General features: G+C 59.2%; 105 protein-coding genes (2 of these 105 only partly in view). 43 read left to right on the top strand and 62 right to left on the bottom strand.

Features of this window, described 5'->3' with window-relative positions:
- The 19 genes from mnxG to ACA071_RS11895 all read left to right on the top strand — a co-directional run.
- Positions 1-3,440, top strand: the 3' portion of a protein-coding gene (gene mnxG / locus ACA071_RS11805; RefSeq protein WP_497644470.1) for a manganese-oxidizing multicopper oxidase MnxG. 2,374 nt of this gene lie to the left of the window's left edge; the window shows 3,440 of its 5,814 coding nt (coding positions 2,375-5,814); its start codon lies off the left edge, out of view; the stop codon is at positions 3,438-3,440.
- A gap of 57 nt (positions 3,441-3,497) precedes the next feature.
- Positions 3,498-5,450 carry a YncE family protein gene (locus tag ACA071_RS11810; protein WP_497644472.1) on the top strand — a complete coding sequence of 651 codons (1,953 nt, stop codon included), beginning with the start codon at positions 3,498-3,500 and terminating at the stop codon, positions 5,448-5,450.
- A gap of 13 nt (positions 5,451-5,463) precedes the next feature.
- Positions 5,464-6,117, top strand: coding sequence for an SCO family protein (locus tag ACA071_RS11815; protein ID WP_497644473.1), 654 nt, complete (start codon positions 5,464-5,466; stop codon positions 6,115-6,117).
- Positions 6,114-6,734 carry an SCO family protein gene (locus ACA071_RS11820; protein WP_497644474.1) on the top strand — a complete coding sequence of 207 codons (621 nt, stop codon included), beginning with the start codon at positions 6,114-6,116 and terminating at the stop codon, positions 6,732-6,734. The genes ACA071_RS11815 and ACA071_RS11820 overlap by 4 nt, the downstream gene beginning before the upstream one ends.
- Positions 6,735-6,743: 9 nt before the next feature.
- Positions 6,744-8,285, top strand: a complete 1,542-nt coding sequence (locus tag ACA071_RS11825) for a cytochrome c/ABC transporter substrate-binding protein (RefSeq protein WP_497644475.1) — start codon at positions 6,744-6,746, stop codon at positions 8,283-8,285.
- 15 nt (positions 8,286-8,300) lie between these two features.
- The gene (locus ACA071_RS11830; RefSeq protein ID WP_497644477.1) at positions 8,301-9,248 is read left to right on the top strand and encodes a peptidylprolyl isomerase; all 948 of its coding nucleotides are present in this window, start codon (positions 8,301-8,303) and stop codon (positions 9,246-9,248) included.
- A 220-nt stretch (positions 9,249-9,468) separates the two neighbouring features.
- A complete protein-coding gene (locus ACA071_RS11835; protein WP_497644478.1) occupies positions 9,469-9,999 on the top strand; it encodes a response regulator in 531 nt (176 codons plus the stop codon).
- A gap of 84 nt (positions 10,000-10,083) precedes the next feature.
- Positions 10,084-11,790, top strand: coding sequence for a GspE/PulE family protein (locus ACA071_RS11840; RefSeq protein WP_497644479.1), 1,707 nt, complete (start codon positions 10,084-10,086; stop codon positions 11,788-11,790).
- Positions 11,771-12,574 carry a hypothetical protein gene (locus ACA071_RS11845; RefSeq protein ID WP_497644480.1) on the top strand — a complete coding sequence of 268 codons (804 nt, stop codon included), beginning with the start codon at positions 11,771-11,773 and terminating at the stop codon, positions 12,572-12,574. The genes ACA071_RS11840 and ACA071_RS11845 overlap by 20 nt, the downstream gene beginning before the upstream one ends.
- 1 nt (position 12,575) lies before the next feature.
- On the top strand, positions 12,576-13,121 hold the full coding sequence (locus tag ACA071_RS11850) for a pilus assembly protein (protein WP_497644481.1): 546 nt from the start codon (positions 12,576-12,578) through the stop codon (positions 13,119-13,121).
- Positions 13,108-13,656, top strand: coding sequence for a GspMb/PilO family protein (locus ACA071_RS11855; protein WP_497644482.1), 549 nt, complete (start codon positions 13,108-13,110; stop codon positions 13,654-13,656). Before ACA071_RS11850 ends, ACA071_RS11855 begins: the two co-directional genes overlap by 14 nt.
- Positions 13,656-14,162 carry a hypothetical protein gene (locus ACA071_RS11860; protein ID WP_497644483.1) on the top strand — a complete coding sequence of 169 codons (507 nt, stop codon included), beginning with the start codon at positions 13,656-13,658 and terminating at the stop codon, positions 14,160-14,162. Before ACA071_RS11855 ends, ACA071_RS11860 begins: the two co-directional genes overlap by 1 nt.
- On the top strand, positions 14,159-15,991 hold the full coding sequence (locus ACA071_RS11865) for a secretin GspD/PilQ domain-containing protein (protein ID WP_497644484.1): 1,833 nt from the start codon (positions 14,159-14,161) through the stop codon (positions 15,989-15,991). Before ACA071_RS11860 ends, ACA071_RS11865 begins: the two co-directional genes overlap by 4 nt.
- Positions 15,992-15,993: 2 nt before the next feature.
- Positions 15,994-16,467, top strand: a complete 474-nt coding sequence (locus ACA071_RS11870; RefSeq protein WP_497644486.1) for a type II secretion system protein — start codon at positions 15,994-15,996, stop codon at positions 16,465-16,467.
- 4 nt (positions 16,468-16,471) lie between these two features.
- Complete coding sequence (locus ACA071_RS11875) at positions 16,472-16,846, top strand: type II secretion system protein (protein WP_497644487.1); 375 nt, start codon at positions 16,472-16,474, stop codon at positions 16,844-16,846.
- On the top strand, positions 16,821-17,360 hold the full coding sequence (locus ACA071_RS11880) for a type II secretion system protein (protein WP_497644488.1): 540 nt from the start codon (positions 16,821-16,823) through the stop codon (positions 17,358-17,360). The genes ACA071_RS11875 and ACA071_RS11880 overlap by 26 nt, the downstream gene beginning before the upstream one ends.
- Complete coding sequence (gene csgE, locus ACA071_RS11885; protein ID WP_497644489.1) at positions 17,357-17,746, top strand: curli production assembly/transport protein CsgE; 390 nt, start codon at positions 17,357-17,359, stop codon at positions 17,744-17,746. The genes ACA071_RS11880 and csgE overlap by 4 nt, the downstream gene beginning before the upstream one ends.
- Entirely contained in the window at positions 17,743-18,162 is a 420-nt protein-coding gene (locus tag ACA071_RS11890; RefSeq protein ID WP_497644490.1) for a curli assembly protein CsgF, read from the top strand. Before csgE ends, ACA071_RS11890 begins: the two co-directional genes overlap by 4 nt.
- A gap of 31 nt (positions 18,163-18,193) precedes the next feature.
- Positions 18,194-19,054, top strand: coding sequence for a CsgG/HfaB family protein (locus ACA071_RS11895; RefSeq protein ID WP_497644492.1), 861 nt, complete (start codon positions 18,194-18,196; stop codon positions 19,052-19,054).
- A 1,547-nt stretch (positions 19,055-20,601) separates the two neighbouring features.
- On the opposite strand, the gene ACA071_RS11900 is transcribed toward ACA071_RS11895, so the two are convergent.
- The 6 genes from ACA071_RS11900 to ACA071_RS11925 form a co-directional block, all read right to left on the bottom strand.
- Positions 20,602-22,050 carry a curlin gene (locus ACA071_RS11900; protein ID WP_497644494.1) on the bottom strand — a complete coding sequence of 483 codons (1,449 nt, stop codon included), beginning with the start codon at positions 22,048-22,050 and terminating at the stop codon, positions 20,602-20,604.
- A gap of 28 nt (positions 22,051-22,078) precedes the next feature.
- The gene (locus ACA071_RS11905; protein ID WP_497644496.1) at positions 22,079-22,540 is read right to left on the bottom strand and encodes a curlin; all 462 of its coding nucleotides are present in this window, start codon (positions 22,538-22,540) and stop codon (positions 22,079-22,081) included.
- Positions 22,541-22,600: 60 nt separating this feature from the next.
- Positions 22,601-24,832: a cadherin-like domain-containing protein gene (locus ACA071_RS11910; protein WP_497644498.1), complete on the bottom strand. Its 2,232-nt coding sequence runs from the start codon at positions 24,830-24,832 to the stop codon at positions 22,601-22,603.
- 35 nt (positions 24,833-24,867) lie between these two features.
- Entirely contained in the window at positions 24,868-26,214 is a 1,347-nt protein-coding gene (locus tag ACA071_RS11915; protein WP_497644500.1) for a hypothetical protein, read from the bottom strand.
- Between the two features lie 337 nt (positions 26,215-26,551).
- On the bottom strand, positions 26,552-27,040 hold the full coding sequence (locus ACA071_RS11920; RefSeq protein ID WP_497644501.1) for an RES family NAD+ phosphorylase: 489 nt from the start codon (positions 27,038-27,040) through the stop codon (positions 26,552-26,554).
- Positions 27,037-27,534 (bottom strand): Xre family toxin-antitoxin system antitoxin, encoded by a 498-nt coding sequence (locus tag ACA071_RS11925; protein ID WP_497644503.1) that lies wholly within the window; start codon positions 27,532-27,534, stop codon positions 27,037-27,039. Before ACA071_RS11925 ends, ACA071_RS11920 begins: the two co-directional genes overlap by 4 nt.
- 472 nt (positions 27,535-28,006) lie before the next feature.
- Here ACA071_RS11925 and ACA071_RS11930 point away from each other — a divergent pair, with 472 nt between their 5' ends.
- The 7 genes from ACA071_RS11930 to ACA071_RS11960 all read left to right on the top strand — a co-directional run bounded on the left by ACA071_RS11930 (position 28,007) and on the right by ACA071_RS11960 (position 37,807).
- Positions 28,007-28,375, top strand: coding sequence for a DUF6124 family protein (locus tag ACA071_RS11930; protein WP_497644505.1), 369 nt, complete (start codon positions 28,007-28,009; stop codon positions 28,373-28,375).
- Between the two features lie 298 nt (positions 28,376-28,673).
- Complete coding sequence (locus tag ACA071_RS11935) at positions 28,674-30,122, top strand: sensor histidine kinase (protein ID WP_497644506.1); 1,449 nt, start codon at positions 28,674-28,676, stop codon at positions 30,120-30,122.
- Positions 30,123-30,307: 185 nt separating this feature from the next.
- The gene (locus ACA071_RS11940) at positions 30,308-33,115 is read left to right on the top strand and encodes a multicopper oxidase domain-containing protein (protein WP_497644508.1); all 2,808 of its coding nucleotides are present in this window, start codon (positions 30,308-30,310) and stop codon (positions 33,113-33,115) included.
- Positions 33,112-34,152: an SCO family protein gene (locus ACA071_RS11945; protein ID WP_497644510.1), complete on the top strand. Its 1,041-nt coding sequence runs from the start codon at positions 33,112-33,114 to the stop codon at positions 34,150-34,152. The genes ACA071_RS11940 and ACA071_RS11945 overlap by 4 nt, the downstream gene beginning before the upstream one ends.
- 101 nt (positions 34,153-34,253) lie before the next feature.
- Positions 34,254-35,747 (top strand): sensor histidine kinase, encoded by a 1,494-nt coding sequence (locus ACA071_RS11950; protein ID WP_497644512.1) that lies wholly within the window; start codon positions 34,254-34,256, stop codon positions 35,745-35,747.
- Positions 35,716-37,143: a sigma-54-dependent transcriptional regulator gene (locus ACA071_RS11955; protein ID WP_497644514.1), complete on the top strand. Its 1,428-nt coding sequence runs from the start codon at positions 35,716-35,718 to the stop codon at positions 37,141-37,143. Before ACA071_RS11950 ends, ACA071_RS11955 begins: the two co-directional genes overlap by 32 nt.
- Before the next feature lie 121 nt (positions 37,144-37,264).
- Positions 37,265-37,807 (top strand): hypothetical protein, encoded by a 543-nt coding sequence (locus tag ACA071_RS11960; protein WP_497644517.1) that lies wholly within the window; start codon positions 37,265-37,267, stop codon positions 37,805-37,807.
- A 3-nt stretch (positions 37,808-37,810) separates the two neighbouring features.
- On the opposite strand, the gene ACA071_RS11965 is transcribed toward ACA071_RS11960, so the two are convergent.
- Positions 37,811-38,197 carry a hypothetical protein gene (locus tag ACA071_RS11965; RefSeq protein WP_497644519.1) on the bottom strand — a complete coding sequence of 129 codons (387 nt, stop codon included), beginning with the start codon at positions 38,195-38,197 and terminating at the stop codon, positions 37,811-37,813.
- A gap of 176 nt (positions 38,198-38,373) precedes the next feature.
- Here ACA071_RS11965 and ACA071_RS11970 point away from each other — a divergent pair, with 176 nt between their 5' ends.
- Positions 38,374-39,180 (top strand): class I SAM-dependent methyltransferase, encoded by an 807-nt coding sequence (locus tag ACA071_RS11970; RefSeq protein WP_497644521.1) that lies wholly within the window; start codon positions 38,374-38,376, stop codon positions 39,178-39,180.
- 167 nt (positions 39,181-39,347) lie between these two features.
- On the opposite strand, the gene ACA071_RS11975 is transcribed toward ACA071_RS11970, so the two are convergent.
- From ACA071_RS11975 to ACA071_RS12055, 17 genes are all read right to left on the bottom strand, one after another.
- Positions 39,348-40,046 (bottom strand): N-acetyltransferase, encoded by a 699-nt coding sequence (locus ACA071_RS11975; protein WP_497644523.1) that lies wholly within the window; start codon positions 40,044-40,046, stop codon positions 39,348-39,350.
- A gap of 115 nt (positions 40,047-40,161) precedes the next feature.
- Positions 40,162-40,953: a ChbG/HpnK family deacetylase gene (locus ACA071_RS11980; protein WP_497644526.1), complete on the bottom strand. Its 792-nt coding sequence runs from the start codon at positions 40,951-40,953 to the stop codon at positions 40,162-40,164.
- Positions 40,925-42,133: a GNAT family N-acetyltransferase gene (locus tag ACA071_RS11985; RefSeq protein WP_497644527.1), complete on the bottom strand. Its 1,209-nt coding sequence runs from the start codon at positions 42,131-42,133 to the stop codon at positions 40,925-40,927. Before ACA071_RS11985 ends, ACA071_RS11980 begins: the two co-directional genes overlap by 29 nt.
- Positions 42,134-42,137: 4 nt before the next feature.
- On the bottom strand, positions 42,138-42,827 hold the full coding sequence (locus tag ACA071_RS11990) for an N-acetyltransferase (protein WP_497644528.1): 690 nt from the start codon (positions 42,825-42,827) through the stop codon (positions 42,138-42,140).
- A gap of 86 nt (positions 42,828-42,913) precedes the next feature.
- Positions 42,914-44,833 carry a hypothetical protein gene (locus ACA071_RS11995; protein ID WP_497644529.1) on the bottom strand — a complete coding sequence of 640 codons (1,920 nt, stop codon included), beginning with the start codon at positions 44,831-44,833 and terminating at the stop codon, positions 42,914-42,916.
- Entirely contained in the window at positions 44,830-46,134 is a 1,305-nt protein-coding gene (locus ACA071_RS12000) for a lipopolysaccharide biosynthesis protein (RefSeq protein ID WP_497644531.1), read from the bottom strand. The genes ACA071_RS11995 and ACA071_RS12000 overlap by 4 nt, the downstream gene beginning before the upstream one ends.
- A complete protein-coding gene (locus tag ACA071_RS12005) occupies positions 46,131-47,132 on the bottom strand; it encodes a polysaccharide deacetylase family protein (RefSeq protein ID WP_497644532.1) in 1,002 nt (333 codons plus the stop codon). Before ACA071_RS12005 ends, ACA071_RS12000 begins: the two co-directional genes overlap by 4 nt.
- A gap of 12 nt (positions 47,133-47,144) precedes the next feature.
- A complete protein-coding gene (locus ACA071_RS12010) occupies positions 47,145-48,281 on the bottom strand; it encodes a glycosyltransferase (protein ID WP_497644534.1) in 1,137 nt (378 codons plus the stop codon).
- Positions 48,274-49,239 (bottom strand): glycosyltransferase family 2 protein, encoded by a 966-nt coding sequence (locus tag ACA071_RS12015; protein WP_497644535.1) that lies wholly within the window; start codon positions 49,237-49,239, stop codon positions 48,274-48,276. Before ACA071_RS12015 ends, ACA071_RS12010 begins: the two co-directional genes overlap by 8 nt.
- Entirely contained in the window at positions 49,236-50,603 is a 1,368-nt protein-coding gene (locus tag ACA071_RS12020; RefSeq protein ID WP_497644536.1) for an O-antigen ligase family protein, read from the bottom strand. Before ACA071_RS12020 ends, ACA071_RS12015 begins: the two co-directional genes overlap by 4 nt.
- Entirely contained in the window at positions 50,600-51,694 is a 1,095-nt protein-coding gene (locus ACA071_RS12025) for a glycosyltransferase family 4 protein (protein ID WP_497644537.1), read from the bottom strand. Before ACA071_RS12025 ends, ACA071_RS12020 begins: the two co-directional genes overlap by 4 nt.
- On the bottom strand, positions 51,691-53,283 hold the full coding sequence (locus tag ACA071_RS12030) for a GumC family protein (RefSeq protein WP_497644539.1): 1,593 nt from the start codon (positions 53,281-53,283) through the stop codon (positions 51,691-51,693). Before ACA071_RS12030 ends, ACA071_RS12025 begins: the two co-directional genes overlap by 4 nt.
- Positions 53,284-53,300: 17 nt before the next feature.
- Positions 53,301-54,329: a polysaccharide biosynthesis/export family protein gene (locus ACA071_RS12035; RefSeq protein ID WP_497644540.1), complete on the bottom strand. Its 1,029-nt coding sequence runs from the start codon at positions 54,327-54,329 to the stop codon at positions 53,301-53,303.
- 22 nt (positions 54,330-54,351) lie between these two features.
- The gene (locus tag ACA071_RS12040) at positions 54,352-54,999 is read right to left on the bottom strand and encodes a CpsD/CapB family tyrosine-protein kinase (RefSeq protein WP_497644541.1); all 648 of its coding nucleotides are present in this window, start codon (positions 54,997-54,999) and stop codon (positions 54,352-54,354) included.
- Entirely contained in the window at positions 55,000-55,746 is a 747-nt protein-coding gene (locus ACA071_RS12045) for a sugar transferase (protein ID WP_497644542.1), read from the bottom strand. It lies immediately after the preceding gene.
- A 29-nt stretch (positions 55,747-55,775) separates the two neighbouring features.
- On the bottom strand, positions 55,776-56,813 hold the full coding sequence (locus ACA071_RS12050; protein ID WP_497644543.1) for an NAD-dependent epimerase: 1,038 nt from the start codon (positions 56,811-56,813) through the stop codon (positions 55,776-55,778).
- The gene (locus ACA071_RS12055; RefSeq protein ID WP_497644544.1) at positions 56,810-58,162 is read right to left on the bottom strand and encodes a UDP-glucose dehydrogenase family protein; all 1,353 of its coding nucleotides are present in this window, start codon (positions 58,160-58,162) and stop codon (positions 56,810-56,812) included. Before ACA071_RS12055 ends, ACA071_RS12050 begins: the two co-directional genes overlap by 4 nt.
- A 67-nt stretch (positions 58,163-58,229) precedes the next feature.
- On the opposite strand from ACA071_RS12055, the gene ACA071_RS12060 reads away from it, so the two are divergent.
- Positions 58,230-58,478 carry a hypothetical protein gene (locus ACA071_RS12060; protein WP_497644545.1) on the top strand — a complete coding sequence of 83 codons (249 nt, stop codon included), beginning with the start codon at positions 58,230-58,232 and terminating at the stop codon, positions 58,476-58,478.
- Between the two features lie 73 nt (positions 58,479-58,551).
- Positions 58,552-60,249, top strand: a complete 1,698-nt coding sequence (locus ACA071_RS12065; protein WP_497644546.1) for a sulfatase-like hydrolase/transferase — start codon at positions 58,552-58,554, stop codon at positions 60,247-60,249.
- 91 nt (positions 60,250-60,340) lie between these two features.
- Here the strand turns inward: ACA071_RS12065 and ACA071_RS12070 are convergent, their stop codons facing one another.
- Complete coding sequence (locus ACA071_RS12070) at positions 60,341-62,236, bottom strand: hypothetical protein (RefSeq protein WP_497644547.1); 1,896 nt, start codon at positions 62,234-62,236, stop codon at positions 60,341-60,343.
- Positions 62,237-62,356: 120 nt separating this feature from the next.
- Between ACA071_RS12070 and ACA071_RS12075 the strand changes: the two genes are divergently transcribed.
- The 7 genes from ACA071_RS12075 (at position 62,357) to ACA071_RS12105 (ending at position 68,862) form a co-directional block, all read left to right on the top strand.
- On the top strand, positions 62,357-63,025 hold the full coding sequence (locus tag ACA071_RS12075) for an ABC transporter ATP-binding protein (protein WP_497644549.1): 669 nt from the start codon (positions 62,357-62,359) through the stop codon (positions 63,023-63,025).
- 1 nt (position 63,026) lies between these two features.
- Complete coding sequence (locus ACA071_RS12080; protein ID WP_497645293.1) at positions 63,027-65,498, top strand: ABC transporter permease; 2,472 nt, start codon at positions 63,027-63,029, stop codon at positions 65,496-65,498.
- On the top strand, positions 65,488-66,540 hold the full coding sequence (locus ACA071_RS12085) for a lipocalin-like domain-containing protein (RefSeq protein ID WP_497644550.1): 1,053 nt from the start codon (positions 65,488-65,490) through the stop codon (positions 66,538-66,540). Before ACA071_RS12080 ends, ACA071_RS12085 begins: the two co-directional genes overlap by 11 nt.
- Before the next feature lie 62 nt (positions 66,541-66,602).
- Positions 66,603-66,845 carry a hypothetical protein gene (locus tag ACA071_RS12090; protein WP_497644551.1) on the top strand — a complete coding sequence of 81 codons (243 nt, stop codon included), beginning with the start codon at positions 66,603-66,605 and terminating at the stop codon, positions 66,843-66,845.
- 11 nt (positions 66,846-66,856) lie between these two features.
- Complete coding sequence (locus ACA071_RS12095) at positions 66,857-67,024, top strand: hypothetical protein (protein ID WP_166655970.1); 168 nt, start codon at positions 66,857-66,859, stop codon at positions 67,022-67,024.
- Between the two features lie 86 nt (positions 67,025-67,110).
- Positions 67,111-67,695 (top strand): hypothetical protein, encoded by a 585-nt coding sequence (locus ACA071_RS12100; protein WP_497644552.1) that lies wholly within the window; start codon positions 67,111-67,113, stop codon positions 67,693-67,695.
- Positions 67,696-68,037: 342 nt separating this feature from the next.
- Positions 68,038-68,862, top strand: coding sequence for a VanW family protein (locus tag ACA071_RS12105; protein ID WP_497644553.1), 825 nt, complete (start codon positions 68,038-68,040; stop codon positions 68,860-68,862).
- Between the two features lie 55 nt (positions 68,863-68,917).
- Here the strand turns inward: ACA071_RS12105 and ACA071_RS12110 are convergent, their stop codons facing one another.
- From ACA071_RS12110 to ACA071_RS12150, 9 genes are all read right to left on the bottom strand, one after another.
- On the bottom strand, positions 68,918-69,943 hold the full coding sequence (locus ACA071_RS12110; RefSeq protein WP_497644554.1) for a hypothetical protein: 1,026 nt from the start codon (positions 69,941-69,943) through the stop codon (positions 68,918-68,920).
- A 113-nt stretch (positions 69,944-70,056) separates the two neighbouring features.
- Positions 70,057-70,482: an SMI1/KNR4 family protein gene (locus ACA071_RS12115; protein WP_497644556.1), complete on the bottom strand. Its 426-nt coding sequence runs from the start codon at positions 70,480-70,482 to the stop codon at positions 70,057-70,059.
- A gap of 59 nt (positions 70,483-70,541) precedes the next feature.
- Entirely contained in the window at positions 70,542-71,012 is a 471-nt protein-coding gene (locus tag ACA071_RS12120; RefSeq protein ID WP_497644557.1) for a hypothetical protein, read from the bottom strand.
- Between the two features lie 17 nt (positions 71,013-71,029).
- Entirely contained in the window at positions 71,030-71,527 is a 498-nt protein-coding gene (locus ACA071_RS12125) for a hypothetical protein (protein ID WP_497644558.1), read from the bottom strand.
- Positions 71,528-71,543: 16 nt separating this feature from the next.
- A complete protein-coding gene (locus ACA071_RS12130; RefSeq protein ID WP_497644559.1) occupies positions 71,544-71,963 on the bottom strand; it encodes an SMI1/KNR4 family protein in 420 nt (139 codons plus the stop codon).
- Between the two features lie 56 nt (positions 71,964-72,019).
- The gene (locus ACA071_RS12135) at positions 72,020-72,346 is read right to left on the bottom strand and encodes a DUF7716 domain-containing protein (RefSeq protein ID WP_497644560.1); all 327 of its coding nucleotides are present in this window, start codon (positions 72,344-72,346) and stop codon (positions 72,020-72,022) included.
- Positions 72,347-72,374: 28 nt separating this feature from the next.
- Positions 72,375-72,713: a hypothetical protein gene (locus ACA071_RS12140; protein WP_497644561.1), complete on the bottom strand. Its 339-nt coding sequence runs from the start codon at positions 72,711-72,713 to the stop codon at positions 72,375-72,377.
- Positions 72,710-73,345, bottom strand: coding sequence for a hypothetical protein (locus ACA071_RS12145; RefSeq protein ID WP_497644562.1), 636 nt, complete (start codon positions 73,343-73,345; stop codon positions 72,710-72,712). The genes ACA071_RS12140 and ACA071_RS12145 overlap by 4 nt, the downstream gene beginning before the upstream one ends.
- Before the next feature lie 456 nt (positions 73,346-73,801).
- Positions 73,802-74,185: an immunity 22 family protein gene (locus ACA071_RS12150; RefSeq protein WP_497644563.1), complete on the bottom strand. Its 384-nt coding sequence runs from the start codon at positions 74,183-74,185 to the stop codon at positions 73,802-73,804.
- Between the two features lie 206 nt (positions 74,186-74,391).
- On the opposite strand from ACA071_RS12150, the gene ACA071_RS12155 reads away from it, so the two are divergent.
- Positions 74,392-74,808: a hypothetical protein gene (locus ACA071_RS12155; protein WP_497644564.1), complete on the top strand. Its 417-nt coding sequence runs from the start codon at positions 74,392-74,394 to the stop codon at positions 74,806-74,808.
- 88 nt (positions 74,809-74,896) lie between these two features.
- On the opposite strand, the gene ACA071_RS12160 is transcribed toward ACA071_RS12155, so the two are convergent.
- The 13 genes from ACA071_RS12160 to ACA071_RS12220 all read right to left on the bottom strand — a co-directional run bounded on the left by ACA071_RS12160 (position 74,897) and on the right by ACA071_RS12220 (position 92,259).
- Positions 74,897-75,262 (bottom strand): hypothetical protein, encoded by a 366-nt coding sequence (locus tag ACA071_RS12160; protein ID WP_497644565.1) that lies wholly within the window; start codon positions 75,260-75,262, stop codon positions 74,897-74,899.
- 93 nt (positions 75,263-75,355) lie between these two features.
- Positions 75,356-77,218 (bottom strand): hypothetical protein, encoded by a 1,863-nt coding sequence (locus ACA071_RS12165; protein ID WP_497644566.1) that lies wholly within the window; start codon positions 77,216-77,218, stop codon positions 75,356-75,358.
- 122 nt (positions 77,219-77,340) lie between these two features.
- A complete protein-coding gene (locus ACA071_RS12170; RefSeq protein WP_497644567.1) occupies positions 77,341-78,027 on the bottom strand; it encodes a hypothetical protein in 687 nt (228 codons plus the stop codon).
- 101 nt (positions 78,028-78,128) lie between these two features.
- Entirely contained in the window at positions 78,129-79,169 is a 1,041-nt protein-coding gene (locus ACA071_RS12175) for a DUF6708 domain-containing protein (protein WP_497644568.1), read from the bottom strand.
- Positions 79,170-79,181: 12 nt separating this feature from the next.
- The gene (locus tag ACA071_RS12180) at positions 79,182-80,234 is read right to left on the bottom strand and encodes a DUF6708 domain-containing protein (protein ID WP_497644569.1); all 1,053 of its coding nucleotides are present in this window, start codon (positions 80,232-80,234) and stop codon (positions 79,182-79,184) included.
- A gap of 83 nt (positions 80,235-80,317) precedes the next feature.
- Positions 80,318-80,947, bottom strand: a complete 630-nt coding sequence (locus tag ACA071_RS12185) for a hypothetical protein (RefSeq protein ID WP_497645294.1) — start codon at positions 80,945-80,947, stop codon at positions 80,318-80,320.
- Between the two features lie 1,082 nt (positions 80,948-82,029).
- Complete coding sequence (locus ACA071_RS12190; protein WP_497644570.1) at positions 82,030-83,160, bottom strand: hypothetical protein; 1,131 nt, start codon at positions 83,158-83,160, stop codon at positions 82,030-82,032.
- A complete protein-coding gene (locus ACA071_RS12195) occupies positions 83,144-86,833 on the bottom strand; it encodes a toxin VasX (protein ID WP_497644571.1) in 3,690 nt (1,229 codons plus the stop codon). Before ACA071_RS12195 ends, ACA071_RS12190 begins: the two co-directional genes overlap by 17 nt.
- Positions 86,830-87,729, bottom strand: coding sequence for a DUF4123 domain-containing protein (locus ACA071_RS12200; protein ID WP_497644572.1), 900 nt, complete (start codon positions 87,727-87,729; stop codon positions 86,830-86,832). Before ACA071_RS12200 ends, ACA071_RS12195 begins: the two co-directional genes overlap by 4 nt.
- Complete coding sequence (locus ACA071_RS12205; protein ID WP_497644573.1) at positions 87,716-89,764, bottom strand: type VI secretion system Vgr family protein; 2,049 nt, start codon at positions 89,762-89,764, stop codon at positions 87,716-87,718. Before ACA071_RS12205 ends, ACA071_RS12200 begins: the two co-directional genes overlap by 14 nt.
- A gap of 131 nt (positions 89,765-89,895) precedes the next feature.
- A complete protein-coding gene (locus tag ACA071_RS12210; RefSeq protein ID WP_054051032.1) occupies positions 89,896-90,411 on the bottom strand; it encodes an Hcp family type VI secretion system effector in 516 nt (171 codons plus the stop codon).
- Between the two features lie 314 nt (positions 90,412-90,725).
- On the bottom strand, positions 90,726-91,031 hold the full coding sequence (locus ACA071_RS12215; RefSeq protein WP_497644574.1) for an ArsR/SmtB family transcription factor: 306 nt from the start codon (positions 91,029-91,031) through the stop codon (positions 90,726-90,728).
- A gap of 97 nt (positions 91,032-91,128) precedes the next feature.
- On the bottom strand, positions 91,129-92,259 hold the full coding sequence (locus tag ACA071_RS12220; protein ID WP_497644575.1) for an alkene reductase: 1,131 nt from the start codon (positions 92,257-92,259) through the stop codon (positions 91,129-91,131).
- 240 nt (positions 92,260-92,499) lie between these two features.
- On the opposite strand from ACA071_RS12220, the gene ACA071_RS12225 reads away from it, so the two are divergent.
- A complete protein-coding gene (locus ACA071_RS12225) occupies positions 92,500-93,180 on the top strand; it encodes a type 1 glutamine amidotransferase domain-containing protein (protein WP_497644576.1) in 681 nt (226 codons plus the stop codon).
- Positions 93,181-93,242: 62 nt separating this feature from the next.
- Here ACA071_RS12225 and hglS read toward each other — a convergent pair whose 3' ends face one another.
- The 6 genes from hglS to ACA071_RS12255 form a co-directional block, all read right to left on the bottom strand.
- Complete coding sequence (gene hglS / locus ACA071_RS12230) at positions 93,243-94,622, bottom strand: 2-oxoadipate dioxygenase/decarboxylase HglS (RefSeq protein ID WP_497644577.1); 1,380 nt, start codon at positions 94,620-94,622, stop codon at positions 93,243-93,245.
- Between the two features lie 88 nt (positions 94,623-94,710).
- Positions 94,711-95,931, bottom strand: a complete 1,221-nt coding sequence (gene glcF / locus ACA071_RS12235) for a glycolate oxidase subunit GlcF (RefSeq protein WP_497644578.1) — start codon at positions 95,929-95,931, stop codon at positions 94,711-94,713.
- A 1-nt stretch (position 95,932) separates the two neighbouring features.
- Positions 95,933-96,982, bottom strand: coding sequence for a glycolate oxidase subunit GlcE (gene glcE / locus ACA071_RS12240; RefSeq protein ID WP_497644579.1), 1,050 nt, complete (start codon positions 96,980-96,982; stop codon positions 95,933-95,935).
- Positions 96,982-98,481, bottom strand: a complete 1,500-nt coding sequence (gene glcD / locus ACA071_RS12245) for a glycolate oxidase subunit GlcD (protein ID WP_497644580.1) — start codon at positions 98,479-98,481, stop codon at positions 96,982-96,984. Before glcD ends, glcE begins: the two co-directional genes overlap by 1 nt.
- A gap of 31 nt (positions 98,482-98,512) precedes the next feature.
- Positions 98,513-99,442, bottom strand: a complete 930-nt coding sequence (locus ACA071_RS12250; protein WP_497644581.1) for an alpha/beta fold hydrolase — start codon at positions 99,440-99,442, stop codon at positions 98,513-98,515.
- A gap of 22 nt (positions 99,443-99,464) precedes the next feature.
- A complete protein-coding gene (locus tag ACA071_RS12255; RefSeq protein ID WP_497644582.1) occupies positions 99,465-100,919 on the bottom strand; it encodes a flavin-containing monooxygenase in 1,455 nt (484 codons plus the stop codon).
- A 192-nt stretch (positions 100,920-101,111) separates the two neighbouring features.
- Here ACA071_RS12255 and ACA071_RS12260 point away from each other — a divergent pair, with 192 nt between their 5' ends.
- From ACA071_RS12260 to ACA071_RS12270, 3 genes are all read left to right on the top strand, one after another.
- Positions 101,112-102,185, top strand: coding sequence for a diguanylate cyclase (locus ACA071_RS12260; RefSeq protein WP_497644583.1), 1,074 nt, complete (start codon positions 101,112-101,114; stop codon positions 102,183-102,185).
- Positions 102,186-102,470: 285 nt separating this feature from the next.
- The gene (locus tag ACA071_RS12265; RefSeq protein ID WP_497644584.1) at positions 102,471-103,712 is read left to right on the top strand and encodes a M20/M25/M40 family metallo-hydrolase; all 1,242 of its coding nucleotides are present in this window, start codon (positions 102,471-102,473) and stop codon (positions 103,710-103,712) included.
- Between the two features lie 422 nt (positions 103,713-104,134).
- Positions 104,135-104,425 (top strand): hypothetical protein, encoded by a 291-nt coding sequence (locus ACA071_RS12270; RefSeq protein WP_497644585.1) that lies wholly within the window; start codon positions 104,135-104,137, stop codon positions 104,423-104,425.
- Positions 104,426-104,559: 134 nt separating this feature from the next.
- Here the strand turns inward: ACA071_RS12270 and ACA071_RS12275 are convergent, their stop codons facing one another.
- The 8 genes from ACA071_RS12275 to ACA071_RS12310 all read right to left on the bottom strand — a co-directional run bounded on the left by ACA071_RS12275 (position 104,560) and on the right by ACA071_RS12310 (position 112,989).
- On the bottom strand, positions 104,560-105,429 hold the full coding sequence (locus tag ACA071_RS12275; RefSeq protein WP_123513478.1) for an isocitrate lyase/PEP mutase family protein: 870 nt from the start codon (positions 105,427-105,429) through the stop codon (positions 104,560-104,562).
- A gap of 341 nt (positions 105,430-105,770) precedes the next feature.
- Positions 105,771-106,805, bottom strand: a complete 1,035-nt coding sequence (gene astA / locus ACA071_RS12280; protein WP_497644586.1) for an arginine N-succinyltransferase — start codon at positions 106,803-106,805, stop codon at positions 105,771-105,773.
- Between the two features lie 61 nt (positions 106,806-106,866).
- A complete protein-coding gene (locus ACA071_RS12285) occupies positions 106,867-107,883 on the bottom strand; it encodes an arginine N-succinyltransferase (protein ID WP_497644587.1) in 1,017 nt (338 codons plus the stop codon).
- A gap of 120 nt (positions 107,884-108,003) precedes the next feature.
- Positions 108,004-109,353, bottom strand: coding sequence for an APC family permease (locus ACA071_RS12290; RefSeq protein ID WP_497644588.1), 1,350 nt, complete (start codon positions 109,351-109,353; stop codon positions 108,004-108,006).
- Between the two features lie 70 nt (positions 109,354-109,423).
- Positions 109,424-110,176: an N-formylglutamate amidohydrolase gene (locus ACA071_RS12295; protein ID WP_497644589.1), complete on the bottom strand. Its 753-nt coding sequence runs from the start codon at positions 110,174-110,176 to the stop codon at positions 109,424-109,426.
- Entirely contained in the window at positions 110,160-111,491 is a 1,332-nt protein-coding gene (locus tag ACA071_RS12300) for a type I glutamate--ammonia ligase (protein ID WP_497644590.1), read from the bottom strand. The genes ACA071_RS12295 and ACA071_RS12300 overlap by 17 nt, the downstream gene beginning before the upstream one ends.
- Positions 111,488-112,132, bottom strand: a complete 645-nt coding sequence (locus tag ACA071_RS12305) for a cysteine hydrolase family protein (protein ID WP_497644591.1) — start codon at positions 112,130-112,132, stop codon at positions 111,488-111,490. The genes ACA071_RS12300 and ACA071_RS12305 overlap by 4 nt, the downstream gene beginning before the upstream one ends.
- Positions 112,133-112,134: 2 nt before the next feature.
- Positions 112,135-112,989, bottom strand: a complete 855-nt coding sequence (locus tag ACA071_RS12310) for a MurR/RpiR family transcriptional regulator (RefSeq protein ID WP_497644592.1) — start codon at positions 112,987-112,989, stop codon at positions 112,135-112,137.
- A gap of 365 nt (positions 112,990-113,354) precedes the next feature.
- Between ACA071_RS12310 and ACA071_RS12315 the strand changes: the two genes are divergently transcribed.
- Positions 113,355-113,927 carry a histidine phosphatase family protein gene (locus ACA071_RS12315; RefSeq protein ID WP_497645295.1) on the top strand — a complete coding sequence of 191 codons (573 nt, stop codon included), beginning with the start codon at positions 113,355-113,357 and terminating at the stop codon, positions 113,925-113,927.
- Positions 113,927-114,694, top strand: coding sequence for a precorrin-6A synthase (deacetylating) (gene cobF / locus ACA071_RS12320; RefSeq protein WP_497644593.1), 768 nt, complete (start codon positions 113,927-113,929; stop codon positions 114,692-114,694). The genes ACA071_RS12315 and cobF overlap by 1 nt, the downstream gene beginning before the upstream one ends.
- Before the next feature lie 40 nt (positions 114,695-114,734).
- On the opposite strand, the gene ftrA is transcribed toward cobF, so the two are convergent.
- A protein-coding gene (gene ftrA / locus ACA071_RS12325; protein WP_497644594.1) for a transcriptional regulator FtrA crosses the window boundary here: on the bottom strand, positions 114,735-115,343 show its 3' portion. 360 nt of this gene lie beyond the right edge of the window; the window shows 609 of its 969 coding nt (coding positions 361-969); the start codon falls outside the window, past its right edge — the gene reads right to left on this strand; its stop codon occupies positions 114,735-114,737.

The following is a 115,343-nucleotide window of genomic DNA, read 5'->3' on the forward strand; positions in this document are numbered from 1 at the left end:
GTAATCAGATTGTGGCGAAGGCTTTCCGCACCAATGGCGCGTTGCCGATCGCCGGTGCGCCGTACTACGAACCGTGCATGGACGACCGGCAAAAACGCCTGACCGCCAGCGCCGGTACCGGTGAGTTTGCCAGCGGCGAACGCATGGACGGCATGTCCTTCACCGGTTCCTCGACCTTCACCGCCGACCGTCCGCGCATCTATAAAGCCGCGAACATCCAGTTCGACGCGGTGTACAACAAGGTCGGCTACCACTTCCCGCAAGCACGCATCCTCGCCCTCTGGGAAGACGCCTGGCCGGTCATCACCAAACAGCGTCCGCCAGAGCCTTTGGTGATGCGTATGAACACCTTTGACTGTGTGCAGTACCAACAAACCAACCTGGTGCCAGCCGTCTATGAGATGGACGACTATCAGGTGCGCACGCCGACCGACGTGATCGGCCAGCACATTCACCTGCCGAAGTGGGACATGGTGTCTGCCGACGGTTCGGCCAACGGCTGGAACTACGAAGACGGCGTGCTTTCCCCTGGTGCGGTGCAAGAGCGCATTCACGCGATTCGTGAGTTCAACCAATGCGAAGGCACCGACCCGCGCGACGGCACGCCGGCCTGCCCGAAAGCCAAGGCACACCCGTACTTCGGCCAATACGGCCGGGCCGACTGGGTGGGGGCGCGCACGGCGATGCAGCGCTGGTTTGTCGATCCGGTGGTGAACACCAAAGGTGTTGATCGTGGCCTGGGGACCATCTTCACCCACGACCACCTCGGCCCATCGACTCACCAGCAGATTGGCCTGTACGCCACGGTGCTGGCGGAACCGGCCGGTTCCACCTGGTTTCACGCCGAAACCGGCGAGCCGTTGTACAGCGGTGCGCGGCAGGATGGCGGGCCGACGTCGTGGCAAGCGGTGGTGTCCACCGGTGACTTGGACGGTGACGGCAAGAACGACAGCTTCCGTGAGTTCTTCCTCGAATACAGCGACTTCCAGCACGCCTATGAAGCCGGTGTGTATGTCGGCGCCGGCCCGAATGGTGTCCCTAACCCACAAGCGTTCCCGGCCACGGCTGACAGCTTTCGCTACGCGATCAACCCGCCAGTGCGCAAGGAAGCCGCGACCCTGCTTGAGCAGGTGGTCGAAGCCCGCGGTGGACTGACGCCCGGCTGCCCAAGCCGACCTTGCCCGCAAGCGATCTCGGTCGATGACCCGGGCATGTTCGTGGTCAATTACCGCAACGAACCACTGGCCCTGCGGGTGTACGACCCGAACAAGGTCGGTCCGGACGGCAAGCGCGGCATGCAGGCCGATGGCCTGGGTGGCGACCTGGCGTATGCCATGCAAAGCCGCACCGACCGCGCCATCCCGGCGATGAACCTGGCACCTAACCTGGTCACCGCAGCGATCGGCCCGACCGGCGGCACCACACTGTTCCCGCCGCACATCAACCGCGGCGGCGCCGAACCGGGTGACCCGTTCACCCCGATGCTGCGCACCTACACCGGTGACAACGTGCGGCTGCGGGTACATGCCGGCGGCCACGAAGAAGAGCACAACGTGACCCTGCATGGCGTGAAGTGGCTGCAAAGCGGCTCCGGGTTCGGCAACAGCTCCAACTCCGGCTGGCGCTCGTCGCAGATGATCGGGATCTCCGAACAGATGGGCTTTATTGCGCCGGTCTCGATGCTCTCCAGTTCGGCAGCGACCACGGGTGATTATTTGTACTCGATGGACGCCTCCCTGGAAGGTTACTGGAGCGGGATCTGGGGCGTGATGCGCAACTACACAGCCCAGCGCAACGACCTGTTTGCACTGCCTAACAACGCCAAACCGACCGGCATGCGCAACACCGTAGCGTTCGACGGCAGTTGCCCACGGATCGGCGCCAACCCCAATGGCATCGGCACCCGGCCGACCGTGCAACGCAACTATGAAGTGGTCGCGGCGCTGGCCAACAACATTCTCGGCAACCCGCTGAACCTGTCCATGGCTGATCCGGCGGGGCTCGGACAACATGTCGGCGGGCCCTTGAATCCGGCGGGCGGCACCTTGGTGTACAACTCGCGGGCGGTAAGCATTCCGCAGGTCACGGTGAACGACCCCGAGGATGGGACGACCTTCACCATCGGCGGGCAAAGCGGGCCGTTACATGACCCGACCGCGATCTTGTATGTGCGCAAGGCCGACCTCGATCCGGTCACCGGCAAGCTCAAGCCCGGTGTGCCTGTCGAACCGCTGGTACTGCGCGCCGCTGCGGGTGACTGCATCAACATTACCCTGGAAAACCGTCTGCCCAGCGTGATGCCGGACCTGGCCCAGACGGCCTCGGTGATGGGGATGGTCAAGCGTGATCGCAACGGTGGCGAAGGCTCGACGACCTTCAGCAACAACCTGATGCGGCCATCCAGCACGGTGGGTCTGCATGCGCAACTGCTGGCTTATGACATCACCAAATCCGACGGGACCAACGTTGGCACCAATCCGATCCAGACCGTGCCGCCACGTGTTGGTAACACCGGTGCGTACCCGACCCGTACCTATCAGTACTACGCCGGGCACCTGGAACGCGAAGGCAAACCGGTCTCGCAACTGGGCCGCAGCGTCGACAACATCAACGCCACGGCAGTGGAGTTCGGCGGGTTGAATTTCACCCCGGCGGACGTCATCAAACAACCGCAGAAAGGCTTGGGTGGCGCAATGAGCATCCTGCCGATCGGCGCCACCTGGGTTGACGACACACGCAAGGCGTCGGCAACGGTCACCGCCCCTGGGCAGACCATCTATCGCGACTTTGCGATGGTCTGGCAGAAGGCGCTGAACATGCGCTGGGCCAATGGTCGTCCAGTGGAAGGTATTGCCTCGGAGGCCGGTGTACCGACCGATCCGCAGGACAACTCGAGCATGGCGATCAACTACAAGACCGAACCGCTGTGGTACCGCTTCGGCCTGGCGCCGGACGCGCCATTCGGTCACGCCGACGGCAACGGTTACGGCGACGTGCCCAACGCGCACATGGCCTACAGCAACGCGCTGGTGGGCGGCGATCCGCAGACGCCGGTGCTGTATGTGAAACCGGGACAGCCGTTCCGCACCCACATCCTGATGCCGACCGGTGGCAGCCGGGGTTCGACGTTCCAGCTCGACGGGCACGTCTGGTCGGTCAATCCGTTCCAGTCGGAGAAGAGCGATACCGGTGGTTATCCGATGGGTACACCGGGGGTGGGCTCGGTGCGGTTCGGCTACAACCCGATGTCGATGTACATCGGCGCCCACGAAAGCATCTTGCCGGCGGCGCACTTCAGCTTCATGCACCCGAGCGCCGGGGGCAGCAATGCGATACCGGGCGACTACCTGTTCCGCGACTACGCCGCCTACGGCAACACCGCCGGGTTGTGGGGGTTGCTGCGGGTGACCAACGAACCCGAACCGGCCCCGGCCCCGTAGCGGTAGTACGGGTGACGAAAAACCTGTGGCGACAACGATCTGAAGGGGAGAGGCGTTATGAACAGGACAATAAGAATCGCCGGGTGTGCGTTGGTTGTCGGGCTGGCGCTGGTCTGGCTGGGCATCTCGCGCACGGCGCCGCCGACGCTGCTCAGCGAGGTCGCGCTGCCGGATACCTGGAGCGGCCAGTCACTGGCCCGTGACGGGGTGGTGGTGGACTTCAAGGTGCAGCCACTGGCCGAGGACGGTGTGTTGCGCGAAGGCGGTTTTGCCGACGTGCAGTTCCGGGTCAGCGACAGCAACTCGGGGCAGCCGCTGGCGGGGGTGAACCCCGGTGCCTGGCTTGACCCGGAAACCCTCGCCGCCGATCAGGCCCAGGGCCGGGAAAAGAGCTGCAAGTCCCGGGTCGGGGTGTTTCTCAAATCCAGTATCGGCGCGCGCCCCCTGCTCGATTTGAACAGCTACTTTCTGCTGGTGATGAGCCGCGATGCCAGCGTCTCGGTGGTCGACCCTTCGGTGTCGGTCGGCGGGATTACCAGCACCATGGCACGGATCGAACTCAAGCAACCGCCGATGGATTGGGTCACGACCAAAGACAACAAACGCGTCTTCATCTCGATGCCGACTGCCGGGGAAGTGGCGGTGCTCGACAGCGAACAATTCAAGCTGCTCGACTCAGTCGCCGCTGGCAACAACCCGGTACGTGTGGCGCTGCAACCGGACGAACGTCTGCTGTGGGTCGGCAACAATGCGCAAACCGCCGAGCAGTCCGGGGTCACGGTGATCGACAGCCGCAGCCTGAAACCCCTCAAACACATCGCGACCGGCCGCGGCCACCACGAAATCGCCTTCAGCAAGGACAGTCGCTACGCCTTTGTCACCAACCGCGACGATGGCACCCTGAGCATCATCGACATCAGCAATCTGACCATCAGCCAACAACTCAAGACCGGCGCGCACCCGTTGTCGGTGGCGTACTCGCCGCTGTCCGGGGCGGTGTATGTCGCTGACGGCCAGGACGGCACGGTGACCGTGGTCGATACCGCCAGCCTGGCGGTACGGCGGGTGATCAAATTGAGCCAGGGCCTGGGCCCGATGGGTTTCAGTGCCGACGGCCGTTTCGGCGTGGTGCTCAACACCCTGGAGAACCGCGCGGAAATCATCGACGCCGCCACCAACTCGCTGATCCACAAAATCGATGTCTCCGCCGAGCCCTATCAAGTGGTGTTCACCAAGGCCTACGCCTACGTGCGCGGACTCGCTTCGGCGAAAGTAACGATGATCAACCTCGCGTCCCTCGGCGAAGGCCGCACGCCGATCAGCCAGGGCTTCGAAGCCGGGCCACAGGCACCGCGGCTGGCCGGTGATTTGCCACTGGCATCAAGCCTGGCGGTGTCCCGTGACGACAACGCAGTGTTCGTAGTCAACCCGGTGGACAACACCACCTACTTCTACGCCGAAGGCATGAACGCGCCGATGTCCGGCTACCCCAATCGCGGGCAAGTGGCGCGGGCGGCGATGGTCATTGACCGCAGTTTGCGCGAGGTCGAGCCAGGGCTTTACAGCGCGCGGATCAAGCTGCCAGCGGCCGGGCGTTTTGATGTGGCGTTCCTGCTCAACCAACCGAACATCATTCATTGCTTCACCGCGTTGGTGGAGCCGGACAAAACCCTCGCTCAACACCCCGGCGTGCCGAAAGTGGAATTCATGCTCGACCAGTCCACAGCCGCGCTCGGCAGCCCGTATGTCGTGCGCTTTCGCATCGTCCAGGGCAAACAAAACGCCCAGCGCGGCGAGGTCAAGGACGTGCAGGTGCGCTACTTTCGCGCGCCGACGTCCCGGGCTCAAACGGTGGCGGCACTGGACGTCGGCGACGGTATTTATGAAGCGCCGGTGACCCTCGACCAGAGCGGCGCCTGGTACCTGCATGTGCGCGCGGCGTCCCTGGGCGCGAGTTTCGATGACAAGACCTTTGCCAGCGTTCGGGTATTGCCCGGCGATGTTCACTGAAGAGGAAATCGACATGAACCAATTCGCAAACCGTGGCCTGTTGACGTTCTGCCTGTTGGCCGCTGGCATTGGCCAGGCCCTGGCGCACTCGGCGGATGAACACGCCGGGCACAACACGGCCCCAGCCAAGACCCAGGAGAGCGCCCAGGTGAAATTCGCCGACGTCGCGCTGGTGGACCAGAACGGCAAACCGGTGCGCCTGGAAAAGGACCTGGTGACCAACAAGATCGTGGTCATGAGCTTCATCTACACCAGTTGCACCACGGTGTGCCCAGTGGTGTCCTCGATCATGGGCAAGGTGCAAAAACAACTCGGCGCCCGGGTCGGCAAAGAGGTGCAACTGGTGTCGATCAGCATCGACCCCCAACGCGATGACCCCAAACGCCTGAACGATTACGCCCGCACCTTCCAGAACGGTCCGGGCTGGAGCTGGCTTACCGGTTCTACGCAGTCAGTGAACGAAACCCTCAAGGGCCTCGGCACTTTCAGTGGCGACTTCAAGAATCATGCGCCGCTGATCATGGTCGGCGACGGCAACAGCCGCCACTGGACCCGCTATTACGGCTTCACCGACCCGACCGTGCTGACCCGTGAAGTGGAAAAACTCAGCGGCCAGCGCAATGCCCACGCCAAACACACCGCGATTGCCATGGAGACTCAGCCATGAAAGCCCTTATTTTGATTTTCCTGACGATGTGCTTTTGCGTGATCAGCTTTCTGGCGTTTTCCCACGAACGGCATGAAGAACCGACGCCGATAGTGGCCGCCGCCGTACCGGCAACCGGCACCCGCGATGCCAAGACCTGGTTCACCGACACGCCGTTGCAGGACCAGAACGGCAACACCCTGCGTTTCTACAGCGATGCCCTGCAAAACCGCGTGGTGCTGCTCAACGTGATTTTCACCAGCTGCAACGATGCCTGCCCGCTGATCACCCGCAAGCTCAAGGAAGTCCGCGAAGTACTGGGCGACAAGGCCGACGGCATCACCTTCATTTCCCTTACCAGTGATCCGCTGCGGGACACCCCGGCGGTACTCAAGGCTTACACCTTGAAGCAGGGCGTAGATGGCCCCCACTGGCTTTTTTTAACCGGTGACAAGGCGCAAATGGACCTGGTGTTGAGCCGCATCGGCCAGATCGTGCCGACCCCCGAGCAGCATTCCACGCAACTGATCGTAGGTGACGTCGCCAACAAACGCTGGAGCAAGATCCGCCCCGATGCCCCGGCCGCCGCCATTGCCCAGCGCTTGCAGTTGCTGACAATGCCCGTGGTCGGTCGCTGAGTCCGCGCCATGAAAACTGCCCTGCTGTTCCTTCTCGCCAGCATGAGCCTGAGCGCCAGCGCTTTGCCGTTGACCTCCAGCGAAAGTGCGGGCAAGCGACTGTACCGCGAAGGGCTGTCGGGCAGCGGCGAGCCGGTCATGGCGCGGGTTGGCGCGGCGGGCATTCTGCTGCCGGCCAGCAGCCTGCCGTGTGCCAACTGCCACGGTGCCGACGGCCAGGGCCGAGCGGAAGGCGGCGTGCGACCGCCGGACCTGAATTGGTCGCGGCTCAGCAGCACCTATGGCCAGCAGCAGATCAACGGCCGTGATTACCCGGCCTACACCGAGGGCACGCTGGCCCGGGCGATTCAGGAAGGGCGCGACCCCGGCAACAATCGACTCGACCCGGCCATGCCACGATTTGTGCTGTCGATGAATGATCAGCGCAACCTCAGCGCCTACCTCAAGCGCCTGGCCGATGATCGCGATCCGGGGCTGGGCGTCGACAGTGTGCATCTGGGCACCTTGCTGCCGAGTCAAGGACCGTTGAGCGAGGAGGGCGCGACGGTGGCGGCGGTGCTCAAGGGCAGCGTGGCGCGGATCAACGAGGCGGGCGGGATTCACGGCCGTTCTCTGCGCCTGACGATCCTTGATCCCGGCCCGGACCGCGCCAGTGCCGAACAGGCCCTGGACCGGTTGATCGACCAAGAGCAAGTGTTCGCCCTGATCGCGCCATTGGTCCCGACGCTGGACACCGAACTGGCGGCGCGGCTGGAGCGGGCCGGGGTGCCGCTGATCGGCCCGCTGTCGCTGTTCGGCACGGCCCAGGCCAGTCAGCAGATTTTCGAACCACTGCCAGGCTTGCGCGAGCAACTGATCGCCCTGGCGGATTACGCCACTGACAGTTTGCGAGTGCTCCAGGGACCGACGCTGATTACCTACCCGGATGACCCCGGCCAACGGTCGGCAGCGCAGAACCTCGGACAATATTTGCAGGATCACGCCTGGCAGGATGTGCGATTACAAGCCTACAACTCGGCCCAGGACGAGTTGCCGTTAGGCTCGCGTTCGGTGTTTTACCTGGGCACCGGCGGCGGCTTCAGCCGTCTGGCCGAGCGCTTGCAAGCGGCGGGGCAGTTGCCTTACCTGTTCGCCGCGTCAAACCAGGTGGCGGGGGATTTGCTGCAGGTGCCCAACGAGTTTTCCCGGCGGGTGTTCCTTGCTTATCCGTTCGTGCCCAGCGACTGGACTCAGTCCGGGCGCAAGGCCCTGACGTTGTTGCGCGAACATCAAGGCCTCGGCGGAGAACACGCGGTCCTGCAAGTGGGCGCGTTCAGTTCGATGCTGTTGTTCAGCGAAGGCATGAAGCAAGCCGGGCGCGATGCCAGTCGTGAAAAACTCATCAGCGCCCTCGAAGGCCTGCACGACTTCCAAACCGGGCTGACCCCGCTGATCAGCTTCGGTCCCGGTCGGCGCCTGGGCCTGAGCGGCGCGCATATCGTCACCGTGGACCTTCCCGACCAGCGCTTCTATCTGGTTGCCCCCTACAAACCCATTGCCGCCACACCCTGAACGGAGGCTTCGATCATGAAGACGCTACTGTTGCTGCTGATGCTGTGGGTGCCCGTGGCCTTCAGCAATAACGGGCCGGCCGCCGCGCGGGTCAATGGTGAAGAGATTTCCGAGTTTCGCCTGGAGCGCTATTTCGCCGAATACCTGGAAGACCAGGGTCGGGCGGTGGGCAGCATTCGCAATCCCAAGGCTTATAAACAATTGCGTCAGGCTGCCCTCGATGCGTTGATCGACAAAGAGTTGCTGTGGCAGGAAGCGCTCAAGCGCGGGGTGCAGGTCAGTGACACCGCGGTGCAAAGCCAGGTTGATCAGACCCGCCAGGCCATGGGCGGTGCCGAGGTGTTTGCCCGCAGGCTGCAAGATGCCGGTTTTGATGAGGCCAGTTTCACCGAATACACCCGCCGGGAGCTGGCGGCGCAGCAGGTGTTCGCCGACCTGATCAAAGTGCCCGAACCGGACGAAAAACAGGTCTTGGCTTTTTTTACGGAGCATCGCGCCGAGATGAGCCGCCCCGAAGAAATCCAGGCGCGGCACATCCTGGTCAAAGTCCCGCAAAACGCCGATACCTCCACAGTCGAGGCCGCGCGACTACGCTTAGAGGAGATGCGGGTGCAAATCACCCGGGGCGCGGATTTCGCCAGCGTCGCCCGCAGCGGTTCCGAAGACGTTTCGGCCAGTGTGGGCGGGGACTTGGGCTATTTCTCGCGCGGGCGCATGATGCCTGAGTTCGAAGCGGTGGCGTTCGCCCTGAAACCGGGGCAAGTCAGTGAACCGGTGCGTACATCGGTCGGCTGGCATTTGATCTACTTACAGAACCATCAGGAGGCGGCAGATGTCACAGAGGAGCAGGGGCTTGCAACGGTTCGGGTATACCTTGCCCGACAGCAAAAGGCCCAGGCTCGTCGAGACGTTTTGGCGCAACTTCGATCCAGCAATCGAATCGAGCGGATTGACGATGATTGAACCTTCCCCCCCAATAATGGGGAAAAGCTTCAATGCCAATCCATGCGCTTCCCCGCCTTTGGGGGGAGGGGATTCTGGACGATATGGCATTGTCTTCAAATTCAAGGACATGAAGAGATAATAATACCGGCGCTCGGCCTGGCATGAAGTGTGCGTTAGCCCTTGTAAGGCACACTCCACCAGGCTCGGTACTCGGACCTGCGGTTTCAAGGAGTCGACCTTGTTAAACAAAGTACTGGTTGTCGAAGACGAACAGCTTCTTGCGGAAAACCTCAAGGATTACCTTCAGGCGCAAGCGCTGGAAGTCCGGATAGCTCACGACGGTGCCAGAGCAATCGGCGAAGCCGAACGTTTTGCACCCGATGTGATGGTGTTCGATTACCGCTTGCCGGATATGGAAGGCTTTCAGGTGCTCGATGCCGTCCGCCAGAACAGGAATTGTCATTTTGTGCTGATTACCGGGCACCCAACCGCTGAAGTCTGTGAGCGGGCCCGACAGCTAGGTGTCAGCCATATCCTGTTCAAACCCTTTCCATTGGCGGAATTGGCCCGTGCAGTCTGCGACCTTCTGGGGATGGAGCGCGAAGCCAAAACGGGCGTGAGCACCTCCGAAGGTTATGTCGAACGGCGCCAGAGCAGGATCGAGAGTTTCCCGCTGCAGTTGTACGACGGTAGTTGGGTGCTGGCGGATCGCCGACGAACATCGGCCTCCAGGGCACCGGACGACGAACAATTGCTCACCGGGGAGTAGTGGCGCGACACGACGTTCCGGCTCCCGCCGCAATGGCCTGCCGCGCCGACAGGGCTCTAAGCCCCCGGCGTTGGAGAGCAAGCCATGGAACGTCTATCACTTGCCGTCGAACCGGCACCGTTGGACTCAGTACCGTCATGCTTTTCCAGTGAGCAATTGGTCCAGGCGCGGTCCCGGGCCGCCAGTACCGGCGAACGGGTACTGGACGCCCTCGGGGTGTTGTGTGAACTGGCCCCCATGCCGTTTATCCACTGCCTCGGCGCAACCCTGCATTACCCGGTGCTCGATACCGACACGCTGTTCCAAGCCACCCCAGTGTTTGACCGGGTCACCCTGGCCCAATGCCTCAAGCGCGAATTCATCCTGCTGCGCCATGACGACGCGGTCATCGGCGTGTTTGCCGACCCGTTCGACACGGCCCGGTTGGCCTGGATCGACGATTGCCTGCATGGCGCGCCGCTTTACCTGGTGCATGCCGACGACCTGAAAGCCTACCTGGCCCGCCACGAAGAAAGCTTCCACGCGGTGGAATCGCTCAACGCCCAGGCCGATGCGAATGTCGAGATCGACAACCTGCAAAGCCTGTCCCTGACCAGCATCAGCGAAGACGCCAGCGTCGTCGTCAAACTGGTCAACTCGACCCTTTACGACGCGCTGAAAATGCACGCCAGCGACATCCACTTGGGCACCACCGGCAGCGGCCTGGTGATCAAGTACCGCATTGATGGTGTGCTGAACAACATCAGCAAGATCCAGGGCAGCGAGTTCGCTGAGCAGGTGATTTCCCGGGTCAAGGTCATGGCCGAACTGGACATCGGCGAAAAACGCGTGCCCCAGGACGGTCGCTTCAAAATCGGTATCAAAGGCCGGCAGATCGACTTCCGGGTATCGATCATGCCGAGCATTTTCGGTGAAGACGCGGTGCTGCGGGTGCTGGACAAACAAGACCTGGCGGACAAAGTCAGCGGTGTGCAATTGCAGGCCCTCGGTTTTGAAGAGGAAACCCTGAAGCAGCTGCGGCGCCTGGCCGCTGAACCCTACGGCATGGTGCTGGTGACCGGCCCGACCGGCAGCGGCAAGACCACCACGCTCTACGCGATGATCACCGAGATCAATCACGGCGTGGACAAGATCATCACCATCGAAGACCCGGTGGAATATCAACTGCCGGGCGTCCTGCAAATTCCCGTCAACGAGAAGAAAGGCCTGACCTTCGCCCGGGGCTTGCGCTCGATCCTGCGCCATGACCCGGACAAGATCATGGTCGGTGAAATCCGTGACCCCGACACCGCGCAAATAGCCGTGCAATCGGCGCTCACCGGGCACCTGGTATTCACCACCATTCACGCCAACAACGTGTTCGACGTGATTGGCCGTTTCACCCAAATGGAAATCGACCCTTACAGCCTGGTCTCGGCGCTCAACGCGGTGCTGGCCCAGCGGCTGATTCGGCTGGTGTGCGCCAGTTGCAGCGCGCCGAGCTATCCGACTGACGATGAACTGCAAGCCTCCGGGCTCGATCCGCAACAGGTCGGTCATTACCAGTTCGTGCATGGCAAGGGCTGTGGCCATTGCCGGGGCACCGGTTACCGCGGGCGTACGGCGATTGCCGAGCTGCTGCACCTCGACGACGAACTGCGGCAAATGATCGTCGAGCGCCAACCCATTTCGAAAATCAAGGCCCACGCCTGCAAACGTGGCTTGCGCCTGTTGCGCGAGTCGGCGCTGGAACTGGTGCAAGCGGGGCGTACTACGCTCGAGGAGATCAATCGTGTCACTTTTGTCTCGTGATCGTTATGTGGCCGTGCTCGGCGCCAGCGGCGTCGGCCTCGGTCAGCGCCAGGGCAGCGACACCCGTTGGCTGGGCAGCGTCGGTTTTATCGACGAAGGCTTCCACGCCTGGGCCGTTGCGCTGGAAACCCTCGACCGTTTGCTCGGCGAACATGCCCGCGCTGGTGCTGAATTGAGCGTGGTGATTTCCGGACACTTCAGCCGCGTTTGCCTGGTGCCCTGGAGCGACCAGATCAGCAGCCCCGACGAATTGCTCGGCTTCGCCCAACTGTGCTTTGAAGACCTCTACGGCGTGCCGAGCCAACCCTGGAACCTGGTGCTGTCAGCGGAACCGACGGGCTACGACCGCATCGCTGCGGCCTTGCCCCAGGACTTGCTGGAACGCCTGCGCAGCCTGGTCAGCGCTCGCGGCTTGCGCCTGTGTTCGGTGCAGCCGTACCTGATGGCGGCGTTCAACCACTTCGATAAAAGCTTCGACGCCGGGGACTTCCTGTTCGTGGTCGCCGAACCGGTGCGCAGTGTGTTGCTGCTGGCCCGAGAAGGGCGCTGGACCTCGGTGCGTTCGGTGGGCAGCAGCGACAGCGATGCGGCACTTACCGCGCTGATTGGCCGGGAAAACCAGTTGCAGGCGTCCACCAGCGAACGGCCGTTGAATGTCTACCTGCATGCCCCGGCACGTCTCGACTCGCAACCCGATGTACCTGGCGTGCACCTGAGAACCCTCGAAGAGGACCGGACTAGCGTACGGGATTGTCTGTACGTGATGTCCCGGGCGGTGGCCTGACATGCGCGCCCTGACCCTCGACTTCCAGCCGCGTCGCCGCTCCGGTCCCTTGGGCTGGAGCCTGTTGACTGCCGGCGTGGCGCTGACCCTGGCGTGCTTCTTCGCCCAACAGCACCTCGACCAGCAATCTTCGCAACAACAAGGTCACTTGCAACACGCCCAACGGGAACTCACCGGCGACACCGGCGGCAAAGTCGGCCTGACCCCGGCCGAGACCCGCGAGCAAGCGCAAAACCTCGCCGAAATGCGCAAGGTTTCCCAGCAACTGCGTCGGCCATGGGAACGCTTGTTCGCCATGCTCGAAGCCATGCCCCGGGATGACATTGCCTTGCTGACCCTGACCCCGGATGCGCGTAAAGGCCAGGTGCGGATCAGCGCCGAGGCGCGGGATCTGGAAACCATGCTCGAGTTTCACCAGCGTCTGGAAGCCAGCGACGAGCTGTCGGACGTGTCCCTGCTCAGCCATGAAATCGTCGCCAACGTGCCGGAACACCCGGTTCAATTCAACCTGTCGGCGACTTGGGAGATTGGCGATGCAAATCCCTAGATTGATCGTGCACGAATACCTGCAAGGCCTGGGCATTCCTGGCCTGGCCGGGATAGCGATGGTGGCGCTGGCACTGGTGTTTACCCTCGCCGGTTTGTTGCCGGACTGGCAGTCACTACAAACCCTCAGCCAGCAAACCCGCGAAGCCGGCGAGTACCTGGCCAAGGTTGAAGACGGCAGCGTCGCGCCACCGGTGGTGCCGCAACGTCAGCTCGACGACTTCCGCAGCAAACTGCCGTCTCAGCCTCAAGCCACTGTGGCCATCGACAAGATCTACGCCTTGGCCGCGCAAGAGCACATCACCCTGGCCCGGGGTGAATATTCCCTGGGTATCGACCCCAAGACCCATCTGGCCCGCTATCAGATTCTGCTGCCGGTACGCGGCAGTTATCCGCAACTGCGGCGCTTCCTGCACGCCTTGCTCGGCCAGTTGCCGGCGGTGGTGGTGGAGGACGTGGAGTTCCAGCGCAAGAAGATCGCCGACACCGACCTGACCGGGCGGATCCGCATGACCCTTTACCTGTCGAGGTCGTGATGAATACCAAGCGCGTAGCAGGTTGGGTGGCGTTCTTCGGCGTGGCGGCGGCGCTGGCCTGGTTGCCCGGGTACCTCCAGCAACCGGAGGACGGCGAGATCAGCGTCGCCACCGTGGCCAAACCCGCCAAAAGCAAAACCTCGGCCGCGCTGACCAGCGTCAAAGCGGCGTCGATCAAGGACTTGAACCCGGCGGGAGACCTGTTCGCCGCCCGCAGTTGGAAGGCTGCGCCAACCCTTGCCAGCGTCACTGAACAACCCGTCAGCCTGACCCCGGTGGTGCAAATCCCCAGCGCACCGCCGATGCCTTTTCAGTTCGTCGGCAAGCTCCATGACCGTTCCGACCTGCAAGTGTTTTTGCAGAGCGGCGAAAAAATATACGTCGTGCGCAAAGGGGATGTGATCGACGAAACCTGGCGGATCGAGGGCATTTCCGATGTGGAATTGAGCCTGGTCTACCTGCCTCTGCATTTGGCCCAGACTTTGTCTGTGGGGAGCACGCAATGAACAGATCCCGTTTACTGATGAGCCTGTGTCTGACCACAGCGCTGGCCGCGTGCAGTTCGGCGCAAGTCGCCAACAAAGAAGCGTCCGACCTGATCGAACAAGGTCAGTACGAAGCCGGATTGGCACGCATCCAGGAAGGCCTGCGGGAAGACCCTCGGGACACGGAATTGCACCTGCTGCTGAACACCGGTCGGGCCAAAGCGATTACTGCGCTGCTGACCGCAGGCGACACCGACCGCGCACGCCGGGACTTTCCTTCCGCTCGGCTGGCCTACGGTCGGGTGCTGACCATCGAACCGAGCAACCGCCGGGCCCAGGATTCGCTGCGCCAACTCGATTACCTGCGCAGCCAGGATGACAAACTCGAACTGGCCCGGGGTGACCTGCGCCGCGGTGATATCTACGGCGCTGATCGCCAGGTCAAACAGATCCTCGAACTCGACCCGAAAAATGACGGCGCCCTGGAACTGCAAGGCAATATCCGCCTGGTCCAGAGCCGCAACGTGATTCCGTATCCACAACTGCGTACACGTCTGGATCGGCCGGTGACCCTGGAATTTCGCGACGCCAACCTGAAAACCATTTTCGAAGTGCTGTCCCAGGTTGCCGGGCTGAATTTCATCTTCGACAAGGACCTGCGCCCGGACATGAAAGCCACGATCTTCGTGCGTGACGTGCGCATCGAAGACGCCGTGGAACTGCTGCTGCAACAGAACCAGTTGCATCAGAAAATCGTCAACGAAAACACCTTGCTGATCTACCCGGACTCGCCGCAGAAGGTCAAGGACTACCAGGAATTGGTGATGCGCACCTTCTACCTGACCAGCGTCGATGCCAACACTGCGCTGAACATGATCAAAACCATGCTCAAGACCCGCGACGTGTTCGTCGATGAGCGCCTCAACACCCTGACCATGCGTGACACCGAAGACGCGGTGCGCATGGCGGAAAAACTCTTGCAGTCGCAAGACCAGTCCGACCCCGAAGTGATTCTGGAAGTGGAGGTGATGGAAGTCGCCACCCAGCGGATTCTCGACCTGGGCCTGCAATGGCCGAACACCTTCGGCGTGGTCAACAGCGACGGTTCGGCGGTGACCCTTCTTGATCAACTGAAAGGTATCAACTCCAGCCGGATCTCCATTTCGCCGTCGCCGCAAGCCAAGATCAACGCCCAGGACAACGACATCAACACCCTGGCCAGCCCGGTGATCCGCGTGAGCAATCGCGAACAGGCGCGCATCCACATTGGGCAGCGTGTGCCGATCATCAGCGCCACCTCCGTGCCGTCCACGCAAGGCCCGGTGATTACCGAAAGCGTCACTTACCTCGACGTCGGTCTGAAGCTGGAAGTGCAGCCGATCGTGCACTTGAACAACGAAGTGGCGATCAAGATTGCGTTGGAAGTGAGTAACGCCACGCCGCTGGAACCGACCCGCCAGGGCACGATTCCGGTCCAGGTCGATACCCGCAACGCCCAGACTACCTTGCGTTTGCACGATGGTGAAACGCAGATCCTTGCCGGCCTGATGCGCAACGACCATGGCGCTACCGGCAACAAGATTCCAGGCCTTGGCGACATTCCTGGGTTGGGCCGCTTGTTCGGCAGCAACAAGGACACCGTCGGCAAGTCGGAACTGGTGCTGTCGATCACCCCACGGATCGTGCGCAACCTGCCGTACCAGAGCCCGTCGGACATGGAATTCCAGACTGGCACCGAAACCAGCATGCACATCCAGGCGCCCGACCGTGGCATGGACACGGCGATTCACACCGAAGTCATGGCCACACCGGTTGCCTCGTCCGCCAACGTTGTCGCCGAGAAGCAGTGATCATGAACGCCTCCCAACGCGGTTTTACCTTGATTGAAGTCGTGGTGACGCTGGCCCTGATCGGTCTGTTGGCCGGCATGGCCGCGCCCCTGACCGAAACCGTGGTGCGCCGGGGCAAGGAGCAGGACATGCGCGCGGCGCTGTACCAGATTCGAGACGCCATCGACGCCTACAAGCGCGCCTTCGACGCCGGTTATATCGAGAAGTCGCTGAACAGCAGCGGCTACCCGCCGAATCTGCAAGTGCTGGTGGACGGTGTGCGCGATGTGCGCAGTGCCAAGGGCGCCAAGTTCTACTTTTTGCGCCGGGTGCCCCATGACCCGCTGATGACAGTCAAGCGTAACGATGAAGGTGGCTGGGGTCTGCGCTCCTACGACAGTACGGCTCAAAACCCACGGGAAGGCGAAGACGTGTTTGACGTCTACTCCAAAGCCCGGGGCAAAGGCCTCAACGGCATTGCCTACCGCGAGTGGTGAAACTATGCGCCGGGAAAAAGGTTTTACCCTGCTGGAATTGATGGTGGTCATGGCAATCATCGCAACCCTGATGACCATTGCCTTGCCACGCTACTTCACCAGCCTGGAAGTCTCGAAAGAGACCACGCTGCGCCAAAGCCTGTCGGCGATGCGCGAGGCGCTCGATCACTACTACGGCGACACCGGGCGCTATCCCGACTCCATCGAGCAATTAGTTGAGCAGCGTTATTTGCGTAACCCGCCAACGGACCCGATCGCCGAACGCAAAGACCTTTGGGTGCTGGTGGCGCCGCCGGACGGCGTGTCGGGCGCGGTGGCCGATATCAAAAGCGGTGCTACCGGGAGGGCGCGTGATGGCAGCCTTTATTCCGAGTGGTAGGCCCGCCAGCCAGGGTGGGTTCACTTACCTGGGCGTGCTGTTTTTGATCGTGCTGATGGGCATGGGCCTGGCCAGCGCCGGGGAGTTGTGGTCCACCGCCTCGCGGCGTGATCGCGAACGCCAGTTGCTGTGGGTCGGCACGCAATACGCCCAGGCGCTGCGCAGCTATTACCGCAGTTCGCCGGGGTTGGCGCAGTACCCGAAAGACCTGGCGGATCTGTTGCAGGACGAGCGTTTTCCCTCGCCCAAACATCATCTGCGCCAGCTCTACCCGGACCCGATTGGCGGTGGTGAATGGACACTGATGCGCGGTTTCGACGGGCGCATCACCGGCCTCTACTGCCCGTCTACCGATACACCGCTGAAACAGACGAATTTCCCCAGCCAATGGTCGGATTTCGTTGGCATGGCCAGCTACAAGGACTGGCAGTTCGTGGCCGAGAAAGCGTTTTTGGATGGCACCTCCGGTCCGCCAAAATCCCAGTCTTCGATACCTCAGGCGCTGACGCCATGAACAGATATTGCCTGGCGCTGCTGCTGATGTTGATGACCCCTTTGGCCTCGGCCGGCGAGGAAGACGAAATGATGGGTTTCATCGTCGACGACACGATCTCGCACATCGGCCACGACTTTTATTACTCGTTCAGTGAACGCCTGCGCGCCACCAGCCCGATGGATTTCAACCTGGTGGTGCGCGAACGACCTTCGGCCCGCTGGGGCAGCCTGGTGACCGTGGAATATCAGCAACGCCTGGTTTACCGGCGCTTCCTGCCGCCGAACACCGTAGAACTCAAGGACGAGGCGTACGACGCCGCCGACTGGGTTCGCGGGCAAATCGTCCAGCGCAAGCTGGAAACGTTGTTGCAGGACACCACCGACCTGGAGAAGGACGAATTATGAACAAGAAAACGTTCTCACAGCGCACCGGCATTTGGCTCCTCGGGTTGGGCAGTTGTGGCCTGGTCCACGCCACCGAGCTGGTCTACACACCGGTCAATCCGTCGTTCGGCGGCAACCCGTTGAACGGCACCTGGCTGCTCAACAACGCCCAGGCGCAAAACGACTATGACGACCCCGACCTGAAAGACCGCACGGCGGTGGCAGGCACATCGGCCCTTGAACGCTTCACCAGTCAATTGCAGTCGCGGTTGCTGGGGCAGTTGCTGGACAACATCTCCACGGGCAATACGGGGAGCCTGTCCACCGACAGTTTTATCGTCAACGTCATCGACGACTCCGGCGCACTGAGCATTGAAGTGACCGACCGAGCGAGCGGTGAAGTTTCGGAAATTCAAGTGAACGGCCTCAACCCTTGATAGGGATTCGGGCTGCCGGGGAGTGAAGGACATGAAAAATATAATAGTGCTAGGGCTGATGTTGGCGGCATTACAGGGTTGCAGTTTGCGCGACACGATGCCGGCCGAGCAGGACACCGAATCACCGACCCTCACACCACGGGCGTCGACCTACTACGACTTGCTGAACATGCCGCGGCCAAAAGGCCGGTTGATGGCGGTGGTATACGGCTTCCGCGACCAGACCGGGCAATACAAACCGACCCCGGCCAGCTCGTTTTCCACCAGCGTGACCCAGGGCGCGGCAAGCATGTTGATGGACGCGATGCAGGCCAGTGGCTGGTTCGTGGTGCTGGAACGCGAAGGGCTGCAGAACTTGCTGACCGAACGCAAAATCATCCGCGCGTCGCAGAAGAAGGCGAATACGCCGGTGAATATCCAGGGCGAACTTCCACCGTTGCAAGCGGCGAATTTGATGCTCGAAGGCGGGATCATCGCGTATGACACCAACGTGCGCAGCGGCGGGGAAGGGGCGCGGTATCTGGGGATCGACATCTCTCGGGAGTACCGAGTGGACCAGGTCTCGGTGAACCTGCGAGCAGTGGATGTGCGCAGTGGGCAGGTGTTGGCCAATGTCATGACCAGCAAGACGATTTATTCGGTTGGGCGCAGTGCCGGGGTATTCAAGTTTATTGAGTTCAAGAAGTTGCTCGAAGCTGAGGTGGGGTACACCACCAATGAGCCGGCGCAGTTGTGTGTGTTGTCGGCGATCGAAGCCGCCGTCGGGCATCTGTTGGCTCAGGGGATTGAGCGCAAGATGTGGCAGGTGGCGGGGGATAACTCCACGCCCGCGCAGGATGAGACGCTGGGTCGCTACCTGACTCAGAACAAGGTTGATCCGGAGAGTGAATAAACCGGGGGCGGGCCTCGCTCTTGCCCCCTGTAGGAGCGGCCTAAGGCTGCGATCTTTTGATCGTGCCCTTGGCGGCCTAATAGCCGACCATGCTCTTGCTGACCGAGTACATGTCCATTCCTGCGGTAACGGCGGCTTAGGGTTTCGCCCTTACGGCGAGGCACTTTTTTCAAACGCCAAAAAAGTACCCAAAAAGGCTCGCCCCGGCGTCCGGCCCCTCGCTTAGGCTCGGCGTGCCTTCGTTCCGGTGTCCATCTGGGGGCATCGCCTCCGGTCGGCTTCGCTTCGACCTCCTCTCGATGTGTTCGACTTCGTCGAACGGCGCTTCGCGCCTGCCCCCCAGATGAACACCTCCACTCAGCCTCCCGAAGGGGCGGGCAAAGCAAGATCAAGAGCAGGCGAGCTAACGCTCGGCCTAATGAGTGGTTAGGAGCGGGTGGGTGTATGCCGTTCTGCCTCTGTTTTCTGTAGGAGCAAGGCTTGCCCGCGATGGCGGCCTGACAGTCGATCAGTCTTTCGCGGATCTACACCGGCACTGCGTTATCGTTTTTCGCGGGCAAGCCTTGCTCCTGCGGGATTGTGGTTCACGCCTTAAAAACCGCGACCCTACAGCGCTTTGCCCCCGATCGTTCCCACGCTCTGCGTGGGAACGATCAGAACGCTCGGCCTAATGAGTGGTTAGGAGCGGGTGGGTGTATGCCGTTCTGCCTCTGTTTTCTGTAGGAGCAAGGCTTGCCCGCGATGGCGGCCTGACAGTCGATCAGTCTTTCGCGGATCTACACCGGCACTGCGTTATCGTTTTTCGCGGGCAAGCCTTGCTCCTGCGGGATTGTGGTTCACGCCTTAAAAACCGCGACCCTACAGCGCTTTGCCCCCGATCGTTCCCACGCTCTGCGTGGGAATGCATCCCGTGACGCTCTGCGTCACATACAAAGGCGGAACGCGGAGCGTCCCTGGTGGCATTCCCACGCTCTGCGTGGGAACGATCAGAACGCTCGGCCTAATGAGTGGTTAGGAGCGGGTGGGTGTATGCCGTTCTGCCTCTGTTTTCTGTAGGAGCAAGGCTTGCCCGCGATGGCGGCCTGACAGTCGATCAGTCATTCGAGGATCTACACCGGCACTGCGTTATCGTTTTTCGCGGGCAAGCCTTGCTCCTGCGGGATTGTGGTTCACGCCTTAAAAACCGCGACCCCACAGCGCTTTGCCCCCGATCGTTCCCACGCTCTGCGTGGGAATGCATCCCGTGACGCTCTGCGTCACATACAAAGGCGGAACGCGGAGCGTCCCTGGTGGCATTCCCACGCGGAGCGTGGGAACGATCAGAAAGAGGTGTGTCAGTGGTTATGTGGTTGCCGGGGTTGGGTCTGCAGCGCTGCCCGTCGGGAGCAAGCTCCCTCGCCACAGGATAAGTTCATCAAGTAGACCGCGTTATCGTTCTTCGCGAGCCTGCTCGCGATGGCAGCCCAACAGCCGACCAATCTCCCACAGGCGCAGCCCATAAAAAAACCGCGACCCCATAAAGGGCCGCGGTTTTTTATGCCGTGCGTTTACTGCTGCAAAACAGTCGCCTGGTTGGCCGAACCAAACTGCTGCACCGTCGCCATTTGCGTCATCCCGCTCTGATCAACATTGGCAATGTTGCCGGTCCCGCCCTGGGTGACATACGCCACGTTCATGCTGTCTGCCTGTTTAACGGTGATCTGGTTGTCACTGCCATACAACTGCGTGGTGAACGCCTGGTTCCCCGTGCCGGACTGGTCAAACTCGGTGCTGTTCCCCGAACCGTTGGAAGAACCTTGGGCCAGGTTGGTCGTTCCACGCTGGTCGGCGATGAGGATGTTGTCGCTGCCGTTCTGGTCGAAGTACAACTCGTTGTAGGAGTCGGCCTGGCTGACAGTAGTCTTGTTGCCGCTGCCGGTCTGGTTCGTGGTCATGATGTGGCCGACGCCATCCTGCTTGAAGCTCGCCACGTTGTTGGTGCCGTTCTGGTTGATGGTCGCGCGTTGGTTGCTGCCGAACTGGCCGCCCAGTTGCGGGCCTTTCCAGTCGCTGGCGTAGACCTTGTTGCCGTTGCCCACGGAGGTGGCGTTGAGCACATGGTTTTCACCGCTTTGATAGGTGAAGTGCACGTTACCAGTGCCTTGCTGATACAACGCAATGGTCGAGCCCATGGATTCGAACTGGTCGGCATAGATGGCGTTGAGGTCGCCGACTTGCAGCACCTGCGCCACGTTGTTTTCGCCGAAGCTCTGGTCGACCACGGTTTCGTTGGTTTGCCCGTATTGGTTGACGGTGGCCTGGCTGGCGGTCTGGCTGTCTTGCCAGACTTCAGTGGCGTTGAAGCCGCCGAACTGGTTGATGGTCAGGTTGCCGCCGATGCCGTTGCGCTGGTCGCCGTAGGCGTAGTTGCCTTCGCCGGCCTGGTTGATGCCGATCTGGCCGCCCATGTGGCTGACTTGTTCGGCGGTCGCGTAGTTGGTATTGCCGTACTGGATGATCATCGCGTCGTTGGCGACGCCCAGTTGGATCTGTTCGATGTTGGCCTCGTTGTTATCCCCGAACTGGAAGGTTTTGCCCGAGGTGGCTTCCTGGGAGTCCTGGTAGACAAACGAGAAGTTGCCGCTGCCTTGCTGTTGTTGCAACACCTGGTTTTCGCCGCTGCCGATCGACTGGCTGGCATGACTGATGTTGAAGCTGCCGACCTGTTGCTGGGTGATGGTGCTGGTGTCTTCGAACAATTGCTCGGCGTAACCGGCGTTGTAGTCACCGACCTGGGTCTGGTCGATGGTGCTGGTGGCGGTGTCTTGCACGGCGGCCGCGTCGTTGCCCTGGCCGAGTTGCTGTTGGGTCGCGGTGCTGAACGGGGCGAGGTTCTGCTTCACATCGGCGATGTTGGCAGTACCGACCTGGTTCTGTGTGGACACGCTGTCGTCCGCCATGGCCTGGGCACTGACAATGACCAGGATGGCAGCGGTGAGCGGCGTCAATTTAAACATGATGAAACCTCCAAGGTTGCTGCAGTGCTTAGCGATATTGTTTGACCGAAACGCTCATGCCATTCCCGGACTGGGTCACGGCGCTGGAAAGCCCCGTGCCGGCCTGGTCGATGCTGGCGTCGTTGTTACTACCGTTCTGGGAAATCTGCGCGCGGTTGTGGCTGCCGGTCTGAGTGATCGAGGCGTCGTTGCCATAACCTTGCTGATTGATCTGTGCCATCAGGTCGCTGCCCTGTTGCAGGATGTAGGCTTCCTGATTGCTGCCCGACTGGACGATCCGTCCGAGCAACCCCTGACCGTTCTGTTGCAACAACGCGACGTTGGCCTGGCCGAGCTGGTTGATCAGCGCTTGCTGGCCAATCGGCGCTGGCAACTCACCGAGGTCGGCGCTGGGGGCCAGGTCGTCGTTATCCATCAAATCGTCGGCGCGCGCGCCTGCGCCGCTGCAGAGCAGAAGCAGGCAGAGCAGGGCGGCGGTCGGCGTTTGCATGGCGTTGTCCTTTAAAAATGGGCCTGCCCCACCGACCGCGAAGGTCGGTGGGGAGAGGGCTCAGAGCGTGGTCACCGACACCGAGCGTACGGTGCCTTGGGACGACCGGATGGTGGCTGTCGGGTTCGCCGATGGAATCACCGTAGTGCTGTTGTTGATCGTCAACCGCCAGCGTCCCGTCACCGGCACCGTGGTGGTGCCCAGGGTTACCAGCCCGGTCGGGGTGGATACCTGAATGGTGATGGTGTTGCCGGTGGTCACCGATGAAGTACCGGCGAAGTCCCAGTTGAAGCGGTTGTTGGAGCGGGCCTGGACCGTGGCGGTGGTCACGGTGAAGGTTTCCGCAGCAGGTCGTGGCGAGACTTGCACGGTGACCGTCGCTGGCGTCGACAGGGCGCCGAAGCTGTCCCGGGCGATGTAGGTGAAGGTCGTGGTGAAGGCCGTGGTGACCGTGGCCGGTGGGGTGTAGGTGATCACCGTGCCGTTACTGCTGACGGTGCCGCGACCCGCTGCCGGTTGGGTCAGGCTGGCGACGCCGAGCGGCACGTTGCCTTCCGGATCGGTGTCGTTGGCCAGCACGCTGATCGGGATCGCCACGCCCAGGGTCGCGACGCTGTCGGCCACCGCTACCGGTGGCCGGTTCGGCGCCACAGTAATGGTCACGGTCGCGGCGGTGGTCGAAGCCAGGCCTTTGACGTCCTGCGCCTTGTAGGTGAAGGTCGTGGTCAGCGGCGTGGTGACGACGGCGGGCGGGGTGTAGACCACCGCCGTGGTGCCGCTCAACGCGACGGTGCCTTGGCCGGCGGCCGGTTGGGTCAGGGCGCTGATGCTCAGCGGCACGTTGCCGTCCGGGTCGCTGTCGTTGGTCAGCAGGTTGAGGGTGATCGGCACGCCGAAACTGGTGGCGCCGGTGTCGGCGACCGAGAGCGGTGCCTGGTTCTCGCCGGTGTCCGGTGCGGTACCGACTACGACGACGAGCTCAGTATCGCTGCCGCCCGCGGCGGATTTCACCGTGACGCTGGCCGGTGGCTGGGTCAGGTCGGCCACCGTCAGGCGTTGCAGGGTGCCGGATTTCGACAAGCGTCCGTAGCCTTGGGCAACCATGTCTGGCACTGCCACTTCATCTGTGGAGGTGGCTTCGATCAGCAGGCTGTGGTTGCTCCAGCTATAGCGCGCGGTCTGGATTTTCACCAGGTCCGTGAGCTTGCTCGACACGGCGGTAGGGCGCGTGGTGCCGGCCGGGTTGGTGGCGGTGACGACCACAATCGAAGGCAGGTTGCCGCTGACCAGATGCTGACCAAAGAACAAGCCGTTGTTGTCGCCGATCAAGTTGGTCTGGCACGGCGAAGCCGGTGGGCCGACCACCAGGGCCAGGGTTTCACGGAAGCACAGGGTCGAGCCGTTGTTCGACTTGGCAAAGACTTCCACCCGCGTGCCCGCCGAGGTACGGCGATAAGTGGCGCGGTTGATATCCACCGCGGTTTGCGCGCGGTTATCGAGCACCTTGCCGGCGACGGTGAACAGACTGGTCTGGATCGTCCCGGCCGGCCCCTGGATACGCACGAAGTTGGTATTGAACGGGCTGCCGAGCACGGCTTCGGTGAGGTTTGGGTCCCCGACGTAGGTTTCGACGGCGCCGTTGTCCGGGTTCACTTCGGTGTAGGGGCCGTTGACGCTGCGCAGGAACGGCCCAATTTGACCATTCAACGCGCCGCTGAAATCACCGGGGACACTAATGCCGACATCTTTGGTGATGTTGATCGCCCGACGGCCAGGGGCAGTGACATTGACCGTTTCCACGCCATACGGGTGAGTGATGGTGTAGGTCCCGGCGATGGGCACATTCACCCGAATGCGAATCCGCGCAAAGCTTTGCTGATCACCATCGGCAGGGAGTCCCGAGGCGAAGGCCGCTTCGATCCCGGCCACGTAGGCGTCCATGCCATAACCGGCGGCGTTGTTGGCGATGGTGGTCTCGGCCAGGTACCAGAAGGCTTCGTCTGGCCAGTTATCCGGGAACACCATCGGCAGGGTATCGTCGAAAATGCCCGGCGCCGGCAGCAAGGTGCACATGTAGGCCGGCGGCACACTGGCCGGCACCCGCGAACTCGCGGCCCGGGACTGACACAGTTCCATCGACAGCAGATTACTGTCCTGATACCACATCGGGAATTTCCCGGTGGCGAAGGTGTAGGGGCCGGGGTCGACTGCCGCCAGTTGGGCGAAAGCACTGCCGGACAGCGATAGAGTCAGTCCCAGGGCGTTGAGCGCCAGGCGTGGCCAATTGTTCATGATGCCTCCTGATGAGGATCTGGGCATGAGAGTGTTCATTGCACGATGACCACTTCTTCGGTATCGCTGCCGCCATTGGATGACGTCACCCGAACCTTGGCGGGCGGAATCGGCGAGATCCCGGTGGCCAGGGTTTTCACCGCGCCGTCGCCACTCAGGGCGCCGATGGCGACACCGCTGCCGGAGGTGGCGGTGAGCACCGGTGGTGAGGTTTCGTCGCTGGTAGATGCCACGAGCGTCAGTTGCCCTGTGCTCAAGCTGTATTCGGCGCGGGAAATCACCACCAGGTCGGTCAGGGTCATGGGCAGGGTGGTCGGCGTGCTGCTGGCGATAGCCAGGTGATTGTCAGCGGTCACCTGCAAGGTGCTCGGCAAGGTCGGATTGGTCGAAGACTGGGCGTACCAATTGCCGGTGGTGTCGGCCTCGGTCAGGTGCAGCGCCGGGTTGTTGCTGTCCAGCGTCACGGTGGCCGGTGGCGGCGGGGCCATGACGAACACATCTTGCTGGGCCACTGGCGCACTGGTCCCGGCCTTGCGCGAATAAGTGCTGCGCTGGGTGATCATCGGGGTCGGCCGGACCACGGTCGACAACTTGCCGGAGATGGCAAACACCGTGGTGCGCAGGTCCAGCCCGTTGGGACCTTCGATGCGAATGAAGTTGGTGTTGAACGGGCTGCCGGTGACGGCTTCCGACAGGTTCGGGTCGCCGATGAATTTGTCGGCGGCGCCGGTCACCGGGTTGGTTTCGGTGTAGGGGCCGTTGACGCTGCGCAGGAACGGGCCAACATCACCCTTGAGGGCGCCGTCGTAGGTTTTCGGGGTGCCGATGCCGATGTCCCGGGTCATGTTGATCGCCCGCCGCCCGGGGGTGTCGATGTTGAACACATCGACGCCGTAGGGATGAGTGATGATATAGGTGCCGGCGGTGGGCACATCGACGCGAATGCGGATGCGGGCGAAGCTGATCTGGTCACCCTCGACCGGGTCGCCGCCGCTGAAGGCCGCTTCGACGGCGCTGACGTAGGTCAGGTCAATGCCCCTGGCTGCATCGACAATCGCGCCGTCGGCGGTGAACCAGAACGCTTCATCGGGGAAGTTGGTCGGGAAGACCAGCGGTTGCGTGTCGTCGAAGATCCCCGGCGCCGGTAGCAAGTTGCACATGTACGTTGGCGCGCCCGGCGCACTGGGCACCCGCGAACTGACGGCTTTGGACAGGCACAGGTCGAGGGTTCGGCCGTGGGTGTCTTGATACCAGCCGGCGAACGAGCCGTTGGCTGGCAGATAAGGGCCTGGATCGACCGCATACAGCGCCGCTTGGGCAACGCCTTGGGCCAGAGCAGTCACGACCAGCGCGGCCGCGGTTTTGGACAGTAAAGGGTGCATGAGTTAATCCCTCTATCGGAGTGCCTGTCCCATGGAGACGGGCCAGTTGAGGGGGCTAGCGCAAATTGCATACCAATTGGGGGAAATGGGTGGGAGAGGGCCGTGGTACGGGCGTTGAGGGTGGCGCGGAGAATTGAGGGCTAGATATTGGAGCGGGCGAGTGTCCCCAGGATTGGGGGGCGGTGGGGGAAGTGGGGAATGTTAACGCCTGTGGTGTTGGCCGTTAATGGCAAACCGCATCGAGGTCCGGCTGACCAGGTGAACCGATACTGGAGATATACCCATAAACAGTGATCTTGCCAAACCAGAAATGAGCCCCAGTCGGGCAATCTCACGCCTACTTGATCAACCGCGTATCCAACCCAAACCGCTCCTGAGAAACCAGCTTGAACTGATCCGCCGCCAAGTCGCAACTCACCAGCAAATTCCACGAATGACGGGTCACTGCCGAAGGGATCAGTACAAACGGATGCTCGGCCAGAAGTCCATCAGCAAACTTCTGCTGATTGGGCGAAGGGAGCGACGGGATAAGCCAGTTCGGGTTCGGCACATCATCGGGCTGCACCACCTTGATGGTGGTCGGGTCCAGCACCTCAAAGCACGTCAGCACGTGCTGCACCCTATCCAGAGTATCGAAGCCCACATGGGCCGCGACTTCCAGAATGGCTGTGGACGGGTCGGCCGAAGCGTAAATAACCCGGCGGCCGGGCGGGTTCCATCGGCCACCGGATAACTGTGCACCAATGCCGCTGTCCCACGTGCCCTTAAAGACCTCGCGGTCGAGGCGCCACGCATGCCACGTCCCATCCCAGGGTAAAGGATTCATTGATAAACCCCGTGTTCAATGCGGGTCAGATAATCCTCTACCACTTGGAAGCCCAGCGAGTTGTCTATCAGCTCCAGCGGGACATGACCGTCCAGGTATTTGCAGGGCTTCTTCAGCCAGTCCTCCGCCAACTGCTGATTGCCAAACACGTTGGTGGCGTGCTCCAGCGTCTTCGCGTACTGAAAGGCAACCGTACTCTGCTGTTGGTTCAGGCGCACCGATTTGGTTTCTTTCACCAAACGCTGGACTGTGCGGACAGACTTCCCGGTGATGCGCTGGACAAGGTCGTGCTCCATGTACAGCGTAGAGGTGGAAAGCATGTCCCGGACGTCGCTCAGGTTAAAGCCTTCCTGTGTGTAGCGGATGATCAGCAAAGGCGTATCACCCTTGCGGCCATGCAACAGCACTTCTGTAGGCTTTCTGGTGATTGTCTTTAAGGCTGCTTTTGCTCTGGGTTTAGTGGTTGGCTCGTCTACCTGATTCACTGCGGACATGCTGACACCCTCCAAAACGACATTTGACGTAATGATAGCGTCAAATGTCGCGACTTGGGCAAGTGGTTTTTATCCCGGGAAATTGTCAGAGAACTTCTCGTGTTTTTGAGGTGTTACACGCGGCTCAAGACGCGCGTTTAAAGACACTCGGTGTTACGTCATAAGAGGCTACAACGCCTTGCGTCGTTGCCTACGCGTACGCCAGAATCCGCCGGCTTGTGCGGCTTTGGGGTGGGCTATATCGTTTGCTGGTCACTGCAAAACAGTGATCGGGTTTGGTAGCCCATCCACGAGAGTCGCATAGCATCACCATTCGTGACGTTTTTCGTCTCGGCATTATGGTGGTCATGCGCAGGGCACCTTCGGGTGCGCCGGTTTCTCGTGTCCGGTCTACCAACCTGCGTACGGCCACCACCCTTCGTTTGGTAGCGCGGCTGGTTGGCTCCTTTATTACTACACGAGGGTTTCATCTATGTTCAAAGTCACACCCAACCCCCCGAATACCGGTTCAGTCCCCTACGACGCCTCTTTCGATCTTGACCCCAAGAAAATGAAATTGGCGGCCGACCGCGCACTCAACTTCTACCTCAACCCCGGGGCGACGAAAACGCAGATACCGCCCCGCAGCTGCGGCACCTTCTTCACCATCGACGCAGCGGTGGATGACGAAACGTTGCTGGTCGAGGTCTACGAATCGTTATCAACGGCCCGCAAGATGGTCAACGATCTCGTAGAGCTCACGGACGGCCCGCGACGCCATACGATGCTGGTGCTTCATCGGTCGCTGCTGATGGGTGAGCTGGCGGTCAATCGGGTACTGGATAACCACAAGCCTGGGTAGCAGTCAGGCACGGTCGTGAGGGAGTCCACTCCCTCACGACTAACACGACCCATGTAGCAGCTGGCGAAGCCTGCGTTCGGCTGCGAAGCAGTCGTAAAACCTGAGCGCGAGGTCTTCCTGAAGTACCGCATCGGTTGATTTCACGTCTGCTTCGCAGCCGAACGCAGGCTTCGCCAGCTGCTACACAGAGTGTGTTTCGGCTGAGACTTTCTTGAATGTGCTTAGCTTGCTTGCATTGGGGCAAACCCCAAACAGTGGGCTATACCCCTTTGTAGGGGAATCGCTTGGATCATCGCCAATGAACATGCACGCACAAACGCACCGGCCCGAAGAAGGCGACATTCGCTTGAGCTCGCGCAAGCAGCCGTTCAACCTGCTGCGCTGGTTTTCGCTGATCAGCATGGCGGTGATCGCCACCGTGGCGGTGGCGCTGGGGGCGGTGTCCACTCAGTTCGTGATTACTGAAAGCGTGCAGCGCGATGCGTTGCTGACCGCGCAATTCATCCAGGCGATTGCCTCGGCCGAGGTGCGCCATGTCTCGATCCCGAATGTGCGGACCATGGGTGAGCTGATCGACCCGCGCCAGGACAAGAACTTTCCCGATATCGATCCGGCAGCTCGGGCCAATGCTCGGGACGAATTCCTCGACCATATCGCCAATCTGCCAGACGTGATCCTGGCCAACGTCTATGCCCCCGACCGCCGGGTGATCTGGTCCACCAACCCGGCACTCATCAACACCACGATTCACTCCGACGAAGACCTGGATTACGCCTTTGACTTCAAAATCCCGGTCTCGGCTAGTTATCACGACGTTGACGAGGCGCGGATGGAGCAGAAGTTTGTCGTGCCCCCCGATTTCATCTTTATTGAAAACTACATTCCGCTGTTCGATGCCGACGGCAAGAGCGTCACGGCAATGGTTGAGATCTACAAGGAACCCAAGGACCTGATCAGCCGTATCGAGCGCGGCCTGGCGCTGATCTGGCTGGCCACGGCCCTGGGCGGCGGGCTGATTTACCTGGGCTTGTACTGGATCGTCCGACGGGCGGCGATTCTGCTGGCGCAGCAACAAAAACAACTGATCACCAATGAAACCTTTGTCGCCCTGGGCGAGATGTCATCGGCCGTCGCCCACAGCCTGCGCAATCCGTTGGCGACCATCCGTTCCAGCGCCGAACTGGCCCTGGAATTCGACAGCGGTCCCGCCCACAAGAACATCAACGACATCATCGGCCAGGTCGATCGCATGTCGAAGTGGGTCCGCGAACTGCTGCAGTCCTTGCGTCCGCTCAACGACGACCCCGAGCCAGTGAACCTGGTGGCGGCGATCTACGACAGCCTCACGGCGTTCGAGCAGCAAATTGCCAGGGCGAAGGTTCAGGTGGTGTTCAATCCTCGACAGACACCCATGGTGCTGAGCCAGCAAGTGCAACTGACGCAGATCCTCAACAGCCTGATGGCCAATGCCCTGGAAGCCATGGACAAGGGCGGCACGCTGACCGTCACCCTGGAACCGACCGATGCCCATGGCGTCTGCGTAGTGCTGAGCGACACCGGCAAAGGCATGAACGAAGAACAACGCAACCTGGCCTTCCGCCCGTTCTTCACCACCAAGGCTGGCGGGCTTGGTGTCGGGCTGGTGCTGGTCAAGCGCATCATGGAACGTTTCGGCGGCGCGGTGGCCCTTGGCAGCCGGGAAGGCGAGGGCACTTGCGTCCGTTTGTCGTTTAAATTATTCCCCTGAAAACGGGGATGAACTTTCCCCGTTAGCGGGTGTCATCCCCCAGTCGTTTTGCCAAGGTTGGCGGAGTAGGTCTTGTAACGTATTGTTTCAAGAAGTATTAATTCTTTGGCGTAAGGCCGTCTGAAGTCTGGCGAGGTAATTGCAAAACACCATTACCCCCCTGAACAACTTCGAGGCGGCTGGTGATGGACAGAAAAGCGCGGCACCCCTGCAAGTGGTTCGGCCTGTTGACCCCACTGAGCATTCTTCTGACGATGACGCTGGGCACAACCCCGCTGCACGCCAGCCCGATCGACGATGAGCGCCAGCCCGAGCCTTCCGACCCTTCGGCTTACTACGATGAACCGGCTGATAAGCCGGCCGCCCTGAACGCCATTCTAACCATGCCCGATGCCAACGAAGACTCCTTCGATTTACCCGATGGCGTCAAAGGCAGCCGCGACGACACGCGTAAGGAAAACATCCTGCCGCCAACGGCGCAGACCAGTTTCAACTACCCCACCAATGGCAAACCGAGCCCGTTGTTCGGCGCCCAACCGTTCACGCAGCAACTGGTGCTGTTTGAAGAGTTCGGTCCGGAAAAACTCGACCCCACCACCCCGGCGGCACCGTTGGGCTTTCCTCCGGCCGCCGTGGGTCCGTTGCCCCAGCAGGACCCGACCAATGCCGCCCGCAGTGCGCCACCGAGCGCAGCGCTCGACGCCTTCTTGCGGCAACCGGGGCTGACGCCATTCCCTAGCCAGTTCTCTAACGTGGTGGACCGCAACCCGTGGCAGGCGCAAATCGAGGTGTTCCTCAACCGCCATATCGGCTCGTCGGCTGAAGGTCGTCCGCCAGGAAAGGGCTGGTCGCACCAGCGCTGGAACGAGTTCTACCCGCAAGTGGCCTACAAAACCGTGCAAACCGGGGCGCGGCTCAACAGCGGTTGGCGTGACAGCCATCAGATGCACGGTTATGCCATGGGCGAGTTCGGCCCCGGCGGCCTGTATCACAACGTGGCAGGCGTACCGGCCACTGATGGCACCGCCAAAGGCGTCGATCCGCGCTTCCACCCGAACATGCCGGTGCAGAACCACAACTCGGTGTGGACCTTCGACGGCACCTTGCCGCCCAAACTGTTGATGGTGCGTTACGGTCAACCCGTGATGATGCGCCACTACAACGGCTTGCCGATCGATCCGTCGGCCAACATGGGTTTTGGCCTGCACACCATCAGCACCCACGAACACAACGGCCACGCGCCAGCGGAAAGCGACGGCTATGCCAACGCTTTTTTCTTCCCCGGGCAGTATTACGACTATCGCTGGCCGATCCAGTTGGCCGGTTACGACAGCATCAACACCGACGCCCATGATCCACGTGCCGCGTTCCCTTGCTCGCCGGGCGAAACCCTGTGGACCAACGACCTGAGCCCGAGCCGCAAGACCTGCGACCACGGCACCATCAAGATCCGCGGCGACTGGCGCGAAACCATGAGCACCCACTGGTTCCACGACCACATGCTCGATTTCACCGCGCAGAACGTCTACAAGGGCAACGCGGCGATGATGAACTACTACAGTGCCCTGGACCGTGGCAACGAATCGGTGAACGACGGCGTCAACCTGCGTTTGCCCAGCGGCAGCGCCTTGCCGTGGGGTAACCGCGACTATGACGTCAACCTGGTGTTGGCCGACAAGGCCTGGGATCAGTCCGGTCAACTGTGGTTCAACCCGTTCAACACTGACGGCTTCCTCGGTGACCAAGTGCTGGTCAACTGGCAGTGGAAACCGACCCTGGATGTGCGCGCCCGCAGCTATCGGTTCCGCATCCTCAATGGCTCGGTGTCGCGCTACTTCAAGCTCGCCATCGTCCGTGAGGTCAAGGGCAGCAGTGGCGAGTTCCAGGGGCCGAAAAACTCGGGTGTTTCCTATGCCCGCGTGCCGTTCCACATGATTGCCAACGACGGCAACATCATGGAACACACCGTGCCGTTCGACGGCACCATGGACCTCGACGCCGATGGCGATAAAAAGAATCACTTTGCGATCCTGCCAACCCAGGGCATCGCCGAGCGCTTCGACATCATCGTCAACTTCGCGAAAAACGGCATCAAGCCTGGCGACAAAGTGTTCGTGGTCAACCTGCAGGCCCACGACGACGGCAAGGGCCCGAAAGATGTCATCGACCTGGCCGACGTGCTGTCAGAGAAATACCTGGCGGTGATCAAGCAATCGAGCAAAGGCCCGCAGTGGGACAAGGGGGACCCGGGCGTGGGTAAAGTCTTGCAGCTCAACGTCAAGGCCTACACCGGTCAGGACCTGGCCATGGACCCGGCGGCGTACGAACCGGCCAAGCCGGGCAAGGCTGAAGGCATGGTGATGATCCCGCTGAAAATCCATCGCGACAACGCCGCCGACAAAGTGCTGCTGTCCCAGGCCCGTCACCGCACCTTCACCTTCGGCCGCTCCGACGGCACCGATGAAGCACCGTGGACGGTCAAGACCGACGGCGGCTTCGGTTTCCACATGGACCCTCGGCGCTTGAACACCGCGACCAAACTGGCCAGCGGCCCTACCGATGCCGGCGTCACGGGCTTCGGCACCCTGGAAGTGTGGAACATCAAGGCTGGCGGCAAGGGCTGGAGCCACCCGGTGCATGTGCACTTCGAGGAGGGGATCATCCTCAGTCGCGGCGGCAAGACGCCACCGGAATGGGAAAAATGGGCGCGCAAGGACGTGTACCGCATCGGTTCGGAAGCCGACGGCCTGGACAGCGTCGAGATGGCGATCAACTTCCGCGAATTCGCCGGGACGTACATGGAGCACTGCCACAACACTCAGCATGAAGACAACTCGATGCTGCTGCGTTGGGACATTGAGAAGCCCGGGCAATTCCAGTTGATGCCGACCCCGCTGCCAAGCTGGGACGGGGTGCGCTACGTCAACTCCGCCGCGCTGCCAACCTTCCGCAATGGCGATGGCTTTGGCCCACAAGTGGCGGTGAAAAAATGAACCGCCGGGGAGTCGACACGACACTGCATACGCCGCGCTCCCGGGCCCTGGGCATGCACCTGATTTTGGTTCTGGTCACCTGTTTGCTGGCCAGCCAGGTGCTGCTCGCCCATGAACTGTCGCCGACGGAGTCGGCGACACCCTGGGGCGGCGACTACTTCCCCAACACCCTGCTGACCGATCAGGACGGTCGGCAGGTGCGTTTTTTCGATGACCTGATCAAAGGCAAAGTAGTGGTGATCAACTTCATCTTCACTACGTGCAGCGACTCCTGCCCGCTGGAAACCGCCCGTCTGCGACAGGTGCAGCAACTGCTCGGGGACCGGGTTGGCCAGGACATCTTCTTCTACTCGATCAGCATCGACCCGCTCAGCGACACGCCCGAGGTGCTGAAGGCCTATGCGCAACGCTTCAAGGTCGGGCCGGGCTGGAAGTTCCTCACCGGCGAGTTTGCCGATGTCACTGATCTGCGCAAAAAACTCGGGTTGTTTATCGAGGGCGTCGACAACGGCCGCAGCAAGGACCACAACCTGAGCCTGATCGTCGGCAACCAGGCCAGTGGTCGCTGGATGAAGGCTTCACCGTTCGAGAACCCGTGGATCCTCGCCGATCAACTGGCCAATACCTTGCAGAACTGGAAACAACCCAGCATTGAAGAAAGCTACGCCAACGCGCCGGAGATCCGCCCGCCAAGCAACGGCGAAGAGCTGTTTCGCACCCGATGCGCCTCGTGCCACAGCCTCGGGCCGCAAGACGGGCAGGGCATTGGCATGCGCGCCATCGGCCCGGACCTGATCGGCGTGACCCGTCTGCGCGAACCGGCCTGGCTCAACCGCTGGATTCGCGAACCGGACCGCATGCTCGCGGAAAAAGACCCGATCGCCGTGGAGCTTTACCAGCGCTTCGACAAGATTTCGATGCCCAACCTGCGCCTGGATGAGCATTCTGCGCAGACGATCATCGACTTCTTGCAGGAAGAAACCGACCGCCAGCAACCCTTGGCTGAGCAGGCGCCAGAGGTGACACAGATGAACTAGCGGCTAAATAACATCATTGGCCCGTCGACCACGTTCAATGCCACCTACACTGTTCGTGACAACGGCTAAAAAGGCTTCAGGCAAACAACCAGGACAAACCCATGCAGATACCAGAACAACAAAAAGTACCTGCGCCGCCTATGCCGGCAGCAGAGCGCAAGGGCTGGGGCGGCCAGTTCAATTTGCTGCGCTGGTTTTCCCTGGCCAGTTTTCTCATCATCGGCGCTGTGGCGTTGGGCCTGGGCTATGTCTCCACGCGCTTTGTGGTCACCGAAAGTATTGAGCGTGACGCCTTGCTGACGGCGCAGTTCATTCAGGCCATCGGTGATGCCGAAATTCGCCATGCTTCGATTAATCCGAACAGAACCATGGGCGAAATGCTCGATCCGCGCCATGACAACGCCTATTCCGACGTGGATCCGGGAGCTCGCGCTGCCGCCCGTATCGAATTCCTCGACCATGTGGAGCACCTGCCGGATATTTTGCTGGCCACGGTTTTTGCCCTCGACCGCACGGTGATCTGGTCGACCAACCCAGAGATGGTCGGCATGCGCTTCACTGACGACGAGGAACTGGATGAATCCTTCGAAATGAAGGTGCCGGTGTCCTCCAGCTATCACCAGATCGACGAAGCACGCCCCGAGCAAATGCTGTTGCGCCAGCCAAAATTGTTGTTCATCGAGAACTACATTCCGATGTTCAACGCCGACAAAAGCAAAGTGATCGCCATGGTGGAGATCTACAAGGAGCCGGCGGACCTGGTGGAGCGCATTGAGCGCGGCTTCAAGTCGATCTGGATCGCGACCCTGCTTGGCGGCGCGGCGATTTATCTGGCGTTGTTCTGGATCGTGCGGCGGGCCTCGACGCTGCTGCAAAGCCAGCAGAAGCAACTGATCAGTAACGAGACCTTTGTCGCCCTGGGGGAAATGTCCTCGGCGGTCGCCCACAGCTTGCGCAACCCCTTGGCAACTATCCGCTCCAGCGCCGAACTGGCCCAGGAAGTCGCCAGCCAGAACGCCCAAAAGAACATCGGCGACATCATCAACCAGGTCGATCGCATGTCCCGCTGGGTGCGCGAGCTGCTGGTGTCGTTGCGGCCGATGAACGACGACAGTGAATCCGTGGACCTGGTGCTGGCCATCGATGACACCCTGAGCGCCTTCGAACCGCTGATCAAACGTTCGAACGTGGAGGTGCGTTTTACCCCGCAGAGCTTTCCACCGGTGGTCAGCCAGCCGGTGCTGCTCACGCAAATTCTCAACAGCCTGTTCGCCAATGCCCTGGAAGCCATGCCCAAGGGCGGTGTGCTGAGTGTCGATATCGAGTCGCCAAAACCTGGGCAGTTGTGCATGACCCTGACCGATACCGGCAAAGGCATGACCAAACAGCAGCAACAGATGGTCTTCAAGCCGTTTTTCACCACCAAGCAAGGCGGATTGGGCGTCGGCCTGGCTTTGGTCAAACGAATAATGGAACGCTTCCAGGGCTCGGTCGTGCTGACCAGTCAGGAGCAGGAAGGAACCCGCGTTTGTCTCAACTTTAGAGCGGCAACGGGAGGGGAATATGGAGCACAGCATACTGCTGGTCGAGGATGATGAACTCCTCGCCGAGAATATTCAGACCTACCTGGAGCGTAAAGACTTCGAGGTGACGGTCTGCCACTCGGCCGAGGATGCACTGGAGCAACTGATCACGTTCGTCCCGGACGTGGTGCTGACCGACAACTCGCTGCCGGGCATGAGCGGTCACGACCTGATCCAGAAGCTGCGCATCAGCGCGCCGGATCTGAAAGTGATCATGATGACCGGTTACGGCAACGTCGAAGACGCCGTGGTGGCGATGAAAGAGGGCGCTTTTCATTACGTCACCAAACCGGTGGCCCTGCCAGAGCTCAAGCTGCTGCTGGACAAGGCCCTGGCCACCGACAAGATGGAACGCACGCTGTCGTTCTATCAGGAACGCGAGGCGCAAAAGTCCGGGGTGCAGGCGTTGATCGGCGAATCGGCGCCGATGCACTACCTCAAAAGCACCATCGGCCAATTGCTCGACGCCGAGCGCCGCATGGCCAACACCGACCTGCCGCCAGTCTTGGTGGAAGGTGAAACCGGCACCGGCAAGGAACTGGTGGCCCGGGCCCTGCACTTCGACGGCCCACGCGCCAAGGGACCGTTCATCGAATTCAACTGTGCGTCGATCCCGTCCAACCTGGTGGAATCGGAACTGTTCGGCCACGAGAAGGGCGCCTTCACCGACGCCAAGGATCGCCGGGTCGGGCTGGTGGAAGCCGCCGACGGCGGGACGCTGTTTCTCGATGAAGTGGGCGAGATGGACCTGTTGCTGCAGGCCAAGCTGCTGAAGCTGCTGGAAGACCGGACCATTCGCCGGGTCGGATCGGTGAAGGAACGCAAAGTCGATTTGCGGGTGATCAGCGCCACCAATTGCAACCTCGAACAAATGGTCCAGCAGGGCAAGTTTCGCCGCGACCTGTTCTTTCGCCTGCGGATCATCTCGATCAAGGTGCCACGGCTGCATGCCCGCGGTGCAGACGTACTGTTGCTGGCTCGGCACTTCCTGGCGATTCACGGCAAACGCTATGGCAAACCGCATTTGTATTTCAGCGACCAGGCCGAGGAGCTACTGCTCAGCTACACCTGGCCGGGCAACGTGCGCGAATTGCGCAACATGCTTGAGCAAACCGTATTGCTGGCCCAGAGCGACACCATTGCCTCCCATCAACTGAATGTCTGCCTGAGTCTGATGGACGAGCCGATGGTGCTGCAGGAACCGCAGTACAGCGAGCCCCGGCCAACCTATAACGGCGTCGAATCGACGAACCTGCCGGAAGTGGAGCGCGACATGGTGCGCAAGATGCTCGACAAGACCGACTGGAACGTCACCAAGTCGGCACGGTTGCTGGGCCTGAGCCGCGACATGCTGCGTTACCGGATCGAAAAACTGGGCCTGGCGCGCCCGGACAAGCGCCAGTGGTAAGTGCACCGATGGATTGATGGTCGGTTGTTTGTCAGAGGACGACGAGAGGTGGGCAAGCTCGGTGGAAAATCCACGGAAGCTGTGCCTAACTGATTTTTCCCCTTTGATGGAGACGCGGGCTATGCGGCGTAGAGGGACGCAATACTGGCTCTGGAGCAATAGCCAATTACACAGTCGCAGCCACGATGAAGTGTTGCCGGACGGTACGCAGATTGACGTACAAGCCCGGTTCAATCGCGAGCATGAGACCCAATTATTCGTCGGGTTGTATGCCCGGGATGGCGCGCCGCTGGCAGAAGAATTTTATGACCGTGAGGGTCATCCCACCCTGGCGAAAGCGCTGGAATGGGGCTGTACACGGGCCCAGGCGATTCTCAATACCGTGACGGCGTTCCGCGCTCCCCACCGCATTCAACTGACGTTGGGAGTGGTGCTGGACGATCCTTGTGCATTGGCACTGCGCCACATGGAGATGAGTGCCGACGAGACCCTTCGACTCAAGCGTCAGGATGCCTGGGACGAATACCTGAAAGCCAAGCAAGCCGTGCTGGACTTGATGCGCGCCGATAAAGTGGACAGCGATGTCTGGGAAAGCCAGAAACGCCGGCTGCGGGACGCCATCGATCGCCGCGCGGCGTTGCGCTACACCTGGCCCTGCGACTGACGCTCAAGGCATCGCCTGTTCCTGGCGGGTGAGGCAAGCCAGCAGGCACGAAGGATCGAGCACTTCGTCATTCACGTAGATCCCGCGCTCCGGGTCGTAGGAGCGGATAAACACCCGCACATTGGCATCCGCCACGGTGGGCAACTGTGAGTCGTAGAACACATGCTCGGTCGCCACCGGGATGAAGTCCAGGGGCGCAGCCGGGATGTACGCGCGCGGCGGCACTGGGTTCAGTGTCGGCGGCGCCGGATGCGCGAAGGGCTGGTTGGGCCCGTAGTAGATCATTTCACTGCTGGAGCTGTCGGTCTGCATGGGGCTGTCGTCCGCGAATGCAGCGCTGGTGGCAGTCAATAAAGCGATGAAGCACAACGTCAGATCGGTTTGTTTCATGGCGACACCTGCGCAATCGTTTTCCCGCATTTCCCCAAGGCCTTTAACTATAGCTGCCGTACGGCGACGCGTTCGCAATGCCCGGATTACAAGATCGCAACAAAGCGCCGATGTGGTTTTTTTGGAGGCTGATCTAGACTCGTGCCGGTCAATAAAAACGAGATCTGGAGTGCGCAATGGACATGCCGACAAAACAACAAGCCGTCGCCAGCAACCGCGATGCCTGGAATGACTCAGCCAGGCACCACAAAGACAATCCCGAATGGCAGGCAGTGCTCAACGCCGTCAGCCAGGCCGACTTCAGCTGCATTGATGACACCCTGCGCGGTGTGCTGGAACACGTAGGCGTCGACGGTAAGGACGTGGTGCAACTGGGCTGCAACAACGGCCGGGAAAGTCTTTCGCTGTTCGCCCTGGGCGCGCGCCGGGTGGTGGGCGTCGATCAGTCCGCCGCCTTTCTCGACCAGGCCCGGGAACTGGTGGCTCGCTCACCCCATGACGCGCAATTCATCGAAGCCGATATCCATCACCTGCCGACGGCGCTTCACGGGCGTTTTGACATGGTGCTGATCACTATTGGTGTCTTGAACTGGATGCCGGACATCGCCGAGTTCTTCCGCCACGTCGCGCAAACCCTCAAGCCAGGAGGCGCGGTGGTGATCTACGAAACCCACCCGTTCCTGGAAATGCTCGATCCCGAAGCCGCCGACCCTTATCGCCTGGACAGTTCCTACTTTCGCAGCGAGCCGTTCGTGCAGCATCAGCCGATCGTCTACGAAGGCAAAGTCGAACAGCCGGCGGCCGCGTCCTACTGGTTCGTCCACACCCTCGGCGCGATCTTCAGCGGCGCCATCGACGCCGGATTGCAGATCAGCCACTTCAAGGAATACCCGCATTCCAACCGCGAAGAACTGTATGACCGGTATGAACAGCAGATGGCGCAGTTGCCGTTGTGTTTTACGTGGGTGGCGGTGAAGCGCTGATTTTCTAAGCGTGCTCGCTAAGGCAATCTCGAGGACGCCTTCGCGGGCAAGTCTCGCGCCTACAGGGATTGGGGCTGAACGCTGATTTTGTGAGCACCAGAAAACCAATGTGGCGAGGGAGCTTGCTCCCTCGCCACAGGTTCAGTGTTACGCCTGACCGATGGGTTTCAGGCCTGCGCCGTCGCCTCTGCCTCCACCGGACGCCCCGGCTTGCGCAGCGGGTCGAGGCGCGAGCCTTGGTAGTGGGTGTCTCGGTTGAAGCGCCAGCGGCCGCCGAACAGGCCATAGACGTGGGTCACCCGACCTTGTTCGTGATAGCCCATGCGAATGTGCAATTTCAGCGCCGGGATGTTATGGCTGGCGCAGACGTCCACCACTTTATTGCAGCCCTGTGCCTGCATCGCCTCCCAGAGGTTGACCTGCACGTCCACCGACAGGCTGGTGCCGAAGTAGGGGCGGGCCATTTCGCCACCGAACTCGAAGAACTCGCCCGGCTTGACCGGGAACCAGCAGCCGAAATAGTGACGGTCGTGGTAGTTACGCACGCTAGCCCAGATAAACGCGACCGCATGGCCTTCCTCGTCCAGGTACATGTGCCCGGTGTGGCCCTCGGTGGCGAGTTCGGCCATGGTCCCGACGCGATCACCGAAGTGTTTGGTGAAGGCCATGGCGTTGTCCGCGGTGATGGTCACCTGACGCAAGCCGGAGTAGGGCCGCAACTTGTGCGGCGGCACCGAGCTGACCAGGTCGCGCTCCATCCACAACAGCTCCCAGTGGAAGTACACGTAGCGTTTCCAGAAGGCCTTGAAGAGGTTGCCCAGACCTTTTTGTCTGATTCGTTCGCGGAGCTTGTCGATGATGTTCATGAAGCTCTCCTTAGCCAAGGCCAGGGTGTTGTGGGGGATGCTTTTGATGGGTATAGATCAAGGTTGCAAGTTCATATCAAAGCGCCAGCTTTGAATATGTTGCAACGTATGTAACTCATTCGAGTGCGACTGCAGCGGTTTGGAAATCCCTGCTCACAACGGCATATGAAACCCGCTCGATACCGGCAAGGCGCCGCTCTAGTACCTGCGTCAGCGACTCGCCGGGGTTCAGGTATGCATCGCCAAAATCGGCGCCAAGCTGGTTCGGATGGGCGACGATTTCCAGCAGGCCATCGGTCGGTACAGGGGCGTTTCGAAGGTCCACCGGCGTACAGACATAGTCCGCCGTTGCCCCGGCCAACGTGTGCAGACGCCGATTGAGCAAGCCCTTGAATATGCGTTTGGGCAGGCTCAGGTTTTGCCCCCGGTTGCGCGCCAGACGCACCGCCACGCCTTGTCGTGCGGCGAACCGCGCGACGATCTCACCGATGGGCCAGATGTTGTGTACGTGCTGGTGGGAATCGAGGTGGCTGGGGCGCACGCCGTTGTCCACGCAGCGTTGCCATTGGGCCTCGAGCTCGTCCATCACCGCTTCACGGTCCAGGCGATTGAGCCAAAGGGTGTGGCGGGGCAGATTGAGGTCGAACTCGCCCTGGCTGTCGCAAAACGTCGAGCGTTCGAGAATGCCCTGGCTCAGTGGCCGGCCATACGTGAGGTTGAAGTGCAGGCCGATCCGCCCCTTGAGCAACGGGTGCTGGGCCATGAGGCACGCGGCTTCGAACGCCGGCATGTTGGCCATGGCCGTGGCGGAGCTGATGACCCCGGCCTGGAAGGCGCCGAGGATCACCGCGTTTTCGCACGGGCTGAGGCCGAAATCGTCAGCGTTGACTATGACTTGGTGCGGCATGTTCGCCCTCCGTGGTTTTTTCAGTGGGCGCAGGGCTTTTGGGTACCGGCGCGGGCGCCGTTACAACAACCGCTGCGGCCCGTTTCGCCCGCCATTTCTGCAAGGCCGGTTTGAGCCGCTGCCAAAGGCGCAACGCCAGCCCCAACGCCAGGCCACTGGGGCGCCAGGAGTAGAAACTCCAGCGCCAGTGTTCCAGTTGCCCGGTCATGCGCTCGTGCAGTTGATGACTGGAATTTTCCAGGCTGACCCGCGAGGCGTCGATCCAGCGCCAGTTGTCGTCCAGGCCCCAGCGAATCCACTCTTCGAGCAGCACCCGGCCGCTGCCCAGGTCGGCGTATTGCGGCAGGAACGCCAGGTTGTAATCGTACAGCCGACCCTGTTCCAGCAAGCCGAGGCGATAGCTGATGCAGCGGCCGTCCAGCTCCAGCACCACCACCCGTACCAGGCCGCGTTCAGCGAGGGCGGTGAAGGCGCGATCCATCCATTGTCGATGGCGTTCGTCGGCGAAGATGCCGACGCCTTCATCGCCTTTCCAGCTCACCGCTTCGACTTCGCTGATGGCCTGCAACAGCGGGCCCATGGTCGAGGCGTCCGGCGTGATGCGCCGAACCTCGGCACCACACGCGGCGATGCGTTTGCGCGCGCGGCGCAGTTTGTAGCGCGGATCGCCCGAGACTTCCTGGCGATCGGCGTCGCTGATCAGGTGGACCGGCACCTTGCAACTCAGGCGCCGTTCACCGGTAGAACTGTGAGCCATCCAGACCGTCAGGGCACTTTCTTCGCCCGTGGGTTCGGAGAGCTCGTTGAGTTGCAGCAAGGCGTGGGGCAAGTGACGACGGATCACGATCAGCGCCTTGCGGATGCTCTCGGCATCGAGGCAGGCGAGCAGCGCCAGGCGATCGGTCAGCGGGTAGCCGAGGTGATGCAATACCCGCAACGGCAACCCGCCAAAGCGTTCACGGGTCGCCACCAACGGCAGGCACAGCGCCAGTTCATCACCCTGCCAGCCGAGCAGCACGTGCAGGCGCTCGCCGTCCTTGAGTGCCTGTTCCGCAGCGCCCAGCCAGGCCAGGGTGTTGAACGGTGTGTGGTCCGTCACTCGCAGGCGCAATGCTTCATAAGCCACTGCCGGAAAGTCCGGAGCGCACAGTGAAGTGCGCCATTCGAATCGCGTCGCCATCAGGTCAGGTCGCCTCAGCCGTTACAGGGGTAGGTGCCGGTTTGCGCAGGGCATCCAGTCGCGATCCGCTGTAGCGGGTTTCGCGGTAGAAGCGCCAGCGACCAAACAGCTCGTAGACGTTCATGATGCGTCCTTGCTCGTTGTACCCCATGCGAATGTGCAGCTTGAGCGCCGGGATATTGTGGAATTCACAGACATCCACCACTTTGTTGCAGCCTTGCTCGGCCATGGCTTTCCACAGGTCCAGTTGCAGGTCCACCGAAAGCGTGGTGCCCCAGTAGGCACGGGTCAGTTCGCCACCGAATTCGAAGAACTCGCCAGGCTTCACCGGGAACCAGCACCCGTAATAATGTTTGTCGTGGTAGTTGCGCGCCGCGGCCCAGATGAATGCCACCGCGTCACCTTTTTCATCCAGGTGCATTTGGCCGGTGTAACCCTCGCGGGCCAGTTCAGCCATGGTTCCCACGCGGTCGCCGAAGTAACGCGCGAAGGCGCTGGCGTTGTCGGGGGTGATGTTGACGACCCGCAGCGGCGGATAAGGTCTGAGTTTGTGGGGCGGTACCGGGGTGACCAGGTCGCGCTCCATCCACAGCAGTTCCTGGTGGGCAAACACGTAGTGCTTCCAGACTTTAATGAGGGTGGCGCGCAGGCCTTTTTGTCTGATGTGATCGCTGAGTTTCTTCAAAATACCCATGTTATTAACTCCTGACGGGATCGGCCGTGATTGGAGTAATGCAACGCGCGGCGACATGCCTGCGCGGCCATGCATTCGAAGGGCGGTCATGAGGCGATCCAGCTCAGGGCGAACAGGGTTTGCCCGGGCAGCTCGAAGCTGACGCGACCGTCCTGGCAGTGGAAGGGTGCGTCGCGGCTGCGGTTGTCGGCGCCGAAGTAGCGCAATGAGCCCTTGGCCAACGGGCAGGTCGCCCCGGTCAGGCTCACCCGTTGCAAGCGCGTGCCCTTGTTGACCCCCAGCAGGCTGCGTTGCAGGTCGGTGGCCATGGCCAGCACGTCGACCTCGAAGGCGTCGTTTTCCAGGCGCAACACGTTGTGCAGCCAATGCTCCTGGATGAACTGCTGGGCGAGGCCCACCGGTTTCATCTCGAAGTGATCGTCATCGAGGACCTTGAACATGCCCTTGGGGTAGTTCGGCTCATCGGCGGCCTGGAACCAGTTGAGCATCTCCAGCAAGCCGTCCTGGGCTGAATTGATCGCCACCGAGGCCCACCACAACGCGGCGAAATGGGTTTCCTGATCGTAGGGGCTCAGGCTTGAGCCGCTGGACATATTGGTCTGGTCCAGCAGCAGCGCCTTGCGCGGCCGTCCGTTGGCGTCCAGCCCGACAAGGTCGGCGGCGCGGCGCACGCTGTCGCGATAGACCCGGGTTGCCAGCAAGTCGCGAATCATCCACTCGTGCCAGGCCAGGGCGTCAATCTGATCGCCGGATTCGGCCAGCAGGCGCCGGGCCCAGTCGATGCCGCGCTTGTCTGCCGCGTTGTCTGCGAAGGGGCCGTTGACCAGGCGCGAACTGGCGGGCATGGCGATGCGAATGCCTGCCTTGGCGTTGGCCGGGTTGCTGCGCACTTGCCGGGCCATGCTGTTGAAAATGCTTTGGTAGCTGGCGTAGTCGGGGTAGTTGAGGTTCGGCTCGTCGGCGAAACCGATGTAGTGGGTGCCTTTGCCGCCGAGGGTGCGGGTGCTGGCGAGCCAGGCGTCGAGGCCGCTGTTGCTCAGGGTATCGGCGCGCAAATCGGCTTGGCGTTGGCTGCCGGCGAGCAAGGTGATGTCGTGGGTGATGCCGAAGCGGTCCTGATACAGCTGACGGAACGTGTCTTCGTAGTGCGGTTTTTTCGCCGTGATGTCGACGAAACTGTAGTAACTGGCCGCCCGCGCATTCAGCGCATCGAGCACCGCAAAACTGGAGGGCGGCGGCATCACATAGGGCAGGGCGACGCCGAGGTTCGGGGTCGGCCCGAGCACTTCTTTATGCAGCGTCAGGCGGGTCTGGCCTTCGTCTTCGCGCAGCGGTTTGAGTTGCTGCGGGTTCTGCGCGAACAGGTTGGCGGTGCCATCGAGCCAGAACGCCACTTTGCCGCCGCCACGCAGGCGCAGGCGCCAGACTTGTTCGCTGGCGCTTACCGGCAGTGCGACCTGATCGAACTGCCAATAAGCGCGATAGGGTTTGAGCGCCAGCAACAGTTGTTGGTTGTCGCTCATGCGCTGGGCTTGCAGGGCACCGACGCCACCGTGGAACTTGCCGGCCAGCACTGCGTGCTCCCCGGGCGCGACCTTGAAATACAACTCGTCGCCGTCACGGGTTTCGGCGCTGAAATGCACCTTGGCCGGGGCAAACAGCGCCACGGTTTTTTCGTCGTGCTCGACCTTGTAGCGGCGGAAACTGTAGCCCGGAATCTCCAGCTGATAACTCGCAGCCCCCGGCGCCAATGGCCAGCTCTGGGTGCCGCGGGCTTCACTGGCGGCGATCAGGCGTTCGCCTGAAAGTTTGCCCTGGCCGTCGAGCAGATACAGGTGTTCTTCATTGGCGTCGGCCTGCCATGCCGGCGTCCAGCGCACGGTCACGGTGTCGGGGCGATCCGCTTGCAGGTACAGGCTGCCGTCGCGAATGTCAGCCCAACGCATCGGCGCTGCCTGAGCGCCGAGCGCAAGGCTCAGACCCAACAGCAGCGCCAGGCGTTTCATGCCGACTTCCGTTGCAGCATCAGCAGCATCGGCGTGACGTCGCTGGGCAGGATGATCAGGGTTTGCCAGACCGGCACGCCGCTCAAACGGCAATACATCACCAGCAGCGCAATGGTTACCGCCAGATAGGCAATGGACGAAGCGGCGGCGGCGCCGACGATGCCGTAAGCCGGAATCATCACCAGGTTCAACGCCAGGTTGAGCAGCGCGCCGATGCCCATCAGCAGCGACACCGTGCCGGGGCGATTCTTGCCAAGCAAATCGAGGCGCAGGATGCTCGCGTAGCACAGCCCCAACAGTCCCGGCAGCAGGGCGAGCAAGGCCGGATACGCTGGCTGATACGCGGCGCCGAACAGCGTGATGATCAGCCATTCGCCGATCACCGCCATGGTCAGGCAGGCGCCGAGCATCACCGTGGCGGTCAGGCGCAGAGCCAGAGGGGTGACTTTGTCCATGCCTTCGTCTTGTTGCAGCAGGCGTTTCATCAACGGTGTGGTCACCGCTTCCGGGACGATCAGCAGCAACTCGGCGGCAGCGCTGGCCATGGCGTAATGACCCAGCGCGGTGCTGCCGAGCAGGGCGCCGATAAACAGGTAATCGGAACGCAGGATCACTTGCTGGAACAGCAGGTCGGGATGACTGCGGGCGCTGTAGCGCAGCAGTTCCTTTTGACTGGCGCGGTCCCATTGCAACGTCAGCGGCTGATTGCGCTTGAGCCAGACCCAACCCGCCAGCACCACCAGGCTGATACCCGCCAGCCAACTGATCAACGCCGCTTCGAGGGCCGCGGTTTTCCACATCCAGAACAGCGCCAGGAACAGCAGCAACGGCGCCAGGGATTCCACCAGGCGCAAAGCGTTGAAGGCCACGACGCCACCCGAGGCATTGTGCAAGGTCAGCAAACCACTTTTCAGCACCGTCAACGGCACCGCCAGCAACAGCAGCCAGGCGAGCAAACCGAGTTGCGTGGTGATGTCCAATTCGCTGCCGAATTCCCGGGTCAACGCCACCACCACCAAGGTCAGCAGCAGCGCCAGCAGACAGCCGAACACCAACACCTGACTCAGCAGCAACCCCATCGGCCGTTGCTTGGCCGCTTGATAGCCCACCGCCGAATTCAAGCCGCCGCTGGTGGCGGCGCTGATCAGGTCCGGCAGGGTGCTGAGCAGCGCGAACAAGCCGCGTTCGCTCGGCCCGAGAATCCGCGCCAGCAACACGTTGCGTAGCAAACGCAGGCCGATCATCGCCAGTTTGGTGCCCATGCTCAGGGCCAGGTGCTTGAGGTAATGGTTGCGACTCATGGTCGTGCCCCGCGGTAGATGCGCCACGACAGCAATTCCGGATTGCGCGCCGTGCGCTGGCTGACGCCGAAGCGCGGCAAGGCCAGGGGATCGCTGGCGCCGCGATAGATGCCGGTGCCGGTGCCCAGGGCGTAGGGGAAATCATGTTCGGCCACGTGTTGGCGGACTCGCGCATCGTGGTCGCCGTTGGGGTAGCAATAGACCGGCAGCGGCCGGTTGCAACCGTTCAACAACGCATCGCGGCTGCGGCTCAGTTCTTCGTCCAGGCGTTGATCGTCGAGACCGGTGAGGATTGCGTGGCTGGCGCCGTGGGGGCCGAAGCGCACCAGCCCGGAGGCTTCCAGGGCGCGCACTTGTTGCCAGTCCAACGCCTGGGGCAACGACTCTTCGGGGCACTCGTCAGTCAGGCGGCTCAAGTCGTCCGGCGCCAGGGTTTTCAGGCTTTGCAGGTAGTGCAGCAAGGTCAGGCTGCGGCGCTGAACATCGAGGTCATCCATCAACACCGGCAGGGGCCGGCCGACCTGTTGCAGGCATTCGATCAGGTGCATCCGGGTTTTTTCGCCGTGGCTGCCCCACAGGGTTTCACCCAGGCTTTCCCACCAGAAGCGCTGACGGCTGCCGATGAAATCGGTGGAGAGGAAAATGCTCGCCGGCACTTGGTATTTTTGCAGCAACGGGAAGGCATTCACCGCGTTGTCGCGCCAGCCGTCATCAAAGGTCAACGCCACCCTGGGCCGCTCCGAGCGCAGGGTGCCGGGGTGCAGGATGTCCATTAGCGGCACGCAGTCGAAGTGTTTTTTCAGCCAGACCAGCAAGTGCTCGAACGCTTTCGGCCCGACGCACAGTTCATTGCGGTGGGGCAGGTCGGCGGCGCGGTCGTTGGCCAGCACCCGGTGCAGCATCAGGATCACCCCGGCGCCGTGCAGTTGATTGCGTCCCACAGGGGAGTTGAGGTACAGCCAGCCACTGGTGCGTTTTAATAATTGTTTGATCGCCATGGCACGCGCCTCTCATCGATTTTGCTCGGGGTTCCACTGGCTGTACCGCTGGCCACGCAGGAACTGCCACAGACCAATACTCATCCCGGCTAGGGTCACCAGAAGGAACGCGGCGAGGCGAAAGGGTTTGGGCAAACGGTGTTGCGAGTCCAGCAGACCGGCGATGGCCACCGCGTAACCGAGCAGTTGCGCCACCAGGCAAAATTGATAGAAGCCGTGGTCGTCCCACAGCCACACATTGCTCAACAGCAAGGGCACCAACAGAATCGGCGCCAGACGCCGGATCAGCTTGTGACTGATCAGCGCAATCGAATACAGGCCATACTTCAGCGGATTCAGCAGCTCGCTGCGCTGGGCCAGGCTTTGCAGGCCGCCGACGGTGACCCGCTGGCGCCGGCGAAATTGCTTGTCGGCTTCGTCCACGCCGTGGTCGATCACCTGGGCCTCGGGCACATAGACGATGCGTTTGAACGCCACGGGCGCGCAGGTACTGATGAAGAAATCATCGTTGACCTCCGCTGGCACGTTCTCGAACAACTCGCGGCGCAAGGCAAGCAGGGCGCCATCGGCGGAAACCATGCAACCGGTGCGATTTTCCACCCGACGCAGCCAGCCTTCGTAGTGCCGATAGAGGCTGTCGCCGACGCTCAGGCCGCCACCGGTCACCGGGATCACCATGTGCCCGGCGCAAGCCCCGACCTTTGGATCGGCCAGTGGCGCGAGCAAGTGGCCGAGGGTGTCGCGGGACCATTGGTTATCGGCATCGGTGAACACCAGAATGTCGCCGGTGCTCAAGGCCACGCCGGCATTCAAGGTTGCAGCCTTGCCCTGGCGGGGCAGATCGAGCACGGTGATGCGCGGGTCGATGACCTTGTGTGCGCAGGCCACGGTGTCATCGGTGGACCCGTCGCTGACCAGAATGATTTCCAGCGAAGAAGGCTGGTAATCCTGGGCGAGCAGGGTGCGCAGCTTGTGTTCGATATGCCGCGCTTCGTTGTGCGCGGCGATCACGATGCTGATGTTCAGCGGCGGCGCAGGGTCGTGGCGCCTTGCCGGAAACAACGGCGCCAGCAGCGTCAGCAACAGTGGATAACCGACGTAGGCGTACACCGGCAACAACAGGCACAACCAGAAAATGAATTCAGCCACGGGCGGGCCTCCTGGCATTCCAATGACACAGGCTGAGGATGAACGCGGCGCCGGCCAGGTGCAGACGCACCCAATGCAGGCCCCACAGTTGCAGGGTCAACTGGATGTCGCGGTGCTTCAGGCTTTGGCGCAGGCTCAGGATCAGCGCCGGCGTCGCGGTAATCATCACCATGACCGCCGCGTGGTGCGGGAAACCGTCCAGCAGCGCGGAAATCGCCAGGAAATCCAGCAGCCAGACCACCAGCGACAGCAACGGAAACCGCAGCAGGCGCAGGCTGTAGCCGTGGGTGCGGAGCAATTGCAAATGACTGCCCTGGCGCCACATTTCCTTGCCCATCCATTCGCGCCAACTGGCTTCGTACCCCCAATGCAAGGCGACGCTTTGATTGACCGCCAGCAAACGTGCGCCGGCCGCCCGCAGGCGCATGGTCAGGTCCTTGTCTTCGCCGGTACGCAGGGTTTCGTCGAAGCCGCCGATCTGGTCGAACCAGGTATGGCGCATCAGCAGGTTGGAAGTGGGCAGCCATTGCACCGGGCGAGGCTGGCTGGTGGGACGCAGCGTGCGGCGTTGCCAGGCATCGGCATACCATGGCGCTTGCGCCGGGGTGTGCAGGTCCAAACCGAACACATCGGCGTGGGCGCCGGACTCGAGTTCGAACAGCAGGCTCAGCCAGTTTTCCGGCATTTCGACGTCGGCATCGATAAAGGCCAGCCAATCCCCGGTGGCGAGGGCCGCACCGCGATTGCGCAGCGCACCGATCAGCAACCCGGGGAGCACCAACACCTGCGCGCCGAACTGCCGGGCAATCTGCGGCCCATGATCGTCGGAGCCGTTATCGACCACAATCAGCTCGCACTCCACATCGGCCGCATCGGCCGCTTTTTGCGCGGAGAGCAGTGTCCGGCCGATATGCCGGGCCTCGTTGAACATCGGGATCACAATGCTGATTCGTTTCATGCCTTGGCCTCCGTCATTGGCGCTTGTTCAGCCTTCAGGCGCAGTACGCTGGTCAGGGCCAGCATGATCCACACGTACTTTTGGTTCGGGGCGCTGAGGAACATCAAAAACAGTGTCAGCGACAGGAAACTCATGCCCATGTGGGTCATAAAGTCTGCTTCCGGCCAGTTGCGGCGCAGCATCCAGGCGCGGCGGGCGCGAATCAGGTTGTATACGCCGAGGATGAGCATGCCGACGAACAACAGGCCGGCGGGAATCCCCAGTTCGCTGAAGATTTCCAGGTAGGTGTTGTGGGCCCGGCGATAGAGGTCGCCGATTTTACGGTTGGCCGAAAATGCCTTGGCGTAACCGGTGGTGGCGTAGTGCAGCGGGAAGGTCCCGGGGCCGGTGCCGAGCAGCGGGTTCTCGCGGATCATCTGGCCGCCGACCACGATGTACGAGGCGCGACGACCAAGGGATTCGTCCTGGCTCTTGGCGCCCGCGCTCAAAATGCTCAAGGACTGAATACGCGCGATATAACCCGGCGGCATCGCGTAGAGCGCCAGCGGAATCGCGATCGCCAGGCCGAGCATGGCAAACCCCAGGTGCCGTGGACGGATGCGTGACAGTTCAGTGCGGTAGTGCCAGGCACCAATCATCAGGCTGAGGAACAGCACCACCAGCCCGGAGCGGGATTCGGTCTTGGTCATGCCGCCCAACAGCGCCAGGCAGCACACGCCCCAGAACAACCGGTGCAACAGGTTCGGGCTGCGGATCACCAGCAACAGGGCCAACGGCACGGCGAAGGCGATCAGCATGGCAAAGGCATTCGCGTCTTCCAGCAGGCCGGCGGCGCGGCCCTGATCTTGATACTTGACGGAAAACATCGTTAATACGCAGGTCACCGTGACGCTGAGGGTCGCCAGTTTGGCGAACAGGTCCAGGTTCAGCTCGCGACCGACCAGCAGCGTGATCACAAACAGAATCAGGCCGACGCTCAGTTCCCGCAGGTGACCCATCGATACACCCAGGTCATCGGTATTGAGCGTGCTCAGCAGGTACAACACCATGAACCAGATCAGGAAGCGCCAGATGTTGCTGCGCAGGCGTTCGGACGGAATCTGATGCAGGGCCAGTTGCAACATCAGGATCACGGCCAGCGAGGCGCCGATGAATTTGGTCCCCGACAGGGCGCTGTCCTTGAAGAAACCCTCGAAGGGTACCAGCGCGACGATACCCAGCAAGCCCCAGCCGGGCTTGCGATAGAGCACCGAGAAACCCACCAGGCCAAGCACCGCGCCAGGTGCCAGGTACGGATAAGGGCTGGCCAGCAAACCGAGGCAGACCAGGCCGAGCAAACTGACGATCGAGAGCGGAAAGATCACGCGCGTGCCTCCCGTGCAGTACGGATATAAAGCTGCGACCAGCGTTCGGCCAGGGCCTTGAGGTCGTAGCGATCCAGTTGTGTACGTTTTGCGTTGGTACTCAATTCACCGGCCAGAGCCGGTTCCGCCAGCAAGGTGCCGATCTGCCGGGCGAGGGCGGCGCTGTCGGTCGGCGTGGCGAGCAAGCCGTTGTGCCGGTCTTCCAGCACATCGGGAATGCCACCGACGCCGAATGCCGCCACCGGCACACCGGCCTGCATCGCTTCGAGCAAAATCATTGGCGTGCCTTCGGTGCGCGAGCTGATCACCAGCGCATCGAGTCGGCGCCACCACACCGTCATGTCGGTCTGATACCCCGGCAGGGTGATGCGGTCCTGCAAACCCGCCTCGTTGATCCGCGCCAGCAGGGTTTCCCGTTCCGGGCCGTCGCCGAGCATCACGGCGTCCAGTCGAGGATGTTTCTGACACAGCGGAATCAGCGCATCGAGAAACAGGTCCGGGCCTTTTTCACTGCTCAGCCGCCCGACGTAACCGGCCAGCCAGCGCTGGCGCTTGACCCTGTGCGGCAGTTGGCCGTTGGCGACCGGCAAGCCATTGGGAATCACCTGCAATTTCTCCGCCCGGACACTGGCCTGACGGCACAGCGTGGCGATGCTTTCGGCGACGCAGACCACTCGATTGACCGAGGCGGTGCGGCACAGTTGCAGGCTCAGCCAGGTGTAGAACTTCTGCTTGCGGCTGCGCGGCGTGAAGCCGTGCTGGGTAATCACCAGCGGCAAACGCAACAGCGTCGCGCCAACCCAACCAAACAACAGGCCTTTGAAATTGTGCGTATTGATCAGCGGCTGTTCCGCCCGCCGCTGACGCAAATGCCCCAGCAACGCCCCCAGCCCCGTGCAGCCCTGGCAATCCACCCCGGCCTCGCGAAACCGTTCGATCAGGTCTGGCGGCGCATCGAGAAACAGCACTTGGTGCTGCCCCGGCGTCGCCAGGCAGTGGTCCAGGAGCATCCGCTCAGCTCCATAGAAGCCGCCGCTGCTGAGCAAATGAATGATCGGCAGGGCGCTGGAGGGAGTGAGCGGCGCGTTCAATTGCGCACCCAATGCACGAAGCTCGGCACGGTCCAGTTCTTGTGTGGATTGCTCGGCAGCATGTTTTGATCGTTGATCACCAGCAACACCGGCAGACCCAGTTCGTGGGTGATTTGCGCTGGATGCTTGAAGCGGTGATCGAAGAACTCACGCACGTAGACCAGGGCAATCGCCAGCAACAGACCGGTAAACAACCCGAACGGAATGATCAGGAACGGCTTGGGAAACGCCGCGGCCGTCGGTTCATACGGCGGGCTGAGCACCCGGGCGTTGGACAGGTCGTTGTCCAGCGAGCGCGCCGTACTGCTTTCGGCGAAGCGTTGGGCATAGGTGCCGAACGCCGCGTGCAGGGCGTTGATCTCGGTGTCCAACTGCCGCAGCTTGCTCTGGGTTTCCTGCAACTGGTGGATACGGTTTTTGAAGTCGGCGATGCGCGCGGTTTTCTGTTCGATCACCGAGCCGACAATCGCCAGGTCACTGGTGCGCTCCTGAATCCGGTTGCTCACCACTTTGAGGAACTGCTGGCGGGTGCGGGCGATTTGCTCGCGGGTCAGCAACATCGGTTCACTGCTCGGCTGGAAGATCGCCAGATCGTTCATGTAGCGACTGACTTGCGTGGTCAGTGCCTCACCCATCTGTTTGATCTCGCGGTCTTCGAACGCCACGTTATCCACGGTCGTGGTGAAGGTGTAGGGGAACGTATAGTCGTTGAGCTTCGACGCAGTGGCAGCGGCCAAACTGGTTTTCAGGTATTCGAGCCAGCGTTGGCTTTGCAGACGGCGGTCCTGGTACAGGTTGAGTGCTTGCTCCTCGGTGTTGATGGCGTTGAGGCGGAAGGTGATTTCTTCCTTGGGATCGGACGAGCCGATGGCTTCGAGCAACTTCAGGCGATTGCCTTCCAGGCCATCGAGACGCACCTCGTATTGCAGCTTCTTGGTTTCATAGAAGCTTTGCGGCAGGTCGATGGACTGCAGCTCCTGACGGCTGACCAGGTAGTTTTGCAGCAACGTCGCGACAAATTTGGTGCCCTGTTGCGGATCGCCAAAGCTGTAGACGATGGAGATCACGTTGGAGCCCGGCAGGGTCTCGATTTTGAGTTTGTCGATGGCCTCCTGAGTCAGCGTATCCAGCGCCGTGTCGCGCACCGGATCGGTCTCCATGCCCAACGCGGATTTCGCCGGGTTGATCACGTATTGGCGCAGCGGTGTGGTGACATAGCGTTTGAGCGGCTCGGACACCATTTTGTTGAACATGCCGGGAGCGGGCGTGTACTCACCCTTATCCCGCAGTTCACTGATGGTCTGGCGAATCAGTGCCGGCGAACGCAGGATATTGCTTTCGGTTTCCATGTCCGCCAGTGACGGCGGAATGAAACTGGCGTTTTCCTGATTCAGGGACGTTGTTGCGTCCCCCTGGGAGAGTTTTTTCGACTGGACGATCACTTGCGCGGTGATGTCGAAGCTCTGCTTGAGCACCATTGGCAAGCTCAGTGCGATGACTGCAAAGACCAGGAATACTCGTTTCACCAGCTGCTTGTTGGCGAAGAAGATCCTGAAGAACTCGTGCAGGTAGTTTTCCTTTGGATTCATGTCAGGTCACCTGGGAGTCAGTTGTTGTTATTGCTGTCTTTGTTGTCGACGCGGTAGCCGAAGCTAAAGCCCACGCCCTGGAACAGCACCACATCCGCCAATTGCCGCGCGAGCTCACCGGCGCTGGCCAGTTTGGTCTTGGGCACGTAAAGCATGTCGTCCGGTTGCAGGTAGGCAATCTGCGACGCATCGCCGGACAAGGCTTTTTCCACGTCGTAGCGTTGGGCCTGAACCTGGTTCCCGTTGCGGCGCATGATCACCACCGAATCGAGCCGCGCCTTGACGTTAGTGCCACGGGCGAGGGTCAACGCTTCGAGTACCGAGACCGGCCGGCGAATCGGGTAGGAACCCGGTTGACCGACTTCACCCAATACGTAGATTTCGTTGCCTGCCGTGGACTTGAGCAACACGTCGACGGTCATCCGCCCCGGCAACGTGGCGTAGCGTTTATTAAGGAAGGTTTCCAGTTGGTTGACGGTCATGCCTTGCAGCGGCACCGCGCCGATTTCCGGGAAACTCGCATAACCGTCAGTGCCCACGGTGATCTCCCGGCTCATGCCGGTAGCGGGGTGGTTCAGGGCATTTTTGAGGTTTGATTCGTTGGTCAGCGGATTGATGATTTGCACGGTCAGCTGATTACGGTTGGGCTGGAACAGTTGTTTGCGCTGATAGACACGCTGGATCTCGGTGCGCGCTTCTTCACTGGTCAGCCCGGCGATTTTCACCGACGTGTTGGCCCCCGGCAGTTCGATGGTGCCGTCGGGCAGCACCAGTTGATTGCCGTTAAGTTGGCTGGCGGCGGTGAAATTCAGGCCGATCTGGTCACCGGACTGCACGCGGTAAGCGTCCGAGCCGCTGGTGCTGATGTGGAAGATCACGTCCAGCACATCCTGAGGCCGCAAGGTCTGTTCGACCTTGGGCATGTCGGTAGCCTGGGCATTGGCCGGTGAGGCCGTGAGGATATTCACCGGCATGTTCTGCGTGTCGGAATTGCTGGAGCAACCTGCAAGCGGCAGCAACAGCAGGAGAAGCATTTTGGCGTTCATGGCGTCATCCTTTTCTGGTTGCTTACAGGTTTTTGTAAAGCCATTTAGGCATGTAGTACTTGCGTCGGTTGAACACGCTGCCGACCAGTTTCGCCCCGGCCTGGGTCAGGCGCTGGACCGCGGCCTGGGCCACTTCCCAACGGGTGTCTTCCGAGCGCACGACCATGATCACGCCGTCGACCTGGGTGCTGATGACCAGGGTGTCGGCGGCCGAATACACCGCGTCGCCGTCGATCACCACAAAGCGATAGCGGCTGCCGAGTTGGTCGAGCAACGGGCTCAGGCGTTCGGCGGTCAGGTGTTCGTTGCCGCGCAGGTGCCGGCCGTTGGGCAGCACATCGAACGGCAGGCTGGAGACCTGCAACAGGCAATCCTGCAGCAGCGGCGGGGCGCCGGTGCTGAACAGCAGGTCGCGAAAGCCGCGCTCCTTTTGCAGGTTGAGCTGGGCCGTGAGGTTGGTCGCCGACTGGCTGGCGTCGACCAGCAGCACTTGGCCGCTGCTCATCTGTGCCAGTTGGCTGGCCAGCACCAGGGCGCTGGTGGTGGTGCCCGCGCCGGGGTTGGCGGCGGTCAGGAATAGGATCCGCAGATCTTGATCGAGCACGGTCGAAGTCAGGTTGGACTCGCTCGGGTTGGCGATGCTTAGGGCTTTATTCGATGAACCGTCCATTTAACTCGCTCCGTGGCCGCTGAATACTTTGAAGGGGGTTTTCAACAGGATCTTCAGATCAAGCAAGAGGCTCTGCTCGGCGATATAGCTGAGGTCCAACTCAACGCGCTGGTCGAAGTCGATATTGCTGCGTCCGGAGATCTGCCACAGGCCGGTCATGCCGGGGTAGATGCTCAGGCGTGCAAGGTGGTTATCCTTGTAGCGGTAGGCGTTGAACGAGGTTGGCCGCGGGCCCACCAGGCGCATGTCGCCGGTAAAGACATTGATCAGGTTGGGCAACTCGTCGAGGCTGCTGCGTCGCAGGAACCCACCGATGCGGGTGATGCGCGGGTCCTTGTCGATCTTGAAATCGATGGCGTCGGCACCGTGTTTGTTCAGGTGGCGCAGGGACTCTTTAAGCTCCTCGGCGTTGGCCACCATGGTGCGAAACTTGTACATGCCGAACACGCGACCGCGATAGCCGGTGCGTTTTTGCACGAACATGATCGGTCCCGGGCTGCTGAATTTGATCGCCAGGGCCAGGCCCAGCAACAGCGGCGAAATCAGGATCAGGATCAGCAGGGCGCCGAAGCAGGCCACGATCCGATTGGTTCGCGACAAGGTCCAGGGCCGACCACCGTCGCGGCCGGTCATCCAGCCGCGACCCTGCATGTGGATCGCAGTGTCGAGGCGCATTCGGTGCTCGGGGTCCAGGCGCTTGTCACGGCGCATATTCTGGAGTGGCACACCTTTTTCATGTCCAGTCATAGACTCCTCCGCTGTAGCTCTCAGCCCTGTCACTCAGCCGCATGCGGCGCGTGGACGTGCAATGGGTAGTAATCGCGGAACCAGGCGACGAACCGGCTAAGGCCCTCGTCGAGTTCGATGCGCGGTTGGAAACCGGTGTCCCGTTCCAGCTCATGGACATCGGCACAGGTGTTGAGCACATCGCCCGGTTGCAGCGGCAACAGCTCGACATTGGCTTTGCGGCCCAGGTGCTTTTCCATCAGGGCCAGGTAATCCTTGAGTTCCACCGGGCGTTCGCCGCCGATGTTGTAGATGCGCCACGGCGCCATGCTGCTGGCCGCGTCCGGTTGTTCGCGGTCCCAGTCCGGTGTGGTGCTCGGCGGCCGATCGACCAGGCGGGCGATGCTTTCGACGATGTCGTCGATGTAGGTGAAATCGCGTTGATGCTGGCCGTAGTTGAACAGCTTCAACGGGCTGCCCTCGACAATCGCCTGGGCGAAACGGATCGGCGACATGTCCGGACGACCCCACGGGCCGTAGACGGTGAAGAAGCGCAAACCGGTGCTGGGAATGCCGAACAGGTGGCTGTAACTGTGGGCCATCAGCTCATTGGCTTTCTTGGTGGCCGCGTACAACGACAGCGGGTGATTGACGCCGTCATGGGTCGAGTAGGGCGTGTGTTGATTGGCGCCGTACACCGAACTGGACGAGGCGTAGATCAGGTGTTTCACCGGATGGTGCCGGCAGCTTTCGAGGATGTTCAGGAACCCGCTCAGGTTGCTGTCCAGATAAGCCTTGGGGTTATCCAGCGAGTAGCGCACCCCGGCCTGAGCAGCGAGGTGAATCACCACCTCTGGTTGTTCACTCGCAAACAAGGCTTCGATGGCTGTGGCGTCGGCCAGGTCAATCTTCGCGAGTGGGAAACTGCCGACTTGCTCCTGCACCCAGCGCACGCGATCGTGCTTGAGTTGCGGGTCGTAGTAGTCGTTGAAGTTATCCAGCCCGCAGACCCGGTGCCCGTCGCGCAACAGCCGCAACACACAATGGGCACCAATGAATCCCGCCGCTCCCGTCACCAGAATATTCATGGGCGCAGCACCTCCGGGGCGATGTGCCGCAGGCCGATGCCGCTGTAGTGCAAACCGGCGGCGGCGACTTGTTCCGGGTTGTAGAGGTTGCGTCCGTCGACGATGACTTTCGAACGCAACTTGCTCGCCAGCAGATCGAAATCCACTACCCGGAAATTCTTCCACTCGGTGCAGATCACCAGCGCGTCGGCGTCTTCCAGGGTGTCGTCGCGAGTGGCGCACAGGTGCAGGTCATTGCGGTAGCCGTAGATGCGCCGGCATTCGGACATGGCTTCCGGGTCATAGGCCTGCACACTCGCGCCTTCGGCCCACAGTGCATCCATCAGATAACGGCTGGGGGCTTCGCGCATGTCGTCGGTGTTGGGCTTGAACGCCAGGCCCCAGACGGCGATGGATTTACCGGCCAGGCCTTGGGGGAATTGCGCTTTCAGTTTGCTGAACAGGATGTGCCGCTGCGTGTCGTTGACGTCGGTGACGCTGCGCAGCAGACGCAATGGCATGCCGTTATGTTCGGCGGTGTGCAGCAGCGCGCGCAGATCCTTGGGGAAGCACGAACCGCCGAAGCCGCAACCGGGGTAGATAAAGTGATAACCGATACGCGGGTCCGAGCCGATGCCTTTGCGCACGGCTTCGATGTCGGCCCCCAACAGTTCGGTGAGGTTGGCCAGTTCGTTCATGAAACTGATGCGGGTGGCGAGCATCGCATTGGCCGCGTACTTGGTCAGCTCGGCGCTGCGGTTGTCCATGAACATGAGCTTTTCATGGTTGCGGCAGAACGGTGCGTAGAGTTCACTCAACTGGTCGCGGGCGGTGTCATCGTTGGTGCCGACGATGATCCGGTCCGGGCGCATGCAGTCGGCCAGGGCGCTGCCTTCCTTGAGAAACTCAGGGTTGGACACGACCCGTACGAGCAGCGCGTCTTTGCCCCGGCGGTGCAGTTCTTCGTTGGCGGCTTCGGCAACCTTGTCCGCGGTACCGACCGGCACGGTGGACTTGATGATCAGGGTGCGATCGGCTTCCATGAAACTGGCGATCTGCCGGGCCACGTTCAGCACATGACTGAGGTCAGCGGAACCGTCTTCATCGGCTGGCGTACCGACCGCGATGAAGATCAATTCGGCATGCTCGACCGCATCGCTGGCCTGGGTCGTGAACAGCAAACGGCCAGCCTTGATGTTTTCTTCCAGCGTGCCGGAAAGTCCCGGTTCACTGATCGGTGGAACTGCCTGTTGCAACTGTTTGATCTTGTTCGGATCGATATCGACACACAGCACGCGATGTCCGACATCGGCCAATGCGGCTGCTTGAATCAGGCCAACGTAGCCCGTACCAAATACGCTCACGTCCATATTGGCGTGCCTCGTAAGACGGTGGAAAGATCAGGAATTAGACTGTCAAAAGGGGTATAGCCCAGCCTTGGCAAAACGTGTCAGCAAAATGACATGTTGCTTTGCTAGAACAGCCCCATTTTTGGGGGCGATTGGCCATCAAGTGCTTGCTGTAGCTGGATTTGCCGCGGTTTTGACGGGTTTTTCACATTTCGAAGAAAACGATAAACGGTCGAAAGGCTTTAAATACAAGGGCTCTAGCGCCTTGAGTGTGTCAGATTTGAGTCAACAATTTTTTGACGCTTTACGGAAAAACCCGGCATTTCTTGCGGTTTGATGGCTCGGTGCTAGTGTCAAAAAATGGCTGACAAACTATTGGCAAAACCCCATCGCCGAGCAGCGTAAATACTATGATTCGATATTTAAAAGAACTGCTGTTAGTTCTCTATTTATTCAAGAATTACGACTATTACCTGGAACGCCTGAGTGCCATGGGTTTCGGCTTTGCGGTGCTGCTGTTTGGCGCGATGTTTATCGCGCTGACGGCGGCGCTGTTTATGACCGCGTACATCCGCCAGACGCTGATTAGACATCTATTCGCTATAACGCTGTTTGTGTCGGCAGTGTTCTTTGACGTTTATACGCGGGTGACCGCCGATTACCTGACTTACAGCAGCTTTGTATCGTTGGTGTATTCCGGCGGTTTCATCCAGGAAGCGGCGTACCAGTACCGTGATCCGCTGATCAGTGGCTTGCTCAGCGGGTTGTTGCTGCTGTTCGGTATCGGGCTCAAGCCGCGTCGGCGGATGCCGTTGCCGGGTGCGTTGCTGGTGGCGGCGCCGCTGTTGAGTGTGTTGCTGCTCAGTGCGGTGCTGTTCGTGCGGGCCGGCGAGGGCGCCCGTGGCCTGCCGATCATGTACACGCCGCTGGCCTACCTGAACCTGTTTGCCTATGAAGCGCTGCACAACACCGTCGGCCCGCGTGAGCCGGTGAAACTGGTGCGCAACGATCAGCCGGTGGGGCACGACATTGTGCTGATCATCGACGAGAGCATTTCCGGCAACTACCTGGACATCAACGCGCCGTTCGGGGTGCACAGCAACCTCAAGCAAGCACATCCCGGCGTCGACATCTTCAATTATGGCTACGCCGCCTCCATCGCCAATTGCAGCGCCGACACCAACATCACCCTGCGCTACGGCGGCACCCGCGCCGACTACATGCGCATCAACACCACGCTGCCGTCGATCTGGCAGTACGCGAAAAAGGCCGGGCTGCGCACCGTCTACATCGACGCCCAGCGCACTGGCGGCAACCTGCAGAACCTGATGAATGATGCCGAGAAAAAGGACATCGACGAGTTCGTGCAATTCGACCAGACCAGCGTGCGCGACCGCGACATGGCGGCGGCAACGAAACTGATCGAACTGCTCAACGACGACCAACCGCAGTTAGTGGTGATCAACAAGGTCGGCGCGCATTTCCCGGTGCACGACAAATACCCCGATGCCTTCATGGCTTACCGCCCGACCTTGCCCCGCGGGCAGTTTGTCGAAGTGGCGGACACCGGCAAACGCGATGGTTTCAATGGTCAGCCGGACGATTGGGTGCTGTACCGCAACGCCTACAAGAACACGCTGTTGTGGAATGTCGGGGAGTTTTTCTCACGGGTGTTTGCCCAAGCGGATTTGAGCCATGCAACGCTGATCTACACCTCGGACCATGGGCAGGATCTGCACGAGCGCGGCAATCCCGGGCTCAATACCCACTGCGGCGGCGACCCGGTGGAGGAGGAAGGGCTGGTGCCGTTGATGGTGATTCAAGGCAGCGGATTGAAGACGCTGGACTGGTCGGCGCAATTGGCTGGCAACAAGGATCGGTCGAGTCACTACAACATCTTCCCGACGATGTTGCAGTTGATGGGGTATGACCTGGCGGGGGTTGAGACGGTGTATGGCAAGCCGTTGAGTGTGGCGACGGCGGATGACTTCACCTTTAACTATCGGTTCAATGCGCGGTTAGGGGCGAAGCCGGAGTGGAAGCATATTGATCTGAAGACCATTGTTACGCCGGCGCAGGCGGCGACGAGTGTGGCGGTGGGGCAGTGAGGTTTTGAGTGGCCGCGCTGGACTTTTCGCGAGCAGGTTTGCTCGCGAAGAGGCCAATCCATTCAGCCGAGCCCGCGCCGGTCACCCACGATTAACGAAACATATCGCAGAGCATATCCTCGCGCATTCTGAGCCAGACGGGGGTCAGGCTGTGGGTCAGCCAGCGGTAATCCGCGTCAGAGAGAGAGTGGGATGTCTCGCAACAGCAAATGATTGAGCGCAAGGTCATTTCCAGCCGTATGGCGCCGGTTCGACCTTCGAGATTGTCCAGCAGATGCAAAATCCCTTCCCCCAGTGGTCGTTTGTCCAGGCCGAGATTGCCCCTGACGTAGTTGTGATGACACTCGGGAAGCTTGTGGGCCAGTTCTTCGACGCAGGTTGTCGCGACCCGGATCAACGCCGGCTCAATGGCGGCATCGCGTTGGTAGACACTGAAGTGCGATTGCATCTGATGCAGCCCCTGGATGGTTTGACTGGCAGACTGAAAGACATCGAACGCTTGGCTGGCAATGCGTGCCTTGGAATAGAAGTGGTTTTCAAGTTGATGTTGCGGCGTTGTACCTTTCAAGTTTTGGCGCAGCTTGTTCAGCCAGGATTGATCCTGGTATTGCTTGCGCTCGTACCAGCGCCAGACCCGAGGTATCAACACATCGGCAAACCACTGATGCGTAAATTCGGCATTCCATTGTTTGCGCGGGCTCCATCGGGCTTCACCGCCGAGGATCTTTGTCGATGACCACCCCAACGTCAGCATTTCTTCATGCAAACCTGAGACGAGCCCACCCTCCTGATAAACATAGGCAATCAAGTGGTGCCCGGCGTCCAGATCGGTGGTTTTTTGCGGCACAAAGACCTTCAGAACTCCGCCGTTCGGTGATTCGAAAATATGTTCTGGCGAGTCACCATCGTCGTATTCATGATGCCGGGCGTAGTCGATGATCAAATGCCACAAGGCCTGGGAAATACGATAAAGCCCATAGGTATTTCCAGCGTCACGGTGCAGGCGTTTGAAGCGCAGAACCTGCCAGTTTTTTTCGAGGGTTTCGATGGCTGCGCGATATGGCTCCCAGGCTTGTTTGAGCGCCCAGATCAAATCATCGACTTCTTGCAGCTCAAGCGTCAGGCGCGATTGCTGGGTGCTCAGGACATATTTTTGCTCCTGCGAGTAGCTCGGATGCGCAAACGGAATCGCATCACCTTCTCGGTAGTGACTGACCCACTGTAGCCATGCCACCACTTCATCGCGGTCCAGGCCGAGGATAATGCCGCTGAGGTCGGTGCGCCCGAACGACAAAATGGCTGAGGGGCGGGGATTGTCCTGCGTCGGCATCAGCAGTTCGAGTTTGATCGTGCTGTTTTCCAGCGTGACCAGCGAGTCGTGGGTGTAGACGTATCGTGAGCGGAAGGTTTGGGTGTCGGGCTCGGGCATTGGCAGTTCGTTGCAGAACCGATCCTTGATCGCTTTTGAAAAGAACGTCTGGACCAGATCAGGCGCTTCGCGCAGAAGCTCCACGATATAGCTTTTGTCCCAAAGCTGCGCATCAATGCCTTGTGCGGCCAACAACTGTTGGGCGTCATCCCAGGCATGGTAGGCCGTGCGCTCGTCATCTACATCGATGGACAGGCACAAAATGTACATTTGTGTTTCTGCCACAAGTTTGCCTTCACGAAACTTGCGTACCCACTCGGTAACATCGCTGGCCTTGATGGTTTTCCAATGCTTGACCTGCGCCACGTGCCTTTTCTGTGCGTCGGGCAGGCGCCATGTCACGTCGATACCTTCCTGGGCCTGGCCGGGTCGTCCATATTTGAACGAGCGAACTTCGTAGCGGTCCTGAATGAGCCTGGCGCTGAGCTTTTCAAAGTTTTGCCACGTCAGATCATGCAATGGCAGCGTTTCGATTTGCGGATCCAGCACATCGCCTTCGAAAGGCGTTGGCTCATCCAGCAGGTTATCCGGGGATACGAAGTTGAATTCGTCTGACATGATTGGATCCAATGTTTGGGCTTTGGATTAAATGATATTTATGGGCGCTGACACAACTGGCGGATCGCCGGGTGCGATAACCGCTATTCTTCGCCTCACCACCCTTCAAACGAGCCCCCCATGCTTCAAGTCCAAGGCGTCTTCAAAAGCTACGCCACCCCGCAAGGTCCATTGCCGGTGCTGCAAGGCATCGACCTCACCTTGAAACCCGGCAGCAGCCTGGCGCTGATGGGCGAGTCGGGCAGTGGCAAAAGCACCTTGCTGCACCTGATCGCCGGGCTGGACAAGGTCGATCGCGGCAGCATCCGCAGTGGCGAGCATCGGCTGGAACAGATGAACGAAGGGCAACTGGCGAACTGGCGGCGGACCGAAATCGGCCTGGTGTTTCAGCAATTCAACCTGATAGGCAGCTTGCGGGTGGAGGACAACCTGGCGTTCCAGGCACGCTTGGCCGGGCGCCACGATGCGCGCTGGCAGGCGCATCTGGTGCGGCGACTAGGCTTGAGCGATTTGCTGCGGCGTTATCCGGAGCAGTTGTCCGGCGGCCAACAGCAACGGGTCGCACTCGGCCGGGCGTTGGCCTCGCAACCGAAGCTGTTGCTGGCTGACGAACCCACCGGCAGCCTCGACGAAGCCACCAGCGACGAGGTGTTGAAGTTGCTGCTGGAGCTGCTCGACGACAGCCCGACGACATTGTTGATGGTCACCCACAGCCCACGGGTCGCCGCGCGCCTGGCGGAAAAAGTGGTGCTGCACCATGGCCGTCTGGCTGACGCGGACGCGCGCTGAGGTGCGGGTCTTTCGCCAAACCTTGCGCGCGTTGCTGAGCCATTGGCGCCAGCACCCGGTGCAATTTTTCAGTGTGCTGACCGGGTTGTGGCTGGCCACCAGCCTGCTGACCGGCGTGCAGGCCTTGAACAGTCAGGCGCGGGAAAGTTATGCCAAGGCCAGTCAGTTAATCGGCGGTGAACCCCAGGCCAGCCTGAGTGCGCCCAGTGGCGGCGTGTTCGCCCAGCAGTTGTTTGTCGACTTGCGGCGGGCGGGTTGGCCGGTATCGCCGGTGTTGCAAGGCCGGTTGACGCTCAAGGGCCACGACGATCAACGCTTGCAGCTGATGGGCATCGAACCGGTGTCGTTGCCGGCCGGTTCGGCAGTGGCGGGGCAGGCGCTGGCGATGGAACGCATTGTCGAATTTTTCAGCCCGCCGGGCAGCACCTGGATTGCCCCGCAGACTTTGCAGGCCTTGGGTTTACATGAAGGTGAAGCGCCGATTTCCGAAAGCGGTCAGACCTTGCCGCCGCTGCATGCCCAGCCGGACATGGCCCCCGGTGTCTTACTGGTGGACATTGGCTTCGCCCAGCGAGTCCTCGGCCTGCCGGATCAATTGTCGCGCCTGCTGCTGCCCAAGGATTTTCACGCGGCGCTACCGGATCAATTTAAAGGCCAGCTCCAGCTCAAGACTAGCGGCGAAGAAAACAACCTTGCGCGCCTCACCGAAAGCTTTCACCTGAACCTCGATGCGCTGGGTTTTCTGTCGTTCGTGGTCGGCCTGTTCATCGTACACGCGGCGATTGGCCTGGCACTGGAGCAACGCCGGGGTTTGCTCCGGACCCTGCGCGCCTGCGGGGTCAGTGCGCGGATGTTGATCGGCTGCCTCGCTGTCGAATTGGGTGGCTTGGCGCTGATCGGTGGCGTCGCCGGGGTCGCCAGCGGATATCTGCTCGCCAGCGTGCTGTTGCCGGACGTCGCCGCCAGCCTGCGCGGGTTGTACGGCGCCGAGGTGGCGGGGCAGTTGAGTTTGAGTCCATGGTGGTGGCTCAGCGGTGTTGGCCTGAGCCTGCTCGGCGCCTTGCTGGCCGGCGCCAACAGCCTGTTGCGGGCGGCGCGTTTGCCGTTGCTGGCGCTGGCCAATCCGCAAGCCTGGCATCAGGCCCACGCGCGGTGGTTGCGGCGCCAGGGTTGGGTCGCTGCATTGGCGGCGGTAATCGCGCTGCTGGCATTGATTTGGGGTGACAGCCTGGCCAGCGGTTTTGTGCTGATGGCCGCGTTGTTGCTCGGCGCGGCACTGGCGTTACCGGTACTGCTCAACACCGTGCTCAACCTGGTGCTGCACCGCAGTCGCACGGTGCTCGGCCAATGGTTTCTCGCCGATTGCCGCCAGCAATTGCCGGCCCTGAGCCTGGCCCTGATGGCGTTGCTGCTGGCGCTGGCGGCGAACATCGGTGCAGGCAGCATGACCGCCGGGTTCCGTCAGACCTTCAGCGACTGGCTCGAACAACGCCTCACCGCCGAGCTCTACCTCAACCCGCAAAACCCGGCCCAGGCCCGCGAGCTTCAAACCTGGCTCAGACAACAACCGCAGGTCACGGCGGTGCTGCCCAACTGGCAAGTGTCGATCCAGTTGCAAGGCTGGCCAGCGGACGTCTACGGCGTGATCGACCATCCGAACTACCGCCAGCACTGGCCGCTGCTGGAAGCCCTGGGCGACAACCCGTGGGAGCGCCTGGCCAAGGACGACACCGTGATGCTCAGCGAACAACTGGCGCGACGCCTGAAGGTGCAATTGGGCGATCACCTGACGATCCCAACGCCGAATGGATCGTGGTCGCCACGAGTGGTCGGGATCTACGCCGACTACGGCAATCCCAAGGGGCACGTGCTGGTCAACGTCAATCACTTGCTGCGCGGCTGGCCGCAACTCACGCCCAACCGTTTCAACCTGCGTATCGACCCGGCGGCGATCCCGCCATTCCTTGTTGCGCTGCAAAACCGCTTCGCGCTGGACGACAGTCGCATCGTCGATCAGGCCCGGCTCAAGGGTTGGTCCACCCAAGTGTTCGAACGCACTTTTGCCGCCACCGCCGCGCTTAACAGCCTGACCCTCGGCGTGGCCGGGGTGGCGCTGTTCATCAGCCTGTTGACCCAAAGCCAGAGCCGCCTCGGCCAACTCGCGCCGTTATGGGCGCTGGGCGTGACGCGACGGCAACTGATGCTGCTCAACCTCGGGCAAACGTGGTTGCTGGCGCTGCTGACGCTGGTCTTGGCTCTGCCGTTGGGCATCGCGCTAGCTTGGTGCCTGGACACGGTGATTAACGTCCAGGCCTTCGGCTGGCGCCTGCCGTTGCGGGTGTTCCCGCTGCAACTGTTGCAGTTGATGGGGCTGGCGCTGCTCGCCACGTTGCTGGCATCGGCGTGGCCGTTGTACACGTTGTACCGCACGCGACCGGCGGATCTGTTGAGGACCTTTGCGCATGAGGATTAAGGCCGGGCTGTTGATTTTGGCTTTGTTGAGCGGTTGCGATAACTCGGCCCCCGATGAAAAAGGTTTCGCCGGGATGGGCGGCGAGGCGTCCGCGTTTACCCCGGTGGTGCCCGGTCGGGTATTTAGCTTTCCGGCGGATCATGGGCCGCATGATGGTTTTCGTATCGAGTGGTGGTACGTCACCGCCAATCTCAAGGACGCTCAAGGCAACGAGTTTGGCGTGCAATGGACGTTGTTTCGCAGCGCCTTGAAGGTTACGCCCGAGGTGGCGGGTTGGAGCAATCAGACGATCTGGCTCGGTCACGCGGCGGTCACGTCTGCAACGGTGCATCACGCCGCCGAACGCTATGCGCGGGGCGGCGTTGGTCAGGCGGGGGTGAGCGTGGCGCCGTTCAATGCATGGATCGATGATTGGCAGTTCAGCGGTCCTTTGTCGGATATGCAACTCAGCGCGCAAGACAAGGGGTTCAGCTATCAACTGCGGCTGACGTCCACCCGTCCGCTGGTGCTTCAGGGCGATCACGGTTTCAGTCAAAAGTCCGAACAAGGCCAAGCCTCGTATTACTACAGCCAACCGTTTTTCCAGGCGAATGGCTCGCTGGAGATCGACGGCAAAACCTACACCGTCAGCGGCCCCGCATGGCTCGACCGCGAATGGAGCAGCCAACCGCTGACTGCCAATCAGACTGGCTGGGACTGGTTCTCCCTGCACCTGGACAGCGGCGAACAGGTGATGCTCTACCGCATGCGGCAAAAGGACGGCGCGCCTTTTGTTACGGGCACCTGGATTGATGCCCAGGGGAAAACGCAGTTATTGCATGGCGACGACATCAGCATCACGCCTCAGGACACCGCCAAAGTCGCCGGTCGAACCATGCCCGTGCGCTGGTCGATCAAGATTCCCGGCAAACACCTCGACATCACTACCACCGCGCTGAACCCGAATGCGTGGATGGATTTGCGCATTCCCTATTGGGAAGGGCCGGTGCGCTTGAGCGGTAGTCACGCCGGGCAGGGCTATCTGGAAATGACCGGTTATTGAGTCGGAACTCTCGGCGCAGCGACGTCCTCCTACGTTATGAAGCCCGTTCCCTGGAGCCCGTCATGAGCGACGATCTCAAACCCCCAGACCTCGCCACCTGGCAACGCCTGTTCGACGACAAGGCCTACTGGCAACAATCCCCCGACACCCATTACAGCGAACTGCTGCGGGTGGCCGACGATTTGCTGGGGCAGGGCGCCATCGACCTCCAACAATGGCAAACCCTGAAAGCCAAGGCCGAGCAATCCCACAAGGATTCGCCCGCCGTCAACGTCGCCCAGGAAGTCAACGACCCTGAAGCCTGAGGAGTCCCCACATGAAACCCATCACCGAATCCGAACACCCCGACGAACCCCGGCCACCCGGCGAAACCGAGCGCGACAACGACGCCCTGCGCCCCACCGACCCGAACAAACGCAAGGAAAACAGCAAGGGCACTGACAGCGGTGAATCCACCGCACAAGAAACTGCGAACACTCCCTGAACAGTGTCTATGCTCATCGGCACACACGACGCTTAACCTTGATCCAGAGCCGTGCGCTGCCATCCATCACAGGGAATGTAATGCTTATGAAGCTCAATGCACTGGCCCAGGCCATCACCCTCGTCACCCTCCTGTCCGCCGCCAGCCTCAGCGCCATCGCTGCCGACATACCGCTGTCCGCTGCGGTAGAAGCCGATCAAGTCACCACCAAAGTCCTGGCCGTAGACGCCGCCAAACACCAGGTTGTCCTGGAAGGCGCCGAAGGCCGTCAGGTCCATGTACAACTCAGCGACAAGGCGAAAGACCTCGGCAACCTGAAAGTCGGCGATCAAGTTAAAGTCGAAGTGACCCACTCGGTGGCCGCCTACCTCGATACCGACGTCGATAAAGGCCTGCCTGGTTCCACCGAACGCACCGGCGATATCCGCGCCACCAAAGACAATCCGAATCCCGGCGGTGAAGCCTTCCGCCAAGTGCAAGTCCAGCTGAAAATCACCCACATCGATACGAAGAAACACCAGGTGACCTTCGAAAACCCGGCGGGCCAATCGAAGACCGTCGACGTTGTGAAACCTGAAGTTCAGGCGAAACTGAAGGACTTGAAAGTCGGGCAAAGCGTTGTCGTCACGTACACCGATATCTTGAAAGTGACTAGCCAACACGAAAGCTGAGTATTAGCTCTATATGAAGTGATTATTCTTGTACGAGCCTTGTATAAGAATAATTACATTAATGTTCTAGTTGGTGAGTTTTGTGTTTGTAAGTTAGATGTCGATAAATATCCAATAAAGTTGTGTGCATAAATTTCATGTATATGTATACGGACATATTCATCGACTTCTATTAAACTGCTTTCGTTCGCCCAGTGTCAGGGCTCTTTACCGGTGCATGGATTGCCAGGCCATTACACTGGGCGAACACCTCTTTTAAGTGCGACACGCACTTGCAGCAATACGTTAAGATGCGCGGCTTTTTACTCAAGGAAGAAAACGGCCGCCGCCGATCTGACACGGATGAAACCACTTTCCCTCTACCACCCGGCCCTCTATTGGCTTCGCGTGTGGCAAAAACGACTGTTCCGCCAACTGGCCTGGCGCTATTCCCGCAAGACATACGCCGTATCGCTGGACAGCACCCGGTTGCCGTTTCGCTACCTCAAGCACACCTCCAAACTGATTCGAAAACTCGGCAACTCCGATATTGCACTGCAACATAACAAAGTCATTAACCTCAAACTCGCGGTGGCTTCTGTCGATGGTGTCGTCATTGCCCCGGGCGAATATTTTTCCTTTTGCCGGTTAGTGGGTCGACCGACTCGCCAACGCGGTTACGTCGAAGGTATGGAATTGTCCTTCGGTGAAGCGCGCACGGGCGTCGGTGGCGGGATCTGCCAACTGAGCAACCTGATTCACTGGATGGCAATTCACTCGCCGTTGGTGGTAGTCGAGCGGTCAAACCACAGTTTCGATCCCTTTCCCGATGACGGCCGGGTATTGCCATTCGGCTCCGGGGCGGCGATTTTTTATAACTATGTTGATTTGGTGTTGTACAACCCGACGGATCGGCATTTTCAGTTGAAATTGAATGTCGGCGAGCAACAGTTGGAAGGGGAGTTATTGTCTGATCGGGTGCGGGAGTTTCGCTATCACGTTTACCAACTGGCGCATCGATTTGTGCGCGACGGTGGCCGGGTGTTTCGAGAGAACGAGATATGGCGGGATGTACGCACCAAAGGGCAGGACAGTCAGTTGGTGAAGAGTGAACGTCTTTACCAAAATCGGGTGGTGGTCAAGTACGCGGTGGATGACGCGTTAGTTGATATACCGGTTGTAATATAAAGAAACGGGCGATCTCAAGATCGCCCGTTTTTTTATCGCTAACAGTTAAAAGCGATCAGACCTCTTTTCTCCAGGCGGTAAAAGTGATGGCCGTTCCGTCATCCTCTTTATCCCTGATGTCGATTTTGTAGGTGCCGCCGCCAGCGACGCCGTCAATCCGTGCCTTTTCATCATTCGCCTGTAACACGGCACCTTTCGCTTGCTGTTGGTAAAACTTCAGCACGTCGGCGAACGGCATATAGGTCTGCAACATGACCTCGAACTCATGTAGTGGGCGGCCGTCAATCTGGTCGAACTCACCCTCCATCGGGAAACCTTTGATGTGTGGTGAAATGTAAAACCCATCGGCGCCAACACCCGATAGAAAGGAATTGGTCGGAAGCAGCGGGAGCATCGCCTTCGGGAGGTCAGAAGGCAGTTGCGAGGTAGTCCAGGACGGTTTTTTCGGGTCAGTGGTGATGTACTCGACCGAGCCGATCTTCTGCGCCTTGGCACGGGTCTCGGGATCTTCACTTTCAGCCCAATACGCAACCAGTGGCGGCAACTGCTTGCTCCAGACAATCATCGGGTCCGCATCGCTCTTTTTCGCGCCTTTTGCCTGGAAAATCGTCAACACGGTTTCGGGACCCGGGTTGCAGGACAGCGACTCCGTACGCGATTTGACGGTGCAATGCCCATTGACCAGACCTACGGCGATCAACTGCCCCTTTTCGTCCAACAACAGCGCGCCGCGCTCGTCGCCGTGGTTACCGTCATCCATGGCGGTCAGCATCGTGCGCCCGGCCGGCACGCCTTCCTCAAATGTCGTGAATTCTGAATCCAGGGCATCGAGTATCTGCGACACGATCAAACTGCCATCGAGGGTGTAACTGCCGGTGGCGTAACCGATGAAATCGACCAACGCGGCGCGTATCGCCGGATCTTCATTGAGCTGAGGCGGCCGCGCAGCGGCGGGCGCGTTGGAGAGCTGAAGCACGGTGGTGCCGTCGGCGCGCTTTTCTGAATGAAGTGACAATGCCGCGGCATCAAGAGAAACAGACAACGCCAAAAGCAGGGCGAGGGGGCGTGCGATGGTAAACAAGGGTCATTCCTTTGCTGGGTGGTGATCCGGTTTTCCTGGCCGACGGCAATGCGTCTGGCCGAAATGGAGGGAAGGTGAACGTGTAGGTTTATATCATGATAAAGAATTTAGCGTTATGTCAGATACCAATTAAGGAACTCATAAAAACTATCCCATTTCATCTGTCGTATTCCCGCCATAAATTCGTCCCGATCGGCAAGGCTAAAATCTATAACTTCACCGCTGTTTTTGTCATAGAGGTAGCATCCTTCACCCTGGATGTTTGTCAGGCAGATGTAATTTTCTGGAAGCTCCCATACGGCATGTATAAAATGAGTGCCGTCAGCTATCTCATTATCCGGGGCTGCGATATCACATAATGCTTCGTCTGAAGATCGGCTGCTGAAGGATGTTATTGTGTAATTTATGAAAAATTCTGCCAGTTCGCTATCCAGACGGATGCCCAGTGCATTTAAAGCACCAGTTGCGAGACTTTTGTAAATTCTCTGAGTTTCGCCAGGTTGCTGCTGTATAAGTTTTACCAGTTCATCGGGTATCATTTATTGTCTCTGCGGCTTTGTTGTTCCAGATCGATTTGTGCTTGCGAAGAATGGAACCTTTATAGGTTCTCGAATTCGAGCGTGCAACCACACGTTTTTAATTTTTGGATTTCTTGATCGAACGAGTACGTGGGAAGCTCTTTGTTGTTTGTATCATATAACTTCCTGAGAAGCCTAAACAAACGCCCTATCGTTGATAGGTGTTTCTCGTCGAGACCTTCAATCAAATCGTAGTTGTCTGACGATAGAAATGGAAACGTACGCCTGACAATGTAGTAGGCTCTGATGTTTGAGAGTAAATCGTCAGCATCCTCGTAGTTTTCTTTCAGGCTGCTGACGTATTCTTCGAATAGAGTCGTCAGCAAATGCTGTGAAGCATTCTGCGTCTTGAGAATACTGCACATCTCTTGCCAGTTGTTTATGTGAAGATGATCACCCCAGTCGGAGCCCCTGGCGAAGTAAATTCCGTTTCCTTTGAAAAAGTCGGGAATTTCACGTTTGTCTATGGCTATTTCGAATGTTGTTTTCATTGATGGGGATTCCTGTATCAATGATTTACTTGTATTTTTTCAAGGCTGATATCTTTTAAGGATTCTTGGGGCGCATCGTTAATAAGCTTTTCTATCGTCCGGTTGTAAAGATCAATATCCTGTTTGTTGTTGGAACGGGCAAGCTCTTTGTTCAAGAAGTTGAAGGATCGAGATAGGGTTTGTCTTTCTTTTTCGGGTAATTCTTGAATCAGATCGAAACCGTTTGCAGATAATGCGGGGGTCTTCCTGCGCATATAATAATAACAGCCGATATTTTCCAGTAGATCGCTTGCGTCCTCGACGTGGGTCGCTACAGTGATGACATATTTAACGAATGCATTTTTCAGTATGATCTCGGGATGTTTTTGCATTTTTAGAAAACCGCAAAGCCCCTGCCAGTTAATTACGTGTAGCTGGGTTCCCCAGTCCGGATCCCTTGTGAAGTAGATACCGATACCCCTGAAGTAATCTGGCAGTTCGTCTCGCTTTAATGCTTTCTCGAAGTTGCTGATCATTGACGTCGTCCCCTTTCTACTCTCGCCATAAGCTAACAAAATCGTCGAAGCTATTAGCGACAAAGAATGTCCTGCCGGATGTTGGATCGAAAATCTCGACAGTGGTGGAGAGTGTATTGAAATTCAGACAAATAAGATAATCACCCGCATCCCTGGCAATGGGTACCCATCCAGCAGGCAGCCCGGCAACTCTGGTGTGCCAAACAACAGTGCCGGCCTTTAACTCCGGGGAGAACGAGAAAAACTCGCTTATGCAGGTGCCTGCGTTGCCATATGGGAATGAAGATATTTCGGGAGAGGCTTCGTCAGCGTATTTGACCAAGTCCAAATATAAATCGGGGAAAACCACGGACAATAGTTTTTGAGTTTGGGCGATCGTATCCGTGTAAATGGACGATCCTTGTGCAATCCCAAAAAGGCTCCAGTCAAATTTCATGTCGGGCTCTCAGCGGTATTTACATTCAAAGGAATACAAAGCCAAGCTGTATTGGTTTAGAGGGCTGATTTCATAAAGCTATCATTTTCAATGTAATAAATAAATGCTTTGTATGTCATGCTCAAATCACATGATGCATCTTGCTCTTGCAGGTTTTTCACAATGGATGATAGATCGTCGCAAAGTAATACATATCGGTAACTGATGTTAGATATCTCGACCGGATTGTCATCTACGCCGTAAGCTTCAAAATGATCGGGGTTTTCGATGATTGCCTGGCAATCCAATCCCCATAGTTTCTTGTTTTTTGGTAAGTAGATCGCCGCTCTCCAGTCCAGATGTGCCGCATTGGAAAGCACATCAGAAAATTTCCTACTTTCCATTTTTTTGTTGCTTCATGGTAGGTGTCTTCTATGGTTTTGAATTCAAAGCACTCAACAGTTCTGTTTCAGATACGGAGTACTGATTCAGATTGTCCAAGTCTAATGCTCCCCATTCTTTTTCATTGTCTATTTCAAGGATCAACAGCGGAATGCTCTTTGTTCTGAAGAAGTTAATAATATCCCGAACATCCTGTTCGCGCCGAATATGGTCATTCCCGTAGAGCTCACAAGTGAAGAAAAACCCTTTGCCGCCCATGGAGAGTTTTCTTTGAGAGCCCATCAGTGACATCTTGAAGCGCTGGTGCAAAAAGCTTGCAACCTCGAGGTCACTGCTTGGGACTGCAGAAGCAATACTTATCTTGGTCATGACTGAGAATCGTCGTCGGAGAAGGTGTCGAAACCCGCTTCCCGGTTTGGGGTTAGATGCTTGTTCCTGAGTTCGAGATTGAACAGGTTATGGATGGGGAGAGGAGGGCTGATTGACTGGTTGAGATGTCCGACGTTTTTCATGAAGTCCGTATAGTTTTCAATGTAGACACAGTCTTCAATTGCAAAACTCAGGGTGATTTCTTTTGGCGCCACAATAGCCAGGTTCAACCGTAATTCAGGGTAGGTGCTTAATTGTCCACCTATGTTGTAGATTCGATCGCCGGAAATCAGTTTTCGTCCCCATGAGCGTACGAGGTCGTGCTCTTTGTCATTCAGCTGAAGGGACAGTACGGATTCGCAGCTTTTAACTTCGTCAAAGGAAAGCGCAGCACGTTTTACGATGAGAAAACCTTCATCTATGAATTGTTCGGTCAGTGCTACGGGAAGTTGTTTTTGTATGGCGTCGATGATGGGTTGGTCGATCAGGTTCAAGACGAAATTGGACAGGTTGAAATTGAAATGGTCAAGAAGTTGTTCTGTCAGGGCTATGTCGATGCAGGTGATGAGTCCCCCAGCGTTTACGTAGTCGATGGTGCCAAAGGCTTCTGTTATGTCGAGTTGTATATTCATGAATATCATCCATTGATCTTTGATTTTCGTTTAAAGAGATCGACTGCTATTTTTTTACCATAAGTCTATTCTGGTGCACTCGAATTCAATGAGATCTCCAGTCTCCAATCCTCCTGGCAAAGGATCATCAATCACCATGTACATATTCCCGACGGCAACTATTTGACCTGCGAGATCCGTAATTTCAGCGATTACCTTTCGATCAAGTTTGGCGCCGCTTATACTCCAAATACCTAGCGTCGATTGATCACTAATCATTGCATTTCGTAAAGAGAATACGTGGAGCGGATCAGTTATGTGGTCGCCAATCTTCGCGTTGCAGGGCCAAGCGAAAGCGCTACAGGTGTAGCGGCCGTCACTGATATAGACTTCTGCCTCTCCGTCCGTGATCCATTTAATGTTTTTTATTATCACGCTTTCTTTCCTTGATCAGGTGACTACATGCCGTTTCTCGAATTAGTACTCAAAGCTTCCCCGGTATACAAATATTTTATTTCTAATGGTGCTGCTGCCAGGTGCACCTGAGAAGGAGTAGTCGTAAATTACAACGAGCGTATCGATAGGCTCTGCAATCGGAGTGAGCATTTTGGTTGCCATGTCCGAAACAATTTCAAGATCGTATGAAAAACCCTCCATGGCATTTGTTAGCGAATTCGTCAGCTCGAATTGATTGGCTTCGACCTTGTCATCGTCAACAAAACCAAGCGAGAAGGACCTACTGAAATCAGAACCCAGGAAATCACCGTCGTCCGAGTACTGCGGACACATCACATCTTGCAGCGTAGATAATTCCCATCCGGTGTTCGCGGTCCAAATAGAGGCGATGTTTGTTGAGTCCATTGTTTGTGTCTCATTATTCCGGCACGTCGAAAAAGGGAACAGATGTAGTTCTCGCGATCAAGGCCGGTAACTCTGGCATCGAGGAGGCTCGCGGTGCAACTCATAAAAGGTAAACTGCGCGGCCTCAATTGCCGAGGCTGCCAATCCGCGACCGCACCGTCCAGGTATTGGCGACTATGGTTTCCCCCCCAATCTTAAGGATCAAGATGAGCTCCTCACGCACAAACATCATTGGCTTGAAAGTCCACTGCAACGCCTGCGAAAAAGAATTCCCCATCCTCAATAAACAGCAGAAGTTGTTGCGTGAAGACCAGCCCATTGCGTGCAAGGGCTGCAAGGCGGAACTGGTGATGTCGGCCTCGGAAAAGCAACGCTTCCTGGGTTTCGGCAACCCGGCCAAGCCCCTGATGCTGGCCCTGATGATCAGCGGCTTGCTGGCGGTGTGTGTGTTCGGCGGTACGTTCCTCGGTGTTCTGCAGTCCGATGGCCTGGTGCTGGTGGCCGTGGTGGTGATGGTCGGCAGCAACCTGGTGTTGGGGCCGATGATCAGGAGTGCGACCAAGTCACTGATGGTCAATCTTGATCCTAAAGGTGCACCGCTTGCAGCGTCAGTCGCCACTTGATATTCGGACTTTCCCGGCCTGCCGACGGAGCGGGCTGGCAAGCGGAAGGCTCGTCGGCGATCTAAGCCTTCTCGACGCTTTTTGTTCTCTACGATGTGCTCTGTTCTTCTGCCAAAAATAGACTCTGCAAGTCACCCGTCAGTGTGTCGTTGTCTATGCCGTAAGTCAGAGAAAACGCATCGTTTACACCCTCTATTGTGCTGACGCCATCCATGATTCCCAGAAGGTTCGATGTGGTATCGACCATTGTCTGCCTGATGACTTCAAAGAAAACTTCTCGCTGTTCGGTAGGTAGCGAGTTGAACAAGGTTAAGGCTCGCTTCCAGTATTCGTCGGTTGCATCGTCAATGGTCGTGTTGGCGAAAAGCTGTCTGTAAATACAAATATTCTCCTCCACGACAGCCGTTTTAAGTCCAATGACAAAGTCTTTCGGGGAGATCGGGTTGCTGCTCACTTGGAGTAGGCCTCGGGATAAGCGTCTTTGTTTATTGAGGGGGCAGGATGCTCACCGACCCCATCGCCACGGCTACCAGCGCGTCGTCCAACCCTACCAAATCAACGCTTGCGCAATCTGATTCGCCTCATTCCCGGTTTGCCCACCGTCCATGATCGGCGCCCGCAGTAACGACCGTACCCCCTCGCGATCCACAATCCAGAACGCCATCTTCGTGGGCGTCTTCCGCTGGATGCCAGCCACGAAGTCGTCAGACACGGGGCCTTGTTCGCCAGGCAGCTTCGTTACATCGAACTCCCATATCTGCCCGGTTGTTAGCGACTTCCCGGGTTCGGCCGATTTGGGTGAAAACTTCGTCTTGCGCATATCTGCGGCTTGTAGCCCCAGCTTTTTCACCATGAAGGCGCGCAGCAACGACTCAAGTTTTTCGTCCGATGTCTGAGCCGAATCCACGGTGAGGCCTAGTTGTGCCCCTGTTTGCAAATTTTCGTAGTAGAAACGATTTTCCGTGTCCGTTCTCAAACGGTAGTCGCCCACGCGCAAGGGCAGGTGAATGCCTTTCCAGCTATTCACCAGCGCATTTTCATCCTTCGGTGTTCCCCAGCCGAGCGTGGCATCGCTTTGCTGCCATTCGATGAGCTTCCGGTTCAGGGCGATGGCCTCCTGAGTTCTGCCCTGGCGGTAGGCGATGTCCGCTGCGTAATCCAGCGCAGTGCGGTAGAGGGGTAGATAGGAAGAGCCATTCTCCCAGGCAGGTAGGGCCAAACCCAGCGAGTGGCGAGCGGCGTCGAGGTCGCCGTGCCGGTACTGCGACACGCCGATAAGTGTCTGCACTCGCGCAACTTCATCAGCGAAAAAAGCGTCGGGCAGTGCTTTTTTCGCCAACTCAGCGGCCTTGGGCCAGCCGCCTGGACGCTCCCAAGACGTATCCATGTCTTGGATTTGCTCGGCCATCGTGCGTTCGCGGAACAGCGTAGGTGCGCTTTGCCATTTCAGTGCCGCGAACAACTTGTGCATCTGCTCAACGGCTTGGGCCTCGTCTCCTGATCTGAACATCACATCAATGTCCATGCGCCAGTCGCCGCGCAACGCCGTCCAGCGAATATTGGTGCATTGCTCGCCATCACACTTTTCTGGGCTTCCCATTTTTGCGGAGGTCAGGTCGTCGAAGGGGAGGTCGGGCATCGCCGATGCAAATGCTCGACTCTTAGGCTGTTCCTGATAGGGTTTGAGCCAATCCTGGCGTTGCGATGCCGTGTACTTGCGTTGTGCTTCGTCATAAACCAGCGAAATCTCGGCGCTCAGGCGGCCGTTCGCCAACGCCTGCGTGTAGAGGAGGTTGGTGGTGACATCACGCCTTTCTGCGGGCTCAAACTTCGCCAGTTTCCATTGCCCCAGCAGGAGTGGCATCGAGAAGTCAGCCAGTTCGTAATGCAAGCGCGGCTCGTCCGGCGACAAGCGCCACAGACCGAGCTCGGGGCTGTTGATCGTGAAGAGCTTTTCCTGCAAGCGTGCGACCTCAGCTCGTTCACCCGCCGTCATGCTTGCCTCGATCGCCACGCCCAGCATCCTCGCGATGCGGAAGTCGCGCCTGCTTGTCGACCCGACAGCGGCTGATTCCCGCTCCCAATACGCGATCTGCTCTTCGGCGGCTTTCCGGACTTCGTCGTATCGCCCTTGCTGATGCAGCAGGTCGACGAGCAAGGCGCCCGCCTCGAGATCCGTGTAATCCATGGCGCTCCCCTTGCGGCCTGCCTCCATCGCCGCGCGGGCGGCGACCGTAGCCTCTGCCAGTGATTTCTCGCTGCTCAGGCGTTGTGCCTCCTGCATCAACTGAGCTGGACTGGGTGGCCGAGCTTTTGCCTGATCTGCTGGCACCGCCCAGGCGGCGGAGCAGGTTGACAGCAGGATCGCGGTAAAGAGGGCGCAGTGTCGGCGTCGTATCGAATGCTTCATGGTTGTCTCTCTGACACATGTCCAATGGGCTTGCCGCACAGACATGTAAAAAATGCGCAGCTCGGCGCGAAGGCGCCTCGCAATCTGAATGAACCTAACGCTCAGGGTGACGAGCCCCGAACTCACAGGGGCCGTTTGACCACCCATTTTTTTATCGCGGGATCAATAGACTCGTCCGCTTCAACCTGCGCCGGCGTTTGATGGAACGCCATGCCATTGCCACAGAACGCAGTGAACACATCCCCGTTGAAACTGTAGAGCTCGACACTCGTGACGGTCTCACAGGCATCACTCGCCACTACCTTTCGGGCGAACTTGACCCGAGACGATTGATAAGTGTCGTACCAGTCTTTGAAATAGGCTTTGGATCGGGCCGCGGATGCACCGGGACTCAGGATATTGTTGGCAATCCGGGCGTCGAGCGGGCTCGTCGCGAAACTCGAATATGGCTGGATATCCTGGGGGCTGACAGGGTAGACACGCGCATACCCTTTTTGGATGTCGATTTTAACCACCTGCAACTGGGCTTCTTCTGGATAAACTTTGTAGACGACATCCAAAATTCCCAGGAGTGGGTGGGGTGTTTCTTTGCCGACGTAGATGAACTTCTCTTCAATGTTCAGGTTGAAGCGCTGGACTATTGCGTCGATTTGGTTGAGCCGCTTTTGTTCTTCCAAGCTGCTTTCCGCAATGGCGACTGGCTTCAGGTTTTTCAGTTGTTCGGGTATTGGCGAGATCTGGACCTGGATGTCTGCCTGGGCGCTGAGGGCGGTGGCTGCCAAGATCAAGGGGATTATGGGTTTCAACATGCGTCCTGCTCCTTGTGGGAAATCTTCCTGGTTTTGCTGTGTGTGTTTTGCGGCGAAGGGGGGCGCTGGGCAGCTCCGTCAAAGAAAAAAATCTGTCTGCTTTATGTTGGTATTTTGTTCGACTCGCCAAGCTTAATCTTGAAGTAGTCCACCAGGTTCTGTCCTTCTGAAAATGCCTTTCTGATCTCAGCACTTTCCTTAATCAGTTCCTTGCTAGGTACTGCATGTTCTTCAATTGGGCGCGGTAGCGACCACTCAAGAACTTCCCTTGGGAAGCCTGTCTTAGGGCGGTTATTGATCCAAGCGGCAAGGTAACAAGGAATCGTCCAACCACTGAAAAATTGAATGATCAAGAAGCCGAAGAGATATCGAAGCAATGAATGATGGGAGCGATAACCTTTTCTACACATATGAAAGTAGGCGACCGAGCCTGCTTCGAATTCATCCGATTGCCCCTCGGGCAAGGCTCGCGGTCCATCTTCCATATAGACACGGATTGCCTCCCACTCAGCGATAGCCTGATTCAAATTTCCACTTGGAACACTGATCCAAAGCACATCGCCATTTTTCGTCTCACGTAGCCCAATCATTAATTTGAATTCAGGAATGACAGCATATTGAGTGATCAATTTGCTGATCGAGACACTCGCAATGACTTCCTCCCACTGTACATAACGTGGGGTCATGCCTTTTTTGGGAACAAAGACGACCTCGCGACGCTGACGATTGAAGCGTACAGGAGGTTGATTGCTTACCCGACGAATTGCAAAGAAAAACACGCAAAGGTAGAGAGTGGCCAGCGCCCCCACAAAGCCCCAAACGGCAATGCTTGTGAAGAAATCCAGCCAGCTACTCCAGAAAGGTTCTATGTCACGTCTTATCCAGGATCCGAAACCCGTTGTGAAAAACAAAAAAATCAACAGGAACATTACCGCCCCGATTCCGGCTCGAGTCATAAACTCGAAGCTGCCTCTAGAAACGGCAAAGTCCAAGACTACTTCATCGGCATAGCGGTGTAGCTGGCGTGCACTGAAAGGCTGCACTCCAGTTGGCACTGGCTTTGGTGATAAATAGAGTGTTTCAGTGCCTGATTCTCTGTCGATGTCACCTGCTTGAGGCAGTTGGTCATATCTATTTTTCAAGGGTATGGCTCGTCAAGTGGAGGTCTCGGGTTCTTGAGTCGGTTCGGCAAATTTCACCTTAAAGTAATCCAACAGGTTTTGGCCGTTGGCAAAAGCCTTCCGTATTTCGATGCTTTCCCTGAGTAGTTCTTCACTAGGCATTGCATGTTGTTCAGTGGGAAGAGATTGTGACCATTTTTGAACCTCTTTAGGGAAGCCCGCCTTGGTGCGGTTATTGACCCAGCCGGAGATGTAGCACGGCAACGTCCAACCGCTAAGAAACTGAACCATCAAGAAGCCAACAACGTAACGGAAAAAGGAGTGATCCGAACGATACCCCTTACGACACATGTGGAAGTAAGCAACAGTACCCTCTTCAAACTCCTCTGGTAGAGGTGTTGGCAGAGCTGAGGGGCCTCCTTCCATATAGCTGCGGATGGCTTCCCATTCGGACACAGCCTCATCCAGATTTCCGCTGGGCACGGTGACCCAAAGTACAGATCCATTGTTGGCATCGCGCAGTCCCATCATCAGCTTGAACTCGGGTATGACTGCGTATTGGGTGATGAGCCTGCCTACGGAAACGCATGCGATGATACTTTCCCAAGCAACATAGCGTGGCTTCGCACCTCTATATGGTACGTATACAACTTCCCGTCGCTGACGATTAAATCGAATTGGAGGATGAGTGCTGACCTGCCGGACTGCATAGCAAAATATGCCTAGGTACATGATGGTTAGAAAACCGAGAAATCCCCAAACCACCCAACTCATGAAAAGATTATTAAAACCGCTTAAAAAAGGCTGGTGATGTGTACGTAGCCACGCACCAAAAACGGAAGCCCAGAAAAAGAATACCAACATGCACATTACCGAGCCAATGGCTCCCCTTGCCATAAACGCGAAGGCTCCTCGAGTCAGGGCGAAGTCGAGATAAACGTCATTTGCATCACGATGCAATTGTCGGCTGCTGAAAGCAGGCATTCCTGTTGGTAATGGTTTCGGTGATATATAGACAATCTCATTGCCGGACTCTTTTTCAAAGTCTCCAGCATGAGGAAGGCGGTCATATTTATCTTTACACATCCAAGTGCTCATTAAAAATAGGTGGCTTTATTTTTTTGGAATTCTTTAAATAAAATTAATCTGCCCGCTTCGCACGTTGACGTTTAACCACGATGAACTTCATCAAAGTCATCAGCCTTCGGCGTCGCCTGAATCCCTTTAGCTTCTTGAGCACGGTAGTAAGCTTCGATGCTCAAAGACGGATCAGTTCGAGCCTTGATGATGCAGGGCTGTTTTTGCCAAGGGTATTGCTGCAACTGTTGGGTCAGTTGTTTGAGACCTGTTGCCAACCAACCCTTTTCCGACTGGTCACGCCAGCGTCTCGGGTTACGGCCCGTTTTGGCGTCGTAGGCGGCAGTTACCGGGTCGTGGTGACGACTTTGCTCCAGCACTGGCAGGTCGGGCAGCGGTTGGGTGACATCCATGTAGCGTTGCAGGCAATCCCAGAAGGCCAGTGCATTCGCCTGGTCGAGGCCCAAGGCGTGGACTTTGGTGGCCAGACAAACCTTGTTGTCGGTATAGCGGTGATGCAACCACAGGGCGTAGTCATGGGAGCCATAACCGCTGGGAAGCAGTTGCAGCACTGGGTCGAATTCTTCGAACGGCGCAACGAAGAGGCGGCGGAAACGGCGTTTGAAGCGAAGCATGCCGTCGATGCGGTTGAACTCGCTGCCGTCGTAGGTGGTGATTTTGCTGTGGAGCCATAGTAGGCAATCAAAACCGATGGCACCCATGAAGTAGAGGAAGGCACCGAACCATAGGGCTACTTGCAGTTGATCATTACCCCACAGTGAGCCTGTTATCCTAAATACGATTCCGGCACAAATAATAAAGCCGATAATTTGTACGTGGTGAACAATTTTCTTTCCTGTCATAAAAAGTGTTAAGGAGCCTAGGGAAAGAAGAGGAAAAACTATTAAAAAAAGCAGTAATGATGAATCGCGCAAATACTGTGCTACTTTCGGTCCGGGAAGAAGTGCGCCAAAGATCCATACCCCCCAAAAGACCCATATAAACGGAAAGCTCATCAGCTTCAGCAAAAATAGTAAATGTGGAATTTTGCTAGAGTTTTGAAAGCGCCAACTTTTAGCATCACAATAGATTTCTTCCTTTTTTCCTTGTTCCTGCTGCCGTTGGTAGCGTATGTGCTCTTCACCTTGCAACTGGGGCGTGATCTCCATCGCCGGTTCCAGATTGGCGTAATGACCAAAGGCGAGATGGGTATCAAAGTTCCCTGAGCGATTGGCATCTTCCGCCCATTTCGGCGGTGGTAGAGGTTCATGACTATTGCTGCGATAAGCACTGGCAGCGTACGGGGTATCCATTTGTACGGTCATACAGAGAACTCAGTGTTTTGAGGTGCCAATCCCTAGCGGTTGCCGGGCGTGGATGAAGTCATGGCTGATTCTTGGCGGTCATGCTGCTTCCAACTCGGCCTGTTGCTGACGGATAGCCTGTTCCAGCTCTGGAGAGCGCTGGGACCATTGTTCGGGCGACAGAGGTTTGGACCACTGGCGGCACCAACGTTTCTCCGGGGCAGTTCACTGCCAGGGCGGTGCATGCAACACCTTTACCGCTTGATCCACATGGGTGTCAGGCAGGACTCGACCGTAGCCATCGACGAGAAAACGGGTACGACGGGTTCAACCGGGCAGGTTGCGAGAGAGGGCAACCCTGCAGTTAAAAACTGCAGGGAGAGTTGGCTTTTTGCCTTGACTGGAGACCGGCTAATGGGTGTCCCGTTTACCTTGTCCGTCCACCTTGTTTTAATGCAAGCAGATTAGGTCTGAAAAAGCACCTTTGTTTGTGTAAAACATCACGCCTTTTTCTTTCCGCCGTTTTCTGCCTGATAAACCTCTGCAAAAATTTCAGTGATTGAGCGCAGGGGTTTTTGCTTTTTCAGTTCTTTGACCCGTTTACTCAGTCTTACCAAAATTTCACTTGGCTTAGCCCATTGCTCTTCGGGTAGCGGTTCGGACCAATCACGCATGACTTGCGGTAGTGCCTTACGTCCGACTTTCGCAATGCGACGAATCTCCCATTCAACAATTCGATTGGGCAGCGTCCAGAACGTCATGACGTGGTAAAGGTACCAAAAGAATGCATAGACCCAACCAATTTCCTTTTCGCGAATCCTGCGATGCAGACGTGCTCGCGCATTTCGGAACGTGTGCATTCCTTCATGGGGCGGATCGTTGGGACCTTGCAGGTCCATGGGGTCTTGAATGCTTTTGAGGTCATGGACTTCGTACTCCATGTAGGCACGTACAGCTTCCCAATGGGCAATCGCAAGCGGCAGGCCTCCACAAACGAATTCGACGCTGACCAACTGCCCCTCATGGTGGAATCCCATACCCATGCCGTACTGTCGTCGTATGCCGTATTGAGTGGCACCCTGTGCCTGGACGACCCAGGCAGATAGCGATTCCCATGGGACAAAAACTGGAAGAATGGCTCCCGCGGGCATGAAACAAACCTCGCGGCGTTGGCGATTGAAACGGGTGGGGATTACTTGTGTGTACCTATTATGGTTATAGATCCATACGCTTAAACAAATGGTAAGCATAGCCACATATAACCAAATAGCGGACTCCCATGCTGCTAAAAAGACACCAGTCACAGCGTTCCAAACGTCTGCCCATCCGAATCCACTGCTAGCTATTAATAGCCCAACGACAAACGGGATGCCAAAGACTATTAAAAATGCAACGGTAAATGGTCCCCCAAGTGTCATTTGCCATGTGAATACCTGAGGAGTACCGCCGCCGAAGTCCAAATATGTATTGTTGAGGGCGCTGATATAAGGACTATTTGGTGACGTTTCAGTAGGCAGAGGTAATGGAGCAAGGTAGGTAGTTTGCCCGGATGGGAACTGTTCAATATTTCCGGCGTGATATGATATTTTGGCGTTCGGCGCAGTTAAGGGCGCATTAAGAAAGTTCGGCATGCAAAGTCAGCTCCAGAGTCATGGGGTCCACTTCTAATAGGGGAGCCTGAGGAATAGGAGGCGTTCGATCGACTGATGGGAATAAGCCGCTTTCCCGAGGATTGAGGCGTATGTAGTGGGTCCGCTTTTGGGGTTGTCCGGTCGCGGTATTTTTTTGAATGGCTACTGCAAGCATAAGCTCTTCACGCACCGTCCCTACAATACGCTCAACGGTTTGCGGATACTCGATACATAGTACTAATTCCTTTCCATCCACTCGGCGTAGTCTTGTTTCGATTGTGTCGCTAAGAATTTCCCAGCGTTCGGTGGTTTGAGAGCGGCCCTGAACAATAGTTGAAATTCGGTATGCGCCAATTGCTACCTGGTAGTTGGGTTTGCCCGCCAGCGGAGATTGAAAATCGATAAGTTTAAGGCCGGAGACTAACAGATGAATATCCCCGATCTTGGCTGTTAGAAGTAGGCTTTTCCACCATGAGTCATGTTTCGTGAGGCCTACTTGTACAGTCGGGGATTGTACTGCGGAGATAAGCGAAAGTTGATATTCGCTCAAGCTTAGAAACTTGCGTCTATCCGAATCTAATCCCCAGGGCGTACTTTGTAGCCATTGGTCGTGTGAGGTTGTGTTGTAGCGGTTATAGAGCCAATTACCACTTAATTCTAAAGCTGTGAACAAAGCACCTGCTAGGTTCGCTCGAAAGAATACGCTAGACAAACGGGCTCCTGATGCAGCCCAAGCAGCAGTGCGTATAGCCCCTTGTTCAGCGGCGAGTATGGTGTAGCCAGCGTGTACTGTACTGGCAACGCCATACGCATTGCTTCCTAGCAAACCTCCTGAACCAATCATCGACAAGGCTGCTCCGTTTTGGGCTCCGCCGTTTCCACTACGCACGGCCTGTTCCCAACTACTTTGATAGCTTTTGAGACTTGCCCCAGCCGCGTACATGCCGAAGCCGTAAGTCATGATGCCTAGACCTAAGTGCAGTTTTCCCATTTGAACGTGTAAGCTTTCTACAGCATGGTTTTGCAATCCCTTAGCCAGTAGGGAGCTACGAGTAGTTAGGGCTGTGTCGAATATGCCCTGTGCTGCGGCAAAACCCGCGGCACCAGTGGCTGCTGCAGCATTTAACACGGGAAGCCATACCTGTTTTTCCTTGTTTGTAGTAGCCACTTCCGTTGCAAGTTGCTGTAAATTAATAGCTTGTGCAATAAATAATAAGAGCGCCGCCCCATCGCCCATCAGATTCTGTTTTGGCGCTGCTCTGACGCCGTTACGGAAGTTCTTCATCAGCCCTGATATTTCTTGCTGGTTTGCAGGGGGAAATACAACGGTGATGCCTGCACGTACAGGTGTTGCCCCGTAGACCCGGACACTACTATCAGGTAACTCGCCAATAGGACTTATTCCACTGGCCAGACGAGCTTCGGTGCCGGCCAACTGCTTTCGGGCTATTTCTATGTCAGCTTGAAGTTGTTGAGCACGCGGCGACTTGTGGCCCACAGTGCCTTTTACCTGTTTGCGCTCGCGATTGAGTTTTTTCAGGTGTTCCTTTTCTTCAAACAGATCTTTCAGTGCGCTTTTCAGGGCTTGTTTTTCGGCATCCGATGCCACAGAAAAAGTCACGCCCTCACGTTTTGCCGCATCCAGAATTCGAGTTGGTAATGCCTTTGGTAAGTTACGAAACAACTGATCAAGGTCTGGCATGGCTTGGCCTTTAAGCACCTGATCAAAGTCAGCGAAAACTTTTTCAACGCCTCGGTTTAGCGCCGGGCTCATGGTCTGCTGAGCGGCGTCGGCTACCGCGCGAGTGTCTTCAGGAAGTTGGTCGAGCGCCGGCAAACGATTTTCTTCAATTTCCTTGAGGCTTTTCAGGTGCTCGGGCAAGTTGTTAAACAAAGTAATGCCAGCAGCCTGCGCGAAAGCATACTGAACCCATACAGTGGTTTGTTCGCTATAGGGCAGAGCATAAAACATGGGTCGGCTGAATTGCGGCTCTGTCTCTATGTATTTGCGAATTGCATCGCACGCTTCATCGCTGCGGCAGATATCCTTCAGAGATGCGTACTCTGTTGCGAAGGCCTGGCCAACCTGTTTGGCATTCTGGGGGTCGTAGTACCAGGCAGTTTTATGAAAACGTCCGGCGCAAAGCATTGCTGTCCGATCAGCAGTAATTTGGTCGAGTAGTTTGTTCCAGCGCTTGATTGATGTCCGGTACTCGAACAGAGCGTTGTCCATCGCCTCACGGTCGATCAAGTCATTGACGCCGCGTTGGCCCATCTTGGCGCCATTCAGTACATCCCTTATCCGGCGATCCTGCTCTTTACCGAGTTTAAGCAGCGCTTCGAAATGTTTATCGACGAAGTCTTGCGGAGAAGCCTTGAAGTGTTCGCGCGTGTAGTAGCGGCGGTCGGTGTCTTCAATATTTTGAGTCGCTACGATTTGGCCTGCGGCAGAGCCACCATACATTGCTATTTGCGATGCGTTATCCAAGGCCTGCTGTTGCAATTTGTCAAGTTCTGGTGGAACTGGGCTTCCATTCGGCGGGGTCATCAATCCCCCTTTGTTGAGGTAGTCGAGCATGGCTTGACGCGTAGTGTCTCGCTCAGGTGCCTGCATCTTTTCCAGATCGCCAAGCATCAATTTGATAGCGGGATCATCGCTGGCATCTGATAGACCACCCATATCTTGTTTGGTTAGCTGAGTTAGCGATTCGATATAGCATGCCAGCAGATAGTCGCGCTCGTTGGCTCCTTCCTGGGTTCCGCCTTTGGCCCATGTTTCAATCCAATCGACTACGTGATCTTGATAATTGGCAAGATCCCGAAGTACACCAATATGATCCTCCACCACCAGATACAGTACGTCTTGTCGGTACTCCGCTTCTATGCAGCCACTCAGCGAATTCATCGAGGATTCACGAAAACGCTCAGGCATTTCCCACAAATACGGTTTGCGTTCATTCTCTGGGGTGGCATGAACGGTGACTGGTGGAAGCATGTTGCCCTGTATTTCCGGCTCATTTCGTTTGCGCCGTTCAGCGTTTTCCGCATCAACGACTGCCTTCAGCTCAGCATCATCCTTAGCTTTTTGCTCGCTTTGCACACGAGCAGTCGCTACCTCCGCCAACCAGCGTTCGGCCAGAGCGGGTGTTAGCAAACTTGGCCCTCCTGTTTCACAGTTGGCCTTGCTCAGGTCGACGGCTTGCATAAAGAACTTGCGTTCAGATTTGCTCTTGAGCACCTGCCGGCATTTCTTTGCGGTCCACTGAACTTCTGAATACGTGACATAGAGAGTGCTGCGTGTTGAAAACGTCAACACAGGTTTCTTGATGGGCTGGTCCCGGGTGTCGCTTTGCACTTCAGTCCCTTGCCAGAGCATCGCACTGACTAGACCATCGATGATCCGATACTCAGATAGTTCACCGTTCTGACTGTCAATTACATAAAGCCAGCCATCGCGTAAAAGGCGTATGCCGAGGGGACGAGTGCCGAGTTTGTACGGGACAGGAATTTCACTCGACGGATCAAGAGCAGTGCCATTCACCAAGCCATAGCGCAAAGGTACCAGTTGGATTTTTCCCTTCATCAGCCAGCAGGTACCCGTTGAACACTTGGCGTCTTCGCGGCTCACGCTGACGTTGTTGGGGTTTTTTCCTGAGGTTGTTGAGGTGGTCATCCTGGATTCCTTTGCAGGCTTTCAGCCCGTTCCTTGGCGATACTGGCGACGTATTCAAGTCGTTGTGTGGGTGTCCGCTCTGAGGTTGTTTCAAGCAAAGCGTCGAGATCCGGATGCTCTGCCAATGCCATTATCCCGAGAAAGCCATGGATATTGGCATAAAGCGTAATTTCAAGTTCGCTGCTAAAGCCCCGATCATATGAGCGTGAAGCGAGTTCGTTCAGATATTCCCAGCGCTCCAGTGCCTTCAGATTCATCTGGAACGCTGGAAAATATTCGTTCATATGCTGGTCCAAGCGCATGACAACGGACCTGAAATTGACTTCATCCAGCAACGTGACTTGTGATTCGCTCAACCGGTAAGGTTTTGCGTGAGAAGCCATAGGAACGCCTCCCGGACGATGGTGTTGATGCCAGCATCCCAGAGCGGCATCGGCTGTAAGTACCTGCACGCAAGGTCCGAACAACGTGGCGTCTTTCGATTCCTCAGCCTGACCAAGCAGGGTATGCGCTACCGCTGGGTCCGCTAAACGAAGTAGTACTTCTAGATCTTGAGGGTGAGTAACGCTGGTCAACCAGCGAAAGTGATCCAGCATGTTTTGCCAAGGCTGATCACTGAACACCAAATAACCCCATTCCTCATCAGCGTGCGCTAGAAACTGTTGAAAAATCGGATCGCTCGGCCCACTAAGGCGTATAAGACACGGAGCGATATCGTTCAAAGCAGACCAGCGCGTTCCTAGATAAAGTGGCTCGAAATCGGGAGCATCCGACCAGGTATACAACTGTCGGGGTAACATTTCGACACTGACACCATCCAGCAGTAATGCGACACTTCCCCGCCAGTGCAGGTCATGAGGTAGTCGGGCTCCCAGAGAGGATTCAGGCTTTAGCATTTAGCGCCTCCAATCGGGCCTTTTCACAGATCGCGCAAATCGGCTTCTTCTGCATCAACGCCTGCCGCTGCGCCGGCACCAACAACTCCCCAGCCTTATCCGCATCCGCCTGCTTCAACGGCCCCGGCAACAACGGCGCGGCCCCGGTCCCATTCCCCGGACTGCCCCCCGAGTTCATGTTGATCACCGGCCCACTCAAGGTCACGCCGCCGGCGTCGATCTTGATGAAGCTGCCCCCGCCAATCAGGGTCAACTCGCTGCCGGCTTCGAGCACGACTTTCATGCCGCTGCTCAGGTGAATCTCTTGCCCGGCCTCGATGAACTGCCCAGTCCCAATCTTGACGTGCTGGTTAACCCCCACGGTCAAATGATCATTCGCCTGCGTCTCCACCTTCCGGTCTGCATAAACCGTGTGGTGTTCTTCAGCCTTGAACTCCGTATAGCTGTTCTTCTCAACCGTATCGTGGCGTTCATTGCCGACGCGAATCTTCTGGTCGTGTTCGACGTTTTCATCCCAGTCGCGTTGGGCGTGGAGGAAGATTTGTTCCTGGCCTTTTTTGTCTTCGATGCGCAGTTCGTTGTAGCCGCCGCCACCGGGGGAGCTGAGGGTTTTGAAGGTGCTGCGGGTTTTGTTGGCCGGCAGTTCGTAGGGGACGGTGTTTTCCTTGTGGTACAGGCAGCTGCTGATCAGGGGTTGGTCGGGGTCGCCTTCAAGGAAGGTCACCAGCACTTCCATGCCGATGCGCGGGATGGCGATGCCGCCGTAGTGGGCGCCGGCCCAGGCGGAGGAGACGCGTAGCCAGCAGCTGGTTTTGTCGTCGGCCTGGCCCTCGCGGTCCCAGTGGAATTGGACTTTGACGCGGCCGTATTGGTCGCAGTGGATTTCTTCACCTTTTGGCCCGGTGACGACGGCGCTCTGGCTGCCGAGGATTCGCGGTTTTGGGTGGTTCAGCGGTGGGCGATTCGGCACGTCCCACGGGGTGGCCTGGAAGCGGTTGCGATAGCCTTGGTGGAAGTCATCTTTCAACGCCGTGGTGTGGCTGGTGACCGACTCTTCCAGCACTTGCGGCTGTTTGCCTTCGTGGAGGATTTCGGTCAGCAGCCACAGGTCGTTCCACTTGGCTTTCGGGTGTTGGGTCAGGGCCAGGAAGTGGCCGCTGACCAGCAGCGGTTGATCGCTGCGGCCTTCGGCGAGCTGGAAGTCGCTGCGGTGACGTTCGAGGGCGCGTTTGGCCAGGTGCTTGCCGCGTTCGCGGTCGATGAAGCGGCCGGGGTAGTCGTAGTCTTCGAGGTCGGGCAGGGCGTCGCCGCGGTTTTCGCTTTCGAGGGTGAGGCGCGGTTTTTCGAAGTCGTAGTCGCGACGGGTGGTGCGGCTGGTGCGGGTTTCCAGGCGCAGGTCGAAGCGCTTGATCACCGGGTCGTTGGCGACCATGCCGGAGTCTTGCTGGTAGGCCACTGGTGCGAGTTTCGGGAATACCGTCTGGTCATCGCCGAACACCAGTTTGTGGGCCGTGGCGCTGTGCTGGAAGTGGTAGTGAATACCTTCTTCCTCGCACAGGCGCTGGATGAAGTGCAGGTCCGACTCATCGTATTGAACGCAGTAAATGCGCTCGGGATAAATCGCCCCGACTTTGAATTCGTAGGCGTTGCTTTGGATGCCGTGCTCTTCGAGGACCATGCCGACGATTTTCGGCACGGTGAGGTTCTGGAAGATGCGCTGGTTGATGCGGTGCGCCAGGTAGGACAGTTGCGGGCGCAGGGTCACCGCGTAGCGGGTCAGGCGTTTGCCGGAATCACCCTGGGCGGCGCGATAGATCTGGCCATGGATGCCGCTGCCGTCAGGCGAGAGCTGCAGAAAGGCCGGTTTGTGCAGGAGCGTTTCGAGGTCCAGGGACGGCTGTTCACTGACCAGCTCCACCTCAAACACAAAAGGCTGGCTGATGGCTTCCCGACCTTGCAGGGATAACACCTGAAAGTCGTTGGAAAGGCCTTCGATGGTCAGGGCAAAGTGGGTCTGATTGGCCGGCGCGAACATCCCTTGTTCCTCGTGCAGTGCTGCGGCGTAAACCAATACCCGATCAAAGGATCAGCAGACGCGAAATTCTGGAAAGGCGTAAACAACATCGACCAGCAGAGCTGGCCGATGCGTAAAGCGGTCAGCCGCGATTAAGCGACTGGTTGACGCCAGTCATCGGAACCCGAAGTACCGGATACTTCGTGGGTCCAGGTGATTTTACGGTAGGTGAACTGCACTTCTTCCAGGTGCGTGAAGTGGGAGTTCGACGGATCCTGGCAGTTGTGCATTTTGTTGTTGATGGCGACGATGATCGCGTCTTCCAGTTTGGTGGTGTAGTAGTGCTCTTGGGTCCCTTGGGCCGAAGTGCGGTACCACTGGATAACGATTTCGCTCATGCGCTCGCCGGAAGTCAGAGCAGCTTGCAGCAGTGGCGAAGCTTTGTCGTAGACCTTGGTGATCACAACTGGTTTGTGAACGCGCTGACCGGTTGGTTGGCCGGACTGCGGGTCACGCGGGATGATCACGTCGTGGCTGAACGCCTGAACCATGACCTGGTCTTCGTGACCTTCCTGGTAGGTGTTGCCAACGGAGTCAGCGGTGAATGCGCCAGCAGTGATCAGGCCTTGTTTTTCGCCAGTGACGGACATGTATGCAGGTGTTGCCATGGGATGCTCTCCTTGCTTGATAAATAGAGGTGCCCGGGAGGCGAAATCGCCCGGTGGGTGCATAACTGTTATCAAGGTCCGTGCCAGAAATTATGAGGGCTATATAAACCGGGGGGATGGCCGAGGTTTTTCAATCGCTTGGGTGAGTTTGGAGGGAAATCACCTCACAAAGTGCGCAAGAAGTTGCGCAGTACTGCGCAACTTCTTGCGCACTCGGCTACAGGCCACGGCGGGGTTGGCGCTTAGCGATATTGGAGGGCGTTTTCGCAAAATAAGTGCGCAACTTCTTGCGCATCAAGGCCATGCGCCATCATTCAGAGGCTGGCGCCGATTTGCTCGACAAACTGAGCGATGGTGGTGTCGTTGCGCCGGTAATAAGTCCACGGCCCGTTCCGCTGCGAGGTGACCAGATTGGCGCGTTGCAGGGCGGTGAGATATAGCGACACCGTGGACTGCGAAAGACCGACCTTTTCCTGAATGATGCTGACACACACACCGAATGCCTCCGGGTCGCGTTCCTGGGTCGGGAAGTGCACGCGCGGGTCCTTCAGCCACAGCATGATTTGCAGGCGTGTGGGGTTGGAAAGGGCTTTGATGATGTCGTTCAGATCAAGGGTCATGGTCGAGCCTGGGAGCCTGTGTGCTGCGTCGAAATAAGCCGAAACCCTGAGGCCGGCAGATCGTCCCGCGTATCAAGGGCCCGATCTGCCGCGCAGTTTACAGGCTCGGCTGGTAGCGCGGGTAATCGCTGTACCCGACGGCGGTTCCACCATAGAGGCTGGAGGTGTCCAGCTCATTGAGCGGCCATTGATTCAGCAGGCGCGCGGGCAGGTCCGGGTTGGCGATAAACCAGCGGCCGAAGCCGATCAAATCCCCCCAATCGGCGTTCAGCACGTTGTCGGCGCGTTCGCCCGAGTACTTGCCGGCGTACATCAGCAACCCGCTGAACGCCTCGCGCACGGCTTGGCGGAAGGTGATTGGCAGTTCCGGGGCGTTATCCCAATCGGCTTCGGCCAGGGACACGTAGGCAATGCCGATCTGTTCCATCAATCTGACGGCTTCCAGATAAGTTTCGTGCGGGTTCTCTTCCACCAGTCCGAGGTAGACCCGCGCTTCATCGGTGCTGGCGAACAGTGGTGCAAACCGCACGCCGACCCGATCCTTGCCCACCACCGCCGCCACGGCTTCGGTGATTTCCCGCAGGAAACGCAGGCGATTGCTCAGCGAGCCGCCGTATTCGTCAGTGCGCTGGTTGCTGTGTTCAGAGATGAACTGATTGACCAGGTAACCATTGGCGCAGTGCAACTCGACGCCATCGAAACCGGCTTCCACGGCATTGCGTGCCGCTTGAGCGTAAAACTGGACGAGTTCTTTGACCTGTTCGGTGCTCAAGGCTTGCGGCACCGACGGTTCGGCCAGCGCACCCGTGCCCGGGCCGGTTTCGATAAACACGCTGACCGCCGTCGCCGGGATGGCCGAAGGTGCGATCGGTGCGGCGCCACCCGGTTGCAGCGAGGTGTGGGAGACCCGGCCGACATGCCACAACTGGGCAAAGATCGGCTTGCCTTCAAGGTGCACCGCTGCGGTGACCTGTTTCCAGCCGTCGATCTGTTCCTGGCTGTGAATCCCCGGCGTCCAGGCGTAACCCTGGCCGCGCGGTTCAATCTGAATGCCTTCGGTGATCAGCAAGCCGGCGCTGCTGCGCTGACGGTAATACTCGGCCATCAGGGCGTTGGGAATGTTGCCGGGCTGAGTGCTGCGCGAACGGGTCAGCGGCGGCAGCACCACGCGGTTTTGCAGGGTGAACGGGCCGAGGCGGATGGGCGTGAAGAGGGTGGAACCGGTCATCGGTAAGTCCTGTAAAGCGGAATGAGTGCGTTCGTGCGCCGTCAGCCGTGGCTGAGCAGGGTGCGCTGTGAACGCCTTTATAGAAGTATCACGATATTGCGATATATCAATATCTAAATTTGGAAAGCTTCCATATGATCCGGTCACTCGGTGAAACGAACCGCCCAACCGGGTGGTCAATGACTCAGTACCCAAGCGCCAATGAGCGTCCGACTATTCCTGAACTCAAGTGAGAACGACATGAAAGTCCTGATGGTTCTAACGTCCCACGATCAATTGGGAAACACCGGTAAGAAAACCGGCTTCTGGCTGGAAGAGTTCGCTGCGCCGTATTACACGTTCAAGGACGCCGGCGCTCAGCTGACCCTGGCCTCGCCCAAGGGCGGCCAGCCACCGCTGGACCCGAAAAGCGACGAGCCGGACGCGCAAACCGCCGCCACCGAGCGCTTTCGCAAGGACTCGGCTGCGCAATCCGCGCTGGCGTCCACGGTTTTGCTGAGCAGCGTGAAGGCTGAAGATTTCGATGCCGTGTTCTATCCGGGTGGCCATGGCCCGCTGTGGGATTTGGCGGAAGACCCGCATTCGATCGCGCTGATCGAGGCGTTTTATAAGGCGGGGAAACCGGTTGCGACGGTCTGCCATGCGCCGGGTGTGTTGCGTCACGTCAAGGATGCGGACGGTCAGCCGTTGGTCAAAGGCAAGCGCGTGACGGGGTTCAGCAACAGCGAAGAAGAGGCCGTGCAGTTGACCGATGTGGTGCCGTTTTTGGTCGAGGATGTGTTGAAGGCCAATGGCGGGATTTATTCGAAGGGTGCTGATTGGGCGAGCTATATCACCACCGATGGATTGTTGCTGAGCGGGCAGAATCCGGCGTCTTCCGAAGCGACGGCCGAAGCGTTGTTGGCAGCGTTGAAAAAGTAAGATCAAAAGATCGCAGCCTTCGGCAGCGCCTACAGGAGGACTGCGGAAGGCTGCGATTTTTTTCAACGATTCAACGCTGCGAAACACTCATCGATCGACCGTTGCTGCGTCGCGGCATACAACCCCAACTCATCAATGGTCGAGCGCCCCAGCGCTTGCTCGAACGCCTGTTGATTCGAATGCACGCCATAGTGTGTTTGCGCCGCATCCCCCAGGTTCGACTGGAAAATCCCCGCCGCACTCACCGGCAAAAAGTCCTCGTACACCAGTGGTTCAACCCGCACATACCCGGCGCTGAGCAAGTCCTCTAGTGAGACACCGTTCAGCCCATCCGCCGCCAATCCCTTTTCCGTCACGAAGTAGCGAAAGTACGCCAGTTCCTGTCGGCGCATGCCCTCAAGGGTGTCAGGGAATTCGCCAAAGTGCTGGGCCATCAATTCGTTGTAGCGGGCGGCGTTGGCTTCGTTGGGGAAGTCCTTAAGTTCGTCCCGGGCGGCATTGAGCAAACGGTCATACAGCGCCCGACCTTTAGAGGTGAGCGCCGCACCACGTTGTTCGATTTCACCGAATCGGGCGCTATGGCTGCCGCGTGTCTGGTCTTGATCGGTAAACGCAATCGGCTCGTCCAGCGCTTTGAAACTGGTTTGGCGCAGCAGGATCGGGCACTGGCGGCGCGGTGGGCCTTCGATCACGGCTTTGGGGGTGATGCCGTGGGCGGGCATTTGCGCCTGGACGATATCGATGTCCAAGGTGCGCGGCGTCAGGTGGTTGATGTGCGGGCCTTTGAACGCCACCACGTCGGCGATCAGTCGATGCTGGGCGCTGAGTTGCTGGTATTGCGCGGCGGTGACGGTGGCGCTGTGGTGCCAGCGGAAGGTTTCCAGGGCTTGTTCGACGAAGTCCCAGGCGTGTTTTTCGCTGAGCCCGCCTTGGGTTTCGGCCTGCTCGATCAACAGCAACGCAGTCGGGGTGAAGATCTGGCGTTTATCCAGCACTGATTGGGCGAAAGCGCGCAGTTCCAGGTCTTCGATCAGCTCCAGGCGTAGCAACGAGGTGAACACCCGGAACGGGCTCACCTGCAGCGCCGCCTCATGCACCGCGCGGAACGCTGTTGAGTGCACCGGCACCCCGGCAGGCGTCAAGTCGTAATAGCCCACCGGTTGCATGCCCATCACCGCGAACAGCCGGGCGAGGGTGGCCAGTTCAGCGGCGCTGCCGACGCGAATCGCGCCGTGGCGTTCGAGGTCCAGGCGCTGGATTTCGCCGGTGCTTTCAAGCTGCCGGGCAATCTGCGGCTCGCTGGCCAGCACCTGGCGGTTGGTCTGTTCCACCAGTTCCATCAGCGCGCCGTACAGCGGCACTTCTTCGCGGTACATGTCGGACATCGCTTTGGAGAAGCGTCGGCGGATCAGGTCGGGGCTGACGAAGCTGGCGTGGCTCATGAAAAAAATTCCTGGCGCGGTGACAGAGAGGATGGGGGAAAAGATCGCAGCCTTCTGCCACGCCGACAAACGAAGATTCCTACGAACTTCATTCTCCCAGCGACTGGTCCACTAATTCGATCCAGTGCCGGACCTGGGTTCGCCCGGCGCTGGCGAGGTGGCTCTGGCAGCCAATGTTGGCGGTGACGATCAGTGACGGATGGCCGCTTTCCAGGGCGTTGAGCTTGTTGTCCCGCAGTTGTCGGGCCAGTTCTGGTTGAGTCAGGGAATAAGTCCCGGCGGACCCACAACATAAATGACTGTCCGGCACGGCGGTGAGGTTGAAGCCCAATCGGCTCAGCACCGCTTCTACCGCACCGCCAAGTTTCTGCGCGTGCTGCAAGGTGCAGGGGCAATGGAAGGCGATTCGCTGATCCGTTGCGGCGCAGACCCGTTCCAAGGGTTCATCGGCCAGCACTTGCACCAGATCCAAAGCCAGCGCACTGACCCGCAGCGCCTTGGCCGCATACACCGGATCGCCTTCCAGCAAATGCCCGTAATCCTTGATGAACGCACCGCAACCACTGGCGGTTTGCACAATGGCTTCAGCGCCGTTTTCCAGATGCGGCCACCACGCGTCGATGTTGTGCCGCGCGCGCTCCAATCCCTTGGCCTGGGCGTCGAGGTGATAGTCCAGCGCACCGCAGCAACCGGCCTCCGGCGCCGGGATCACACTGATCCCCAACCGATCCAGCACTCGCGCCGCCGCGGCATTGGTATTGGGCGACAGGCCGGGTTGCACGCAGCCTTCGAGCATCAACACCCGTCGAGCGTGCCGAGGGGCAGGGCGCTCGCCGGTGGCGGGCAGGTTGTGGGGCAACTTCGCTTCAACCGTGCGTGGCAATAACGGCCGGAACGTCGCGCCGATCCGCAGCAGCGACTTGAACAGGTTCGGGTTCGGCGCCAATGCCCGCAACCCTTCGCGCAGCAGCCGTTGACCGACCGGGCGCGGCACCGCTTGATCGACCACGGCCCGGCCGATGTCGAACAGGTTGTGATAATCCACGCCGGACGGGCAGGTGGTTTCGCAGTTGCGGCACGACAGGCAACGGTCCAGGTGCAATTGGGTTTTCGCCGTGGCCGGGGCGCCTTCGAGCACTTGCTTGATCAGGTAAATTCGCCCGCGCGGGCCGTCCAGTTCATCGCCCAGCAATTGATAGGTCGGGCAGGTGGCGTTGCAGAACCCGCAATGCACGCAAGTGCGCAGGATCTTTTCCGCTTCCTCGGCCCGAGGGAGCTTGCGCGACTGTTCGCTCAGGGTGGTTTGCATGCTAGAGCTCCGCGAACATCCGTCCGGGGTTGAACAGCCCTTGCGGGTCCAGTTGCGCCTTGAGTTGCCGGTGGTAGCGCAGCAATGCCGGGGCCAGTGGCTGGAAAGGCGTGTCGCTGGCGCCGTGACTGAAACAGGTGGCATGGCCGCCCAGTTCATGGGTCAGCGATTGAATGTTACTGGCCTCGGATTTCAACCAGCGTTGCGCGCCGGCCCAGTCGATCAGTTGTTCACCGGGCAGCGACAACGGTCCGAGGTTGTTGGGCAGGGATAGCCGCCATAAAGGCAGACCCTCATCGAAAAACGCTAGTCGCTGCTCGTTCAACTCGGCCCAGTACGCCGAATCCAGCGGTTCGCCGCCCAGCCGTTGATGAGCTGCTGTCACTGAGCCTTCGCCACCTTCCAATCGCAGAAACAGGCGTTGACCATCATGGCTGGCGGCGCTGATCGGCAGCGGTTGCTGGCCCCATTCGGCGAGCTTGCCCAGGGCGCGGGCGCTGTCGAGTTCCAGGCTGATGCTCAAGCATTGCCGGGGTTTTGGCAGCACTTTGAGCGAGACTTCGGTCAGCACGCCGAGGCAACCGTAACTGCCCACCAGCAGGCGCGACAGGTCATAACCGGCGACGTTTTTCATCACTTCGCCGCCGAAACGCAGGTGCTTGCCGAGGCCGGTGATGACGCGGGTGCCGAGGACAAAATCCCGCACCGAACCCGACCATGGCCGCCGTGGTCCGGACAATCCCGCCGCAATCATCCCGCCCACCGTGGCGCCTTCGCCGAACGACGGCGGCTCGCAGGGGAGCATTTGCCCTTTAGCATCGAGCGCCGCCAGCAGTTCGGTCAAAGGCGTACCGGCGCGAACGCTGACCACCAGTTCCGTCGGGTCATAGCTGACAATGCCGCGGTGGGCGCGGGTGTCGAGCACTTCCCCGGCCACCTCGCGGCCAAGAAACGCCTTGCTGTTGCTGCCCTGAATCCGCAACGGCGTGGCGTTCTCCCGGGCCTGATTGACCTGCGCGAGCAACGCCTCGCTGGCATCGAAATCCGCCATCAGAAACGCTCCAGCTCAGGGAAGGGCAGTTGCCCGGCGTGGATGTGCATCGCGCCGAATTCCGCGCAGCGGTGCAGGGTCGGGATGTTCTTGCCGGGGTTGAGCAGGCCCTGGGGATCGAACGCGGCTTTTACCGCGTGAAACAGGGTCAACTCGTCGTTGTTGAACTGCGCGCACATCTGATTGATTTTTTCCCGACCGACACCGTGCTCGCCGGTGATGCTGCCGCCGACCTTCACGCACAGTTCGAGAATCTGCCCGCCCAACGCTTCGGCCCGCGCCAGTTCGCCGGGCTGGTTGGCGTCGAACAGGATCAGCGGGTGCATATTGCCGTCGCCGGCATGGAACACGTTGGCGACCCGCAAGCCGTGCTCGGCGGCGAGGCGGGCGATGCCTTCGAGCACGCCGGGCAATTCGCGGCGGGGGATGGTGCCGTCCATGCAGTAGTAGTCCGGCGACAGCCGACCGATGGCCGGAAACGCATTTTTGCGTCCGGCCCAGAAGCGCACACGTTCGGCTTCGTCCCGAGCCTGGCGCACTTCGCTGGCGCCGGCCTGTTGCATGACCTCGCGCACGCGATTGCAATCGTCGTGGACATCGGCTTCGACGCCGTCCAGTTCGCAGAGCAGGATCGCTTCGGCATCCACCGGGTAGCCGGCGTGGATAAAGTCCTCGGCTGCTCGAATCGCCAGGTTGTCCATCATTTCCAGGCCACCGGGGATGATCCCGGCGGCGATGATGTCGGCCACGGCGCGACCAGCCTTTTCCACCGAATCGAAACTGGCCAGCAAGACCTTGGCGACTTGCGGTTTGGGCAGCAACTTGACCGTGACTTCGGTGATGATCCCGAGCAAACCTTCGGAGCCGGTGAACAGCGCCAGGAGGTCGAAACCCGGTGAATCCAGCGCTTCCGAGCCCAAGGTCAGGCGTTCACCTTCGACGGTGAGCACTTCCAGTTTCAGCAGGTTGTGCACGGTCAGGCCGTACTTGAGGCAATGCACGCCACCGGCATTTTCCGCGACGTTGCCGCCGATGGAACAGGCGATTTGCGAAGACGGGTCTGGCGCGTAATACAAGCCGAACGGCGCGGCGGCCTGGGAGATCGCCAGGTTGCGCACCCCGGGTTGGACTCGCGCGGTGCGGGCGGCGGGGTCGATGTGCAGGATATTGTTGAAACGCGCCATCACCAGCAGTACACCTTTTTCCAAGGGCAAGGCACCGCCGGACAATCCGGTGCCGGCGCCGCGAGCAACCACGGGCACCTGTTGGGCGTGACAGATCTCAAGGAGTTTTTGTACTTGCTCCAGACGCCGGGGCAGGGCCACTAGCATGGGTGTGGTGCGGTAGGCGGAGAGGCCGTCGCATTCGTAGGGCTTGAGTTCTTCTTCGCGCCAGAGCAGGTCCAGGTCGGGGATTTGCTGGTGCAGGCGGTTGAGCAGGGCGGCTTTGTCGACATCCGGCAAAGCGCCGTCGATGCGTTCGTCATACAGAATGTTCATCAATCCCATCCCTTAGCTCAAACACCAGGAGTCACGTGCGTGGTTTCCCTAAAAACTCCCGATACAACCGCGCCGTTCTCACCGGTTGCTCGACCATCGGCATATGGCCAATCCCTTCCCAGATGTCCACCCGCAGGTTATCAATGCCCTTGCTCCACACCGCGACGCTGCTGACATCGATCAACCGATCCTTGCGCCCCCACAACAACAGCGCCGGGCATTTGATGTCGGCGAGTTTCGGTTCCATCGGCGGGCTGGCGCGAAAGTCCTGGAAGATTTCCGCCAGTTCGTCGCGGTTTTGTTCGTAGCGCTGGGCGACGGCGTCCAGCACCACCCCGGGCACCCACGGCGGGTTGGCCATGGTCATGGCGTAGAAGTACTGGAATTCTTCCTTCGAATTAATCAAAAACGGGTTGTGCCCCTTGGCCAGGTGGCGCTCCAGGTCACTGATTTCCGGGGCCGTGACGCCCGCCGGGTCGATCAGCGCCACCGAAGCAATCCGTTCGGGGTAGGTGGCCGCCAGCCAGGCCGCGATGTAGCCGCCCATGGAGTTGCCGATCACATGCACTTTCTCGACTCCACAAACGTCGAGCAACTGAATCATCCGCTTGGCCTGCAACCCGATGTCGTAGCCGCCACCGGCCTTGAAGCCGGTTTCGCCATGGCCGGCGAGGTCGGGGATGATCACCCGGTAGTCGCCGACAAAGTGCCGGGCAAAGCGTAGCCAGAGGTTCTTGTCGGCGCTGTAGCCGTGCAGCATCAACACAGCGCTGGAGGCTTCATACGGTCCGCCTTGCCAGGTCGAGACGGTCATTTCGCTGATCGGTACGATAATCTTGTGCAGCCGATACAGCTTGGCTTCCAGGGCCATGCTCAGGTCATACAGCCAATGGCCGATGGCCGGGTAGCTCAACCAGCTCCAGGCCACAAAAACCGCGATTGCGACAACCAACAAAAGCATCAGGCGTCTTCCTTTTACGTGATCAGGACAGAATGTGGTCGGCGGGTTTCAGCGACCGGGTCAAGCGGTGATAACTGAAACTGAACCCCGGAAACATGGCGATCACATGACCGCTCTTGCTTTGATACCAACTGTGGCAGCCCCCAGACTTCCACACTGTACGTTCCATTTCCCGGTGGATCATTTCAGTGTAGGTACGTTCTGCTTCGGGGCGCACTTCAATGCTGCGCAGGCCCTGTTCTTTTAGCGTGCGGATGCAGCCGAGGATGTAATTCATCTGCGATTCGATGATGAACAGCGCCGAGGTGTGGCCGATACCGGTGTTGGGGCCGGTGACGATAAACAGGTTGGGAAAGTCCGGCAGGCTGGTGCCCAGATAGGCACGTGGGTATTGGGCCCAGACGTCTTTCAGGCGCCTGCCGCTCTTGCCGGTGACCGGGTAGGAAATCACTCCGTCGGTGGCGTCGTAGCCGGTGGACCAGACGATCAGGTCGACGTCGATGTGCTGGCCGTCCAGGGTGTTGATGCCGGTTTCATCGAGGGAGGCGATGCCTTGTTCGCGAGTGTGCAGCGTCACGTTGGGCCGGCCCAGCGCCGGGTACAGCGTGCTGGAGACCAGTACCCGTTTGCAGCCGATGGTGAAATCCGGGGTTAACTTGCGCCGCAGTTCGGGGTCGGGCACCTGGCGTTTGAGGAAACGCAGGGCTTGTTGCTGAACCAGGCGAATCGCCGGTTTTGAGTATTTGAACGCGATCACACGGGTTTCGAATAACCAGTAGATCGTCCAGCGCAGTAGTTTGTAGGCTGGTTTCAGTCCCAGCAGCCAGCGCTGAAAGCGGCCGAAGGTTCGATCGGCACGCGGTAATACCCAATGGGCGGTGCGCTGGAACACATGCAAGTGCTCGACGTACGGGGCAATCGCCGGGATGACCTGGGCCGCACTGGCGCCACTGCCGACGATGGCAACGCGTTTACCCGTGTAGTCGTAAGAATGATCCCAATTGTTGGTGTGAAAGGTTTTGCCCTTGAAACGTTCCACGCCTTCGAAGTGTGGGACTACGGGTTGGCTCAGCGGCCCAGTGGCGTTGATCAGGAACTGCGCATAGAACGTGCCTTTGCTGTCGGTGCGCACCGCCCAGCGTTTATTGGCGTCATCCCATTCGACGCCTTCGACGTTGGCCTCAAGTTCTACCTTTTCGCGCAAGCCGAAACGCTCCACCACGTGTTGGGTGTAGCGATGCAATTCGGCTTGTTCGGCGAACATCTGCGTCCATTGGTAGGGCGCGAAGGACAGTGAATACAGCGGCGAGGGCACATCGACGGCCGCACCGGGGTAGGTGTTCTGGCACCAGGTGCCGCCGAAAAAGTCCCGCCGTTCCAGCAAGCGAAAATCACTGATCCCCGCCTTGAGCAAATTGATCGCCGCACACTGGCCGCCAAATCCGCTGCCGATGATCAATACCTGAAAGGTTTGCATGGGCCTCCTCTTTGTCGTTGTTTATTAAACCCTTCCTTCATGTATAGCCAATTTGTAGTTCGACGCTTCCGCTTTTGTATGCCCCGGTATTCACCGCCAGCCGGTGATGGCTATTCGCCGTTGCCCTGATAGACTCCCCTCACACCCGCAACCCTCGGTGTTATCAGATTCCGTTCAGTGGTAGAGGCCTCTATGGCAAAAACGGGAGGAAAGGGACTTTCACTGGCCAGGAGGCTCTACACGTCGCGAACCCTGGGTTTGGCCCTGGGCTTGTTGTGCGTGAGTGCGGCGATGCACCCGCTGAATCCGGCGCCCTGGGTCTGGGTGGTGATGCTGCTCAACGGCATTATCTGGCCGCACCTGGCTTACCAATGGGCCCGCCGTGCCACTCTGCCTTACCACGCCGAACACCGTAACTTGCTGGTAGACGCCTTTCTCGGTGGCTTCTGGGTCGCAGCGATGCAGTTCAATCCATTGCCCAGTGCGACCACCATTTCCATGATGGCGATGAATAATGTGGCCATCGGCGGCTTGCGTTTTCTCCTGGCTGGCAGCGTGGCGCAAATCCTCGGGTTGGGCGTTGGCCTACTGTTTTTCACCCCCGTGTTTATCCCGCAAACCAGTCCTTTTCAACTATATGCCTGCTTGCCTTTGTTGTGCCTGTACCCACTGGCGCTGGGCTGGATCTGCTTTCGCCAGGCCAATACCCTCGGCCGGCAGAAACGTGAATTGCTGGCCCTGAGCCGCACCGACAGCCTCACCGGCCTGCTCAACCACGGCGCCTGGAAGGATCAACTGGAAGTCGAATTCCAGCGCTGCCAGCGGCAGAACCGGGGCGGGGCGATTGCGCTGATCGACATCGACCACTTTAAAACCATCAACGACACCTACGGCCACGTCGCCGGGGACATCGTCTTGCGCCAACTGAGCAAAATGCTCAAGCAGAACCTGCGTGCGGCGGACGTCGCCGGACGCTACGGCGGCGACGAGTTCTGCGTGATCCTCCCCGACCTGCCCCTGAACAGCGCCGCTGCGGCGATGGACGCCTTGCGCGATCGTTTCGCCACCCTCGGCTATGAGCAAAACCCGGCGCTGAAAGTCAGCCTGAGCATCGGTTTGGCCGCCTTCAACCCGGCGCACACTGACGCGACGTTGTGGCTCAACGATGCCGATCAGGCGCTTTATGAAGCCAAGACCACCGGGCGTAATCGGGTGATCTGTTGCAGTGACGGCAATCCTCGGCATCAGTTGTTTGACTCGGTCTGAGTGTCGAGCACCCATCTAAAACCTTACACGTAGCAGCTGTCGAACACCGCGAGGCAGCGTTCGGCGGCGAAGCCGTCGTGAAATCAGCAACGCGGTGCATCAGGTGGACCGCGTGCGCAGGGTTTGCGACGGCTGCGCCGCCGAACGCTGCCTCGCGGTGCTCGACAGCTGCTACAGGGCCTTTTGGCTTGTAAAACGAACGCTCAGTGTCGTATCCGGTATAGAGCCTTGCGCCGCAGTCAGGTAGGGTTCGACTACCCCCCGACAAGAAACAAGGATCGATTCATGACGTTCAATCTCGCTCGCTCCCCGCTGGCCACCAGCCTCGCCCTGACCTTCGCCCTCGGCGCTTTCGCCCCCGCAGCCTTCGCTGAACCGCACAAACAAGTGCTTGCCGACTCCGAGCAATACAAGGCTGAAGCCCTCAAGCTGCTGGAGAAACTGGTCAATATCGACACCGGTTCCGGTTACGAGCCCGGCTTGACCCAGGTACGTGATATCGCCGTCGATGAGCTGAAAAAACTCGGCTTCAGCATCGAACTGGTGCCGAACACCCCGGACAAAAGCAGCCATGTGATCGCCACGCTCAAAGGCACCGGCAAGGCGAAAATCCTGCTGATGGCGCACATGGACACCGTGTTCAAGGAAGGCTCCGCCGCTGAGCGTCCGTTCCACATCAAGGACGGCCGCGCCTACGGACCGGGCGTGATGGACGACAAGGGCGGCATCGTCGCCGGGATCTACGCGTTGAAAGTCCTGAAAAATCTCGACTTCAAGGACTACGCCCAAATCACCTTCCTGCTGGATGCCAGCGAAGAAACCGGGTCGGACGTCGCCACCGACCTGATCAAGAAAACCGCCAAGGCCCACGACGTGACCCTCAACCTCGAACCGGGCCGTCCGGCCGACGGCTTGGTGGTGTGGCGCAAAGGCAGCGCCACTGCCGTGGTTGAAGTGAAGGGTAAAGCGGCCCACGCCGGCGTCGCGCCGGAACTGGGGCGCAACGCGGCGATGGAAGCGGCGCACCAGATTCTGCAACTGGGCAAACTGGGCGACGAAGCGAAAAAAACCACCATCAACTTCACCGTGCTCAAGGCCGGCGACCGCACCAACGTGATCCCGGACCAGGCCACCGCCAAGGCTGACGTGCGCGCGGCGGTGCCGGAAGAATTCGACCGGATCGAGAAGGATTTGGCGCGGGTGTCCAAGGATAAGTTGATCCCGGACACCGAAGTCACCACAACACTTCAGCGCGGCCTACCGCCGATGCCGCAGACGCCAGAATCGGATCGCCTGATGGCCATGGCCCAGGGCATCTACGGCGAAATTGGCCGCAAGTTGACCGAAGAAGGCAGCGGCGGCGCGGCAGACGCCAGCCTCTCGGCCGGTGTGGGCACGCCGACGCTGGATGGGTTCGGGATTGTCGGCGGCAATATCCATACGCCGGAGGAATACGCGGAAGTGGAAAGCGTGGCGCCGCGGATTTACCTGCTGTCGCGGATGATTATGGAGCTGGCCAAGCGGTAAGCCACTGATCGTTCCCACGCTCTGCGTGGGAATGCCTCAACGGACGCTCTGCGTTCGGCTTCGGAGGGGACGCAGAGCGTCCCGGGCTGCATTCCCACGCAGAGCGTGGGAACGATCATTCAGCGGCGCACAACTTTTCAAGACGTTTCCTACAACGTACTCTATTGCCGCGTTTTGGCATCGACCCCTATAGTTTCGGCTCGCGGAAAACACCGCGAACGACCTTGGCCGGTCGAACATCCAAATCGCATCAGCGTCATTGTTCAGGCATTTTCATGTCTGGATGTCGTGTTATGGCAGCTGTGCACGGGACACCTTCGGGTGTGCCGGTTTGATGGGTGCCGGTCGGCCAACCCGTACACAGCTGCCACCTTTTTCGCTTGGCCGCGGAGGAGAGGAAGCTCTATTTTGGAGTTTTACCCATGTTCGAAGTAATGCCCCGTTACCTCCCCATCGACACCTACGACCCGGTGCTCTTCATCAATACCCAAAAAGAACTCAGCGACATGGCCGCCTGCGCCATGCACCGTTTCACCGTGGTTCGCGACCTGATGGACACGTTGTCCAGCCTCAACCTCAAGGACACTTCCGATTGCGATCTGGCCCGCATTACCCGGGCGGTGCATTTGCTGACGCGTGAAGGCTGCGCTGTGCTGAATGTGATTCAGAAGCGGGCGGTGCAGCGGGAGGAGGGGTATAAGGCCACGGTTTAGCGGTGTGGTGGCTGACGCTTTCGCGAGCAAGCTCGCTCCCACAGGGGATCTCGGTTGAACAAATGTTTTGTGATCAACATTGACCCAATGTGGGAGCGAGCTTGCTCGCGATGGCGTCCGGCCGGCTCACATGGTCATTCCTTGACGCGCATAAACTCTTCCGCCCAACGGATGTAATCCTCAGGCTGCGTATAGGTGTGCGTCAGTTCGGTAGCACTCAAATCCGAGGCCTGGGTAAAGATCTGCCGCTGTTCACGCAGGCTGTCGTACGTTGCCTTGATCGCCGCAAAGTACGCGCCGTGGCCGTCGATGGTCACCCGCACACCCAGTTCCGCCAGGCGTTTGTCGTCGCGCAGGGCCGGGTTGCCGTAGGTGACCAGCATCAGCGGCACGCTCAGGTGTTCGGCGATTTTTTCCAGTTGGTCGAAGTCCTGCACGCCGACCATACAAATCCCGTCGGCCCCGGCGTTTTGGTATTGCTGGGTGCGGCTGATGATTTCCTGGATCGGCAGAATTCCCGCGTTGGTGCGGGCGATGATGGCCATTTCCTTGTCGACCCGGGCTTCCAGTGCCGCGCGAATCTTGCCGACGCCTTCGGCGACCCCGATCAAATCGGTGGACTTGCGGCCGAATTGGGCCGGCAGCAGGGTGTCTTCGATGGTTAGCGCAGCGATGCCGGCGCGTTCCAGCTCAACGATGGTGCGCATCACGTTCAGCGCGTTGCCGTAGCCGTGGTCGGCGTCGGCGATCACCGGCAGTTGGGCCACACGGCCGATGCGGGTGGCCTGCTCGGCGAATTCGCTGAGGGTGATCAAGGCGAAATCGGGGGCGCCCAATACCTGCAACGAGGCGACCGAACCACCGAGAATCCCGACTTCAAAGCCCAGGTCAGCGGCGATGCGTGCCGACATTGGGTCGAACACGGAAGCGGTGTGATAGCACGTGTCGGAAGCCAGCAATTGGCGAAAATTACGGCGCAAATCTTGATGGGAAAGCCTGGACATATAAGTTCCACCACTGCATTGGAATGGAAGGGCTTGAGCAAAAGTGTCAACGCCGAAGGAACAAAAGGCTATCACGCGGGCGGGGTAAGGATGATGACGAATTTGTCGGTGAAGGAAGCAGAGTCAGAATATTGCAGCCTTCGGCATTTGGATGCCGTTCACCTTGTAGCAGCTGCCGAAGGCTGCGTTCGAGTGCGTAGCGCTCGCAATCCGGTATGCACCATTGACCGCGAACAACGCGGTGCAGGGCTGACTTGAAATCTTGAGTGTCGGTTTTGGCGGCTGCTTCGCAGCCGAACGCAGGCTTCGCCAGCTGCTACAGGGGAGGTCGGTTTCAGCCCTCAAGCCGCCACCGCCTGCTGCGCCTGATCCAGCAACAGCACCGCCCGCACCGAGTTCCCCGGTTGCAGTTGCAGGCGTTTGGCGGTGAGGCGGTCGACAATCAGGCTGTTGCCCACCAGCCGCGCCTTGGCGGTGGTGATGCGGCAGTTTTCCATGCGTCGGTTGTGGATCAGCCACACCGGGGCCTGTTCGTCCGGGCTGCCGATGCCCAGCACCAGTGGCTGGCTGTCGCGAACGGTACGGATTTTCGCGACCTGGGCTTCGATCACCGGCCCGCCGTCGAAGATGTCGATGTAGTCCTTGTGGGCAAAACCCTCGGCATTGAGGATCTTCATGGCCGGTTCGGTGTTGGGGTGCACCTTGCCGATCACGGCCTGGGCCTGCTCGGTGAGCAGGCAGGTGTACAGCGGCTGACGCGGCATCAGTTCGGCGATGAACGATTTGTTGCCCAACCCTGACAAGTGATCGGCGTGGCTGAAATCCATCTTGAAAAAGTGCCGGCCGAGGCTGTCCCAAAAGGGGGAGCGGCCTTGTTCGTCGGCCGTGCCGCGCAGTTCGGCAATCAGTTTGTCGCCGAACAACTGTTGGAACTCGGCGACGAACAGCAGCCGCCCCAGAGACAGCAACCGACCGTTGTTGCCCTGGCGTTGATCGGGGCACAGGAACAGCGAGCAGAGTTCCGATTGGCCGGTCATTTCGTTGTTCAGGAACAAGGTCGGGATCTGCCGCTGAATGCCCAGGTCGGGTGATGAACTGACGGTCAACCCGACCCGGTAGTTGTACCAGGGCTCGCGCATGCCGACGGCACCGGTCAGGGCGCTGACCCCGACCACGCGCTGATCGTCGTCTTCGAGCACGAACAGGTAATCGGCATCGGCGCGCTCGACCTGTTCGGCAAAGGTCCGTTGCGCCCAGCGCACACGGTGGCCCAGGCGTTCCTCGTTGGCGGGCAGGGTGGTAAACCCGGGGCCGGCCTGTTGCACCAGCGCCAGCAGGGCGGGCAGGTCGGTGACTTGAACCGGACGGACAATCATGATGCAGCTCCTATTGCGCGCGTGCTCGGGCGCTGTCGTTGGGCACGGGGCCGGATGATGCTCACAAGGCGATCAGCCGGATCGGGCTGCCGTCGGTCACGTTCAGGGCAGCGCACATCTCGGCGCTCAGGCCCACTGGTTGTCCGGCGTTGTAAGCCAGTTCGGCAACGATGGCGCGGTAGTCCTTGAGCGAATCGTTGCTCACCAGATAACAGCCACGAGCATCAAGGGGCTCGACGGGCTGCGCAGTGCCGGTGTCGCTGCGGGCAATGGAGCGAATGTTGGCGGTGCGTGCGTACAGTGTCGGGCCACCGTCGAACAGGTCGATGTAGCTGTTGGTTTCGAAGCCTTCGCGTTCCAGGATGTCGAACGCTTCCTGGCCGTCGGGGTGGATGCGGCCGATACAATCCTGTGCAGCCTCGGGCAGCATCGGCACGTAGATCGGGTATTGCGGCATCAGTTCGGCGAGAAAGGTCCGGCTCTCCAGACCGCAGAGCCTTTCGGCCTCGACGTAAGGCAAATTGAAAAAGTGTTTGCCCAGGGCATCCCAGAACGGCGACTGGCCTTGCTCATCGCTGTAGCCGACGATTTCGGTGATCACCGCGTCAGAGAAACGCGCCGCATGAGCGGCGATAAACAACAGCCGCGCCCGTGACAGCAGTTCGGAAAACGGCGTGCGCACCAGGTTGGCATCGATGTGAAAACCGCGCAGCAAGGTGTGGCCGCTAAGGTCGTGACATAACGACAACGCGGGCACGCCGTGCTCGATGTTCAGCTCCCGGGAAACGCTGGTGAAGTGGCGGTTGCGCAGGCTGTAGAACGGCTCGCTGAAACCGGCGGTGGCGAGGATTTCCGAGCAGCCCGTCAGACGCTGAGTGGCCAGGTCTTCGAGGACGAAAAAATAGTTCTCCGGGCCATTGCCCTCAACGATTTTGTCGAACGAGGCGCAGGAATCGAGAATCTTCTCGCGCAGGCGCTCGCTGTCGTCCGGCAGGGACGTGACGCCCACCAGGCTGTCACGGGCCAGTTGTTGCAACTGGGGCAGGTCGGCTAACTCGACTGGGCGTAAGACCAGCATGGATGTACTCCTGTATCAAAGGGTTCGGCGGTTTGCCGTCGAACCTGACTATCACTGTCGGTTTCCACGCGTGAAAGCGGCGGTCGCCTGATCTGTTGTCAGACGCCGCCCTTTTTCTTGTCAGACGTTGCTCGGGTCGGGCAGCGTCGTGCTGGCGCCCAGCTTGTTTAGAAAGAACAGATAGACCAGACCCAGGGCAATCCAGATCAGCCCGAGTTTCTGTGCATCGACGCCCATGTTGTACATGATGGCCGCGACGATGATGAAGCCGATCACCGGGCACAGCAGGTGACGGATCACTTGGCCGGATTTCTGCCGGCGCCAGTAGTAATTGATCACGGTCAGGTGCAGCAACATGAAACCGCTCAAGGCACCGAAGTTCACCAGGGAGGTGAGGATGTCCACCGAGTTGATAAACAGATAGCAGATCACCAGCGACAGCACCGCCACCAGATAAATACTGATGTAAGGCGTGTTGTGTTTTGGATGGACCTTGGCCAGCACTTTCGGCAGTTTGCCGTCCCGCGCCATGCCGAACAGCAGTCGCGACACCGCGGCTTGCGAGGTGATCGCCACCGCCACGCCCCAGGCCAACGCCGTGGCCAAGCCGGTGAGCGTTGCCAGCCAGCTGCCAGCGGCGATTTCAGCAATTTCATAAAACGCGGTGTCGGCGGACTTGAAGCCCATGCCGGCCGCCAGGTCGGTGGCAATCCAGGTTTGCACGACGAAGATCACGCCCATCACCACCAGAGTAATCAGCGCAGCCTTGCCGACGCTGCGGCCGGGGTCGCCCTTGATCTCTTCGGCGAGGGTGGAAATCGCGTCGAACCCCAGGAACGACAACACCGCAATCGACACCGCTTGCATCAGCAGGGCGAAGTTGAACGTTTCCGGGTTGTACAACGGCGCCAGGGTCAGTTCACCGTGGCCGCCGCCGTTGTGCAGGGCATTCCAGGCGTAGAACAGGAAGATCCCCAGCACCACAAGTTGCGCCAATAAAAAGACGATGTTCATCCGCGCGGTGAAGGTAATGCCGCGCAGGTTCACAAAGGTCGCGCTGACCAGGAAGGCCAGAATGAAACCGACTTTCGGGATGTCCGGGTACAGGTGATTCAGTGCCATCGCCGCGTAGACGTACAGCAGCGGTGGAATCAGCAGGTAATCGAGCAGCATCAACCAACCGGCGATAAACCCCACGTGTTGATTCAGGCCCCGCTGGGCATAGGAATATACCGAACCGGCAATTGGAAAAGCCCGGGCCATGCTGCCGTAACTGAGGGCGGTGAACAGCATCGCCACCATGCCGATGATATAGGCCAGGGGGACCATGCCCGGCGCTTCGGCGTTGACGTAACCATAAACGCCGAACGGGGCGATGGGGATCATGAAAATCATCCCGTACACCACCAGATCCGTCAGCGTCAGGCTGCGTTTCAACTCCTGCTTGTAGCCGAATTCTTCTATTTCCATGAAGCGTTTCTCCTTGTCAGTCATTCGGGCAATTTTTTTAGTTTTTATAGCGTTAGCGTTCTGCTTTTTCCTACAGCAGCGGGGCGAGGTAACCGGCCCAACGATCAATCCCCTCGGGGGTACGCAGCAAGTCGTTGCGCACCTCGATCAACACCGATTCCAACCCGCGGGCATCGCCGTGCACTGGCACGGTCATGTCCCCCAACGGGTCGATCTTGTATGGCTGATTGCCGGCCACTTTAAGCGGATGCTGGCTCAATCCGTCAATGACCCGTTGGGCGTATTGCCAGGCTTCGCCGAACAGTACACCGGCCTCCAGCGTCCGGGGCTGACCGTAATAAATCGGGGTGAAACTGTGAATCCCGACCACACGCACGGGGCGTCCTTGCGCCACGCGTTCATCGATCAGGGTTTGCAACCGGGTGTGAAATGGCTTGAACAGGGTCTGCCGGCGGTATTCCCGAGTGGCTTCATCCAGTTGCTGGTTGCCCGGCACCTGATAGATCTCGCTCTGGCCGCGAATGCTGTCCGGGGCATGGCGCGGGCGGTTGAGGTCGATCAACAGCCGCGAATAATTGGCCGCCAGCAGCGTCACCCCGAGGGTTTCCGACAAGCGCTCGGCCAGGGCCAGGGCGCCAATGTCCCAGGCGATGTGTTCACGGGCGGCCTCATGGCTCAAGCCCAGGTCGTGCAATGCCGGCGGGATAAAACGGCTGGCGTGTTCGCACACCAGAATCAACGGGTGCTCGGAGGCTTCCCGGCTCAGGGTGTACGGGGGCTCGGTGTAGAGCCCAAGTTCAACGGATTCAGTACAGGCGCGCATAGTGCTCACAAAGGTCGGCGGGCGAGAGCTGTTCCGTCAGCGTCAGTTCCTCGGTTTTCAGGGCGAAATAGGTGTCGAGCAAGGCCTGGGGCAAAGCTTCGATCAGCGCCTCACTGTTGCGCAGGCAGTCCAGGGCCTGGGCCAGCGAGGCGGGCAGGGCGACGATGCCTCGGGCCTGGCGTTGTTCTTCGTTCAGTGCGTCGGGGATTTCATCGGTGATGGCGTTCAGCGCCAGGCGTTGCTCGATGCCCAGCCGCCCGGCGATCAGCAGTGCGGCCATGGCCAGGTGCGGCGACGCGGTGGCGTCCATCGCGCGAAATTCGAGGTTGTACTGCGTCGCCACGGATTTGCCGCCCAGGCTTACTGTCGGGCAGATCCGCAGCGCCGCTTCGCGGTTGCGCTGGCCGAGGCAGGCGTAGGAGGCGCTCCAGTGGTGAGGTTGCAAACGCTCGTAGGACACTGGCGTCGGCGCGGTAAAGGCGCAAAGGGCCGGCAAATAATGCAGGACACCGGCGGCCCAGTGCTGGCCGAGGGTCGACAGGCCGTTGGTGGTGCCGGCGTCGTACAGCAGCGGTTGCCCGGCGAGGTCTTGCAAGCTGACGTGCAAATGCACGCCATTGCACACCGCGTGCTCGGCGGTCTTCGGTGCGAAACTCAAGCCAAGGCCCATTTGCCGGGCGATTTCCCGAGTGATCTCGCGCACGTTGACTGCGCGATCAGCCGCCGCGACACCCAGTGCCGGACGGCAAGTGATTTCGTATTGGTGCTTGCCGTATTCCGGCAGAAACATTTCCGGTTCGACGCCACCGGCGCGCAAGGCGCTGAGCAGCCAGCCGCCAAACTCGGCACCCTGGCGCTGGGCTTCGAGGGTGAATGCCAAGTGTTTGGCAGCCCCGCAATCCAGATTGAATTCATGCTCGAACGCCGCGTTGACCTGTAGGCCCAGCTCGGCCCGATAGCGTTCCACTTCGTTGCGCAGCAGCGTGCGCGGGCAAGCGCTCCAGGGACGGCCATCGGTTTCGCAGATGTCACCGTGAATGAAGTCGAGGGCCGGGGCGTTGGCATCCGGGCCGTTGTTGACCGTCACCCGGCTGCTCAACTCCGGAATCAGCCGCAAGTCACCGTAAGCGCCCCACGGATTGGTCGAGGCGATGACGTCTTGCGGGGTCAGCGCGCTGTTGGCTGGCACCCAGCCGCAACCGGCGGCTTGATAATGCTCCAGCTCGTCAGTGGGAAAGGAACGGCCGCGAGTTACGCCGATCAGGTCGGTGGTAACGATCGTGGTCATCGGCACCGGCAACAGGCGTGTGCTCATGACCGCATCTCCTGCAACCGTGCGAGCACGGTTTGGGTGTCGGTGATCCAGCAATAACCTTTGATCGCGTTGAGGCAGGCCTGATGCCGTTCCGGGGTGTAGGTGGCGCAGGCGTCTTCCACCAGCGTTACCAGATAACCACGGTCGGCGGCGTCGCGCACGGCCATGTCCACGCATTGGTCGGTGACGATGCCGGCGATGATCAGATGCCGCGTCCCCAGGTTGCGCAGCACGTAGTCGATGTTGGTGGAGTTGAAGACCCCGGAGGAGGTCTTGGGCAGCACCACTTCGTTTTCCGTCGGCGTCAGGTCGTCGATGATTCGCGCTTGCGGGCTGCCCTTGGGCAGGTGCATGTCCGAGAGTTTATGGTCCAGGGAGCGGTCGCGGCCATCGGCGGTGAGGCTTTCGATCAAGGTGTGCAGCACGTTCTGCCCGGCGCTGCGAAAGGCGCTGAGCAACCGTCGTTGATTGGGCACCACCTGCATGTGGGTGCGGGTCAGGAAATACTCGGCGTCCGGCCCGTTGAGGTGCGGGTCGAACTGCGGTTCGAGCCAGGCCCGTTGCATGTCGACCAGCAACAACGCGGTGTGGTCGGTGACAAACGGCAGGTCGCGGGGCGAGCGGTGGGGGAGCGTAAACATCCTTATTTTTCCTCCAGCAGGTGGGTGTCGAATTCCGCGCGCAGGGTATCGATGCCTTCCAGGCGATCGGCCAGATCGGGGCTGCGCAGGGTCAGGCAAGCGATCAGCGCTTCAATCTGCGCCAGGGCTGGCACCAGGCTGTCGAACGCCGAGACCGATTCCACTGGCGCACTGATGATCAGGTCAGCCATTTCCCGCAACGGTGAGGTGTAGATGTCGGTGAACAGCACCACCCGCGCATGGCGGTTTTTGGCGGCGCTGGCCACGCGCAGGGCCTGGGACTGGTAACGGCGATAATCGAACACCAGCACCACGTCCTGGCGCTGCACATCGAACAAGCGGTCCGGCAACTGGGCGTTGTCTTCCAGGGCCAAACAGCCGGGACGCAGCAGGCGCAAATGGTTGAGCAAATAGTTGGCGAGGAAACTGCTGAAGCGCCCGCCGAAGCAATGCACCTGATGGCGGATGTCGAGCAGCCATTCCACCAGGATCCGTACATCTTCGGGTTGGGTCAGGGCCTGGGTTTCCACCAGGGAACGATGGGTTTCGGCCAGATAATGGCTCCACGGATCGTCTTTTTGCAGGTGGGCGCGGGGTTGCAGCAGCGTGCTGGGAGAGCGCAGGCGGTGGTCCATGTCGCTGAGCAGGGCGTCCTGGAAGTCGGCATAACCGCTAAACCCGAGCTTTTTCACCAGCCGCACAATGGTCGGGTCGCTGACACCGGCATGTTCGGCCAAACGCGACATCGGGCCCAGTCCGTTACGCGGGTACTGGTCCAGCAAGGCGCGGATGACTTTACGTTCCGACGGCGTGAGGTCCAGGCCGGGATCGGTGATCAGTTCTCTGAGGGGGGGCATCCGGGCTCCTGCTGGATGGGTGTGTCGGTTTTGCTTCACATTTCGCTAAAACAGTATTTATGTAACGCACGCTACATGTCTAGTGAATTTTTGAACGGGAGTGCCAACCCCTAAAATGGGGCGAAACGCCCGTGTCATGGGGGCTACGTGGATGTCGACTGAGGGTGTAGGACATCGCCCATAGCCATGTCGGAGATCGCCGTTTTCCATTGATGAATATGTTCGAAATAGGTGAAGGATGAATAGCCTGTGGCGAGGTGCCAGGCTTAACCGATCGCATTACCCCAATGCCACATCTTGCGGCACAATCAGCCAATTGTTTGCGGCGTGTTGCCGTTTGCGTTCCCAATGAAAGAGTAATGCCCGTGCAGGCGACCCGTTTGACCCTGATCTGCCACGCCCGAACCATCGCACAAAAATTGGCGCGTTTTCCTACAGATGAATCCGTGGAAATGGTCTGGCAATCGGCGAAGTGTTCCCGCCGTGGATCCTCCAAGGTCGCGCCGCGCCTGTTGTGTGGTCCCGAAGCCCGGACCCGCCAGACCGCCGAACTGTTCGGCAGTGATGCGCAAATCGTCGACGCCTTGCGTGATTGCGATTTCGGTCGCTGGCAAGGTCAGCGAATCAGTGAACTGCAAAAAACCGAGCCCGAGGCGCTCAAGGCCTGGCTCGAAGACCCGCAATCCGCGCCCCACGGCGGCGAGTCGGTGGTGCAACTCGGTGAGCGCGCGGCAGCCTGGCTGGCGACATTGGAGATGACGCCGGGCGACATCATCGCCATTACCCATCCCTATATTGTTCGCGCCGTACTGAGCCATGTACTGCAAAGCACGGCGTTCAACCTGATCGACGTCGAACCGTTATCGGCCATCGAACTGAGGTTCACTGGTCGCTGGCGGCTACGCTTGATGAGCACTGATGCTGACGGAGGCTTTTGATGAAAACGTTGTTAGTCATCGGCATCGGTGCCGGCAACCCGGACTACATCACGATGCAGGCGGTTAAGGCGCTGAATCGGGCCGACATGTTTTTCCTCATGGACAAGGGCCAAAGCAAAGACAAGCTGATCGACCTGCGGCGCGACATCTGCGAGCGCTACATCACCGATCACGATTACCGTTTCGTCGAAGCCCACAGCCCTGAGCGGGAACGTGGTGATGTGGACTACAAGACCAGTGTCGATGATCTGAACCTGGCCAAGCAGTACACCTTCGAACGCCTGATTAACGAGGAAATGACTGACGGCCAGTGCGGCGGTTTTCTGGTGTGGGGCGACCCGGCGTTGTACGACAGCACCGTGCGCATCTTGCAGGCGATTCTGGCGTCCGGTCGTTGCGAGTTCGAGTTCGAGGTGATCCCCGGTATCACCAGCGTTCAGGCGTTGGCGGCGCAACACAAGGTGCCGTTGAACCGCATCGGACGCTCGATTGAAATCACCACGGGCCGGCGGTTGGCAGCGGGGCAGGTGAGTGATGCCGACAGTCTGGTGGTGATGCTCGACGCCGAAGATTCCTACCATCAGGTGGCCGATCAGGAGACAGAGATTTACTGGGGCGCCTACCTGGGCACGCCGGATGAAATCCTCATCAGCGGCAAGCTCAAGGATGTGGCGGATGAGATTGAGCGGGTGCGCAAGGCGGCGCGGCTGGCGAATGGGTGGATTATGGATACCTATTTGTTGCGTAAGCCTTCAGATAAAGAGTGACTGGGCTGGCCTATTCGCGGGCGAGCCTCGCTCCTACGGGTTAGCGGTGGACCTCCCGCCCGAACCGTTCCCGATACACCGACGGCGGCACCCCGACCACGCTGCGAAACGCCACCCGGAAACTTTCCACCGAACGATAACCACAACGTTCGGCAATCTGCTCGGTGTTGCCGCCCGTGCTTTCCAGCAACTCCCGAGCCCGAGCCAGGCGTTGATGCTGCAGCCAGGTCTTGGGCGATTGACCACTGGCCTCGGTGAAGCGACGCAGGAAGGTCCGTTCACTCATCGCCGCTTCACTGGCCATGTCGCGAACTTCCAGCGGTTCGTGCAAGCGCTCCCGCGCCCATTGCATGACCCGTGACAAATCGCTGCGAGGCGTTGGACTGACCGGTGTAGGAATAAACTGCGCCTGACCACCGGTACGTTGCGGCGACATCACCAGCCGCCGCGCCACCGAGTTGGCCACCTGCGTGCCAAAGTCCCGCGCCACCAGATGCAGACAGGCGTCGATACCGGCCGCGCTGCCGGCTGAGGTGATCAACTGACCCGAATCGACGTAGAGCACGTCCGGGTCGACTTGAATATTCGGGAAACGCTCGGCCAGCTCCGTGGTGTAGCGCCAATGGGTGGTGGCGCGATGACCGTCGAG

The sequence above is a fragment of the Pseudomonas sp. LBUM1646 genome, assembly GCF_059716165.1.

Bases quoted from the DNA above. Each gene is read 5' to 3' on its own strand.
- ACA071_RS11810 (WP_497644472.1), top strand. From the start codon at position 3,498: ATGAACAGGACAATAAGAATCGCCGGGTGTGCGTTGGTTGTCGGGCTG.
- ACA071_RS11815 (WP_497644473.1), top strand. From the start codon at position 5,464: ATGAACCAATTCGCAAACCGTGGCCTGTTGACGTTCTGCCTGTTGGCC.
- ACA071_RS11820 (WP_497644474.1), top strand. From the start codon at position 6,114: ATGAAAGCCCTTATTTTGATTTTCCTGACGATGTGCTTTTGCGTGATC.
- ACA071_RS11825 (WP_497644475.1), top strand. From the start codon at position 6,744: ATGAAAACTGCCCTGCTGTTCCTTCTCGCCAGCATGAGCCTGAGCGCC.
- ACA071_RS11830 (WP_497644477.1), top strand. From the start codon at position 8,301: ATGAAGACGCTACTGTTGCTGCTGATGCTGTGGGTGCCCGTGGCCTTC.
- ACA071_RS11840 (WP_497644479.1), top strand. From the start codon at position 10,084: ATGGAACGTCTATCACTTGCCGTCGAACCGGCACCGTTGGACTCAGTA.
- ACA071_RS11850 (WP_497644481.1), top strand. From the start codon at position 12,576: ATGCGCGCCCTGACCCTCGACTTCCAGCCGCGTCGCCGCTCCGGTCCC.
- ACA071_RS11855 (WP_497644482.1), top strand. From the start codon at position 13,108: ATGCAAATCCCTAGATTGATCGTGCACGAATACCTGCAAGGCCTGGGC.
- ACA071_RS11860 (WP_497644483.1), top strand. From the start codon at position 13,656: ATGAATACCAAGCGCGTAGCAGGTTGGGTGGCGTTCTTCGGCGTGGCG.
- ACA071_RS11865 (WP_497644484.1), top strand. From the start codon at position 14,159: ATGAACAGATCCCGTTTACTGATGAGCCTGTGTCTGACCACAGCGCTG.
- ACA071_RS11870 (WP_497644486.1), top strand. From the start codon at position 15,994: ATGAACGCCTCCCAACGCGGTTTTACCTTGATTGAAGTCGTGGTGACG.
- ACA071_RS11875 (WP_497644487.1), top strand. From the start codon at position 16,472: ATGCGCCGGGAAAAAGGTTTTACCCTGCTGGAATTGATGGTGGTCATG.
- ACA071_RS11880 (WP_497644488.1), top strand. From the start codon at position 16,821: ATGGCAGCCTTTATTCCGAGTGGTAGGCCCGCCAGCCAGGGTGGGTTC.
- csgE (WP_497644489.1), top strand. From the start codon at position 17,357: ATGAACAGATATTGCCTGGCGCTGCTGCTGATGTTGATGACCCCTTTG.
- ACA071_RS11890 (WP_497644490.1), top strand. From the start codon at position 17,743: ATGAACAAGAAAACGTTCTCACAGCGCACCGGCATTTGGCTCCTCGGG.
- ACA071_RS11895 (WP_497644492.1), top strand. From the start codon at position 18,194: ATGAAAAATATAATAGTGCTAGGGCTGATGTTGGCGGCATTACAGGGT.
- ACA071_RS11900 (WP_497644494.1), bottom strand. From the start codon at position 22,050: ATGTTTAAATTGACGCCGCTCACCGCTGCCATCCTGGTCATTGTCAGT.
- ACA071_RS11905 (WP_497644496.1), bottom strand. From the start codon at position 22,540: ATGCAAACGCCGACCGCCGCCCTGCTCTGCCTGCTTCTGCTCTGCAGC.
- ACA071_RS11910 (WP_497644498.1), bottom strand. From the start codon at position 24,832: ATGAACAATTGGCCACGCCTGGCGCTCAACGCCCTGGGACTGACTCTA.
- ACA071_RS11915 (WP_497644500.1), bottom strand. From the start codon at position 26,214: ATGCACCCTTTACTGTCCAAAACCGCGGCCGCGCTGGTCGTGACTGCT.
- ACA071_RS11920 (WP_497644501.1), bottom strand. From the start codon at position 27,040: ATGAATCCTTTACCCTGGGATGGGACGTGGCATGCGTGGCGCCTCGAC.
- ACA071_RS11925 (WP_497644503.1), bottom strand. From the start codon at position 27,534: ATGTCCGCAGTGAATCAGGTAGACGAGCCAACCACTAAACCCAGAGCA.
- ACA071_RS11930 (WP_497644505.1), top strand. From the start codon at position 28,007: ATGTTCAAAGTCACACCCAACCCCCCGAATACCGGTTCAGTCCCCTAC.
- ACA071_RS11935 (WP_497644506.1), top strand. From the start codon at position 28,674: ATGAACATGCACGCACAAACGCACCGGCCCGAAGAAGGCGACATTCGC.
- ACA071_RS11940 (WP_497644508.1), top strand. From the start codon at position 30,308: ATGGACAGAAAAGCGCGGCACCCCTGCAAGTGGTTCGGCCTGTTGACC.
- ACA071_RS11945 (WP_497644510.1), top strand. From the start codon at position 33,112: ATGAACCGCCGGGGAGTCGACACGACACTGCATACGCCGCGCTCCCGG.
- ACA071_RS11950 (WP_497644512.1), top strand. From the start codon at position 34,254: ATGCAGATACCAGAACAACAAAAAGTACCTGCGCCGCCTATGCCGGCA.
- ACA071_RS11955 (WP_497644514.1), top strand. From the start codon at position 35,716: ATGGAGCACAGCATACTGCTGGTCGAGGATGATGAACTCCTCGCCGAG.
- ACA071_RS11960 (WP_497644517.1), top strand. From the start codon at position 37,265: ATGCGGCGTAGAGGGACGCAATACTGGCTCTGGAGCAATAGCCAATTA.
- ACA071_RS11965 (WP_497644519.1), bottom strand. From the start codon at position 38,197: ATGAAACAAACCGATCTGACGTTGTGCTTCATCGCTTTATTGACTGCC.
- ACA071_RS11970 (WP_497644521.1), top strand. From the start codon at position 38,374: ATGGACATGCCGACAAAACAACAAGCCGTCGCCAGCAACCGCGATGCC.
- ACA071_RS11975 (WP_497644523.1), bottom strand. From the start codon at position 40,046: ATGAACATCATCGACAAGCTCCGCGAACGAATCAGACAAAAAGGTCTG.
- ACA071_RS11980 (WP_497644526.1), bottom strand. From the start codon at position 40,953: ATGCCGCACCAAGTCATAGTCAACGCTGACGATTTCGGCCTCAGCCCG.
- ACA071_RS11985 (WP_497644527.1), bottom strand. From the start codon at position 42,133: ATGGCGACGCGATTCGAATGGCGCACTTCACTGTGCGCTCCGGACTTT.
- ACA071_RS11990 (WP_497644528.1), bottom strand. From the start codon at position 42,827: ATGGGTATTTTGAAGAAACTCAGCGATCACATCAGACAAAAAGGCCTG.
- ACA071_RS11995 (WP_497644529.1), bottom strand. From the start codon at position 44,833: ATGAAACGCCTGGCGCTGCTGTTGGGTCTGAGCCTTGCGCTCGGCGCT.
- ACA071_RS12000 (WP_497644531.1), bottom strand. From the start codon at position 46,134: ATGAGTCGCAACCATTACCTCAAGCACCTGGCCCTGAGCATGGGCACC.
- ACA071_RS12005 (WP_497644532.1), bottom strand. From the start codon at position 47,132: ATGGCGATCAAACAATTATTAAAACGCACCAGTGGCTGGCTGTACCTC.
- ACA071_RS12015 (WP_497644535.1), bottom strand. From the start codon at position 49,239: ATGAAACGAATCAGCATTGTGATCCCGATGTTCAACGAGGCCCGGCAT.
- ACA071_RS12030 (WP_497644539.1), bottom strand. From the start codon at position 53,283: ATGAATCCAAAGGAAAACTACCTGCACGAGTTCTTCAGGATCTTCTTC.
- ACA071_RS12035 (WP_497644540.1), bottom strand. From the start codon at position 54,329: ATGAACGCCAAAATGCTTCTCCTGCTGTTGCTGCCGCTTGCAGGTTGC.
- ACA071_RS12040 (WP_497644541.1), bottom strand. From the start codon at position 54,999: ATGGACGGTTCATCGAATAAAGCCCTAAGCATCGCCAACCCGAGCGAG.
- ACA071_RS12045 (WP_497644542.1), bottom strand. From the start codon at position 55,746: ATGACTGGACATGAAAAAGGTGTGCCACTCCAGAATATGCGCCGTGAC.
- ACA071_RS12050 (WP_497644543.1), bottom strand. From the start codon at position 56,813: ATGAATATTCTGGTGACGGGAGCGGCGGGATTCATTGGTGCCCATTGT.
- ACA071_RS12055 (WP_497644544.1), bottom strand. From the start codon at position 58,162: ATGGACGTGAGCGTATTTGGTACGGGCTACGTTGGCCTGATTCAAGCA.
- ACA071_RS12065 (WP_497644546.1), top strand. From the start codon at position 58,552: ATGATTCGATATTTAAAAGAACTGCTGTTAGTTCTCTATTTATTCAAG.
- ACA071_RS12070 (WP_497644547.1), bottom strand. From the start codon at position 62,236: ATGTCAGACGAATTCAACTTCGTATCCCCGGATAACCTGCTGGATGAG.
- ACA071_RS12075 (WP_497644549.1), top strand. From the start codon at position 62,357: ATGCTTCAAGTCCAAGGCGTCTTCAAAAGCTACGCCACCCCGCAAGGT.
- ACA071_RS12085 (WP_497644550.1), top strand. From the start codon at position 65,488: ATGAGGATTAAGGCCGGGCTGTTGATTTTGGCTTTGTTGAGCGGTTGC.
- ACA071_RS12090 (WP_497644551.1), top strand. From the start codon at position 66,603: ATGAGCGACGATCTCAAACCCCCAGACCTCGCCACCTGGCAACGCCTG.
- ACA071_RS12095 (WP_166655970.1), top strand. From the start codon at position 66,857: ATGAAACCCATCACCGAATCCGAACACCCCGACGAACCCCGGCCACCC.
- ACA071_RS12100 (WP_497644552.1), top strand. From the start codon at position 67,111: ATGAAGCTCAATGCACTGGCCCAGGCCATCACCCTCGTCACCCTCCTG.
- ACA071_RS12105 (WP_497644553.1), top strand. From the start codon at position 68,038: ATGAAACCACTTTCCCTCTACCACCCGGCCCTCTATTGGCTTCGCGTG.
- ACA071_RS12115 (WP_497644556.1), bottom strand. From the start codon at position 70,482: ATGATACCCGATGAACTGGTAAAACTTATACAGCAGCAACCTGGCGAA.
- ACA071_RS12120 (WP_497644557.1), bottom strand. From the start codon at position 71,012: ATGAAAACAACATTCGAAATAGCCATAGACAAACGTGAAATTCCCGAC.
- ACA071_RS12125 (WP_497644558.1), bottom strand. From the start codon at position 71,527: ATGATCAGCAACTTCGAGAAAGCATTAAAGCGAGACGAACTGCCAGAT.
- ACA071_RS12130 (WP_497644559.1), bottom strand. From the start codon at position 71,963: ATGAAATTTGACTGGAGCCTTTTTGGGATTGCACAAGGATCGTCCATT.
- ACA071_RS12135 (WP_497644560.1), bottom strand. From the start codon at position 72,346: ATGGAAAGTAGGAAATTTTCTGATGTGCTTTCCAATGCGGCACATCTG.
- ACA071_RS12140 (WP_497644561.1), bottom strand. From the start codon at position 72,713: ATGACCAAGATAAGTATTGCTTCTGCAGTCCCAAGCAGTGACCTCGAG.
- ACA071_RS12145 (WP_497644562.1), bottom strand. From the start codon at position 73,345: ATGAATATACAACTCGACATAACAGAAGCCTTTGGCACCATCGACTAC.
- ACA071_RS12150 (WP_497644563.1), bottom strand. From the start codon at position 74,185: ATGGACTCAACAAACATCGCCTCTATTTGGACCGCGAACACCGGATGG.
- ACA071_RS12155 (WP_497644564.1), top strand. From the start codon at position 74,392: ATGAGCTCCTCACGCACAAACATCATTGGCTTGAAAGTCCACTGCAAC.
- ACA071_RS12165 (WP_497644566.1), bottom strand. From the start codon at position 77,218: ATGAAGCATTCGATACGACGCCGACACTGCGCCCTCTTTACCGCGATC.
- ACA071_RS12170 (WP_497644567.1), bottom strand. From the start codon at position 78,027: ATGTTGAAACCCATAATCCCCTTGATCTTGGCAGCCACCGCCCTCAGC.
- ACA071_RS12180 (WP_497644569.1), bottom strand. From the start codon at position 80,234: ATGTGTAAAGATAAATATGACCGCCTTCCTCATGCTGGAGACTTTGAA.
- ACA071_RS12185 (WP_497645294.1), bottom strand. From the start codon at position 80,947: ATGGGTGCCATCGGTTTTGATTGCCTACTATGGCTCCACAGCAAAATC.
- ACA071_RS12190 (WP_497644570.1), bottom strand. From the start codon at position 83,160: ATGCCGAACTTTCTTAATGCGCCCTTAACTGCGCCGAACGCCAAAATA.
- ACA071_RS12195 (WP_497644571.1), bottom strand. From the start codon at position 86,833: ATGACCACCTCAACAACCTCAGGAAAAAACCCCAACAACGTCAGCGTG.
- ACA071_RS12200 (WP_497644572.1), bottom strand. From the start codon at position 87,729: ATGCTAAAGCCTGAATCCTCTCTGGGAGCCCGACTACCTCATGACCTG.
- ACA071_RS12205 (WP_497644573.1), bottom strand. From the start codon at position 89,764: ATGTTCGCGCCGGCCAATCAGACCCACTTTGCCCTGACCATCGAAGGC.
- ACA071_RS12210 (WP_054051032.1), bottom strand. From the start codon at position 90,411: ATGGCAACACCTGCATACATGTCCGTCACTGGCGAAAAACAAGGCCTG.
- ACA071_RS12215 (WP_497644574.1), bottom strand. From the start codon at position 91,031: ATGACCCTTGATCTGAACGACATCATCAAAGCCCTTTCCAACCCCACA.
- ACA071_RS12220 (WP_497644575.1), bottom strand. From the start codon at position 92,259: ATGACCGGTTCCACCCTCTTCACGCCCATCCGCCTCGGCCCGTTCACC.
- ACA071_RS12225 (WP_497644576.1), top strand. From the start codon at position 92,500: ATGAAAGTCCTGATGGTTCTAACGTCCCACGATCAATTGGGAAACACC.
- hglS (WP_497644577.1), bottom strand. From the start codon at position 94,622: ATGAGCCACGCCAGCTTCGTCAGCCCCGACCTGATCCGCCGACGCTTC.
- glcF (WP_497644578.1), bottom strand. From the start codon at position 95,931: ATGCAAACCACCCTGAGCGAACAGTCGCGCAAGCTCCCTCGGGCCGAG.
- glcE (WP_497644579.1), bottom strand. From the start codon at position 96,982: ATGGCGGATTTCGATGCCAGCGAGGCGTTGCTCGCGCAGGTCAATCAG.
- glcD (WP_497644580.1), bottom strand. From the start codon at position 98,481: ATGAACATTCTGTATGACGAACGCATCGACGGCGCTTTGCCGGATGTC.
- ACA071_RS12250 (WP_497644581.1), bottom strand. From the start codon at position 99,442: ATGCTTTTGTTGGTTGTCGCAATCGCGGTTTTTGTGGCCTGGAGCTGG.
- ACA071_RS12255 (WP_497644582.1), bottom strand. From the start codon at position 100,919: ATGCAAACCTTTCAGGTATTGATCATCGGCAGCGGATTTGGCGGCCAG.
- ACA071_RS12260 (WP_497644583.1), top strand. From the start codon at position 101,112: ATGGCAAAAACGGGAGGAAAGGGACTTTCACTGGCCAGGAGGCTCTAC.
- ACA071_RS12265 (WP_497644584.1), top strand. From the start codon at position 102,471: ATGACGTTCAATCTCGCTCGCTCCCCGCTGGCCACCAGCCTCGCCCTG.
- ACA071_RS12270 (WP_497644585.1), top strand. From the start codon at position 104,135: ATGTTCGAAGTAATGCCCCGTTACCTCCCCATCGACACCTACGACCCG.
- ACA071_RS12275 (WP_123513478.1), bottom strand. From the start codon at position 105,429: ATGTCCAGGCTTTCCCATCAAGATTTGCGCCGTAATTTTCGCCAATTG.
- astA (WP_497644586.1), bottom strand. From the start codon at position 106,805: ATGATTGTCCGTCCGGTTCAAGTCACCGACCTGCCCGCCCTGCTGGCG.
- ACA071_RS12285 (WP_497644587.1), bottom strand. From the start codon at position 107,883: ATGCTGGTCTTACGCCCAGTCGAGTTAGCCGACCTGCCCCAGTTGCAA.
- ACA071_RS12290 (WP_497644588.1), bottom strand. From the start codon at position 109,353: ATGGAAATAGAAGAATTCGGCTACAAGCAGGAGTTGAAACGCAGCCTG.
- ACA071_RS12295 (WP_497644589.1), bottom strand. From the start codon at position 110,176: ATGCGCGCCTGTACTGAATCCGTTGAACTTGGGCTCTACACCGAGCCC.
- ACA071_RS12300 (WP_497644590.1), bottom strand. From the start codon at position 111,491: ATGAGCACACGCCTGTTGCCGGTGCCGATGACCACGATCGTTACCACC.
- ACA071_RS12305 (WP_497644591.1), bottom strand. From the start codon at position 112,132: ATGTTTACGCTCCCCCACCGCTCGCCCCGCGACCTGCCGTTTGTCACC.
- ACA071_RS12310 (WP_497644592.1), bottom strand. From the start codon at position 112,989: ATGCCCCCCCTCAGAGAACTGATCACCGATCCCGGCCTGGACCTCACG.
- cobF (WP_497644593.1), top strand. From the start codon at position 113,927: ATGAAAACGTTGTTAGTCATCGGCATCGGTGCCGGCAACCCGGACTAC.